Annotated in this window: 98 protein-coding genes, 1 other RNA gene and 2 riboswitches; of the genes, 34 read left to right on the top strand and 65 right to left on the bottom strand. The window is 32.9% G+C overall.

Annotated elements, in window-relative coordinates; genetic code table 11:
* Positions 1 to 63: 63 nt before the first annotated feature.
* From ERL59_RS05650 to ERL59_RS05625, 6 genes are all read right to left on the bottom strand, one after another.
* Entirely contained in the window at positions 64 to 1518 is a 1455-nt protein-coding gene (locus tag ERL59_RS05650; protein WP_160645215.1) for a SulP family inorganic anion transporter, read from the bottom strand.
* Positions 1519 to 1911: 393 nt separating this feature from the next.
* Positions 1912 to 2610, bottom strand: coding sequence for a 7-cyano-7-deazaguanine synthase QueC (queC, locus tag ERL59_RS05645; RefSeq protein WP_160645214.1), 699 nt, complete (start codon positions 2608 to 2610; stop codon positions 1912 to 1914).
* Between the two features lie 42 nt (positions 2611 to 2652).
* Positions 2653 to 3339 carry a 7-carboxy-7-deazaguanine synthase QueE gene (locus tag ERL59_RS05640; protein WP_160645213.1) on the bottom strand — a complete coding sequence of 229 codons (687 nt, stop codon included), beginning with the start codon at positions 3337 to 3339 and terminating at the stop codon, positions 2653 to 2655.
* Positions 3336 to 3803, bottom strand: a complete 468-nt coding sequence (gene queD, locus ERL59_RS05635; RefSeq protein WP_160645212.1) for a 6-carboxytetrahydropterin synthase QueD — start codon at positions 3801 to 3803, stop codon at positions 3336 to 3338. Before queD ends, ERL59_RS05640 begins: the two co-directional genes overlap by 4 nt.
* Before the next feature lie 119 nt (positions 3804 to 3922).
* Entirely contained in the window at positions 3923 to 4429 is a 507-nt protein-coding gene (locus ERL59_RS05630) for a hypothetical protein (RefSeq protein ID WP_160645211.1), read from the bottom strand.
* A gap of 169 nt (positions 4430 to 4598) precedes the next feature.
* The gene (locus ERL59_RS05625) at positions 4599 to 5618 is read right to left on the bottom strand and encodes a hypothetical protein (protein ID WP_160645210.1); all 1020 of its coding nucleotides are present in this window, start codon (positions 5616 to 5618) and stop codon (positions 4599 to 4601) included.
* Positions 5619 to 5803: 185 nt separating this feature from the next.
* Between ERL59_RS05625 and ERL59_RS05620 the strand changes: the two genes are divergently transcribed.
* Complete coding sequence (locus tag ERL59_RS05620; protein ID WP_160645209.1) at positions 5804 to 6304, top strand: thioredoxin family protein; 501 nt, start codon at positions 5804 to 5806, stop codon at positions 6302 to 6304.
* Positions 6305 to 6393: 89 nt separating this feature from the next.
* Here the strand turns inward: ERL59_RS05620 and ERL59_RS05615 are convergent, their stop codons facing one another.
* From ERL59_RS05615 to queF, 6 genes are all read right to left on the bottom strand, one after another.
* Positions 6394 to 6825, bottom strand: coding sequence for a DUF309 domain-containing protein (locus ERL59_RS05615; RefSeq protein WP_235929800.1), 432 nt, complete (start codon positions 6823 to 6825; stop codon positions 6394 to 6396).
* A 1-nt stretch (position 6826) separates the two neighbouring features.
* Positions 6827 to 7627: a GTP pyrophosphokinase gene (locus ERL59_RS05610; RefSeq protein WP_160645208.1), complete on the bottom strand. Its 801-nt coding sequence runs from the start codon at positions 7625 to 7627 to the stop codon at positions 6827 to 6829.
* A gap of 50 nt (positions 7628 to 7677) precedes the next feature.
* Entirely contained in the window at positions 7678 to 8775 is a 1098-nt protein-coding gene (locus ERL59_RS05605) for a quinone-dependent dihydroorotate dehydrogenase (RefSeq protein WP_160645207.1), read from the bottom strand.
* A 209-nt stretch (positions 8776 to 8984) separates the two neighbouring features.
* Complete coding sequence (locus ERL59_RS05600; RefSeq protein WP_160645206.1) at positions 8985 to 9221, bottom strand: ferredoxin; 237 nt, start codon at positions 9219 to 9221, stop codon at positions 8985 to 8987.
* A gap of 181 nt (positions 9222 to 9402) precedes the next feature.
* Positions 9403 to 10701 (bottom strand): DNA polymerase IV, encoded by a 1299-nt coding sequence (locus ERL59_RS05595; protein WP_160645205.1) that lies wholly within the window; start codon positions 10699 to 10701, stop codon positions 9403 to 9405.
* On the bottom strand, positions 10685 to 11044 hold the full coding sequence (gene queF, locus ERL59_RS05590) for a preQ(1) synthase (protein WP_160645204.1): 360 nt from the start codon (positions 11042 to 11044) through the stop codon (positions 10685 to 10687). Before queF ends, ERL59_RS05595 begins: the two co-directional genes overlap by 17 nt.
* Before the next feature lie 206 nt (positions 11045 to 11250).
* Between queF and cimA the strand changes: the two genes are divergently transcribed.
* Positions 11251 to 12867 carry a citramalate synthase gene (gene cimA / locus ERL59_RS05585; RefSeq protein ID WP_160645203.1) on the top strand — a complete coding sequence of 539 codons (1617 nt, stop codon included), beginning with the start codon at positions 11251 to 11253 and terminating at the stop codon, positions 12865 to 12867.
* Positions 12868 to 13099: 232 nt separating this feature from the next.
* Positions 13100 to 14398, top strand: coding sequence for an MFS transporter (locus tag ERL59_RS05580; protein WP_160645202.1), 1299 nt, complete (start codon positions 13100 to 13102; stop codon positions 14396 to 14398).
* Positions 14399 to 14408: 10 nt separating this feature from the next.
* Here the strand turns inward: ERL59_RS05580 and ERL59_RS05575 are convergent, their stop codons facing one another.
* The 3 genes from ERL59_RS05575 to ERL59_RS05565 all read right to left on the bottom strand — a co-directional run bounded on the left by ERL59_RS05575 (position 14409) and on the right by ERL59_RS05565 (position 17626).
* Positions 14409 to 15143, bottom strand: coding sequence for an exonuclease domain-containing protein (locus ERL59_RS05575; protein WP_160645201.1), 735 nt, complete (start codon positions 15141 to 15143; stop codon positions 14409 to 14411).
* 14 nt (positions 15144 to 15157) lie between these two features.
* Positions 15158 to 16228 (bottom strand): DUF294 nucleotidyltransferase-like domain-containing protein, encoded by a 1071-nt coding sequence (locus ERL59_RS05570; protein ID WP_160645200.1) that lies wholly within the window; start codon positions 16226 to 16228, stop codon positions 15158 to 15160.
* A 126-nt stretch (positions 16229 to 16354) separates the two neighbouring features.
* Positions 16355 to 17626 carry an ammonium transporter gene (locus ERL59_RS05565; protein WP_160645199.1) on the bottom strand — a complete coding sequence of 424 codons (1272 nt, stop codon included), beginning with the start codon at positions 17624 to 17626 and terminating at the stop codon, positions 16355 to 16357.
* A gap of 547 nt (positions 17627 to 18173) precedes the next feature.
* On the opposite strand from ERL59_RS05565, the gene ERL59_RS05560 reads away from it, so the two are divergent.
* Together ERL59_RS05560 and ERL59_RS05555 are read left to right on the top strand one after the other, a co-directional pair.
* Positions 18174 to 18608 carry a MerR family transcriptional regulator gene (locus ERL59_RS05560; RefSeq protein ID WP_160645198.1) on the top strand — a complete coding sequence of 145 codons (435 nt, stop codon included), beginning with the start codon at positions 18174 to 18176 and terminating at the stop codon, positions 18606 to 18608.
* Between the two features lie 56 nt (positions 18609 to 18664).
* On the top strand, positions 18665 to 19357 hold the full coding sequence (locus ERL59_RS05555; protein WP_160645197.1) for a zinc metallopeptidase: 693 nt from the start codon (positions 18665 to 18667) through the stop codon (positions 19355 to 19357).
* 75 nt (positions 19358 to 19432) lie between these two features.
* On the opposite strand, the gene ERL59_RS05550 is transcribed toward ERL59_RS05555, so the two are convergent.
* Both ERL59_RS05550 and ERL59_RS05545 read right to left on the bottom strand, forming a co-directional pair.
* Positions 19433 to 20329: a LysR family transcriptional regulator gene (locus ERL59_RS05550; protein ID WP_160645196.1), complete on the bottom strand. Its 897-nt coding sequence runs from the start codon at positions 20327 to 20329 to the stop codon at positions 19433 to 19435.
* Between the two features lie 76 nt (positions 20330 to 20405).
* The gene (locus tag ERL59_RS05545; protein ID WP_160645195.1) at positions 20406 to 21008 is read right to left on the bottom strand and encodes a rhomboid family intramembrane serine protease; all 603 of its coding nucleotides are present in this window, start codon (positions 21006 to 21008) and stop codon (positions 20406 to 20408) included.
* A gap of 92 nt (positions 21009 to 21100) precedes the next feature.
* Here ERL59_RS05545 and tpx point away from each other — a divergent pair, with 92 nt between their 5' ends.
* Positions 21101 to 21619 carry a thiol peroxidase gene (gene tpx / locus ERL59_RS05540; protein WP_160645194.1) on the top strand — a complete coding sequence of 173 codons (519 nt, stop codon included), beginning with the start codon at positions 21101 to 21103 and terminating at the stop codon, positions 21617 to 21619.
* Positions 21620 to 21715: 96 nt separating this feature from the next.
* Here tpx and ERL59_RS05535 read toward each other — a convergent pair whose 3' ends face one another.
* From ERL59_RS05535 to ERL59_RS05515, 5 genes are all read right to left on the bottom strand, one after another.
* Positions 21716 to 22096 (bottom strand): DUF1499 domain-containing protein, encoded by a 381-nt coding sequence (locus ERL59_RS05535; RefSeq protein ID WP_160645193.1) that lies wholly within the window; start codon positions 22094 to 22096, stop codon positions 21716 to 21718.
* A gap of 69 nt (positions 22097 to 22165) precedes the next feature.
* A complete protein-coding gene (sleB, locus tag ERL59_RS05530; RefSeq protein WP_160645192.1) occupies positions 22166 to 22870 on the bottom strand; it encodes a spore cortex-lytic enzyme in 705 nt (234 codons plus the stop codon).
* 137 nt (positions 22871 to 23007) lie between these two features.
* Positions 23008 to 23191: non-coding RNA, 6S RNA (gene ssrS, locus ERL59_RS05525), on the bottom strand.
* Between the two features lie 110 nt (positions 23192 to 23301).
* On the bottom strand, positions 23302 to 24012 hold the full coding sequence (locus ERL59_RS05520) for a YesL family protein (protein ID WP_160645191.1): 711 nt from the start codon (positions 24010 to 24012) through the stop codon (positions 23302 to 23304).
* Between the two features lie 93 nt (positions 24013 to 24105).
* A complete protein-coding gene (locus ERL59_RS05515) occupies positions 24106 to 25647 on the bottom strand; it encodes a DEAD/DEAH box helicase (protein ID WP_160645190.1) in 1542 nt (513 codons plus the stop codon).
* Between the two features lie 474 nt (positions 25648 to 26121).
* On the opposite strand from ERL59_RS05515, the gene ERL59_RS05510 reads away from it, so the two are divergent.
* The 5 genes from ERL59_RS05510 to ERL59_RS05490 all read left to right on the top strand — a co-directional run bounded on the left by ERL59_RS05510 (position 26122) and on the right by ERL59_RS05490 (position 30351).
* Positions 26122 to 27315: a putative glycoside hydrolase gene (locus ERL59_RS05510; RefSeq protein WP_160645189.1), complete on the top strand. Its 1194-nt coding sequence runs from the start codon at positions 26122 to 26124 to the stop codon at positions 27313 to 27315.
* A 241-nt stretch (positions 27316 to 27556) separates the two neighbouring features.
* Positions 27557 to 28387 (top strand): amino acid ABC transporter substrate-binding protein, encoded by an 831-nt coding sequence (locus tag ERL59_RS05505; RefSeq protein WP_160645188.1) that lies wholly within the window; start codon positions 27557 to 27559, stop codon positions 28385 to 28387.
* Positions 28374 to 29069, top strand: a complete 696-nt coding sequence (locus ERL59_RS05500; protein ID WP_160645187.1) for an amino acid ABC transporter permease — start codon at positions 28374 to 28376, stop codon at positions 29067 to 29069. The genes ERL59_RS05505 and ERL59_RS05500 overlap by 14 nt, the downstream gene beginning before the upstream one ends.
* Before the next feature lie 21 nt (positions 29070 to 29090).
* The gene (locus ERL59_RS05495; RefSeq protein ID WP_160645186.1) at positions 29091 to 29825 is read left to right on the top strand and encodes an amino acid ABC transporter ATP-binding protein; all 735 of its coding nucleotides are present in this window, start codon (positions 29091 to 29093) and stop codon (positions 29823 to 29825) included.
* Between the two features lie 76 nt (positions 29826 to 29901).
* The gene (locus ERL59_RS05490) at positions 29902 to 30351 is read left to right on the top strand and encodes a nucleoside deaminase (protein ID WP_160645185.1); all 450 of its coding nucleotides are present in this window, start codon (positions 29902 to 29904) and stop codon (positions 30349 to 30351) included.
* A gap of 116 nt (positions 30352 to 30467) precedes the next feature.
* Here the strand turns inward: ERL59_RS05490 and ERL59_RS05485 are convergent, their stop codons facing one another.
* Genes ERL59_RS05485 through ERL59_RS05475 form a run of 3 tightly spaced genes read right to left on the bottom strand, consistent with a single transcriptional unit; the run spans position 30468 to position 32745 of the window.
* Positions 30468 to 30674: a DUF3906 family protein gene (locus ERL59_RS05485; protein ID WP_160645184.1), complete on the bottom strand. Its 207-nt coding sequence runs from the start codon at positions 30672 to 30674 to the stop codon at positions 30468 to 30470.
* Positions 30675 to 30726: 52 nt separating this feature from the next.
* Positions 30727 to 31695 carry a 6-phosphofructokinase gene (gene pfkA, locus ERL59_RS05480; protein ID WP_160645183.1) on the bottom strand — a complete coding sequence of 323 codons (969 nt, stop codon included), beginning with the start codon at positions 31693 to 31695 and terminating at the stop codon, positions 30727 to 30729.
* 24 nt (positions 31696 to 31719) lie between these two features.
* The gene (locus ERL59_RS05475) at positions 31720 to 32745 is read right to left on the bottom strand and encodes a tetraprenyl-beta-curcumene synthase family protein (protein ID WP_160645217.1); all 1026 of its coding nucleotides are present in this window, start codon (positions 32743 to 32745) and stop codon (positions 31720 to 31722) included.
* Positions 32746 to 33078: 333 nt separating this feature from the next.
* On the opposite strand from ERL59_RS05475, the gene ERL59_RS05470 reads away from it, so the two are divergent.
* Both ERL59_RS05470 and ERL59_RS05465 read left to right on the top strand, forming a co-directional pair.
* Positions 33079 to 33957 (top strand): ABC transporter ATP-binding protein, encoded by an 879-nt coding sequence (locus tag ERL59_RS05470; protein WP_160645216.1) that lies wholly within the window; start codon positions 33079 to 33081, stop codon positions 33955 to 33957.
* Positions 33958 to 34027: 70 nt separating this feature from the next.
* Positions 34028 to 34774, top strand: coding sequence for an ABC transporter permease (locus tag ERL59_RS05465; protein ID WP_160645182.1), 747 nt, complete (start codon positions 34028 to 34030; stop codon positions 34772 to 34774).
* 224 nt (positions 34775 to 34998) lie between these two features.
* On the opposite strand, the gene ERL59_RS05460 is transcribed toward ERL59_RS05465, so the two are convergent.
* Entirely contained in the window at positions 34999 to 35211 is a 213-nt protein-coding gene (locus ERL59_RS05460) for a cold shock domain-containing protein (protein WP_201763484.1), read from the bottom strand.
* A 233-nt stretch (positions 35212 to 35444) separates the two neighbouring features.
* Between ERL59_RS05460 and ERL59_RS05455 the strand changes: the two genes are divergently transcribed.
* The 5 genes from ERL59_RS05455 (at position 35445) to ERL59_RS05440 (ending at position 40024) form a co-directional block, all read left to right on the top strand.
* Entirely contained in the window at positions 35445 to 35678 is a 234-nt protein-coding gene (locus ERL59_RS05455) for a hypothetical protein (protein WP_160645180.1), read from the top strand.
* Positions 35679 to 35851: 173 nt separating this feature from the next.
* The gene (locus ERL59_RS05450; protein ID WP_160645179.1) at positions 35852 to 36523 is read left to right on the top strand and encodes a TerC family protein; all 672 of its coding nucleotides are present in this window, start codon (positions 35852 to 35854) and stop codon (positions 36521 to 36523) included.
* Between the two features lie 229 nt (positions 36524 to 36752).
* Positions 36753 to 36926, top strand: a complete 174-nt coding sequence (locus tag ERL59_RS20690) for a hypothetical protein (protein ID WP_201763482.1) — start codon at positions 36753 to 36755, stop codon at positions 36924 to 36926.
* A 231-nt stretch (positions 36927 to 37157) separates the two neighbouring features.
* Positions 37158 to 38948, top strand: coding sequence for an oligoendopeptidase F (gene pepF / locus ERL59_RS05445; protein WP_160645178.1), 1791 nt, complete (start codon positions 37158 to 37160; stop codon positions 38946 to 38948).
* A 161-nt stretch (positions 38949 to 39109) separates the two neighbouring features.
* Positions 39110 to 40024 (top strand): mechanosensitive ion channel family protein, encoded by a 915-nt coding sequence (locus ERL59_RS05440; RefSeq protein WP_160645177.1) that lies wholly within the window; start codon positions 39110 to 39112, stop codon positions 40022 to 40024.
* 353 nt (positions 40025 to 40377) lie between these two features.
* Here the strand turns inward: ERL59_RS05440 and ERL59_RS05435 are convergent, their stop codons facing one another.
* The 12 genes from ERL59_RS05435 to ERL59_RS05380 all read right to left on the bottom strand — a co-directional run bounded on the left by ERL59_RS05435 (position 40378) and on the right by ERL59_RS05380 (position 57656).
* Positions 40378 to 41310: a LysR family transcriptional regulator gene (locus tag ERL59_RS05435; RefSeq protein WP_160645176.1), complete on the bottom strand. Its 933-nt coding sequence runs from the start codon at positions 41308 to 41310 to the stop codon at positions 40378 to 40380.
* A gap of 413 nt (positions 41311 to 41723) precedes the next feature.
* Positions 41724 to 44420, bottom strand: a complete 2697-nt coding sequence (locus ERL59_RS05430; protein WP_160645175.1) for an RCC1 domain-containing protein — start codon at positions 44418 to 44420, stop codon at positions 41724 to 41726.
* Between the two features lie 483 nt (positions 44421 to 44903).
* A complete protein-coding gene (locus ERL59_RS05425) occupies positions 44904 to 45242 on the bottom strand; it encodes a hypothetical protein (protein WP_160645174.1) in 339 nt (112 codons plus the stop codon).
* 492 nt (positions 45243 to 45734) lie between these two features.
* On the bottom strand, positions 45735 to 46970 hold the full coding sequence (locus ERL59_RS05420) for a TolC family protein (protein ID WP_160645173.1): 1236 nt from the start codon (positions 46968 to 46970) through the stop codon (positions 45735 to 45737).
* 15 nt (positions 46971 to 46985) lie between these two features.
* Positions 46986 to 50057: an efflux RND transporter permease subunit gene (locus ERL59_RS05415; protein WP_160645172.1), complete on the bottom strand. Its 3072-nt coding sequence runs from the start codon at positions 50055 to 50057 to the stop codon at positions 46986 to 46988.
* Positions 50057 to 51481: an efflux RND transporter periplasmic adaptor subunit gene (locus ERL59_RS05410; RefSeq protein WP_160645171.1), complete on the bottom strand. Its 1425-nt coding sequence runs from the start codon at positions 51479 to 51481 to the stop codon at positions 50057 to 50059. Before ERL59_RS05410 ends, ERL59_RS05415 begins: the two co-directional genes overlap by 1 nt.
* A 312-nt stretch (positions 51482 to 51793) precedes the next feature.
* Positions 51794 to 52909, bottom strand: coding sequence for a TIGR04053 family radical SAM/SPASM domain-containing protein (locus ERL59_RS05405; RefSeq protein ID WP_160645170.1), 1116 nt, complete (start codon positions 52907 to 52909; stop codon positions 51794 to 51796).
* Positions 52910 to 52922: 13 nt separating this feature from the next.
* Positions 52923 to 54014, bottom strand: coding sequence for a 2-iminoacetate synthase ThiH (thiH, locus tag ERL59_RS05400; RefSeq protein ID WP_160645169.1), 1092 nt, complete (start codon positions 54012 to 54014; stop codon positions 52923 to 52925).
* Between the two features lie 216 nt (positions 54015 to 54230).
* A complete protein-coding gene (locus ERL59_RS05395; protein WP_160645168.1) occupies positions 54231 to 54818 on the bottom strand; it encodes a guanylate kinase in 588 nt (195 codons plus the stop codon).
* A 171-nt stretch (positions 54819 to 54989) separates the two neighbouring features.
* Positions 54990 to 56057, bottom strand: a complete 1068-nt coding sequence (locus tag ERL59_RS05390; protein ID WP_160645167.1) for a M42 family metallopeptidase — start codon at positions 56055 to 56057, stop codon at positions 54990 to 54992.
* A 73-nt stretch (positions 56058 to 56130) separates the two neighbouring features.
* Positions 56131 to 56934: a DUF92 domain-containing protein gene (locus ERL59_RS05385; protein ID WP_160645166.1), complete on the bottom strand. Its 804-nt coding sequence runs from the start codon at positions 56932 to 56934 to the stop codon at positions 56131 to 56133.
* A gap of 161 nt (positions 56935 to 57095) precedes the next feature.
* Positions 57096 to 57656, bottom strand: a complete 561-nt coding sequence (locus tag ERL59_RS05380; RefSeq protein ID WP_160645165.1) for a spore coat protein — start codon at positions 57654 to 57656, stop codon at positions 57096 to 57098.
* A 161-nt stretch (positions 57657 to 57817) separates the two neighbouring features.
* On the opposite strand from ERL59_RS05380, the gene ERL59_RS05375 reads away from it, so the two are divergent.
* Positions 57818 to 59011 (top strand): MFS transporter, encoded by a 1194-nt coding sequence (locus ERL59_RS05375; RefSeq protein WP_160645164.1) that lies wholly within the window; start codon positions 57818 to 57820, stop codon positions 59009 to 59011.
* Positions 59012 to 59077: 66 nt separating this feature from the next.
* On the opposite strand, the gene ERL59_RS05370 is transcribed toward ERL59_RS05375, so the two are convergent.
* On the bottom strand, positions 59078 to 59272 hold the full coding sequence (locus ERL59_RS05370) for a hypothetical protein (RefSeq protein WP_160645163.1): 195 nt from the start codon (positions 59270 to 59272) through the stop codon (positions 59078 to 59080).
* 246 nt (positions 59273 to 59518) lie between these two features.
* Here ERL59_RS05370 and ERL59_RS05365 point away from each other — a divergent pair, with 246 nt between their 5' ends.
* Positions 59519 to 59935 carry an RDD family protein gene (locus ERL59_RS05365; protein WP_160645162.1) on the top strand — a complete coding sequence of 139 codons (417 nt, stop codon included), beginning with the start codon at positions 59519 to 59521 and terminating at the stop codon, positions 59933 to 59935.
* 68 nt (positions 59936 to 60003) lie between these two features.
* Here ERL59_RS05365 and thiC read toward each other — a convergent pair whose 3' ends face one another.
* Positions 60004 to 61773 carry a phosphomethylpyrimidine synthase ThiC gene (thiC, locus tag ERL59_RS05360; RefSeq protein WP_160645161.1) on the bottom strand — a complete coding sequence of 590 codons (1770 nt, stop codon included), beginning with the start codon at positions 61771 to 61773 and terminating at the stop codon, positions 60004 to 60006.
* 379 nt (positions 61774 to 62152) lie between these two features.
* Positions 62153 to 62264, bottom strand: a riboswitch (TPP riboswitch).
* Positions 62265 to 62521: 257 nt separating this feature from the next.
* Between thiC and ERL59_RS05355 the strand changes: the two genes are divergently transcribed.
* Entirely contained in the window at positions 62522 to 63391 is an 870-nt protein-coding gene (locus tag ERL59_RS05355) for a vanadium-dependent haloperoxidase (RefSeq protein ID WP_160645160.1), read from the top strand.
* A 54-nt stretch (positions 63392 to 63445) separates the two neighbouring features.
* Here ERL59_RS05355 and ERL59_RS05350 read toward each other — a convergent pair whose 3' ends face one another.
* From ERL59_RS05350 to ERL59_RS05300, 11 genes are all read right to left on the bottom strand, one after another.
* Positions 63446 to 64375 (bottom strand): type II secretion system F family protein, encoded by a 930-nt coding sequence (locus ERL59_RS05350; protein WP_160645159.1) that lies wholly within the window; start codon positions 64373 to 64375, stop codon positions 63446 to 63448.
* A gap of 5 nt (positions 64376 to 64380) precedes the next feature.
* The gene (locus ERL59_RS05345) at positions 64381 to 65349 is read right to left on the bottom strand and encodes a type II secretion system F family protein (protein ID WP_160645158.1); all 969 of its coding nucleotides are present in this window, start codon (positions 65347 to 65349) and stop codon (positions 64381 to 64383) included.
* A gap of 17 nt (positions 65350 to 65366) precedes the next feature.
* Complete coding sequence (locus tag ERL59_RS05340; protein ID WP_160645157.1) at positions 65367 to 66779, bottom strand: CpaF family protein; 1413 nt, start codon at positions 66777 to 66779, stop codon at positions 65367 to 65369.
* Between the two features lie 15 nt (positions 66780 to 66794).
* Positions 66795 to 67667: an AAA family ATPase gene (locus ERL59_RS05335; protein WP_160645156.1), complete on the bottom strand. Its 873-nt coding sequence runs from the start codon at positions 67665 to 67667 to the stop codon at positions 66795 to 66797.
* The gene (gene cpaB / locus ERL59_RS05330; protein WP_160645155.1) at positions 67657 to 68376 is read right to left on the bottom strand and encodes a Flp pilus assembly protein CpaB; all 720 of its coding nucleotides are present in this window, start codon (positions 68374 to 68376) and stop codon (positions 67657 to 67659) included. Before cpaB ends, ERL59_RS05335 begins: the two co-directional genes overlap by 11 nt.
* 21 nt (positions 68377 to 68397) lie before the next feature.
* Positions 68398 to 69216: a Tad domain-containing protein gene (locus ERL59_RS05325; RefSeq protein WP_160645154.1), complete on the bottom strand. Its 819-nt coding sequence runs from the start codon at positions 69214 to 69216 to the stop codon at positions 68398 to 68400.
* Positions 69217 to 69274: 58 nt separating this feature from the next.
* Positions 69275 to 70240: a TadE/TadG family type IV pilus assembly protein gene (locus ERL59_RS05320; RefSeq protein ID WP_160645153.1), complete on the bottom strand. Its 966-nt coding sequence runs from the start codon at positions 70238 to 70240 to the stop codon at positions 69275 to 69277.
* A 9-nt stretch (positions 70241 to 70249) separates the two neighbouring features.
* Positions 70250 to 70633, bottom strand: coding sequence for a TadE/TadG family type IV pilus assembly protein (locus ERL59_RS05315; protein ID WP_160645152.1), 384 nt, complete (start codon positions 70631 to 70633; stop codon positions 70250 to 70252).
* Between the two features lie 5 nt (positions 70634 to 70638).
* Positions 70639 to 71148 carry an A24 family peptidase gene (locus ERL59_RS05310; RefSeq protein WP_160645151.1) on the bottom strand — a complete coding sequence of 170 codons (510 nt, stop codon included), beginning with the start codon at positions 71146 to 71148 and terminating at the stop codon, positions 70639 to 70641.
* Between the two features lie 152 nt (positions 71149 to 71300).
* A complete protein-coding gene (locus ERL59_RS05305; RefSeq protein WP_160645150.1) occupies positions 71301 to 71474 on the bottom strand; it encodes a Flp family type IVb pilin in 174 nt (57 codons plus the stop codon).
* 13 nt (positions 71475 to 71487) lie between these two features.
* Positions 71488 to 71835, bottom strand: coding sequence for a DUF192 domain-containing protein (locus ERL59_RS05300; protein WP_160645149.1), 348 nt, complete (start codon positions 71833 to 71835; stop codon positions 71488 to 71490).
* 73 nt (positions 71836 to 71908) lie between these two features.
* Positions 71909 to 71993, bottom strand: a riboswitch (cyclic di-GMP riboswitch).
* Between the two features lie 372 nt (positions 71994 to 72365).
* Here ERL59_RS05300 and ERL59_RS05295 point away from each other — a divergent pair.
* The 3 genes from ERL59_RS05295 to ERL59_RS05285 all read left to right on the top strand — a co-directional run bounded on the left by ERL59_RS05295 (position 72366) and on the right by ERL59_RS05285 (position 75168).
* On the top strand, positions 72366 to 73910 hold the full coding sequence (locus ERL59_RS05295; protein ID WP_160645148.1) for a sodium-dependent transporter: 1545 nt from the start codon (positions 72366 to 72368) through the stop codon (positions 73908 to 73910).
* A 12-nt stretch (positions 73911 to 73922) separates the two neighbouring features.
* Positions 73923 to 74024, top strand: a complete 102-nt coding sequence (locus tag ERL59_RS05290) for a MetS family NSS transporter small subunit (protein WP_160645147.1) — start codon at positions 73923 to 73925, stop codon at positions 74022 to 74024.
* 226 nt (positions 74025 to 74250) lie between these two features.
* On the top strand, positions 74251 to 75168 hold the full coding sequence (locus tag ERL59_RS05285; protein WP_160645146.1) for a cation diffusion facilitator family transporter: 918 nt from the start codon (positions 74251 to 74253) through the stop codon (positions 75166 to 75168).
* Between the two features lie 113 nt (positions 75169 to 75281).
* Here ERL59_RS05285 and ERL59_RS05280 read toward each other — a convergent pair whose 3' ends face one another.
* A complete protein-coding gene (locus ERL59_RS05280; RefSeq protein ID WP_160645145.1) occupies positions 75282 to 75503 on the bottom strand; it encodes a DUF1450 domain-containing protein in 222 nt (73 codons plus the stop codon).
* Positions 75504 to 75580: 77 nt separating this feature from the next.
* Positions 75581 to 76528: an aldo/keto reductase family protein gene (locus ERL59_RS05275; RefSeq protein WP_160645144.1), complete on the bottom strand. Its 948-nt coding sequence runs from the start codon at positions 76526 to 76528 to the stop codon at positions 75581 to 75583.
* Positions 76529 to 76728: 200 nt separating this feature from the next.
* Here ERL59_RS05275 and ERL59_RS05270 point away from each other — a divergent pair, with 200 nt between their 5' ends.
* A complete protein-coding gene (locus tag ERL59_RS05270) occupies positions 76729 to 77085 on the top strand; it encodes a winged helix-turn-helix transcriptional regulator (RefSeq protein WP_235929799.1) in 357 nt (118 codons plus the stop codon).
* Here the strand turns inward: ERL59_RS05270 and ERL59_RS05265 are convergent.
* From ERL59_RS05265 to ERL59_RS05255, 3 genes are all read right to left on the bottom strand, one after another.
* Positions 77082 to 78281, bottom strand: coding sequence for a M14 family zinc carboxypeptidase (locus ERL59_RS05265; protein WP_160645142.1), 1200 nt, complete (start codon positions 78279 to 78281; stop codon positions 77082 to 77084). The two genes, ERL59_RS05270 and ERL59_RS05265, sit on opposite strands and share 4 nt — an antisense overlap.
* A gap of 196 nt (positions 78282 to 78477) precedes the next feature.
* Positions 78478 to 79278, bottom strand: coding sequence for a glutamate racemase (gene racE / locus ERL59_RS05260; protein WP_160645141.1), 801 nt, complete (start codon positions 79276 to 79278; stop codon positions 78478 to 78480).
* A 93-nt stretch (positions 79279 to 79371) separates the two neighbouring features.
* Entirely contained in the window at positions 79372 to 79809 is a 438-nt protein-coding gene (locus ERL59_RS05255) for a disulfide oxidoreductase (protein ID WP_160645140.1), read from the bottom strand.
* Between the two features lie 107 nt (positions 79810 to 79916).
* Between ERL59_RS05255 and ERL59_RS05250 the strand changes: the two genes are divergently transcribed.
* On the top strand, positions 79917 to 80648 hold the full coding sequence (locus ERL59_RS05250; protein ID WP_160645139.1) for a potassium channel family protein: 732 nt from the start codon (positions 79917 to 79919) through the stop codon (positions 80646 to 80648).
* Positions 80649 to 80706: 58 nt separating this feature from the next.
* Here ERL59_RS05250 and ERL59_RS05245 read toward each other — a convergent pair whose 3' ends face one another.
* The 4 genes from ERL59_RS05245 to ERL59_RS05230 all read right to left on the bottom strand — a co-directional run bounded on the left by ERL59_RS05245 (position 80707) and on the right by ERL59_RS05230 (position 84111).
* Entirely contained in the window at positions 80707 to 80838 is a 132-nt protein-coding gene (locus ERL59_RS05245; RefSeq protein ID WP_160645138.1) for a DUF4023 family protein, read from the bottom strand.
* A gap of 384 nt (positions 80839 to 81222) precedes the next feature.
* A complete protein-coding gene (locus ERL59_RS05240) occupies positions 81223 to 81642 on the bottom strand; it encodes a hypothetical protein (RefSeq protein WP_160645137.1) in 420 nt (139 codons plus the stop codon).
* Positions 81643 to 82109: 467 nt separating this feature from the next.
* A complete protein-coding gene (locus ERL59_RS05235; RefSeq protein WP_160645136.1) occupies positions 82110 to 82250 on the bottom strand; it encodes a hypothetical protein in 141 nt (46 codons plus the stop codon).
* 577 nt (positions 82251 to 82827) lie between these two features.
* Positions 82828 to 84111 carry a helix-turn-helix domain-containing protein gene (locus ERL59_RS05230; RefSeq protein WP_160645135.1) on the bottom strand — a complete coding sequence of 428 codons (1284 nt, stop codon included), beginning with the start codon at positions 84109 to 84111 and terminating at the stop codon, positions 82828 to 82830.
* 424 nt (positions 84112 to 84535) lie between these two features.
* On the opposite strand from ERL59_RS05230, the gene ERL59_RS05225 reads away from it, so the two are divergent.
* From ERL59_RS05225 to ERL59_RS05215, 3 genes are all read left to right on the top strand, one after another.
* Complete coding sequence (locus ERL59_RS05225) at positions 84536 to 84769, top strand: helix-turn-helix domain-containing protein (protein ID WP_160645134.1); 234 nt, start codon at positions 84536 to 84538, stop codon at positions 84767 to 84769.
* 368 nt (positions 84770 to 85137) lie between these two features.
* Entirely contained in the window at positions 85138 to 86304 is a 1167-nt protein-coding gene (locus ERL59_RS05220) for a hypothetical protein (protein WP_160645133.1), read from the top strand.
* Positions 86305 to 86368: 64 nt separating this feature from the next.
* The gene (locus ERL59_RS05215; protein WP_160645132.1) at positions 86369 to 86605 is read left to right on the top strand and encodes a hypothetical protein; all 237 of its coding nucleotides are present in this window, start codon (positions 86369 to 86371) and stop codon (positions 86603 to 86605) included.
* A 69-nt stretch (positions 86606 to 86674) separates the two neighbouring features.
* On the opposite strand, the gene ERL59_RS05210 is transcribed toward ERL59_RS05215, so the two are convergent.
* Positions 86675 to 86908, bottom strand: a complete 234-nt coding sequence (locus tag ERL59_RS05210) for a helix-turn-helix domain-containing protein (RefSeq protein ID WP_160645131.1) — start codon at positions 86906 to 86908, stop codon at positions 86675 to 86677.
* A complete protein-coding gene (locus tag ERL59_RS05205; protein ID WP_160645130.1) occupies positions 86908 to 87249 on the bottom strand; it encodes a YolD-like family protein in 342 nt (113 codons plus the stop codon). The genes ERL59_RS05210 and ERL59_RS05205 overlap by 1 nt, the downstream gene beginning before the upstream one ends.
* A 146-nt stretch (positions 87250 to 87395) precedes the next feature.
* Between ERL59_RS05205 and ERL59_RS05200 the strand changes: the two genes are divergently transcribed.
* From ERL59_RS05200 to ERL59_RS05180, 5 genes are all read left to right on the top strand, one after another.
* Positions 87396 to 87872 (top strand): hypothetical protein, encoded by a 477-nt coding sequence (locus ERL59_RS05200; RefSeq protein ID WP_160645129.1) that lies wholly within the window; start codon positions 87396 to 87398, stop codon positions 87870 to 87872.
* Positions 87873 to 88156: 284 nt separating this feature from the next.
* The gene (locus tag ERL59_RS05195; RefSeq protein WP_160645128.1) at positions 88157 to 88597 is read left to right on the top strand and encodes a hypothetical protein; all 441 of its coding nucleotides are present in this window, start codon (positions 88157 to 88159) and stop codon (positions 88595 to 88597) included.
* A 266-nt stretch (positions 88598 to 88863) separates the two neighbouring features.
* Positions 88864 to 89337 carry a hypothetical protein gene (locus tag ERL59_RS05190; RefSeq protein ID WP_160645127.1) on the top strand — a complete coding sequence of 158 codons (474 nt, stop codon included), beginning with the start codon at positions 88864 to 88866 and terminating at the stop codon, positions 89335 to 89337.
* 248 nt (positions 89338 to 89585) lie between these two features.
* Positions 89586 to 90098 (top strand): hypothetical protein, encoded by a 513-nt coding sequence (locus tag ERL59_RS05185; RefSeq protein ID WP_160645126.1) that lies wholly within the window; start codon positions 89586 to 89588, stop codon positions 90096 to 90098.
* Positions 90099 to 90244: 146 nt separating this feature from the next.
* Positions 90245 to 90706, top strand: coding sequence for a hypothetical protein (locus tag ERL59_RS05180; protein WP_160645125.1), 462 nt, complete (start codon positions 90245 to 90247; stop codon positions 90704 to 90706).
* Between the two features lie 34 nt (positions 90707 to 90740).
* Here ERL59_RS05180 and ERL59_RS05175 read toward each other — a convergent pair whose 3' ends face one another.
* From ERL59_RS05175 to ERL59_RS05165, 3 genes are read right to left on the bottom strand one after another with little or no spacing between them, the layout of a single operon-like run.
* Entirely contained in the window at positions 90741 to 90980 is a 240-nt protein-coding gene (locus ERL59_RS05175) for a hypothetical protein (protein WP_201763481.1), read from the bottom strand.
* Position 90981: 1 nt separating this feature from the next.
* Entirely contained in the window at positions 90982 to 92145 is a 1164-nt protein-coding gene (locus tag ERL59_RS05170) for an N-acetylmuramoyl-L-alanine amidase (RefSeq protein WP_160645123.1), read from the bottom strand.
* Positions 92146 to 92385 (bottom strand): BhlA/UviB family holin-like peptide, encoded by a 240-nt coding sequence (locus ERL59_RS05165; protein WP_160645122.1) that lies wholly within the window; start codon positions 92383 to 92385, stop codon positions 92146 to 92148.
* Between the last annotated feature and the right edge of the window lie 27 nt (positions 92386 to 92412).

Raw genomic sequence — 92412 nt, 5'->3', positions numbered from 1 at the left:
CCGTAAGGGGAGCATATCAAGAAGGAGAGGTTGTTTTTTGTTTGTAAATAGTTCTATATCATATTAATGTCCGGAGGATGAGCTTAAACCTACCTGTTCAATGATGGCCTTACTCTCTTCATTTAATCCTTCAATGGACACTTTTTTATCTAATTGCTGATACTTCATAATTATTTTTGATATGGCGGTTACTGCTGAATGATCCCATACATGGGACTGACTGAAGTCAATTACAATATGATCTGGATCACTGTTTACATCAAATAAATCTACAAAATGAGTCATTGTTCCGAAAAACAATTGTCCTGAAACTGTATAAGTTTTGATATTATTTTCTATTGCTACCTTCGTTTTAATCTGACTCATACGCCAGCCAAAATTCAATGCACTTAAGATAACTCCTGCAATGACTCCTTTAGCCAAATCATGTGTTGCAACTACGATTGCAACCGTTACAACCATTACAACTGCATCACTACGTGGTATTTTATTTAATTCTCTAAGAGATTGCCAATCAAATGTACCGATGGAAACCATAATCATAACTCCCACTAACGCTGCCATTGGTATCATAGCTACAACGTCACCTAATACTAAGATAAGGAAGAGTAGAAATACACCAGCAACTAAAGCAGACAATCTGCCTTTTCCACCTGATTTAACATTAATTACGGATTGACCAATCATCGCACAACCTGCCATACCACCAAAAAATCCAGTGATAAAGTTAGCAATGCCTTGACCTCTAATTTCTTTATTTTTATCACTTTTTGTTTCGGTCATTTCATCAACAATGGTTGCTGTTAATAATGATTCCAAAATTCCTACAAGTGCTAATGTGAAGGAATAAGGAAGAATAATCATTAACGTTTCTATGTTAAAAGGAATTTGTGGAACTAAAAAAATAGGTAGTTCAGAAGTAATTTTACCCATGTCTCCAACTGATCTCATCTCTAGTCCACTAAATATCACAGCAATAGACATCACAATAATTGCCACTAATGCTGATGGTATAGCTTTAGTAAATCTAGGTAAAATATAGATGATCGCTAACGTACCTGCAACAATAGCATACATTTGCCATGATTCCCCAACAAAATGAGGAAGCTGAGCCATGAATATTAATATCGCTAAAGCATTCACAAAACCAATGACGACGGATTGTGGTATAAAAGTAATAAATCGACCTAATTTAAATATGCCCATTAAAAATTGTATAATACCAGTTAATATGGTTGCTGCCAATAAGTATTGCAATCCATGTTCTGCTACTAATGTAACCATTAATAATGCCATTGCACCTGTAGCTGCTGAAATCATTCCTGGTCTGCCACCTACGAATGCAATGACGACTGCAATACAAAACGATGCATATAATCCAACCATGGGATCTACACCAGCAATAATAGAAAATGCTATCGCTTCAGGTATTAATGCTAAGGCAACAGTCATTCCTGATAAAACGTCGCCTCTAACATTCGAGAACCAGGAATCTTTCCACGTTTGTTGTAAATTCAATATTTGCCCTCTTTTCTGTTATATTTGTTAGTTTTTGACTTTCGCCTAACGAATGTCACCCGATTTTCACAAATACAAATTATACACACATTTTTACTAATGATCTATTCTATCAATCTACCATGTAAGCGATTTATTATATGTTTTTGTTTAAATACCTTTCATATTCTCTCGTTTACTAACTAGTTTAAAATCTTTAGCAAAAAGAAAATATATGGAAGTATTTGTTTAACCTATCTAAATATTGCTTATATGACTTGGATTAAAAGTGGTAAACCTACCGATTCAAGAAAACTCTAGTGTTAAAATAAAAAAGGACCTTCTAATCACTAATAGTTAGTGAGTTAGGAGGTCCTTTTGTTGGGACAATATGTAGCCTGATATTAGGGTGGGCTAAGAAGAATAAGGAATAGGATCTTTTGAACCTGCTTCTTCAAAACCTTTTAATCTTAAACGACAACTATCACATGTACCACAGGCTTCTTCTTCTCCATTGTAACAAGAAGTAGTTAGATGATAAGGTACATTTATTTTTAAACCTTCTTTTATGATTTCAGCTTTACTCCAAGAAATAAGCGGAGTTTCTATTTTCACTTTTTGACCTTCTACTCCTACTTTTGTAGCTAAAGAAATGACTTCTTCCATCTTGCCAATGAACTCTGGTCTACAATCTGGGTATCCACTATAGTCAAGGGCATTTACACCAATAAATATTGCATCTGCTTCTAACACTTCAGCATAGGATGTAGCAATAGATAAAAACAATAAATTACGCCCAGGAACATAAGTGATTGGAATGTCAGAATCCTCATCAGTTGATCCATCTGATTTTACTACATCTGGTACTTCCAGATTTTCATCTGTTAATGCACTACCACCAAAATCTTTTAAAAAGGATAAAGAGATCACTTTTTGTTTATCTTTGACTCCATAATAATCTGCAACTTGTTTTGATTTTTCAATTTCAATGTTATGTCTTTGTCCGTAATCAAACGTGATTGGATATAAATCGTACCCTTGGTCTTTTGCAATTCCCATACAGGTTGTACTATCTAACCCTCCACTTAAAATAATAACTGCTTTTTTATTCATTGTTACACCTCATTGTTTTTAAATTGTAAATAAGTATGAATCCTACACACCTCTCATTGCAGGGTCCCAGATGATTTTATGCAATTGTAAATTCAACTTAATATGTGAACATTTATGTTTCAACATCATTTCTACCAATTTTTGAGGCGGCATCGTTTCCCAAACTGGACTAAATAAAGGTAATGCTTTTGTTTTGTGGGTATCCAATAATAGCTTAGCTATGAAAAAGTCTTGCTCACTGCCTATAACGAATTTTAATTCATCTTGTTTTCGCAATAACTTAAGGTTATTTGCATTCATTTTCTCCATTTCACCGGAATCTGGCAATTTATAATCCATGACATATCTAACTTTTGAAGATTTTATTTGACTAATAAATGGTTTTAGATCTATGGCTCCGTTGGTTTCAATATGAATATCTTTAATTTGTTCTAGTTTAACTAATTCTTCTATTAATTTTAAAGAATGATCTCCATATAATAAGGGCTCCCCGCCTGTCAGGCAAATATGATGTGAAGAGTACGAGCGAACATCATTCACAATCTCTTCAATACTCATTACTTTTTCAGCCTTTTCTGGTGGATAACTATAAGGAGTGTCACACCAAGTACATCTTAAATTACAACCAAAAAGACGGACAAATATGGTAGGAAAACCTGCTCCAGTCCCCTCACCTTCGACCGTCTCAAAAATTTCAACCATAGGAAGTTTGATTTCGTTCATGTTCATTCCTCCATTAATGCTCTTGTTACAGAAGCATAACTAGTTGGCGTTTCCCAAAGACGAATTTCTTCTAAGATCACTTTTGGTGCCCATCCTTCATGAATCAGAGCTTCTTTTATTTGTTCATATATCCAAACGACCATATTTTCAGCCGTCGTATTCATAGGTGGCAAAACATCATTTAAATATTTATGATCTAATGGATCTATTACTTTTTCTTTTGTTATTTTTTTAATATCTGCAAAATCTATGACAATACCTCTTTCGTCAGTTTCACCTAACATGATGACCTGCAATCGATATGTATGCCCATGAAGACTTTGACATTTTCCCTCATAACAATGTAAATGATGCGCACTATCAAAAGTAAATTCTTTAGAGACCAATACTTTTTTAGTATGATATCTTAACTGTTCTTTTTGTATATCTGTACCCAAAAGCTGTACTTTTTTTGGTATTTCATAACTCATGACTTTCATCCCTTATCTTAAAAAATTCAAACATATTATATCATAACATGCTTTTGACAGCCTGTAACATTTTTTATGTTAAGAAAACTTGAATTCAATAAGTCGCTTACAAATTATCATTATTTACTCTTATTTCTCTTTATTCTAGATCGATCCATTATTAAAAGAATGAGATAAACAACAATAAAAATAACGGATATATAAATGGATTGTTCAAAAGCACTATTATACAATTCAGTTGACCAGGAATCATCTCCAATAAACCCATAGGCTAATTTATTAGACATACCCATACCGTCATAATAGCCAGGAATTAAGCTTTTTGAATAATTATCCCATAATGCAACATTTACAATGATTGAGAATATTAATAAAGGCAACATAGACGAAGCATACTTTCTAGGTTTATTACCTTCATGTAAAGATAATTTACCCAAAAATGTGATAATCCCAACAATACCAAAAATGCAATACATTAAGTTGGTTACTATCTCAATATCAGAAAAATAATATACTAGCAGAATTGGTATTAAAAATATAACATAAACTAGATAAATATCTTTATCATATAAAAAGCTAGTGCCCAGCGATAATATGATCATTGTAACAACAAGTATTTCAAACATAAAAAAGGATTCTCCTCAAATATAAGAAAATGTTGGTTTTTTTTAGAATATCATAAGGAATTTAACATGAATACCGGTAAAAATTTCTGTGGCAAATAAAGAAAACTCGCCAATCGGCGAGTTTAATGATGGTATTAACATAAGTGAAGCTAATGATGTTAGTTTTTAATTAATGAATCTGATCATTTTCTAACATAATCTCATCAATGGGTTTATTTTGATACATCATTGTAAGGTTGAAGCTATTGTAGTCACATACTTTATCAATTTCCTTCATCAATGCTGTTGCGATTTGCTCCCTTTCTTCTTCAATTCCTGGATCGGTTACATCAATAGAACCCACAACTTCTAATTCACTGATATCAATAGTCGCTCTTCCAAATGGAAGTTCACCTTGATTCAGTGACCTATAGATATCATAAGTTAATATTTCATTATCATCTCTTGTAAGTACAATATTAAAGTCATCATCCGTATAATCTGAAGTCATTGTATATTCTGTATCTTCAAGTAATTCCTCATGTGTAAGTTCAAGGGTTTCTAGCAGTTGACCTTGATAAGTCATATCAATCATAAAAGTATCCATTTCCTCGTCATCAAAATCGGAGATAATCAATTCTGTAACATCATTTAACTCATGTTCTGTTGGTTCTTTAAGCCAACTCACTTCCCCAACTACATCTGTTCCAAATATACTCATAAACGCTTCTGCAATCCAATTTTCATCCTCATTGTAAACATGATATTCTACCGCATTTTTCCTTTCACCTACGATAAGTAGTTCATACCCTTGAGTACTTTCAGCTTCTTCTTCATCTGAAAAATCAATCATATCTTGCTCAGTATCATTGTCGGAAAAATATTCATCAACTTCAATGATCTCTTCTATTTCTCCTACATTTCCTTCTGTTGCAATGACATGATCGTAATTACTGTAACTTACAATGACATCACACTCATTCACATGCAACGCATCAATCAAAGACTGAATATAAGTTTTTACAAAACTTGTTACTCTATCTTTTTTAAATCGATCTAATGATTGTTCCTCAAGTTGAACAGCACCCGCAATTCTTTCCCCTTCACGATACACAATTGAACATGTTCCTACATATTTATTATGCAGTAAAATATCACTTACTTCTCCATTAGATGTTCTCATGTCAGGTCTAATCATCACATCGACCAAATTAATCGCCTCCACATCAATTGTAAAACATAACAATCATAGATTATCCATTTTATTCATGAACTATCCAATATAATAACCATTATTTATATAACTGTACTTTAAATGACAAAATTATGGATAACATTCACTCTGTCCAGGATTTATATTATAATAAAATCAAGAAACTAGAATAGGGGTGTTTTATGAAGAAGCTAATTATATATTCTTCTATTGTTATTGTGTTAATTGCATCATTATATTTCGTAAATCAACTTTCTGAAAATCAAGCTTATGCAAAGTATGAAAAAGATGCTGAAAGATTGTATCAAACTTCACCTAAAGATTTAAAACCAGAAACTAGAAAACAATTAGATGATGAAAATTATCAGAATATTATTCTTCCTGATCAATTTCAAGAAATGAAAGAAAATGGGGAAAGTTTCTATGTCTACTTCTTTTCTCCTACATGTCCAGTTTGTGAGTATACTACTCCAGTTCTGAATCCAATTGTAGAAGAAGTTGGGGTAGAATTATATCAATATAACGTGTGGGAATTTGAACAAGGATGGGAATTCATCGATGTGACTCCAACTATTATTTACTATGAAGATGGTGAATACAAAGGAAAAGTTGAAGGCGGTTTTAAAACAACTAGTGATGCAAAAGCTGCTGAATATAGACAATTTTTTTCAACCAACAATTAAACTATAATATAAAAATAGAAAATTCGATATTGGCATAATAAAAAAACCGCTATGCGGTTTTTTTTCATTAATAAACTTATTAGATTGTATTACTCCATTTCATCATGTTTTGTTGGAGGTTTTTTTATTAAATATTCAACTTCTTGTTGTAAATTTGGATCTGTAATGATAATATCCAAATCATAAAACTCGAATGGATCATTTTCATATTGTTTCAATTTATTTAGATAAACTTTACTATCTTCAATTAACTTCATTAAATTGATTCCAAGTTGATCCGCTAAACTTTGATTAATCTCTAATTTCTCTAATGCAAGACTAAAAAGTTTAATTCCTCCGGTAATATTATTGTTGTTAAAATGGTGTAACGCAACAGCAACCTGTAAAAGCCCCTGGTAAATAGGAGCCCTGCCTTCATTTAACCACAATTCTTCCAACACTTCATGACATTCAAAATAATCACGATCTATATTAAAATAGTACAAATACTCAACATATAAAGAATTATAAACATTATTCAAGTTATGGTTGATCTCCTTTCGCTAAGGAAAGTGCCTGTTGAATTTCTTCAGAAAGCTGCCACATGCTTAGATAATCCTCTTCTTCCCAAATTTCATTGAATCTCAACTGAAAAGCAGCCGCTTCTTTCACTCTCCTATAAAAGAACAATACTTGTATATCACTTAACACCTTATAAACAAGGTCTGATTTTGTTGCAAAATCCTTTTGTGCATCCACTATTTCTTCTCTTATACTTGACATCTCTTCATCAAGTTTAAAGGCAGCTTCAGCCGCTTTTTCCAACCTTGTTACTACTTCTTTTGGTAGTTTTTCTTTATATTTATAATTTAATGAATGTTCAATTGTAGCCCAAAAATTCATAGCTAACGTACGAATTTGAATCTCAGCCAACACTTTTTTTACACCTAATGCAGTTTGCACTGGATATTCCACGATCACATGATAACTACGATATCCACTAGGTTTGTTATTATTTACATAATCTTTTTCATAAACTACGTCCATATCTTGTCTTTCATGTATCAATTCTACAACTCGTTCAATATCTTCTACAAATTGACACATGACCCGAATTCCAGCAATATCCTCAATTCCTGTTTCCAGGTGATCCATGGATACGTTTAGTTTTCTTGCTTTTTCTAAAATACTAGAAACTTTTTTTACTCTACCTGTAACAAATTCGATAGGTGAAAAGTCTTCTAATTGCTTTAATTCTGTACGTAAGGACTTAAATTTAACCTTCAATTCATCTACAGATTGTTCATAAGGGTATAAAAACTTCCTCCAATCTCTTCCATCCATATAATACCTCCATTTATCCCGTATTAACAGTCTGAAGCATGATTTTTAATTTACTTGTGTTCAGCACCTACCGCTTCAGATATATTTGTAAAACCATCATTTTTCAATAAATTAAGTAGACCAGCATTAATTTCACGTACTACTGAAGGACCTTTATAAATTAATGACGTATAGATTTCAACCAAACTCGCACCAGCTCGTATTTTCTCATATGCATCCTCAGCTGTAAAAATGCCTCCTGATCCAATAATCGGAATTTTCCCTTCAGCTATTTTATAAATTTTACGAATGATTTCAGTAGAAGGGTCAAATAATGTTTTTCCACTTAATCCCCCAGTTTCTTGAGCATGAGAATGTGAAAGTCCATCACGAGATAATGTAGTGTTTGTTGCAATGACACCAGAAATTTGATGTTTTAAAATACTTTGTATGGTTGTTTCTAATTCTTCATCACTTAAATCTGGAGCAATCTTTACTAATACTGGTTTTCCTTCTTTTCCAGATTTTTGTTGTTGAATGCTTATTTCATCCGTGACTGCATCAAGCAATTGATTTAATTCTTCCCCATGCTGTAATTGTCTTAGGTTTGGTGTATTCGGTGAACTTATATTCACAACAAAAAAATCTCCATAGGAATACAAGCGTTGAATACATATTCGATAATCTTTTACTGCCTCTTCATTGGGAGTCATTTTATTTTTTCCAATATTAACTGCTATCGGTACTTTTTTAGTATACACTTTTTGTAAATGTTCTGCCATTGAATCGACACCTAGATTATTAAATCCCATACGGTTTATAAGTGCTTCATCAGGAGGCAATCTGAATAATCTTGGCTGCTCATTACCAGGTTGTCCTTTAGGTGTAACTGTTCCAACTTCCATAAAACCAAATCCTATGGAAGAAAATCCTTGTACAGCTACAGCATTTTTATCTAATCCTGCAGCTAGTCCTACTGGATTATAAAAATTTATATTCCATATCCTTTGAGATAATTCCTTTTTTTTAGGTACTCCATATAATCCATTTAATAATGATAACGCTCCGGGAATTTTATTTGCCAAACTCATCCCATTCATAGTGATGTGATGTGCTTTTTCAGGGTCCATTTGGAAAAATACAGGTTTGACTATTTTTTTATATAACATAATTTCCTCCATTTTTTATTTTAAATATTGATCCGTTCATTCATTTTTCATCATTCTATTTCTTTCTACTATAGATTGGAGTTGTTCAATTTGTAAATACTTAGGTTAGCTTTCCTTACATTATATATGAATGTTCAAAGTAATTTTGTGATATTTTTCACAATATATATACAATAAAAAACCCCTTCATGTGAAGAGGTCCTTAGTCGTTAATTATTAAACGGATCGTCAGCAATTTGAATGGAATCTGTTGGACAACCATCTGCTGCATCTTGCATATCATCATGAAGATCTTCTGGAATTTCTTTTACACCTTTATTGTTGTCGTCTTCATAGATTACTTCTGCTAATCCTTCATCATCATAATCATAAATATCAGGTGCAGTAGCACCGCAAGCTCCACAAGCTATACAAGTTTCTTTATCGACATAAGTAAACTTTGCCATGATTTCATCTCCCTTTATATAAAAAGTCCAAGATATTACTTTCCATAACAAATATAATATAATTTAATGGAAAGTTCAATTGCTTTGCAGTAATTTATTGTGCCCTTTTTATAACATTTCATAATTAGGGTCATAAAGAAAGTTTGATATCTTGGAATTTCTAAATATATTTTGTATAAATTTAATCTTCGTTATCCTCTTTGTTGGAAGTTTCTAGAAAGTCAGTTTGCAAAGAAGTCCCTCGATGTTTATGATCTCGAATTAATGCAGATGGATCTTCACTTAACATCCCTGCAGTGAGTAAGGAATTCTCTCCATATTTGTTTCGGATTTGATCCATTGTTTTTAATAAATTTTCCTTTTTCGGTGCAGTATGATAATCAAATAAATCTAATTGTTGAGGAGATTCATGCTTTAATGATAGGTTTTGTAAAGTAATACCTAGCAATCGTACAGGTTCGTTCTGTTTCCAATTGTTTTGAAACAGTCTGCATGCTTCATGATATACCACTTCTGTTTGATCAGTAGATTGTGGAATTGTGCTGGAACGGGTAATTGTTTTCATATTAGGGTCACGGATTGTAATTTGAATTGTGTTTGAAATGAGCCTCTTTTTTCTAAGACGTCTTGTTACTTGATCTGCTAGATTTAAAAACACTCTTTTAATATCTCCTTCTTGAGTATAATCAAATGGAAGTGTAGTTGTATGTCCAACAGATTTATTTTGCTCACGTTCTGGGTTCACCAGTGAATAATCTAAGCCATTTGCAGCCTTAATTAACATGATTCCTTGGCTTCCAAATCGGTTACATAACTTCTCTTCGTCAGCCCCAGCTAATTGACCAATTGTATAAATATTTAACTTCTCTAATTTTTTTGCAGTTTTTTCACCAATTCCATATAAGTCAGAACACGGTTTAGGCCATAAAATTTGCGGTACATCCCGTAATCTTAAAATATTTATTCCGTTTGGCTTTTTCATATCTGATGCCATTTTAGCTAATAACTTATTAGGAGCAATTCCAATAGAACAAGGTAGTGCTAATTCTGATTGAATTCTTTTTTGCAGCGTTTTTGCAATCTCTATCGGAGATCCAAACTGTTTAGATCCAGTGATGTCTAAAAAGCACTCGTCTATGGACATGACTTGTACTAACGGTGTATAATTTCTAGCCATATCCATAAAACGAAGTGAGTAGGTTCTATACAAGTTAAAGTTAGGGCGAATCAATATGAGTTCAGGGCAAATCTGTAAAGCTTCCCTAACATTCATCCCCGTTCTTATCCCTCGATTTCGCGCAGGATAAGAAGATGTAACGATAATTCCTTTTCGCAGTTCAATACTCCCTGAAACGGCAATCGGTTTCCCTTTGTACTTTTCAGGTTCCTCAGCTTCATGTACTGAACAATAAAAAGCATTCATATCCACATGAAGAATAACTCTTCCTTGTTTAGGGTAATCATTATTTACCTTCTTCATATTCCGCTTTTACGGTTGTATAAAGGCCTCCGCGTACACCAAACTCTCCAAAAACTTCAAGTTTACGTGGTTGAATCATTTTTACGAAATCTTTTAACATTGTATTGGTTACATCTTCATGAAAATGACCTTCATCACGAAAGCTCCAAATATATAGTTTTAATGATTTTAATTCTACAATATATGGACCAGGCACATATTTAAACGTAATTGTAGCAAAATCAGGTTGGCCAGTTACAGGACACAAAGCTGTAAATTCAGGACATTTAATTTCAACTACATACTCACGATCAGGATGTGGATTAGCCACAGGTTCTAGCGTTCTTGATGGTTTTGTTGACATATTTATTATCCTCCACTATTTTAATAAAATTAATAATACTGATATATTAACATTACAATTTTACATAAACCAACCTAAAAAGTGAAGAGTAACCTTTAGAATTGTTAATTTATTAACATTTGGGTGGAATTTATGGAGAAAACCTACAAAAAAAGTGTTATAATTATGCAAATATTAAATTATGAACGTTACTAAGGAGGACTCCGATGACAAACGTTGTTAAACTTTTTGATACTACACTTCGCGATGGTACTCAAGGAGAAGGAATTAGCTTATCAGTTGAGGATAAAATTAAAATTGCTGGGAAATTAGACACGTTAGGTGTTCAATATATAGAAGGTGGTTGGCCTGGCAGCAATCATAAGGATATTGAATTTTTTAACAGAGTGAAAGAACTTGACCTAAAAAATGCAAAAGTAACAGCCTTTGGCAGCACACGTCGTAAAGGCATTAAAGCTGAAGAGGATATGAATTTAATGCGAATTCTAGAAACAAAAGTTTCAGTAGCCACCATCTTCGGAAAATCATGGGACTTTCATGTTCATAAAGCCATTCAAACGAGTTTAGAAGAAAATTTGGAAATGATTTATGATTCAGTAAAGTATTTGAAAAATAAAGGGTTAGAAGTTATTTATGATGCTGAGCATTTCTTTGATGGATATAAAAATAACACTGAATATGCAATAGCAACAATTCAAAAAGCAGAAGAAGCAGGGGCAGATTGGATCGTGTTATGTGATACAAATGGAGGTTCACTCCCTCACGAAATATCTAATATTGTAAGTAAAGTATGCGGTACTTTATCTACTCCTATCGGTATCCATACCCATAACGATTGTGAGTTGGCTGTAGCAAACTCTTTAGCTGCTGTAGAAGCTGGTGCTCGCCAGGTTCAAGGAACCATGAACGGACTAGGAGAACGTTGTGGCAATGCAAATCTAATCTCTATCATTCCTAATTTGCAATTAAAATTAAAGTATGAATGCATTACAGAGGAGCAATTAGCCCAATTAACAAATGTATCACGTTATATCAGTGAAATTGCCAATATAAACATGCCTGTGAATCAACCCTATGTCGGTGCGGCAGCATTTGCTCATAAAGGGGGAATTCATGTATCTGCAATTATGAAACACCCTAAAACATACGAACATATCGTTCCAGAACTTGTAGGAAATAAACAAAGAGTTTTAGTTTCAGAGTTAGCAGGTCAAAGTAACGTACTATTCAAAGCTCAAGAGTTGGATTTAGATTTTAATAAAGAATCTGCACAAACAAAACAAATTATTGAAGAAATTAAAACGTTGGAGCATCAAGGATACCAATTCGAAGGAGCAGATGCATCTTTAGAGCTACTATTAAGAAAAGCATTTGATAAATTAGATGAGATATTTACATTAGAATCTTTTAAAATTCTAGTAGCTAAAACGAAAGAATCACCTGTAGCATCTGAGGCGATTGTAAAACTAAACGTACACGGTGAAATCGTTTATATGGCAGCTGAGGGTGCTGGGCCAGTAAATGCATTGGATAATGCTATACGAAAAGCACTTGAAAAGTTTTATCCAGATATTAAGAAGATGCATTTATCTGACTACAAAGTACGTGTTATTGATGAAAAAGATGCCACTGCTGCAAAAGTAAGAGTACTTATAGAATCTTCTGATTTTAAAAATACTTGGAGTACAGTCGGTGTATCTGAAAATATCATTGAAGCCAGTTGGCAAGCATTGGTTGATAGTATCCGTTACGGACTCATTGGAAAAACAAAGTCTAACTTAGAAGAAGAAAAACAAGAGATATTAGGATTAATCAACCACTAACAAGTCATAAAAATTAAAGTGTAAAATCCGAAAATAGTTCGTTATCCTAATTTCGGATTTTTTTAATATGAAATAATTTTACTTTGAAATCATATTCAGCAAAATTTCAGATAAATCATGATTTACATCCATTTGAGGTGGTATTAAATTATAAGACGTATGATGATTGCTCATGCGGGAACATTAACAAAAGTATTGTTATTTTTTATGATTTAATACGAGGAGCTTTCAAATGTTTAAAGCGAAAAAAAAGAAACTGCAAATTCTTTTCGAAAGTGACATAGATTCATTTCCAGTACACCAGAATAACGTGAAAAAAAACAAAGGTGCTGAGCAAAATAAAGGAAGTTTCTTATTATTCATGTCCTTATCTACTGTACCCATCGTCTTAGTTTTAGGTAATTCTATGATCATTCCTGTACTGCCTGACATGCAACGAGTACTAAAAATAACTCAATTTCAAACGAGTTTAACAATCACTTTATTTTCAGTATCAGCTGGTTTGTTTATTCCTGTAATTGGTTATTTATCTGACCGATTCAATCGAAAGGTAATTATCATTCCTTCTCTAATTGTATATGGATTAGGAGGCATTTTAGCAGGTTTTGGTGCAGTATGGCACTCATATATTTTAATTTTAGTTGCTCGTATTATACAAGGTTTAGGAGCAGCAGGAACAGCTCCCATTGCTATGGCTTTAGTAGGTGACCTTTTTAAAGGAGGAACTGAGAGTAAAGCCTTAGGACTTATTGAAGCTGCAAATGGTACAGGAAAGGTGCTGAGTCCCATAATAGGCTCTTTGTTAGCTTTTATTGTATGGTACGCTGCATTTTTTGCTTTTCCTATTTTTTGTTTACTTTCCTTATTGGCTGTTATTTTTTTCATAAAAGAACCAAAGAAAAAAAAGAAGAAACCTAAATTCAAACCGTACCTTGGAAGTATTTTTTCCATACTAAAGAAAAAAGGTCACTGGTTAATTCCATCTTTTTTTGTAGGCTCTTTAGCATTATTCATTTTATTTGGGGTATTGTTTTATTTATCTGATATTTTGGAGAATAAACCGTACTCTATAGATGGTGTTTTGAAGGGATTTATTTTAGCGATTCCTTTAACAGGAATGGTGTTCACTTCATATTTCACGGGAAGTAAAATTAAAAAGAACGGTATAATCATTCGATGGTTAATGAATATTGGACTTTTGATTTCCGTAATTTCTCTTACTTTTACAATCTTTTTTTATAAAAATATGTATTTATTTATTGCCTTGATCACTTTGAGCAGTATTGGTACGGGGTTGGTGTTACCCTGTATAAACACATTAATTACAGGATCTGTTTCTAGGAAGCAAAGAGGGATGATCACATCATTATACAATAGTTTAAGATTTTTAGGGGTTGCTTTTGGTCCACCGCTATTTAGTTGGCTAGTAGGTATTTCTGATCAACTTGTTTTTATTACTGTAACCAGCTTATCTGCAATTGCTCTCTTACTAGTGTTTTTCTTAATTCGTCCAAATAAAAAAGTCAGTTAATCAGTACCTTCTATTTACCAAGGTAAGCATATAGATCTCCTAATGTAAAAATGTTTTTTTTCATAATCTTTTGTAGAAATTTGATCCATAGTTGAGCTGTCATCAATGAATCTTGTAATGCATGATGCCTTTCAGTGATTGGAATATCATACATATTCAATAAGGTGTCCAAATCATAAGTTTTAACTTCAGGATGAAGCCACTTCCCTATAATCACGGTATCCAAAACACGATGAGACAGTCTTATTCTTGAAGTTTTCCAAAGTGCAGAATTCAAAAATTGTTTATCATGACCTGTGCCATGAGCTAAAAGCACTCTTTTATTAGCAAAACCTAAAAATTGATGCAGCGCATCAATCAACTGTGCGCCTTTTAAAGCCATTTCATTTGTAATCCCAGTTAATTTCACGATATGATCCGGAATGCTTCTATTAGGGTTTGTAACTGTGTAGAATGTTTTTTTAGTTCGTATTTCTGTTCCCTCTACTAAAACCGCACCTATTGAGATAATCTCATCACCTTGATTCGGGGAAAAACCTGTCGTTTCCAAATCAAAAACAACAACTTCTAATTCATTTAACTGCATTTCTGAAATCGATGTTTTTCGTTGATTTTTCATGACAGAACGAATAAATGCCATTTGCTGTGCATTTTGATTGTTGAACATTGAAGATACAGCAGGAGTAATCCCGCCCTTTTTGTACAAGTTCCACATTCGCCCTAATCCAGGTTTTTGTTGTTTCATCTTTTATCCCCCAGTTAACTTGATGAATCAATTTTCTTTTTAATGTATTTCTGTAGTTTATTACCGATTCTTAAACTGCTTTTTAACTTCTCTCTTTGATCTTTTGTTAACTGTTTTGCTTTTAAAATACCATTGGAAGTATAAAGCCCATTTTCTTCTTTATACAGTGTTTTAAATCTTAACTTGAAGATATGGGTAAAAGCACTTTCATATTCTAAAGCATAACGTTCTGGAACAACGTTTAATTGTTTCAACTTTTGTATACGCTCTAATGTGGAAGTCTCAAATATTTCTGCTTCAATCGATAATAAACGGATACCATTTACCATTGGAATATAAGCTCCATATTTAATATCTAAACCTCCAGCTTTCTCTCCATATTGCTCTTTAATTAAATGACCAAATACACCAAGCAAAATTTTATGATGTAACGTATTATGCATCATTTTATCTAGAATAGTTGAAGTAGAGGTTACTTTTTTTAAATATATATCTTTCATTTTTTTAACTAGTTTACCTTCTCCATATACACTTCTGCTATCTGCTAAAATTAACAAATACCTAACATGTTCCCAATGTGGGTCTTCAAACCAATCATTCATTTTAATAACCCATTCTTCCAAAGATTTATTCCAAAGGGAATTTGTACAAATGACTTTCCCATCACATGGAGGATAGCCTGCTTTTTCTAAACCTTGTTCAATGCAAACTGCTAATTCTTTAAAGTAAGCATCTATTGTTTCTTTTTGATCATGATTAGTATCTTCGTAAATTAATCCATTATCTTGGTCACTCCATAACGTTTGCTCAAACCTACCCCCACTGCCAAATAAAATAAAATCATAAGAAACAGGAGGAGGACCAAATCCTCTGTCTTCCAATTCTATTTCAGACAAAGTAATGGTCCTCTGAATAAACAAATCATGAATTTCGTTGATTAATGTTATTTCTTTTATTTTAATTTCTTCAATGGAGGATAGAAAATTCTGAATCATTTGATTGAATTGATTACGTTCTTCACCTAAATGTTCAAAGCTTACAGCATTAGATATTCTTAAATTCAATTCATCAAATGGTAAGTTCATGTCTTCCATCCCCCTGCTTTGTTACAAATTCCTTATTGAAAATGTGTTCCTACTTTTCTATTCTAACAAATCATATAGTTTCTTTTACAGTTGTTTATTTTATAGTTGTTTATTTTACAATTATTATTAGTTCATAGACTGTTTAACTTGCTCAGGATATCCATAACTTCCATGTTCACTTAAATCTAAACCGATAATTTCTTGTTCTTCTGTAACACGTAATCCCATAACAGCTTTCATAATGGCAAGAATAATGAAAGAAGCAACAAATGCAAATGCACCTGAAGTTGCAACACCCATGATCTGAACGCCCAATTGACTAAATCCTCCACCATAGAATAAACCAGCTTGACCCCAATCCAATGTTTCCACTGCTAATGTTTCTGTAGCAAATAAACCAGTGGAAATTGTTCCCCAAACGCCTGCTGCGCCATGTACAGATAATGCAAATATTGGATCGTCAATTTTTAATTTTTCAAAGAACTTCATACTTCCAAACACTAATAATCCTGCAATGATTCCGATTACGACTGCTGCCCATGGATCAACAAACGCACAAGATGCTGTAATTGCTACTAAACCTGCTAAAGCACCATTTAGCATTGTAGGTACATCTGCTTTTCCTGTGATTGCCCAAGCAATTAATAATGCAGCAATCGCACCTGCACCAGCAGCCAATTGCGTATTTAATGCAACATATCCAAAGAAAGCTTTTCCAACTTCTAAAGTACTCCCAGCATTAAATCCAAACCAACCTACCCATAAAATCAAAACACCTAAAGCAGTAAATACTTGGTTATGTCCATGAATTTCGTTTGCAGAACCATCCTTATTAAATTTACCTATTCTAGGTTTTAAAAGAATAGTTGCCGCTAAAGCTGCCATTGCACCTGTTAAGTGAACAACGGTTGAACCTGCAAAGTCTTGTTTTCCATGGTCAGATAACCAACCGCCTCCCCAAATCCAGTGAGCAACTACTGGGTATACCAATGCAATAAATAATACAGAAAATATTAAGTATGCAGCTAACTTACCTCTTTCTGCAAACCCACCCCATGCAATCGTTAATGCAATTCCTGCAAATGCCAATTGGAACATGAAATCGATTGTAGTAGGATAAGCATCGCCTTCAACTGCTTCTGGACTTGGATTTAAAAAGAAATCTCCCCATCCAATAAATGCATTTCCGTCACCACCATAAATTAATCCATATCCAACTGCCCAAAATACTAACGTTGCGATTCCAAACGTAAAAATAGTTTTACCTGCAACATGTCCAGCATTTTTCATTCTTGTTGAACCAGCTTCTAATAAAATAAATCCACCTTGCATAAAAATGACTAAAATCGTAGCTAACATTAGCCAAATTGAATTTAAACCGATCGTTGTTAAATCCATTCATAATCACTCCTCAATTTTGATGTAAGTTAATTTAACATCTTTTGATAATCTTATTGTCATTATAGAGGTATGAAGTGATTTTGACAATACTTTTTTTAAATTTTTTGTTCTAATTGCGAAAATTAAACTGTATTTTATTGGGTATAGTTCGTGTTTAGAGAAGAAAAACAATATATATAACATAGTATGTTAATTTTAATAGTAAGGGTCAAAAATCAATTTTACCTAACATTATTGAATACATTATGATATTTAATCCTAAACGTTTGACTGGATCGTTGGGATTTATTATCATAAAGATATACACGCAAAGTTTATATTGTGATACACTCCAATTTGATTATGGTAAACAAGTAAGAATGATGAGGATGTTTTATAAATGATAACTTCTAAAAATGGCATTGATTTTTGGTTATACAAATAAAAAGTGGATTTTAATTTAAAGCTACTGTAAATACTATAATATAAGTATTTATCATATTTAAACAAAGGGTTACCTTTAATGAATAAAGTATTTGTATGTGAGGTGATATGACATGGGGATATGAAGCTTTATAAAATTGGGGAGTTATCCAAAAAAGCTGGTGTTAGCTCCAGAACCATTGATTATTATACAAAACTAGGTCTTATACATCCCATTAAGCGTTTGGAAAAAAGCAATTATCGATTATATAATGATGAAACTTTACAACGATTAAAACGTATTGAAATGTTGAAGAAAGACAAATACTCTTTAGATGAAATAAAACATACACTTGATCAATTAGATATAATTACTGAAGATACTTTAATCAAAGAAAAACTAAAATCTTTTCAAGACCATTTAAAATTAGTGGAAAAGGATGTCAAGGAATTAAGTCCTGTCATTGAGAATTTAAAACCGAATCAAGCAAAGAATATTTATAAACATCTTACACCACAAACCGCAGCATGTATGGAAGCATTATTATTTCTTCTAAATAAAGGACCATTAATGTAAATTAGTGGGATCGTTCGTCTTCTTTAAGTTATAACTACAATGGAGGGAAAACAAAAATGTTTTTTTCATTAACTTATTGGTATATGGATGTACTCATATTAATTGCATTTGGTGTTACAATATGGGCTCAATTTCGAGTTAAAGGAACTTTTAATAAATGGGGAAAAGTTGCCAATTCTTCAGGATTAACCGGTTATGAAGCAGCTAGGAGAATGTTAGATGCTAATGGATTGTATGACGTAGCAATTGAACCCGTTAAAGGGGTATTATCTGATCATTATGATCCAATGAAAAAAGTAGTTCGTTTATCTGAACCCGTTTATAATCAAAGATCTATCTCAGCAGTGTCTGTAGCTTGTCATGAAGTAGGACACGCCATTCAACATAGTGTCAGTTACCCAATGCTTGTCTTACGTCACAAAATGTTTCCAGCAGTTAATTTCACGTCTGGAGCTGCGCCATTTTTATTAATTGGTGGATTTTTGTTTCAAGCTACGGGATTAATCTTAGCTGGAGTAATTTTCTTCTCGCTAGCCGTTGCCTTTCAATTGGTAACGTTGCCTGTTGAATTTAATGCTAGTAATAGAGCAAGAGCTATTATGGTTTCTGAAGGATATATTAGCAATCAAGAAGAACGTGGTGTATCAAAAGTACTGAATGCGGCTGCATTAACTTACGTAGCATCTGCTTTGGTTGCTTTACTTGAATTACTTAAATACATTTTAATATTATTCAATAACAGGGAATAAATAAAATACCATGCTTAACCTAAAAAAACCGCCAATGAGCGGTTTTTTACTTTTTTCAATTTCAACAATACATTTTTATTTATAACCTTTAAAATTTTCTGTAATAAAACGTTTGAAAAAATCTGCCACAAGGGGAAGTTTTTCATCTTTTCGGTGAATAATACCGATCGTACGATTAACATTTGGATCAATCACTTTAATTTTTGCAGGTTGTAAAGAAGTTAAAGAGCTTTTTAAAGCCATTTCTGGTAACAAACTTACTCCCATACCCGCAGCCACCAAACCTCTAATTGTGTCTGTTTCCTCTCCCTCAAACCCTATATTAGGTGTAAACCCAGCATTTTCACATGCATCCCATACAATCGTACGTAATGAATATTCCTCATTAAACAAAACAAACGATTCATCTTTCAGTTGGCCTAAGCGAATTTCTTTTTCATTTGACAAAACATGGTCTGGGGGAAGGATTGCAAATAATTCTTCTGTTAACAATACCTCACCTGTAACATATTCATCATCTTCTGGAAAAGGAGAGATTAAAGCCAAGTCAATATCTCCTGTTTTTAAAGATTTTAATAATGTATTGTATTTTCCTTGTTTAAATCTAAATTTCACATTCGGATGATCCCTTTTAAACTTTGATACCAATAGTGGAACAAAATCCACCCCTAAACTATGAGGAAATCCTAACCTAATTTCACCTAATTCAGGGTCCATAAACTCATGGACTTCCTCCACTGCTTTATCAAATTGACTAATAATCGATTCCATTCTTCTTAAAAAAAGTCTACCTACAGGCGTTAATTGCAAATTTCTTCCCTTAGGAATAAACAGCTTAACACCTAATTCTTCTTCTAATTGATGAATTTGACGACTGACTGCTGATTGAGCTACATGAAGTTCTTCCGCAGCTTTTGTAACATGTTGTTTGTTTGCCACTTTCACAAAATATATTAATTGTCTAAGTTCCAATATCAATCTCTCCAAAGTCTAATTCAAATTTTTTTGTTTTTATAAATTTTACAATAAAATTTCTAGAATGAATTTCTTAATTATGATTTTTTCTTATCAGTAATGAAAAAATTACAAAACCAGCAGCTAACCCTCCTAAATGGGCATATATATTTACATTTTCATTGAAAAGAGAATAAATCATGCCTACTGATAATATAACAATGACCGTAGTTCTTGATTGAGGGTCGATCCTATGTTTTAAATACACAACAATAAATAAGTAAGCACCCAATAGTCCATAGATTGCTCCAGAAGCACCTACTGAAAATAGTTCTGTACCATAAACTGCAATACTAATTACATTCCCCACAATACCACTACAAAAATATACCACACTGTATTTCAATTTACCTAATAATCTTTCTAATGCAGGCCCAAATAAAAACAAAGAAAACCCATTAAAAAGTAAATGCTCAAAACCTCCATGCAAAAACATTGAACTAATGATTCTCCACAAATCTGAAATTTCAGAAGGATATATTAATGCACCTAATAAAAACAATGACACTACTTCACCATAAAAAAATGAAAGAATAAATGTAATGATGAACATCATTACATTGAGCCCTAAAAGAGCAGCAGTTACTGGGTAAAATTTTAAGTATTCACGAAAACTTTCAAAACGCAAAAATATCATCTTTTTGCTCCTTTTTATTGGACAAACGTTATTTAGAATGTTTATAATTAAGAAGATGTTTTTCTACTACATATTATAAGGAGGAATTGATTGTGACGCAAGAACGTACCGGAGTAGCTACAGTGAAAGGGAACCCACTTACATTAATCGGACCTGAATTAAAAGTTGGAGATAAAGCTCCAGATTTTAAAGTAAACAAAGACTTATTTACCGAGGTTTCACTTTCTGAATATAATGGAAAGGTGAAATTAATTAGTGTAGTTCCATCTATAGATACTGGAGTTTGTGATGCACAAACTCGTAAATTTAATGAGGCTGCTGCTGAACTTGGTGACAATGTAGTTATCTTAACCATTAGTGCAGATCTTCCTATGGCACAAGCTCGCTGGTGTGGAGCTGCTGAAGTAGATAAAGTTGTTACTTTATCAGACTATAAAACCAATTCTTTTGGTGAAGCTTTTGGCGTATTAATTAAAGAAATTCGTTTAGACATGAGATCGATTTTTGTACTTGATGAAAATAATACAATTCAGTATACAGAGTACTTAAAAGAAATGACGGATCATCCAAATTACGAAGAAGCAATTCAGGCAGTAAAAAAATTAGTATAACTTTAACTTAACCAATATAACAGAGCAACATTCGTATCTATACATTAAAAAAAACAGCTAGAAGGATTTTCTCACCTCTAGCTGTTTACATTTTCATTATTCCTTATATTCTGCAAACTTTTGATCGATCAATTTTAAAAGATCCAATATCGTTCGATAATTAGAACCCAAATCCCCAAAATTTCCTCTTGATGCTGAATAAATGTCAATCGCTGTTTTAATTGGGTTAATATCATATAAAGTAATGGTTACGTCCTGTACTCTTCCTGATATTGTTCTTTTTTCTATGATCAATTCTCCAACACTTTTGACTTCATGAACCACTTTAAATTTATTGTGTTTTAAAACATAAATTAGCTCGTCCCATAATTTATCTTTAGATAATTTATAAGTTCTGGTTTCAAGACCTGGATATTTAGCCTTATCACCAGTTTGCTCAAAGCTTCTAAATAATCCTATTAAAGTTCTTTTTAGCATTTGAATTTCCCCCGTTCCTCATTTATATTATCTTATCAAAATTCAGAACGAAGAAAAAGTGTAGTAGTATTAATAAGCGAAAATGTGATTATCAATTTTCGTAATTTGTGGGCGGCTCCAAATCCATTCACTAGTAGCAGTATCTGGATTGAAGTAATAGATAGATTCATAGGTAGGATCCCAACCATTTATTGCATCATATACAGCTTTATAGGCCTCTGCATCAGGTTCTAACCAAATTTGGCCATCAGCTACAGCTGTAAATGCTCTTGATTCAAATATTACACCGTTAACAGTATTAGGAAAATCAGGATGTTCAACACGATTTAAAATAACAGCTGCAACAGCAACTTTACCTTCATACGATTCCCCTCTAGCTTCACCATATACAGCTTGTGCCATATATTGAATATCTTGTGCACTAAATTCTTTATTCAAGTTAGATGCTGCTGGAAGAAGATATAAATCTTTAGATGCCTTTAAAAGCATATCTTTTGTTTTCTCTCCTGCAACACCATCTACATGTTCCAATCCAAATTTCGCTTGAAAATTCCTAACTGCTTCTTTTGTTTGTGAACCGTAAATACCATCAATTTCTCCAGCATAAAAACCAATATATTTTAAACGTTTTTGCAAATCAATTACGTCTTGACCTTTAGCTCCAACATCCATAATTTGTTCAGTAAAAGCATGGGATTGAGTGGACATTAATGGACTGAACAAAAGCGAAAAGCTTAGGAATGCTAAGAAGCTGATTTTAAGAATGTTATTCATTCTAGCACCTCCATATATTTTTGCATCTATTCAGCAACATAAAGATAGGACCAAATGAATCATCATTTTATAATGATAGGTCCATCAGAAATACTTTTTTTAGTATTTTTGGGGTTTTTTTACATTTTTTTCTTGAAAAAATACCCGCTTATGCCGTACGATTCCTGTGTTTCATGAACCCGCTCTCGCAGGTGGGTTTCCTCAACAATATTTTTGAAGTCCCCTGAATTGGGGCGTGACAGCCACACTATTTATTGGAATCCCGTGAAACAGTCATTGGTTCAAAACAACTTAGAATCTGAACGAACATCGCAGGATTATGTTGTACTTATATTATATCATGTCGAGTAAGAAAGTAAACCTATAGGGATGAATTAGCAAAACAGAACTAATTGATGCAGGGCAGCCATATCATGGATGTGACTTAGTCGTTATTCACTATCACTATTTTCCCTAATAGTTTGTATTTTTTGAAAAAGCATATTGAAATAGTAATAAGAACAAAACGCCATCGCACTTCCCATGAAAATAATAATAAGAAAAGTAAAATATTCAAAACTTATGTACAAGATCAAAAAATTTGTCAATGCTAATCCTAGAGAATATAATGGTTTCCCAACAGTTAAAACAATAGCATTTTTAATTAACTCTTTCAGTTTCAAATGCAAATGAACCATCAATGGGAAAAAATAAAATAGAGATATGGTAGCTATAGCTAAAAGGATCAAAATAAATATAGATAAAAACTGTAAATCTGTATAATATTGATTATAAAAATTAAGATTAACGATCATAATTGCAAATAAAATACAATAAATGATGCCGCCTAACATACTCTGTACATAATTTTCTTTATATCCTTTAAAAAATGTTTTAATTAATGGAGCATCCTCTTCACCAGTTAACCATTTTCTTACAACTACAAACATAGCACTTGTAGCAGGAAATAAAGTGAATGGTGAAATTATTGCTATAATAATAAAATTCATTATTAATTGATTTGTATCTTCCATTAGTAAAGAAGTTAAAACAAAAAAAACAACTGGTAAAGAACACAGCAACCATAAAAGATTAGTTACAGAAAATCTCATGATCCATTCAGATACTCGGTAAAGACCACCCATAATTCCATTCGTTTGCACTGATCAACTTCCCCCTTACTACAGAATTACTCATTTATGTACTATAAATTTAAAATAGGGCCATTGAGAATGAACTCAATAGCCACTTTATAATTAAATATGTCTTCCTGCTTTCTGGTATTGTTTTTTCTCACCTTTCCCCTCATTAAATCGGTTAGTGCGAGATGATTTTGAATTAGAGTTGCTACCTTTATATCCACTACCCTTATAACTATTACCTTTATAGTTGCTCTTGTAACCCCCGCCACTTTTTGAACTACCATTATTAGAGCTTGTAACACGTCTTCTAAACGGTTGTCTTTTTTTCTTACCTCGTATCGGTTCCTCAGGTGTTAATTGGATCCTTACTTCTTGTTTATCATCACCAGTAAGAAGTTTAAATGCAGCAGCGAGTATATCGACTGAATCATATTCCTCCAATAGTTGGATGGAAATTCCTTTATATTGTGTAAACTCTTTAGATTGAATCACATTTAATAATCTTTCTGCCATAATCTTTTGTTTACCTTCAAGTGCTTCCGAAAAACTAGGTAAAGGCTTTTTGAATATTTTATGTCTAGTCACTTTTTCGATAAAATGAAGATGATCCGTTTCTCTAGGAGTTACGAATGTCCAGGCAGATCCTTCCTTACCTGCACGACCTGTACGACCAATTCTATGCACATAACTTTCTGGATCCTGAGGCAAATCAAAATTAATAACATGACTAACACCAGAAACATCTAATCCACGAGCGGCCACATCTGTAGCTACTAATACGTCAATACTTCCATCACGAAACTTTCTCATGACTTGATCACGTTGATTTTGTGTTAAATCTCCATGTAATCCATCAGCTGGATAACCTCTTTTCTTGAGGGCTTCTGATAATTCATCCACACGTCGTTTTGTCCGACCAAATACGATGGCTAGATCAGGAGATTCCATATCAAGTAAACGACCTAAAGCTTCAAACTTTTGTCTTTCATGAAGTTCAATATAATACTGAGATATGTTAGGTGAACTTACTTTCTTAGGTGCTACAGATATGTGTTTGGGATCTGTTAAAAATTGTTGTGCAAGTTTCTTTATGTTAGGAGGCATTGTTGCAGAGAATAACATCGTTTGACGCTCCTCTGGCACCAATTTTAATATGGATTGAATATCATCCATAAATCCCATGTCTAACATTTCATCTGCTTCATCTAAAATTACAGTATGAACATCATTCAATTTTATGGTCTTACGTCGAATATGATCTAAAAGTCTTCCAGGTGTACCAATAATAATTTGAGGTTTTTTCTTTAAGGCACGAATTTGTTTTACGATATCCTGACCACCATAAATAGGTAAGGAACGAATTCCCTTAAATTTGGATAACTTATTGATTTCCTCAGCCACCTGAATAGCGAGTTCACGGGTTGGAGCCATAATAAGTGAAACAATTTTTTGCTCTTCTTTTTCAATCTTTTGAATTAAAGGTATGGAAAACGCAGCTGTTTTTCCCGTTCCAGTCTGTGCTTGACCAATTAAATCCGTTCCTGATAAAGCTTCTGGAATCGTTTGGGATTGTATTGGTGTTGCTTCTTCAAACCCTAAGTCTTGTATTGCTTGAATAACTGATCGTTCAAGCTTGAAATCATTAAATGTTGTCAAAACTAGTTCAAACTCCTTTGTAATTGCGTTTTTTTCATAAATAACCGACATATTAAGTAAGTCATTTAGATATCCCAAAAAAATGACGAAGCGCTCTAACAAAATCCGACTTCTTTTAGGGGACCGAAACAAACTTACTGCTTATGTTTCTGCTGTTTCATGAGCCGACTTGAGTAGAAATCACACTTTTCTATCATTAAAAAAAGCATTTCCTTTAAGCAAGGAAACACTTGCCATCATCTTTTTTAGATATGTACAATCATATCACAGTTTTATAAAAGAATACAAATGATGAATTACATTTTATGATCTACAAATTAACCAAATAAAATAAGAATTAAACATTTAAAAAAAAATTTTGAAACACAGTCAAAATCATCTAAAAAAAAGCAAAAAAACAAAAAAATTACTCTGTTCGATTACACAGAAGTATCATATAATAATACTAGTACATCAATGAATTGGGGGAAGATAATGGAACTTATATTTGCACTTTTATTCACATTATGGGGAAATGTTAACGAAAACAATCAACAAAATCAATCTGTAGCACAATTGTTAGAAAATGCAACTCAATTTAGGAATTCAATCGTAGATGAAGAATCAATCACTTATCCTATGGATGAAAACATTGGTACTGACGAATGGATAAAGAAAGACCCCCAACCAGAAGGGATTCCTGCCATTAAAGGCGTGTATTCTACAGCATATACTGCAAACGGAGGAAGCAAGTTTGATACCATATTACAACTTATGGACGAAACAGAACTTAACTCCATTGTTGTAGATATTAAAGATGATTACGGATATGTTACATACAAGTCTGAGAATCCTGAAATCGTAAAATATGGAAATACTAAACCGTTTATTAAAGATGTGAATAATCTAATGTCTACATTAGAAGCTCATGATGTATATCCTATTGCAAGAATTGTAGTTTTTAAAGATTCCGTCCTTTCTAAACAACGACCTGATTTAACTTTTCTAAATACAAATGGATCTGTTTGGTTTAATGGAAAGGGAGATGGATTTGTAAATCCATATGCACAAGAAGTTTGGGAATACAATGTCGAAGTTGCTAAAGAAGCTGCAAAGTTAGGCTTTAAAGAAATTCAATTTGATTATGTTCGTTTTCCTGAAGGTTTTGAGAAGAGAGCAGATATTTTAACCTATCATCAAACAGACATTTCACGAACGGATGTTGTCGCAGAGTTTGTGAAATACGCTCGTGAACAGCTTAATCCATTAGGTGTCCGTATTTCTGTTGATATTTTTGGATACGCTGCTTCAGTTCCAGCCGCTGAAGGAATTGGCCAGGATTTTAATAAAATCTCACAATATGTTGATGTGATCAGTCCGATGGTATATCCAAGTCACTATTCTACAGGTTGGTTTGGTTCTTCAGTTCCAGATGCTGCTCCATACACAACCATTTATGGTTCAATGATTGACACTCATAAAAAACTTGAGGAAATTCAGGAGCATAAACCGGTGATCCGACCATGGATTCAAGATTTTACAGCATCATGGGTTAAAGGATACATACCTTATGGAAAAAAAGAAGTAGAAGAGCAAATAAGAGCTTTACATGATACAGGCATAAACGAATTCTTACTCTGGAACGCTGGAAATAATTTTACACCAAACGTTAATTATGATTTACAATAATCAACAAAGGTATTTCATTTATAATGTATAGAAACCTAAAAGTTACCGAGAATATAAAAACTCGGTAACTTTTTTATTCAGTGATAAATTATCAACATATTTGTTACTAAGTTTCATATCTAAACCAACTGTGTTATAGTATGGTTTGGGTTATTGTTCTATCCTAACAAGTTTTATATAAATGGATGTATGAACATATTCAAAAATTTATTTCAATTTTAACATATGGGGGTAAAAAAAAATGAAAAAAAGAATGACAATCGTATTATCTTTTCTTACCATTATAGCAATGATAATAACAGCTTGTGGACAATCAGATGAAAATAATGAATCCACAGAGGAGAATGAGATTCCATCTGAAGAACAAACAGACTTACTAGCGAACATTCAAGAAAGTGGTGTTTTAAAAGTAGGTACTGAGGGTACATATCCACCATTTACTTTCCATGACGATAGTGGTCAATTGACAGGGTTTGACGTAGAAATTGCTCGTGAAATTGCAGATCGTTTAGGAGTTGAAGCCGAGTTTTTGGAAACACAATGGGATGGTATTATGGCAGGATTAGATGCTAAACGTTTTGATATCATAGCTAATCAAGTAGGAATTAGAGCAGATCGTCAAGAAAAGTATGATTTTTCAATTCCCTATATTACTTCTTCTGCAGTGATTGTAACAAAAGCAGATAATGATGCTGTCAATAGTGTTGAGGACATCAAAGGATTAACTTCTGCACAATCTTTAACGAGTAACTATGAAAGTATAGCTCTTGAATATGGTGCTGTTATTGAACCTGTGGAAGGATTTACACAAGCTATATCACTTATACAATCAAATCGAGTAGATATCACGTTAAATGATCGATTAACCGTGTTGGATTATATAAATCAAAAAGGTGAAGAAAACATCAAAGTCATTCCTACTGTTGAAGAGAAATCACCCAGTGGTATTTTGATAAGAAAAGGAAACGAGACATTGGTAGAAGCCATCAACAAAGCAATTGAAGAGATGATGGAAGATGGCACATATTTAGAAATTTCAATGAAATGGTTTGGTGAAGATGTATCTAAATAATTCGTTTATAAATTCGGAATTCACTGAATTGTATAACTTAGCAGAAAGCTCCCTAATTCCATTATTGGAGGGAGCTTTGTACTACACAATTCCATTAACCATCATTTCATTTATGATTGGATTAACTTTGGCTGTTCTATCTGCAGTTGCAAGAATTTCTACCATTAAGTTTTTACAAACTTTATCGAGGATCTATGTTTCTATTATTAGAGGCACACCTTTACTGGTCCAGTTGTTTATTATATTTTATGGATTACCAAATATCGGAATTACACTTGATCCATTCCCATCAGCCATTATTGGATTTTCTTTAAATGTAGGAGCATACGGATCAGAAATTATTAGAGCTTCTATACTTTCTATACCTAAAGGACAATGGGAAGCTGGTTATTCTATTGGAATGTCATATACTAGAATTTTACAAAGAATCATCTTACCACAAGCAGCTCGGGTATCTGTTCCTCCACTGTCCAACACATTCATTAGTTTAGTGAAAGACACTTCATTAGCATCTTTGGTTCTTGTAACGGAATTATTTCGTAAAGCACAACAAATTGCAGCAAAAGAATATAATTTTTTATTATTATATATAGAAGCAGCCATTATTTATTGGGTTATTTGTTTTATATTGTCTCTGTTCCAAAATAAAATTGAACATAGATTAGAAAGATTTATTTCATAGTAAGTTTGAGGAGTTAGTTATATGATAAGTATAAACGGTTTAGTAAAAAACTTTGGTGAACTAGAGGTAATCAAAGGAATTGACCTCAACATAGAGAAAGGTAAAATCGTGGTTTTAATCGGACCTTCTGGATCAGGTAAAACTACTTTTTTAAGATGTTTAAACGTATTAGAAACACCTACAGAAGGCAAAATACAAATAGATGAAAATGTTTTAGATTTTTCAAGACCTGTTTCTAAAAAATCAGTTGCACAATTTCGTTCTTTAACTGGGATGGTATTTCAAAGTTATAACTTATTTCCCCATATGACTGCTTTAGGAAATGTAATGGAAGGTCCAGTTACTGTGAAAAAAATTCCAAAATCTGAAGCAAGAAAAAGAGCTGAAGATCTCCTTCAGAAAGTAGGTCTAGCAGATAAGATAGACTTCTATCCGTTTCAATTATCGGGTGGACAGCAACAACGAGTTGGGATTGCACGAGCTTTGGCAATGGAACCAAAAGTGATGTTATTTGATGAACCGACTTCAGCACTTGACCCTGAGCTTGTGGGTGAAGTTTTAAGAGTAATGGAAAACCTTGCAAAAGAAGGGATGACGATGATTGTTGTCACACATGAAATGCGTTTCGCAAAGGATGTAGCTGATGAGGTTATCTTTATAGATGGTGGTTATATAATAGAAAGAGGACATCCAGATCAAATATTTAATCATCCAAAAGAGGAACGTACCAAACAATTTTTAAGCGTATTTGAATAATCCTTATAGCCGTCCTTTGGATGGTTTTTTTGTTTTAAGTAATAATATAAAAAAAGTAAATAAAAGGAGTTCAAACATGGATGATCAATTTTATATGAGAAAGGCAATTGAGATTGCTTTAGAAGCTAGAAAAAATGGAAATCAACCATTTGGAGCCATTTTAGTTCAACAAAATAAAATCGTTATGACTGGTGAGAATAAAACAAATCATTTTAATGATCCTACTTATCATGCAGAAATTGGCCTTATAAGTAAATATTGTTCTGAAAATCAAGTATCAGACTTGAGTCAATATACTTTATACAGTAGTTGTGAACCTTGTGTAATGTGTTCTGGAGCTATGGTTTGGTCAAGTTTAGGAAAATTGGTTTATAGTGTTTCATATGAACAATTTGCAAAGATATCAGGTAGTAACATTATGATATCATGCAATGAAATATTTCAAAAAAGCCCTAATCAACCTAAGGTAGCAGCAAATATATTAAATAAAGAAGGACTGAAAGTATTTGAGGGTTATAAGTTTTGATATCATTTTTTTAAGTAATTAAAGAAACTCGCCAATTGGCGAGCTTTACGGGAAACCAGAGGTAGTTGTTGAATCAGAATGTTCGAATACCGAATTGCCAAACAGTGGTTCAATCTCTATTGTTTTGTTTCTATAACATAACCGGAACCTTTATTTAAACGTTTCTTTTCAACGATACAACTCTCTAATACTTTTGGCATTTTCACAAAATGTACAGCAAGTGAAGATTCTGCATAATCAAAAGCTTTCTCATCTGATTCAGCGATGACTACTAAATAAGTCAACTGATCTTCCAATTGAATTTCTAGCTTATATAAAAACATAAATCCCCTACTTCCTTGAACATCTTACTCAATTATTCCATTGCTTAGTTTACTACTTTGACAAGCGTAAAGCTAATTCAAATAGGTCATGATTAAATTCCTTTTTAGTAGATACAACAGTATCAATGTCTGTTGCCACTAATTCATTTTTTATAATTCCGCATGCTTTTCCAGAATCCCCTGCCATTAATTGACTTACTGCAAAATCCCCTAAACGACTTGCAAGTATACGATCATTATGAGTTGGTGTCCCACCTCTTTGAATATGTCCTAATACAGTAACTCTTGGTTCCATTCCGCAATGTTCGGAGATTATTTTACAAAAGTCTTCTCCTTTTCCTACACCTTCAGCTAATACAATAATACTGTGCCTTTTTCCATGCGCAAAATTGTTTTCCATTCTTGCTGCAACCTTCTCTAAATCAAATGGGATTTCAGGAACTAAAATCGTTTCTGCTCCACTTGCAAGTCCAGCATACAAAGCAATATCCCCTGAGGAACGACCCATAACTTCTACAAGAGAAGCTCTCTGATGTGAAGTCATTGTATCCCTTAATTTATTAATGGCATCTACAACAATGCTAACTGCCGTATCAAAACCAATTGTAAAATCAGTAAATGGGATGTCATTATCTATAGTTCCTGGCAATCCCATTGTTTTAATGCCAAGTTTACTTAATTTTTGTGCACCTTTATATGATCCATCTCCACCAATAACTACAAGACCATCTATCCCTCTTTTTTGAAGATTTTCAGCTGCAATTTTTTGACCCTCTTCAGTTTTAAATTCTAAACATCTTGCTGTTTGTAAAATTGTCCCCCCGCGATGGAGGATATCCCCAACACTTCTTAAATCCATTTTTCGAATGTCATCGTTAATCAAACCTGTATATCCTTTTTGAACACCATATACTTCTAAACCGTTGAATAATGCACTGCGTACAACTGCACGAACCGCAGCATTCATTCCTTGGGAATCTCCACCACTTGTTAGTACTGCTATAGATTTTACTGCTGTCATGTTATATTCCTCCTTGTATGTTTATTACTTTAATTTTCTAATCCACACACTATTCATCCAAAAAAATAATCGCATAAATGAACTTTTTTTCATTAATTTTTTTGAAATCAATTTCACTTCAGTTTGGTTCTTGACTTTTGGATCTGATAAATAAAGAGCTAGCAGACCTTCAATGATCATTTGATGAAAGGATGAGTTTGGTAATAGATGCAGACCTTTCTTTGCTTCTTCAAAAATAAACTCAATTCTGTTAATAGTGATTTCATTACTTTCATAATAACTGCAAAAGTTCAGATCTCCGCCCTTTTCATCTTCTTCTTGATCAATCAAGTAATCTAATAAAATATGTAGACCACATATATGTGGGAAATAACTTTTTCGAATGTTTTGAACGGTTTCAACATTCAACTTTTCATCTGTTGCAGCTAAAAATAGCATAAAAACACCTAAAGTCGAACCCGTAGCTGCTGCAAATTCATTCCATTGTAAATTTGGATAAGAATGACTATATGATGCCCACCATTGTAATAATTGATCCTCACGCAAATCGTGCCTAATATGTTTATAAACTTGTAAATCACAATAATATGATACTAATTCTTTTACATAAGGTTTTACTAAATCATATTTTGGCAATAAACATATACAAGATTGACAAGTTTTCACTAATTGATGTAAATACTCTCCATCATTTTGATCCGTACGATTGGCATAATAGTTTTGTAATGAAGCAGAAGGATCTACCGCATCTAACATTGATTGATGCAACAAACGGAAATCATCAGCATCCATAGAAACACTACGATCACAAAGGTTGTCCAAATAATCACTAATCGTTTGAAAAGCGACAATGAGTGGAATAAGCACATGTCGTTGCGGTAAATTTGCAACAGCATAAACTGAACCACCTTGACAATGAAACTGCTTCGTTGTCATGCTGTTAATTGCTTGTTTTTTTAACTCATCATTTGGAATTTGTTCTGCAACTTCTCTCCATTGTTTAAGTTGAGCTTTCACTTCAGGTAAGACATAACGATAGACCCTAAACATCAAACTCAAAGGATAACTTGGGGCCATCGCTTGTTTTATTTTTAATAGACTCAAAACTTACCTCCACATATACTTTGTCAAAATTATTTCTTATCATTATAATACAAAATAAGACTAGATGCGATTGAATCTTTTGAATTTCACAGATCTTACTTATTTTGTTCCTTGTATTAAACTAAAGGTTTTAATACTGTTAATTATGTGAATAAAAAGTACTATATATAATTAGTACTATCTATTTTATCAATTTCAATTAAAATTAATATAACGAAATTTTAAATCTTGAAGTCACGGGGGTATCATGTTTTGACACAATCAACTGTACTTGAAGTAATGAATGTAACTAAAAAATTAAACAATAAAACGATTATTGATCAAGTATCATTTAGTGTAAATAGAGGAGAAATTTATGGATTTTTAGGACCGAATGGTGCAGGGAAAACAACCACGATCCGAATGATCGTTGGCCTTATGTCAATAAACGAAGGAGACATTATCATCAATGGAACCAGTATTTCAAAAAACTTTGAAAAAGCTATGCATTCCATTGGAGCAATTGTTGAAAATCCTGAAATGTATAAATATTTAACAGGATATCAAAATTTAATTCATTATGCTAGAATGATTCCTGGTATATCCAATGCTCGTATCGATGAAGTTACTGAGCTTGTTGGTTTAAAAGATCGTATTCATGATAAGGTAAAAAGATATTCATTAGGAATGCGTCAACGTTTAGGCATTGCACAAGCGTTGTTACATAAACCCTCAATCCTTATACTAGATGAACCCACAAATGGATTAGATCCAGCTGGAATTCGAGAATTAAGAGATTATTTAAGAACTCTTGCTAATGAAGGGACATCAACCCTTGTATCTAGTCATTTACTTTCAGAAATGGAGTTAATGTGTGATCGTGTTGCTATTATTAAAGAAGGAAGGATCATAGATGTAAAGACTCTAAAAGAGTATTCAAATGATCAACAAAATACAGTTGTTTTCGAAGTAGATCAACCAGAAAAAGCATTGCAATTAATAAAACAACATTATAAAGATTACGATATACAATTATCTGAAAATGGATTTGCTTTACGATTGAACCGAGAAGAAGTTCCTAGTATCAATATGATTTTGGTAAAAGAAGGAATTTTAGTTTACAGTATTCATTCAACTTCTAAATCATTGGAAGATCAATTTTTAGAAATAACAAACTAGTTACTTTTTTAGATATCGTTGTTAGTCTAACTAGATAAAGAATATTGAAGTTATAAAGGAGTTAATAAAATTGCTTAATCTTGTACGAAATGAAAACATGAAAATATATAAAAAAGTTCAAACCTGGGTAATGATAGGACTGTTAGTGATTATACAATTACTTATGGCTTTAGTTATAAGAGACACTGAGTTTACTTGGATTCATTTTGCTGAGATTAGCAGTTACCTTACTTCCATTATTACCATCTATGCTATTGTACTTGCTTCAAGTATTGTTGCTTCTGAGTTTTCAAACGGAACCATCAAGTTATTATTAATAAGGCCTGTTAATAGAAGTAAAATATTAACTTCTAAATATATAGCCATTTTATTATACATTGCTTTTTTAATGTTATTAAATATCGTCTCTTCCATTATTATTGGATTCCTTTTCTTCGAAAAATCAACAGCAAATAGTGAAATTTCATTTATCTCTGTTTTACAAAACTATGGATTTACAAGTATTGAATTGATCATGACGATTACGTTTTCATTCATGATTTCATCCATTTTTAGAAGTAATGTATTAGCAATCATTTTGTCCTTTATGATCCACTTTTTTAGTTATATAGTGGTAGATATTTTGGTTCTAAAAGATTATGAACTTGGAAAGTATTTCTTGTATTCAAATACAGATTTAAGACAATATTTAAACGGAAATGAACCTGTATTTGAAGGAATGAGTTTAGGCTTTTCCATTGGAGTTTTAGTTGTTTATTTTGTTTTGTTTATTTTTATTTCACAGTATGTATTCAAAAAAAGGGATGTTTCCGTATAAAACTAAACCAAAAAATGAAATACAAAAAAACAGCTATGAACAAATATTCAAAGCTGTTTTTTTCGCTATGACATTGTATACTATATAAGCATGGCTTCGACTTATGCTCTTTTGATGAGCTGCATCCGGCTATTCACTCTTTCCATACTTTTAATTAAGTAATTATATGTTCACTTAAAGTGACTAACGGAATAAAACGCCTTCCTCGAAGCTCCTAACATTACTTATAACTTAACAACGTTAGCTGCTTGAGGACCACGGTCACCTTCAGTAATTTCGAATTCAACTTCCTGACCTTCATCTAGAGTTTTGAATCCGTCACCTTGAATTGCTGAGAAATGTACAAAAACATCGTCTCCACCTTCAACTTGAATGAAACCATAACCTTTTTCTGCGTTAAACCATTTAACTGAACCTTTCAAATTGCATACCTCCATAAAACATAAAAAGTGTTTCGTCACCTAAGACGATTAAGTCAATTATACAGTTATAATTTCCAATTTTCAATATGTATTTCCCATCCTACTGCTTTTTCTCCGCCTAAAAATGTAAATTGTTTTAGATTAAAAGAGTAAGTTTTATTCCATTTTTTTGTAAATCCAAAGTATGCATTTAAAAATCAATCATGATATAATAATGGCTCAAGCTTATTAGAAATGGAGATATATCTATGATAAAAAAACATCAAATTTATAAAAAAGATAAATGGAATATGATGAATGTAGAAGTTAATGGCAGACATATCATATTACGTGAAATTTCTGATCAATGGGGTGAAGATACACACGATTTTTTAAGCAGACCTGCTCTAATGGATTGGGTGAATAAACGTTTTTCTCCAGAAAATTTTAAAGGTTCAGAAGAAGAAAGAAAAGAAATGATTGAAAAATTTAAAGAAATTTAAATAAATAAATTTGTATGAAGACAATATCATTAGCGATCATTACCATATATTTAGGTAGATGATCGTTTTTTTTTTGGATAGACTAATCTTTAATACCTTATAACAAAGACCAAAACAATTTTTAGGCATTAAACTAAAATTGCAATAGAAATAAGTTTCAAGGAGTGTTATACATGGAACTCTTTACTCCAGATTTTTGGACAATACTATTGAGTATCATCATCATTGATTTAGTACTTGCTGGTGATAATGCCATTGTCATTGGCTTAGCAGCAAGAAATGTTCCTAAAGAGCATCAAAAAAAAGTCATTATCTGGGGAACAGCAGGTGCTATTATCGTTAGAGCAATAGGAACATTATTAGTTGTTTGGTTATTAAAAATCCCTGGATTACTGTTAATTGGAGGACTGTTACTTATTTGGATTGCTTTTAAATTATTAACACAAAAAAAATCACATGACAATGTAAAATCGGGGACAAGCTTGTGGTCAGCGATCCAAACCATAATTATTGCCGATGCTGTAATGGGTTTAGACAATGTATTAGCTATAGCGGGTGCCTCACATGGAAGTTTTTTAATGGTTGTTATCGGATTGATGATCAGTGTTCCTTTTATTGTGTGGGGCAGCACGATTATTTTAAAATTTATCGAACGCTATCCTGTCATTATATATATAGGTTCAGGAGTTCTTGCCTTTACGGCTGGTAAAATGATTACTGATGAGACTTGGTTTAAAGCTTTTTTTGAAGAAAATGTATGGATCAAATGGGCGTTCATCACTGTAATTGTTATAGGAGTAATCATAGCAGGTAGAATGAAAAACAGAGGGAAACTTGCTACATGATGCAATCCAAAAAAATTTGTTTTTGAGGCAGCTAGCACGATACCGAAGGAATCAATTCTTTCGGTCTTTTTCTGTATGTTTTCTGATATAATGATACTAATTTTGTTTATAACAAACTTATATAAAGATCTGTCACTAAACGGATACATTGTGGATTGAGAAAGATTTTCTTTAATATGGAATTTTAATAATTTATAAGATCTTATATTAAAAGAAAGGCGGTTTAGTAATGGAAAATACAGAATCATTAGTCATTTTTATCATCGTATCCTTTGCTCTTGCATTGGTGTTAATTCTAAAGAAAGACACGATCTCACAGCCTATTCGTAAATATTTAGCTCTCTTTGCTTTATTTATGGTTATATGTTCCTTTGTTTTATTAGTGATGTCATTTTTTGGATAACTAGAAAGATCATAATATCATTAATATCACATATCATGAAATCATAATATCATTTAGAAAAGGTCATACTAATCAAAACTTTGTCAATTGATATAGAATTACAGGGGTGTGATTGAATTGAAACGTTTGACCTTATTTGTGATGATTGTTATCTTAACAATAGTACCATTATTTTCATCTATGAATTATGCGAAAAACAATAAAAATGATAAAAATCATAGGAGGAGTCCCATGAGTGAAGTATTAAAAAGAATTGAAGTTTCAGAAGAAAACAAATGGAAACTAGAAGATATGTTTAAAGACCAACAAACTTGGGATGCTGAATACAAAGAAGTTCAAAAGAAAGTAAAAGAAATTAAGAAATTTCAAGGTAAACTTACAGATGCTATTAACATAAAAAAATGTTTTGCTCTAGAAGATGACATCTCATTACATACAGAAAGACTTTATGTTTATGCCAACTTGAAACACCATGAAGATACAACCGAATCTACCTATCAAGCCTTATCTGATAAGGCGCAAAAATTAAGCGTAGAAATTAATGGCTCATTATCCTTTATTACCCCGGAAATATTAAGTTTATCTGATGAGCAATTAAAAAAATTTATAGATAATCCAGAGTTAAGTGATTATAAACGTACTTTAGAAGAAATGTTACGTCAAAAAGCACATATTCTCTCACAATCAGAAGAAGCAATTTTGGCTCAAGTAGGAAGCTTATCGCAAGCACCTCAAAACATTTTTGGTATGTTAAACAATGCGGATATAACTTTTCCTAAAATTAAAAATGATATAGGTAAAGAAGTAGAGCTTACCCATGGAAATTACATTCAATTTCTTGAAAGTGACAATCAAGAGGTTCGTAAAAGTGCTTTTAAAGCAATGTACGATACTTACAATCGACATAAAAATACTATTGGGGCAACTTTAAATGCCAATATCAATAAGAATAACTTCTATGCAAAAACAAGAAAATATCCTTCAATTTTAGACATGGCACTTTATGGAGATAACATTCCAAAAGAAGTTTATACAAATCTAATTGACACAATCCATGAACACTTACCTTTAATGCATCGTTATATGGAGCTTCGTAAGAAGTTGTTAAAAGTAGATGAATTACACATGTATGACTTATTTTCACCATTAGTGGATGAGTTTAGAATGGAAATCACTTTTGAAGAAGCGAAGGATAAAGTTGCTGAAAGTTTAAAACCATTAGGTGAAGATTACTTGGCTATTCTAAATGATGGATTTAATAACGGATGGATTGACGTTTATGAAAACAAAGGAAAAAGAAGTGGGGCCTACAGTTGGGGTGCATACGGCACTCATCCGTATGTGCTATTAAATCATAAAGACAACTTAAACAGTATGTTTACTTTAACACATGAAATGGGTCATGCTATTCATTCGTATTTATCAGATGAAAACCAAAAATATCGTGATGCACAATATACGATCTTTTTAGCTGAAGTAGCTTCTACTCTAAATGAAGCACTACTTATGGATCATTTATTGAAAAATACAACAGACGAAAAAGAAAAATTGTATTTGCTTACCTATTATGCAGATCAATTTAGAACAACGGTTTTCAGGCAAACGATGTTTGCTGAATTCGAAAAAATTATTCATGAGAAAGCAGAAGCTGGTGAATCATTAACTCCACAAGATTTAAGTGAAATTTATTATGATCTAAATGTTAAATATCATGGTGATGGAATGGCTGTAGATCAAGATATCGAAATGGAATGGGCACGTATTCCACATTTTTATTCTAGCTTTTATGTTTTTAAATATGCAACTGGATTCTCCGCAGCAACAAGTTTTTCAAAACAAATATTAGAGGAAGGTCAACCTGCCGTTGATCGTTACAAAGGCATCTTAAAAAGTGGTGGTAGCGATTATTCAATCAACATTTTAAAACGTGCCGGTGTGGATATGTCTTCTCCTGAACCGATTCGTCAAGCGATGAGTGTGTTTGAGGAAGTCATTTCAGAGATGGAAAAATTAACTCAATAATTTTATATACGAAACTACAAAACACCCCCTTTAAGGACTTGTTCTGACATTTTCTTATAGGGGTTTTTAATATATAAATCTCGATTTATTTTTGAAGAAATGCTCACTGATATGCTACAATTGAATCTAGCAATTATACAATTTTACTACGGGGGAGAAAAATGTTTGAAATAAGTATACAATCAATTAAAGATTATTTTACTTGGGAAACTTGGGAACCTCAGCTTATTGAGCTGTCTCAAAGATCACTTATGATTTTACTTATTATTGGGTTAACTTGGTTAGCTTTAAAAGTGAGAAAAGTAATCATTAACCGTGTGTTTGATATTAATATTTCAAGAATGCAAGAAAAGCAAAAAGATACTCTAGAATCTCTATTACTCTCTTTGACAAAGTATGTTATATTTATCATCTCTATTTTAATGATTTTAAGTAATGCAGGTTTAGATGTAGCGCCTATCATTGCCGGAGCAGGAGTACTGGGTTTAGCAGTTGGTTTCGGTGCACAAACGTTAGTAAAAGATTTAATCACTGGATTTTTCATCATTTTTGAAGATCAGTTCTCAGTTGGTGATTATGTTTCCATTAATAACGGTGAGATTAACGGTACAATCGTAGACGTAGGACTTCGAGCTACCAAAATTCGAACATGGGGACAGCATTCTGTTGTTATTCAAAACTCTGAAATCAGAACCAGTCAAAACTATAATCGTGAACGAATGCGGGCGATTATTAATGTAACCGTCCCTTATGAAATAGATCCATCAGAAATAGAACAAGCGATCAACGATGTATCCCATGATCTTGTCTCAAATCAAAAACAATTATTTTTGTTGGATGATAAAGGAGAAGTTATGGAACCTCCACAATTATATGGGATTACAGACGTTGAAAATAATGCATTAGGAGCAAAATATACTGTCATTAGTATGGTAAAAGATGTGCATTATTGGACAGCAGCTAAAGAAATTCGTAAAGGACTACTTAAACAATTAAACAAAAATGGAATTCAAATTTCTTATCCTCGACGTATTGAAAGACATGAAAGTGGAGCTGAGGGCTTCAATAATTTATAGTAAATAAGCAAAAGTCTAACAATATATTTTAGGAAAGAGTAAATAAACCATTAATTAGACAAGTCTATTAGTAAATAAGCTCAAGGTAAACTAAATAGAGGAGAGAAACTGCCCTACAACATTGATTCTATTCCCAAGAAGAAAGTGGGGTCAAATCTCTCACGAGATTTACTTAGAAGAATCTGACTCTATATTTTGATTTGGAAACCTGAGTTAATATCCATTGGAAAACATAGAATTTTTAAAATGTTTTTCCATATTACCTAATTGTCTCGTATTCTTAGAAGAACATTTGAAATCCCTATAAAATCTCCGCATGAATAAGCATAAACCCAGAGATTTCATTTAAGAACTCATTTAGAAAAATTTTCATTTTGATTCAAAGTCTGTTTTAAAAACTCTATAAACTTACTACATTTAAACAATGATATGTTAGAAGATACCTCCTCAATAAAAATTTTAACAGCTGGAGACATGTTTTTAAAGGAACGAACTGCTAAACCAATTTCGATTTGTATCTGAGGACTCAAAGGAACAGCTTGAATTCCTATTAAGTTTTGTGGTAAAACCATTTTAGGTAAAATCGTAATGCCCATTTCTTCTTGAACCAAAGAAAGAATTGTGTTTATATCCGATACATCAATCTTTATATCAACGTCTAAATCACTAATATTAAAAAAATCCTTAATGTAAACTTCACATCCCCCTTTTGGCATAATAATGGACTCAAAACTGAGCTGCTCAGCACAAACTATAGATTCTGATGCTAATGGGTGAGTAGTTGGAAGAAATGCACTTAAATGATCTGTTATGAGAGGGACAGTATCAAAATCTTTACTAGGTAGGATAACAAACCCAGTATCAATAATTCCTGATTCCAGCCAATGGTTGATTTCTTCACTAGATCCTTGTTGTATGTCCACTTCTATTCCTGGATATAAGTTATTAAAGGCTCTGATAATCTTAGAGACAAGATTTGTAGGACAAGTAGGAAAATAGCCGATCTTCAATGTCCCAACTTTCAATTCTTTTATGGTTGCTACCTCTTGTTTCAAAATTTCAAAATGATCAAGGCTATTTTGGATATAGGGAAACAATCGTTTTCCTATATCTGTTAAATACACCCCATTACGCCCCCTCATCAATAAAGTAAACCCTAATTCCTCTTCAAGTCCTGAAATCGCATGACTTATATTAGGCTGTGTTAAATGAAGGAATTTTGCAGCACGTGTGAATGATCCTAATTCAATAACTTTCATTAATATTTCAAGTTGCAAATATGTCATTAAGTTGTACCTCCATAAAAAAAGATGAATTAACTGCTTGATAGTTTTGATTCATTCCTTCTTATAAACAAATATAACCCCATAAACAAAACAATAACGATTCATATATGATTCTCCCACGATCAGTGTAAATATTTTAAATGTCTAGTTCTATCTTCCAATTTTCATCAAAAAATCAACTAACTATTTAAAGACAGCAATCTTAGTTAGTTAGTTGTAAATAACAAATTAATATTGCGTATCGTATTATTTTTTATTTTAAACTTTTGATGATTGAAAAAATAGATGAAGATTTTGGAATGTGAGTTATATTCATTTCCCTCAGACAAATTCTTCTATTGCCTGAAGGAAATGAATTGATTTATTTATCTTCAAAAAAGATGACTACTTTTATTTTACATCTTATAACTTGATTATTCTCGCTCCAATGCTTCATACGTTGTATACGCCCCTTCAACTAATAATTCACGTATTGCTGGCAACCTATAATTCTCTTGTTGTTCTACCAATCCCCAGTGAAGTGCCGCTGCCACATATTTCTCAGCCCAGCCACTTACATCTTTAGAATCTATCTCCCTGGTCTGATCGATTTCTACCCCTTTCACGTAGGCATATCCTGCGACTAACATCTTTATAAACTGTTCGGAAGTTACATTTCTATTCGGATTGAATTGATCGTTTCCTATTCCATTTATAATTCCTGCTTTATAAGCTACTTCTATATATTTATAGGACAAAAGTTCTTTATCCACATCCGTAAAGTGAGCTTCTTCAAATGAGTGTGATAAATCTAATCCAAACAGTAAGACGATAATTTTTGCTGCTTGTTCCCTTGTCATATGATCCTCTAAATGAGGTAAACCATCTGTATAACCACTAAAGATGCTTAATGTTTTCAGTTCTTCAAATTTTTGCTCAGTAGTCTTTTCTTCTACTGTTATTTCTTCTAAAGTTTCATCTTTTGTTTCTTCTACTGTATCTTGATCATTTGAAGTTCCTGGGTTGCTTGTTGGGTTGCTCGTTCTTTCTTTTTTCTTTGATGTTGTTTTGTCTATTTTAATGGTTCGAACTTCTCTTGTTTCATTCCCTGCCACATCTATTGCTTTGAAACTATAGTTATGAGTTCCTTTGTGAGTTTCATCTTTCTCTATTTTTATAATATCTATATAATCTTGCCAACCATCCTCTTCATGTTGCCATTCTAATTTAGCTAAGTCATCATTCGATGAAACACTTAGAGTCACGTTTTGATTCGTCCAGGTATCATCCTTATAGATTGTCTCATCTTCTTTTATCATCGTGATTGTTAGTTCTGGTTCAACTTTATCTATTTTTATCGTTCGAGTTTCTTCTGTTACATTCCCAGCTTTATCTGTGGCTTTGAAAGTATAGTTATGAGATCCTGTGTGAGTTTCATCTTTCTCTATTCGTATAATGTCCCCTTCTCTATAGCTTTGCCAAACATCCGGTTCATGTTCATGGAGATATGATATTTCAGCACCCTCATTCGATGAAAGACTTAGATTCACGTTTTGATTCGTCCACGTATTGTCTTCATAGTTTGAGCCATCTGCTTGTTTCATCGTAATGGTTAGTTCTGATGCAGTTTTATCTATTTTAATTGTTCGAGTTTCTTCTCTTACATTCCCAGCTACATCTGTGGCTTTGAAACTATAGTTGTGAGTTCCTTCTTTCGATATTTCCAAAGGTTCCACATAATCCTGCCAACCATCATCTTCATGTTGCCATTCTAAGCTAACCTCACTCTCATCACTTGTTAAGCTCACATGCACATATTGATTGGTCCATTTATCATCTTCGTAGGTTGAATTATCTGCGTTTATCATTTCCACTTCCACAGAAGGTGGCGTATGATCCAGAGAAGAAACTTTTTTAGGAGTAAGTTCTTTTCCATTAGCACTCTCTCCAAGCCCCAACTGACCAAAATCATTTTTACCCCATATATATAGCGTTCCATCACTCGATATAGCTGCTGTATGAGCAACTCCCGCAGAAACTTGTTTAATAGTAACTCCTGCATCGAAATTAACTTCTACTGGTTCATTTTTGTTGATTGCAGTGCCGTCTCCTAGCTGACCATATGAGTTCCATCCCCATGTATATACCTTTCCCTTACTCGTCAGAGCTGTCATATGAAAACTTCCCGCAGAAACTTGATCAATGAAAGCTTCTGCATCGAAATTAACTTCTACTGGTTCATTTTTGTTGATTGCAGTGCCGTCTCCAAGCTGACCATCATTATTCGATCCCCAGGTATACACCGTTCCATCACTCGATAAGGCCACAGTATAAGAACTTCCTGCAGACACTTGGATAATATCTTCACCATCGTTAGCAAAATCATCTAACAGTACTGGTACATTCTTATCATCATCAGTGCCGTCTCCCAACTGACCAAAAATATTCATTCCCCACGTATACACCGTTCCATCACTTGATAGGGCCACAGTATGATAACCACCCGCAGACACTTGTATAATATCATCACCATCGTTAGCAAAATCATCTAACGGTACTGGTACATTCTTATCGTCATCAGTCCCGTCTCCCAACTGACCAAAATTATTTTTACCCCACGTATACACCGTTCCATCACTCGATAGGGCCACAGTATAAGAACTTCCTGCAGACACTTGGATAATATCTTCACCATCGTTAGCAAAATCATCTAACGGTACTGGTACATTCTTATCGTCATCAGTGCCGTTTCCCAACTGACCAAAATTATTTTTACCCCACGTATACACCGTCCCATCACTCGATAGGGCCACAGTATAAGAACTTCCTGCAGACACTTGGATAATATCTTCACCATCGTTAGCAAAATCATCTAACGGTACTGGTACATTCTTACCGTCATCAGTCCCGTTTCCCAACTGACCAAAATTATTTTTTCCCCACGTATATACCGTTCCATTGCTTGACAAGGCCACTGTGTGATTCTGACCTAGTGAGGTTTGAGTAGTATCCTCAGTGATAAGATCTTCAGTCCCATCGCTGGTTGCTGCAATCACATTGAAACTACTAAATAACATTGTAAAAATAAGTACCCACGACATCATTCTCTGTATTGTTCTATATCTTAACAATCTAGTCACTTCCTTATTAAAAATATATAAAACATATCAATTAGTTCAATACTTAATATTAAATTTAATAATAATTATCAGAATTTTAACTGGTTTCAACTGTTGCACTGTTGCCTATAAATTTTGTTAGTCATGTTACCCCTTTCTTATTGATGAAAAATTGTCTAATTAGTCTTTTAAAAAGATTTAATGCGCCTCCTTCCAAAAAAATATTACTATATCATCTATGAAAGAATAAAATGAAAAGTTTTTATATTTTTATTAATTACATTTATATATACTCTTTAGATGGAAAATCTTCAAAAATCTTCTAATTATAGATTTAAATCATTTCCAGATGGTGAGAATATTTGCTTTCTGAAGGATATATTCTAAACTTAATTGCGGTTATTATTATTCAATAAAAAGCCGTGATTTTTCTACAATTTTCAGAAAAATCACGGCTTTTTAATTTTAAATCATCTTTCAACTTATACTTTTTCTTCAATTTTTATTCAAAATGGAATCACACACAACCTTCTTTGGATCTAAGAATTCTTCTTTATCTTTATCTAAATATATAACATCCGTTTCAGAATACATTAATGAAATACAGATTTCTATTATATCTCTTGACTGTTCAGTTACTTTAGCCCTGGATTCAAAATCGTAGTCAAAAAAATCAATTAGTGAGACTTCAGGATAATCTTGGGGGTGAGGTTTAGGAACCTCATGATCATGAGATGAACCTGCATACTGGGCAAATACTGGATTAAACAAAGAAAAAATCATTCCAAATGTTAGTACAGATACCAATATTTTTCTTAAATGTTTGTTATTCATAAATATTTCCTCCTAGAGTAAGAATAATTGTAACAGATGTGCAAAAATAAATCCAAAATTAATATGTTATATTTCAATTAAACACCTCCTTCATATTTTTGTGTATTAGTTCCAAATCTCTACATAATATTACAACATAATATTTGAGGAATAAAATGAATATATTTAATCATATATTAATGTTATTTATACAATGGTATCTGATAGAATTTTTGTACCATTGAGTCTATGAGTCATCGTTAAAATTAATTCTTAATCAGAAAACAAATAGAAATCCAAAATTTTTCAATATTATACACACTTCAGTATCAACATATTGTCAAAAAGGAACTCACCCCGCCTAGCCTTTAATGAAGTTCGTGTTCCTCAGATCTTGCCTTCACTTTTTCATTCTATGCCCATGGCTGGACGCACATAAAAAAGCACTGGAATTATTTCCAGTGCTTCTTCAAACTATATTAAACTCAAATCATTCATAAATTTATATTTAATTTATGGTAAAAATCCTTCTTTAAAAAGTTCAAATTCTTCTTTTAATAATGCGTAGTCAATTTCAGCATTTAATAATTCTACTTTGGCATTTAATACACCTACACGACTTTTTTCTAAATCTGTAGCTGTAATAAAACCTTCATCAAAACGCAGCTGCATCATTTTATATAATTCTTCTTGTTTTTTAACATTATCTTCTAGCGTGTTTAGTTTTAAATGAGAAACTTCAAACTCATCTGCGAATTGATAAGCTTTTAGTTCCAATAAATCCATTTGATCAAACAGATCTAACTGAGCTTTGTCTTTTTCTTGTTCATAATATTCTTGGATATCATCTTCAGCTTTTCTTCTGTCGTTATTTGCTAAGTTTTGATAATATGAAATTTCATTTTCTTTAGCACTTTTTTGAGTTTTTAATTCATCTACTGCTTCAGTTTCTTCAGGAGTAGGGTTAACAGGATCATCATATGGGTAATTATCGATTGCTTCTTGTAAAGCTGAAACCTCTGCCTCCAAACTTCCTATAAGACCAGCATAACTACCATAACCCGTAAGATCCTCAGACTCTTCAATAATTTCTTCATACGTATCCATTACAAAGCGATAATACGAAAGAGATTCATGACCAAGTTTCATTTGATCAGCAATTTTTTCGGCGTTATATTCAGAAGACTTAAGACGAGTAATTTCATCTAGTTCATTTATATTCAAGGTTGTTTTTAAATCCTGATCAAGCATTTGATTCAATTCATATTTTAAAGATTTTAAACTTTGTTTCGTAGATTCTAAAGAAAATTTAGCATTGGATACACTCATCTCGGCTTGGATAAGATCTTGTTTTGAAGCCAATCCCTCATCATATTTCATACCTACAATATTTTGATCTTTTTCAGTAATTTCTAAATTCTCTTCTTGTAATTTCACTGTTTCTTCCAATTTCAAATAATTGTAAAGCAATGAATAAGCTTTATATTCAACTCCCCATTGAGTAGAATGTTCAGCATATTCCTGCTGAACTTCCTGTAAATCTTCCAACTCATCAGAGAAACTACCCATAAATGCATTTGCTGCACTAGTTAGTTTGACTTCATTTAATTCAAACTTTTCTAGACTAGTGTCTTTTTCTAGTATCTCATCCACCGCTTCAGAAACAGATAGTCTCACTGTCTCACTTGCTAGTGCTGTCACTGTTGGAATGGCTAATGCTAAACAAACAATCAAAATTCTTTTTTTCATTGGTTTCACCTCTCCTTAACTACTCACTACTGATTGGTCTTTAGGTTCTGTGCTTTTATTTTTTCTGCGAAAAATGCCAGTAAATTTACGGCTTACATCATCGACAATTGTATACATAACTGGTATCAATAATAAGGTGAAAGTCATTGAGACTAATAAACCAAATATGACTACTACTCCAATCGGCTGTTGTGTTTCACTACCCTCACCTATTCCTAAGGCAATAGGCAACATTCCCAATGCTGTAGTGAAACTTGTCATGAGTATAGGTCTCAAACGACTGTTTCCTGCTTCAATTATGGCTTCATTTCTTTCTTTACCACTGCGTTTTAACTGATTAACATAATCAATTAAAACAATGGCATTGTTCACCACAATCCCAGCTAATACAATTAGTCCAATTAGTGCTGGGAAGCTTAACTCAGTGCCTGTTACTAATAGTCCAAATATAACACCAACAATCGTTGTTGGCAATGAAAACATAACGATAAACGGATATGAGAATGATTCAAATTGAACAGCCATCACAGTGTAAACTAGGAATACGGCAAGTGCAAGTATAAGCAATAAATCTACTGCTGATTCGTTAAAGTCCGCTTGTACCCCTCCAGTAGTCACATCATATCCCTTAGGCACTGGAATTTGAGATAATACCTGGTCTACTTGTGCAGTAACTTCACGCACATCTGCTCCATCAACCATATCAGCTGTAACTGAGTATTCCTGCTTCTGATCCACACGTTGAATTGAAACTGGTCCTAATGTTTGTTCAATCGTTGCTACTGAGATCAATGGTACATGTCCTCCGGTAGGTGTGGTCAGTAAGAATGCATTTAAAGATTCAATTGTCTCTCTTTCAGATTCAGGTAATTGAACAATAACATCAAATTCATCTCCGTTTTCACGGAATTTAGTTGCGGTTGTTCCTTTAAACGTTTCATTTAACTGACTCATGATTTGCCCTTGACTTAAATTATACTGCCCAGCCAAATCATCGTTCACTGTAACTGTAAGTTGAGGCTGACCGCTTAACCCAGGAACCTCAATATTTTCAATAGATGAAATACCAGATAATAATAGATCTACTTGTTCCGTTAATGTTTCAAGCACATCTTGTTCTGGTCCAGATATGGATACGTTTATATCAGAATCTGACCCACCAACAGTACTCATTTGTTGTACAGCTTTTACTTCAATTCCTACAATGGATGAATTTAAATCATCTTGTATTGCCTTTGATATATCTGTATTATTTATTTCTCTTTCACTCTCATCTATTAAAAGAATTATTGTAGTAATATTTGTAGAACTTATTTCTGTATATTGAATATCAATATTATCCTCATATTTGCTCAGTACTTTATCAATTTGATCTGCGTAATCTTGTACCACTGAAAATTCTACACCGTCATCAAATCCTGCACTTAATTGAATTTGGTTTTGACCAGAAGAAGGAAAGGTAGTGATATTCAATAATGCAATTGAAAAGAGACTAACCACTATAATTAAAAAAGTGGATAAAATAACAACCCATCTACGTCTTAAACTCCACCTAAGAAGCTTATTATAGATTCCATTTATAAACTGCATCCATTTTGCTTCTTTTGCTAATTTTTCATGAGCATTCGTTTTAAGAAAACCCGAAGCTAACATCGGAACCAAAGTGAGTGCAACAAGTAATGCAGCAAGTAATGCAAAGGCAACAACCATCGCTAATGGCAAAAATATTTGTGTTAGGATTCCTGCGTCAATAATAATCATAGGGACAAAGACGACAACAGTCGTAGTTGTAGAGGCTATTACTGCAGAAATTAATTCACTTCCACCTTTAATTGCAGCTTCTTTAGAATCCATACCCTTTTGCCTGTACTTCACGATATTCTCCAATATGACAATTGAGCTATCCACCATCATACCTATCCCTAAAGCTAATCCTGATAAAGTAATAATGTTTAGTGTTTGATCAAAACGATCTACTAGAATAAAAGTAGAGATTATTGCAAATGGAATAGACAAAGCGATAACTGCAGTTGCTCTAATACTTCTTAAGAAAAATAACAAGACTAAGATTGCAAAAAATCCACCTGCTAGTAAACTTACTACAACACCACTTATAGAATCCCTAATAAAAGTAGAAGTATCAAATACAACTTCTAATTCAACACCTTCCCTAAGTTCATTCTGTATACTCTCTACTTCAGCAAGAACTAAATCGCTTATCTCTATCGTATTAGTTCCAGATTGTTTAGAAACTGATAGTATAACTGCAGGTTCAGAATTAATTATAGATTGTGATTGTGTATCACTAATCGTATCTTCTAGAACACCTACATCTTCCACAGATATCGTTGTTCCGTTTTGAAGTGGAATAGCTGTGTTTCTAATTTCATCTAATGTGTCATATTCTCCATCCACTCTAACTTGTACCTCGGTATCACCTTGCAATACTTCACCAACAGTAGCAGCCGAGTTTTTATTTCTTATTGAATTAACTACATCTGTTGCAGTTAGGTTATACTGTTCAAGTAAAATGGGGTCAAGTGTAATTTGAATTTCTCGTTCTGTCCCACCAGTAATTTCAACCGCTGCAACTCCTTCAAGTTTCTCAAAATTTGCCGATAAATCATCAGCAATACTTTCTAGAGTAGTAGTGTCTTTACCTGTTAATCCTAAATAAATAATGGGCTGACTATTAATATCAAACTTTAAAACATTAGGAGTTTCAACATCATCTGGAAGTGCCGCTTTATTTATCTTTTCTTGTAAATCAGTCACAGCTTGATCTAAATCAATACTTGTCGCAAACTCAACAAGAATAAAAGAGAATCCTGCACTTGACTGTGAGTTTATAGATTCAACTCCATTTAACGATGCGATTTGCTCCTCTAATGGTCTTGTAACGAGTTTTTCCATCTCTTGAGGAGATACACCTTGATAAGAAGCTTGAACCGTCACTACATTCACTTCAACTTCTGGAAAAAGATCAATGGGTATATTACGTAATGAGATCGTCCCAATAATCAACACGCAGATAACCAGCATAATAACGCTAACTGGTCGTTGTACCGCTGTTTTTATAAGATGCATTAATTGCCACCTCCAGCGGCTACATTATCATCAGAATTTTCTTTCTTTGTCTCTTCATCAACTTTTTCGTCTGATGAAGTTACGGCTTCATCATCAGTAGGTTTTTTTTCAGATGAAGAACTGTTATTTGATGTTTGTTGTTCACCTGGCAGCATGATAAGCATTCCATCAGATACAAGCTTATGTCCATTGACTATAAGTTCTTCTCCTGCCTTAAGATCACCTTTCACAGCAGTCCATTCTGATTGCATACTTAAAATTTCAACATCTTTTTTAACTGCCTTACCTTCATTTGCTACAAATACGTAAGCTTCATTCCCTTTTTGAATGATCGCATGTGTAGGAACTAAAACTTCATCTACCACTAACGTGTTACTGAAAACAAGTTGTACAATTTCGCCTGTAGTTAATTGATTGTCTGTTTCAATAAAACGCAGCTCTGCATCAAATAAACCAATATCATTTCTAGTTGGTGCTACATAAATGATTTCTGCTTTATACCCATCTTTCATTGATGAATGTACTTCAACTTCTGTTCCGAGTGGCACCAGTCTTTTTTGTTCAGCAGTTATTTGTGTAGAAATAATAAATTCAGATACATTTGTTACTGTCAACAAAGGTTGTTGAACGGATACATTTTCTCCTACTTCAATATCTAAGCCTTCTACTACTCCAGAAATAGGTGCATACACAGTAGTGTCATTCACATTCTGCTGAGCTTGCGATAATCTTAATTGAGCTTGATCTAACGCAATTTGGCTTTGCTGAACACCAACCTCTGCTTTTTCCAAATCTAATTGTAATTGTTCAATATTACTCCCTGTATTTAATTGTGCCTTTTCAAGTGAGATTTGAGCTTGTGTTTCTTGCTGCTTTGCTCTTTCTAGATCCTGTAAAGAAACTGCACCTTCTTCATACAAACGTTCTAACCTTTCCCGATTTGTCTTTGCATCTTCCAACGCATTTGTTAAATTCTCTATATCTAAATCAGATGAAGAAGTTCCTTCTTCATTAGTTTGTGCATCTTGTAATCTTTGAGCTGCTTGAGCTCTCGTCAGTTTTGCATTTTCCAATTGTTGCTTTGCACTTTCATATGATTTTTGCTCAAGCTGTAAATTATCCTTTTGATTTTTTCCATCCAACACAGCTAATACTTGACCCGCTTCAACTTGATCCCCATTATTTACTTGAAGAGTAATTAATTCCCCTGCGATGTCTGGAAACACCTGTATTTCTGATGCTGATTCAATTTTCCCGATTAATTTTTTACTTTCTTGTATATCCCCATTTTTGATGGTTTCAATCTCAACGGCAACTTTAGGTAAGTTCACCAATTCATCGGAAGAACCGCTTTGAGCACCTCCTCCTGCCGAACAGCCAGCAACCAGTAATAATGCTAACAATATAACGATACTTTTTTTCATATTCTCTATACATTCCCTTCGATAAACAAAAATTATGCAATGATTCTCCACTCTCACTGCTTATTGAAAAATGTTGTTAACTCACTATAGAAATTTTAATCAGAGATACGCTAACCTAGTCTATGTACAAATGACTAGCCATAAAATAGTTTAAATTATAAATATGAACTGAATATGAACAAATTAAATGTTGAATATATAAAAAAACCTTCCAAATATAGAGAGTTGTCACATCATACATGAAACAAACACTATATACTTAAAAGGAATTTAAATTTACTAGCTTAAAAAAATGAATGACAAAATAATAAATTAACGTTTGCTTAAACTATATTTAGGAGGAACGTACGTACAATAAGGTTCACTTTCTAAATAATCTCCTGTGATGGCAAAGGCTCTCGATCTAGATCCACCACAAACAAATCTATATTCACAAACCCCGCACTTTCCTTTATATTGGTTAGGATCACGTAATTGTTGAAAGACTTTAGATTCTCGATAAATTTTTGATAATGAGCTTTCTCTTACATTTCCAGCTTTTATAGGTAATAATCCACTAGGATATACATCTCCGATATGGGAGATAAAGACAAATCCATTCCCGTCATTTACACCTTTAGGAGCACGTCCTAAACCATCTATCGTGCCCGTCAATCCACTTCTTATCGATTGGGAATAATGGATGTTATCCCTTTGATGATTTTTTTCTTTTTGTTTATTCTGAATTACAACTCTGCGATAATGCTGGGCTGCTGTTGTTTTTATATCAAAAGATACTTTATTACTTAATTCATACAACCATTGAAAAACCTCTTCATGTTGATCTGGTGTAATCATGTCAGATATCTTTCCTCTTCCCGTTGGAACTAAGAAAAATACACTCCACAAGACACAGTTTAATTCTTCAACTAATTGAGCCATATCTTCCAATACATGTAAATTATAATTTGAAACAACAGTATTGATTTGAAGAGGTAAATTTAGTTCATTTATCGTCTCTATCGCTTTCATAGTTAAGTCAAAAGAACCATTTGTACCTCTAAAATGATCGTGAATACTTGCATTAGGACCATCTAAGCTAAAAGCCCATCGGGATAAACCAACATCTTTAGCTTTTTTAATTGCTGCTGTTGTAACATTGGGGGTAGCGCTAGGTGTCATTGACACTCTTACACCTTTTTGTATAGCATATTCTGCTATGTCATATACATCGTCTCTTTCAAGTGGATCTCCTCCTGTAAACACTAATAAAGGATTATCCATATCATAAATTTCATCAATTAATCTTTTCCCTTCCTCTAATGAAAGCTCTCTGGGATCTCTTTTATATTGTGCTTCGGCCCGACAATGTAGACATTTTAATTCACACGCTCTCGTTAATTCCCAAATCACAATAAACGGATTTTTATGATAATCACGAGTGATCATGTTTCTTACCCCCTTATATAGGTTGATAGCCTTTGTGTTTTAACATAGTTACAATCTCTTCAACACTACGTACATCAGAGATATCAAACTGATGATTTACGGTCTTTGTCTGACTTTGACTAACATATCCACCAACTGCAGTGCAAGAGGCAGCTGACATGTTGGTAACACCATATGGTAAAATTTCATCTCTTAAAGTTGGACTTTCTCGTGTTGATAAATTCATATTGCAATCAGGTAAAAATAAACGTATAGCCAACATCATTTGAATGAGATGTTGATCCGTTACATTCACCACAGGTTCAAATTCTCCTAAATTAGGTCTTATTCTAGGAAAAGATAACCCAATCTGCGTGTTAGGATATTTTTCTTGCAAGTAGTTTACATGCATCGCTAAATAATAGGCTTCTTTTCTCCAGTCTGCTAATCCTAACAAAACACCCATATTCACTTTGACCATGCCAGCTTTGCATGCTCTTTCAGGGGTATCGATTCTATATTGATAATTTCTTTTAGGACCTTTAACATGAACTTTTTTATACGTTTCTTCATTATACACTTCTTGATATACCGTAACCCCATCTGTTCCACTTGCAACTAAGTCCCCGTACTCAGTAGTATCCATAGGTTGTATTTCTATAGAAACAGAATCAAATTGTTTTTTTAACATTTTAATGACTTGTTTTAAGAAAGAAATGGGAACATGAGTTTTAGATTCCCCTGTTAAAATAAGTAGATGGTTAAAGCCTAATTCCTTTAAAACATTTGCTTCAGCTTGGATTTCAGATAAGGATAGTTTCTTTCTTTTAAATGTTTGAGTAATACTAAAACTACAGTATTCACATTGATTCACGCAAAAATCAGATATATAAATGGGAGCATACAGCTCGATTTTTTTATAAAATTGTTGAACCGTGTTTTCATGTGCTTTTTGTGCCATAATATCTAAATAAGGCACAGCAGCTGGTGACAATAAAACTATGAAATCAAATTCATTAAGCTTCTTCTTTTGTAAAATCTTTTTTATTTCCACAGATGTTATAGTTGAAAAAATATCTTGAATCGATACATTTTTTAATTTCTTGTAAGTTTCATAAAAACTCATAAAACAACTCCTCTTCATTTTCACAAAAAGAACTCATTATAAAATTTAAACTAGTATGATAAATACTACTTTAAAAAAAGAGCTTATGCTATGAAGTTTGTCACACACAAATACTGCGAATTATGTATTAAATAATTTATTATTACAGAGATTTATTTTTCTAGATAATAAAACTCACCATTAGAAAATGGCGAGTTTCATATTTTTCTTCCTATATCAATCTTTCTCTTCTAATTGACGATCCATATACCCTTCTAATACTTCTGTTACTGCGAACACGGTATGAGCTAGATCGGTATTTTCAAATGCATATTTGCATTCATCTTTGTATGACATATCTTCATCGTAATGTTTAAAATGAAAATCTACAATTTCTTGGCTCACACCTAAAGCTTTCTGACGTTCGATAATCACATCGCGATCTACATAAATAAATATACGGCTTACCTTTTCACCAAATAACTTTTTTAAAGTTCTAGCACCATCTGAGTTTAATATCAAATAAATAAAATCATTGTTTTTAAACTCCTGTTCAATATCAAACCCTTTGATGCCATAAAAATTCCCATCAATTTCAGTAACTTCCACAAATTCTTTATTATTGATGCCTTCTTCAAATTGCTCCCGTGAAATAAAATGATAATCTTGACCATTTACTTCGCTTGGACGTTTCGATCTTGAGGTATAGGAGATCACTTTTTTAATCCCCAAAGTTGTACCAACCATATCTGCCACAGTTTTTCTTCCTGATCCATCTGGGCCTGTGAAAACAAATATCATTTCCTTTTCCTTTAATTGATACATTAGATCCCTCCTTATAATATAAAACCGATAAACTGGGGTTATTAAACTGAATCCAACTAATCAATTGAATTAGCTTTTATGAGTTCGCTCGAAATGGGAAGTGTTTAATATTTCATTGTCAATAATTTAGATAATAAAAGAATGAAATTACAACTGTGAACAACAGTGATTCTATTTAATAATTTCTTCAAAAGTTGATTGATTTGTTGTTTTCACTAACTTTACTAGTAACTCCTTGGCAGCTTCATAATCATCCACATGTAAGATGGAAGAGGAAGTATGAATATACCTAGAACAAACACCAATAACAGCTGATGGAACCCCAATTCCATTTAAATGTACATTACCTGCATCTGTTCCTCCAGCAGATATAAAATATTGATATGGAATTTGATTAGACTCTGCAGTATCTAGTACGAATTCCTTTAATCCTTGGTGAGTTACCATTGATCTATCTAGAATACGAAGTAATGTACCTTTACCAAGTTGACCAAACTCACTTTTATCACCAGTAGTATCATTTGCTGGACTTGCATCCAAAGCGTAGAAAATATCAGGTTTTACCAAATTAGATGCTGTCACTGCACCTCTTAATCCCACTTCTTCTTGTACAGTCGCTCCTGTAAACAAAATATTTGGAAGTTGTTCGTTATGTACTTCTTTTAGAAGCTCTATTGCTAAGCCAACACCATAACGATTATCCCAAGCTTTAGCTAAGATCTTTTTTGGATTTGAAAGTACAGTGAAAGGGCAAATCGGAACAATTTGCAGTCCTGGAAGAATACCCATGTTTTCAGCATCTTGTCGATCATCTGCTCCTACATCTATAAACATTTGATTTATATCTGCAGGTTTTTTACGCTGTATTTCATTTAACAAATGTGGGGGTGTTGAACCAATGACTCCGATCACAGGGCCATTTTTTGTTATGATTTGTACTCGCTGAGCTAATAGTACTTGACTCCACCAACCACCTAGTGGTTGAAATCGAATCATACCATTATCTGTTATTTTTGTAACCATAAAACCAACTTCATCTAAATGACCGGCCACCATTACTCTTGGACCGTTTTCATTCCCTCGAACAACACCAAAAATACTACCTAAGTGGTCTTGAATGACTTCATTTGTATATTTTTCTAACTCTGATCTAACATAAGTTCTAATCTCTTTTTCAAAACCAGGTGCAGCTGTCATTTCAGTTAATGTTTTAAATAGTTCTAATGTTTCCGCATTCATTTCTATCACTTCCATATATTTATATTCTTAGTTTACCAAAATTTTGTACAATTGAAAATAAAACTTTCAGAGATTACATCCATAAAGTTCCTATTAATATAGCAATCAAACCACCAACGATAGAACTAATCATATTCACTCTATCATTATTCATCCATCTCCAACCTCTTTTCATACGAGCAGGGTGTAAACAATGCTTGGAACTTTCAACTTCTTTTCCACAATGTTTACAATCATACATAACTTGCCATTTTGCTCCTATAAACGAATCTGTCAAAGCACCTATAAAACCACTAACTGTACCAATAATTAAATAAAAACACAGCATTTCCAAATCATTTTCTTTAGATAAGAACCAAGCAACAATTCCAATAAACCCTCCCCCAAGTATACTTGATATCAAACCCAAATTTGAAACCCCTCCTGAAGATCCAGTAGTCACAGTTTTAAAAGAAACAATAGATCTAGGTGGTTTTTTGCTTAAGCTGCCGATTTCTGTTGCCCAAGTATCTGCATTCACAGTTGCCAATATACCAATAAAAGCCCACCAAATCATAGGTTGCTGCCAAACATAAAAAGCCATAGCCAATAAGAGTGCTAGTCCGCCATTTGCCCACACTTGGCCTGCATCTCTAGTTCCTGTTTTTTCATAACTATGTTCTATCATTTTTTTTCTATTCTGTTTCCATTTTGTAAGAAGAGAGGAAGAAATAAAAAAGGCAATCAGTGTACCATACCAAGCTAAACTAACCAGGGCATACATTAAAGTACCTATACAGATAGCCATTACAGCACCTGATAAAGACAATGATTTTTTCCAAAACGCTAATCCAGCGATTATGAAACTTCCTAAAAAACCTATGATCCACTCCGTCATGAATGATTCAGTTCTCCTAACCTACTCCATATTGAATAAATCCAAATAATATTAGAAATATATAAATCATATTATACACAATATTAACGTTTATAAGTAGATTTGAAGTAGGAGTTGGGCACTTTCAATTCGTTTTAGAAAATGCCCTTTTTTTCAATTCATTATTGATGAATATTTTGTTGTACAGGTTGATAACTATGTAGATAAGTTTTGGCAGTATGATCTTCCATAGTAGGAACTTGATAGTCTCCTTGTTGATTCATAAATAAAAACACTTCATATGCTTGATTAGCACAGTTTTGTGCACCATTAATCAACATTTGCCTTACGTTAGGATCAGCACATTCAAGGGATGCAGCAATATGATTTTTTGCCGAACCTTTGTGAAGGCATAACATTCCTGCAATGATTTGCTGATCATTGAGTTGTCCTTGAGTTTGTGGAACCTGAGCTTGAGGTTGATGTAAACCATATCGTATTTGCTGAGGTTGGATGTTTGGTTGTGAATATGGTTGCATTGATCTGTTTGCTGCATTATAGTCATGTGTATACGCAACTAATTGATCATAACTTTGAATCGCTGACTGCATATGATTGTTTATCATTTGGCGTAAATTAGGGTCTTGACACTGAGCAGCATACAGAGAAAAATGATTCATCATATTAATACTTCCATTTAGTATTTCATGAACTTCCATCGTTTCATGAGCACCGAAAGGCATATTGGTCATCTCCTTGATTTATGTGTTTAGGTAATACAAATTTAATGTAACCATAATGAATACAAGTATACATAATAAAAACCAACAAATGTGAAGTTCAACAATGTCTTAGTAAGTCAATCATCATATTACAATTTTCATTTTGAAAGAAGGAACCTATTTTGCCTCGTTGGAAAACTAATCTTATTGTGTTGTGGTTTGGTCAATTTATGGCAACATCAGGCATGAGTATGATCATACCGTTTTTACCTTCATATATACAAGAATTGGGAATTACTGATCCAGATGAGGTTGCCATCTGGACGAGTATTGTTTTTGCAGGAAATTTTTTAACTGCATTTTTATTTCAGCCTTTATGGGGGAAATTAGGAGACCGATACGGTAGAAAAATCATGATCCTCCGGTCAGGTTTTGGAATGTCTATTGTAGTTGCACTAATGGGTTTTGCAACAAATACATGGCAATTATTAATTTTACGTTTATTAAATGGAACTATCTCAGGGTATATCCCCGCTTCAACGTCTTTGGTATCCACAAATACACCACGTGAACATATTGGTTTTGCAATGGGAATAATGCAATCTGGAGCTGTAGCAGGTACAATACTTGGACCTTTTATTGGTGGCTTATTAGCAAATTTCGTTCCCTTTCAAACTATCTTTTTTATTACAGGGGGATTACTTTGCATTGCTTCTTTGTTAGTTCTCTTTTTAGTTAAAGAAAAATTTGATAAGAAAAAAGCAGCTAAAACACCGAATATTTCTGTATTGCAAGGATTTCAAGATTTAAGAAAAGTACCGCAAATCCCTGCGTTATTTTCAGTTACTTTTATTATCCAATTTTCATTACTGAGTGTAATGCCTTTAATGGCTATATTTGTGCAAGGGATGCATGGGAATTCTGAGTGGTTAGCATTTTACGTAGGATTGGTCAGTTCCATAACAGGATTTTCAAATATGATAGCATCTCCTTTATTAGGAAAACTAAGTGATCGTATTGGCTCAGAAAAGATACTATTCATTGCCCTTTTGGGTGCTGCCTTAACTTCATTCCCACAAGCATTTGTAAATAACGTTTGGCAGCTTCTCATACTCCGGTTTTTTATGGGAATATTTATAGGTGGCTTGCTTCCATCTGTAAACTCCTTACTTAGAAAGTTTATACCTGAAGGGATGGAAAGTCGTGCTTATGGATTTAATACAAGTGCGTTAGCTCTAGGTAATATGTTAGGGCCGATTACTGGAGGATTTATATCAGGGTTCATCACCATACCTGGATTATTCATTATGTCAAGTGTTTTGCTGACTTTTAATATGTTATGGGTGCAAAAAACATTAATTACGCGAAAAAGATAAAATCAGTTTTAAACACTTAATTTGTTTACTCTTCATAGACAAAAATAATAAAAACACCTATGAGTTTTAACGAACTAAAAACTCACAGGTATTTTTTTTGAAATATTTCTCTTGTATTTTGACATATTCATCATCGTGATTCGTAATTTCCCCACCGTAATCCACAGTAACACCATATTGTCTAACGATAACCCTTAGCTTATTTACAATCGCTTCATCAAAATCATTCTCTTTGGATAATATTTGCTTTTCTTTAAACATTGATTTCTTCCCTCTTAAAATTCAATTTTTTTTTCATTGTTTACTTCCTTTTTTCATACTTTATAGTAAATCATTCTAAATTAAAAATCTAATATCATAATAATATGATAACTTTCTCTTTCTTAGATGAATTGAAGATAGATGACATTAATGGTAATGAAAAGCCTTACAATAATTGGTTAATTTTGTTTGGTGAAATTATGCCTATGATATAAAAACTAAATAAATGTAAAAGGAGTGTTGGCTTTGGTTCAATCACCAGCTGGGTTTTGGATTCGATTGGCTGCAAGTATTTTAGATTCGATCTTTATAGCAATCTTTTTCACATTCATCTTTGGGTATATTATTGGGTTTGGAGATCTCAGTCAAATTCTTGATGTGTTATACTTGATTATTGTACCTGTTGTTTGGTATGGGTATACAATAGGAAAAAGAATATGTAACATTCGAATTGTAAAAATGAATGGTGAAAATGTTGGATTAGGAACGATGTTGCTTCGTCATTTAGTTGCTGGATTCGTTTATGTTTTAACATTGGGAATTGCACTTATAGTCAGCATATTCATGGTTGCTTTACGAGAGGATAAACGTTCGGTACATGATTTCATTGCAGGCACTTATGTTACTTATGAAAAACCATTAGAAAATGAAATTACTAATTAATAAATAATTTTGTACTAAAAAACCTGATGGGAATCCATCAGGTTCATTTTTTTGCTCAGACATTTCTTTTAACTGTAAATTTTTTTACCTTTATCTGTAAATTCTTGTGCTTTTTCCTTTAATCCTTCTGTAATCGCCTTTTCATCCGTTAATCCTTTTTCCTTGGCATATTCACGAATATCCTGTGTGATTCTCATACTGCAGAATTTAGGACCACACATTGAACAAAAATGAGCAGTTTTTGCCCCTTCTGCTGGAAGTGTTTCATCGTGAAATGAAAGAGCTCTTTCTGGATCAAGTGAAAGATTAAACTGATCACGCCAACGGAATTCAAAACGGGCTTTAGATAATGCATCATCTCGAATTTGTGCACCAGGATGACCTTTTGCAAGATCCGCTGCGTGTGCGGCTATTTTATACGTAATTACACCTTCACGAACGTCATCTTTATTCGGTAAACCTAAATGCTCTTTTGGAGTGACATAACACAACATCGCCGTACCATACCACCCTATCATGGCTGCTCCAATAGCTGAAGTAATATGATCGTATCCTGGCGCAATATCCGTTGTTAATGGACCCAGAGTATAAAATGGTGCTTCGTGGCAAATATCAAGCTGTTTATCCATATTCTCTTTTATTTTATGCATTGGTACGTGACCAGGTCCTTCAATCATTACCTGGACATCATGTTTCCAGGCAATTTTAGTTAGTTCACCTAATGTTTCCAGCTCTGCAAACTGAGCTTCATCATTTGCGTCTGCGATGGAACCCGGTCTTAGACCGTCTCCTAATGATATGGAAATATCGTAGGTTTTAAGAATCTCACAGATTTCTTCAAAGTGAGTATATAGAAAGCTTTCTTCATGATGAGCTAAACACCATGCTGCCATAATAGAGCCACCGCGTGATACGATTCCTGTCACTCTTTTTGCAGTCATTGGTACATATCTTAATAAAACACCCGCATGTATCGTGAAATAGTCAACACCCTGTTCCGCTTGTTCAATTAAAGTATCTCTATATACTTCCCATGTTAAGTCTTGTGCTTCTCCGTTTACTTTTTCCAATGCTTGATAAATTGGGACTGTACCAATTGGAACTGGAGAATTACGAATAATCCATTCACGTGTTGTATGTATGTCTTTTCCTGTAGATAAGTCCATGATATTATCTGCACCCCAACGAGTTGCCCAAGTCATTTTTTCTACTTCCTCTTCGATAGATGAAGTGACAGCAGAATTTCCAATATTTGCATTGATTTTCACATGAAAATTACGTCCAATGATCATGGGTTCACTTTCAGGATGATTAATATTTGATGGAATAATAGCTCGACCGTTTGCCACTTCATCTCGGACAAATTCTGGAGAAACATTTTCACGAATTGCAATAAACTCCATTTCAGATGTAATCAAGCCTTTTTTTGCGTAATGCATTTGAGTCACATTTTTACCTGTTTTTGAGCGTAATGGTTTGCGTTTCAACCCAGGAAAAACATCAACATTTTTAACCGCTTCTTCATTTAAATAACCATTATCCTCAGGTTTTATATTTCTACCATCATATTCTTCTACATCATTTCTTTCTTTAATCCAATTCCCTCGAAGTGATGGCAAGCCTTTACGAATATCCGTTTCATAAGCTGAGTCTGTATACGGTCCACTTGTATCATAAACTCTCACTGGTTCATTTACTTCTTCACCATAATCTGATGTAGTAGAACTTAATGCAATTTCTCGCATCGGTACTTTAATATCCTCTCTAGACCCAGTAACATATACTTTTTTACTCCCTGGAAAAGAGGAAACAGAAAAATGTTTAGTTTGATTTGACATAAGAAACCTCCTAATAGAAATATATGATAAAAATTCATTATTTTCATGAAACAGAGAGAGTATCAAAAGGAAACATTTTGAACAACCTCACATAACACTTATTCATGAAAAAATCACTTTATGCATGGTTAAGGTGGACAATTCATTGTTCTATTTGTTGAATTTTAGAAAATGGATTTTTTTTAGAAATTTGGCCAAAGTAGGATTTCTGTCGTTTTGGAAATGAAGTGAAATTAAAAGATATCGTGGAATCATTCTGTTATGGTTATTTAGAAAATAAGAAGAACTATTTTCTTAAGCATATAATTCTGCATGATTTTATTCTTAATCGTCCAATAAAAAATGACTACTTAAGGAAATAAGCAGTCATGAATAGATCATTCAAGAATAGACATCTTTCCTACGCTGGCATTACCCAGATCAGGTTCAACAGTCGATAGCAGAACAGCCATCCTCTCAGCCTGGTCTTCCAAGCTCCCTGCATTTATTAACTTAATATAAACTTACCATGAACGGATTCACTTTACAATAACTTTCAAACTATTACCTGATTTAAAAATATCACAATGTATGTTATATATAGCACGATTAACTTAAAAGATGAATCTTTCTTTCATTAGAATATAGGCATAAATCTAGTTTTATATTAAAAATGGGTGTTTGCTATAAAAAAACAGACGTTTTCATCATTTCCGATCCAGTGTTACTAGAATAAAATATTACATCTTACAAGAAAGGAGTAAAAATCATGAGTAAATGTTGTGATAACTTTGATCCCAACTATTTATTGTGGAATGAAGTTCCTTACGCAGGTGAAGATAGCCCACCTACGAATCCAGAAGACCCTCTAGCAGGCTCATGGCCTATGTATTTTTACAATCGATGTGGTCAAAAATTTCAGATTAAACAAACTGGAGAACACGTGTATTTCACGGTCAAACACCCTAATTTTATAGATTGGGGAGGAGCGCAATTAGATGCTGTATATGAAACTGCGAACCACTTAGATGAATTTAAAAAACAAGTAGCAACTTATTGGGGCACAGGTGTAGCTAATAAACAATGGCTGCCTGTTTTGGATATATTAGTAGATACGTATGGAGTAACTGCTCCTTATGCTGCAAGATTAGAAGCTGCTGTATTAGCTGCTGCCAACGATGCATTTATGATCACCTGGTATTATAAATTTATGTGGTTAGTAGCAAGACCGGATCAGTATGACCAAACTTTTGCTACTCTATTATGTACACCTCGTCATCCAACCTATCCTTCTGGACATGCTGCTGTAGCAGGTTGTGTTACTACAATGCTTAAGTACTTTTTCCCAGCAGAAGCTGCTAGATTAGATGAATTAGGTGAAGAATGTGCTGTGTCACGTTTGTATGCACTTGTCCATTTCCCGGTTGATAATGATGAGGGCTTAAAATTAGGGAGACAAGTTGCGGAACATATCATTCCAATTTTAGCAAGTGAAACGGATTCATCAGGGAAGCCAATTGATGTTCCTTATACAGAAAATAAACATGCAGATTTACCTCCACCACCTTATGAACAAGTCATTCCTTTTGACTTTCCAGATAACTGCACTTCACTCACTCTTCCTCCTGATGATAGTTAGAAAATACAAAGATCATGGACACTCATCCATGATCTCTTTAAACACACGATATTTCTATTTTCCAAAAACCTCAATGAAACCTATTAAAACAGGACCTAACAGGACGATAAATAAACATGGAAACACAAAAAACACAAGAGGGAGTAACATTTTAATGGGTGCTTTCATAGCCTGTTCTTCCGCTCTTTGTTTTCTTTGTTGACGAACTTCCTGAGATAAAACCCTCATTACCTTTACCATACCTACTCCTAACTTTTCAGCTTGGAGAATATTACTCACCATTGTTTTTACTTCTTTCAAGAGTAATCTTTCTTTAATTCCCAATAAAGCTTCTCGCCTTGTTCTCCCTAAACGTATTTCCTCTAAACAATGCTTAAACTCAATTGCCAATACCCCTTTCTTTTTGGAGACCATCTTATTTAATGCGGCATCAAACCCCAAACCTGCCTCCAAACTTACCGTTAATAAGTCTAAAACATCTGGAAGTTCACGTAAAGCTTTATAATTACGTTTTTTAATTTCATTTTGTAAATACAGATGGGGTATAATCAAACTACTAACAAAGGCAAAAAATACTACAGGAATAATGAATGTGATAGAATTTTCCAAAAAATATGTATATATACCTAAAATAGTTGGAATTAGAATAGCACATCCGATTTGAAATAATCTAAACTCAATTGGTGTCATTTGAAATGGTCTTCCAGCTTGCATCAATTTCATTTCAATCTTAGCTACTTTTTTCTCTTTCATGTTACGTTCAAATATTTTCTTCATTTTGAACAATATATTTTTTAGCCATCTTTTTAAGAAAAATTGTGATTTACTTTTCTGCTCAATCATCTCTCTGTTTTCAAATAACTTATTTTCTTCACCTTTTATTAAAGAGATTCTTTTTGTGATTTTCTCTTTCCTCTCTTTACGTAAAACAAAAAAACTATAAATAACTAAGGTGATTGTTAAAAAAAATGTAACATAAACCATAAAAATTACACCTCAATCGTAGTTAACTTCCTTATTAGCATAAATCCAATTGTACCTGAGATTAGTCCTGCAATAACTAACATAATACCAATTGGATGACGGAAAAAATCAGCGAAATATTCAGGTTCTATTAAAAAAATAACAAAACCCACACCAATTGGTAAACTTCCTATAATCATTCCAGATAATTTACCTTGTGCAGTTAACGTTGAAATCTGACCTTGAATTTTAGTTCTGTCCCGAATGGTTTGTTCAATGGTTTCCAAAATGACCGACAGATTTCCTCCAATTTGCCTTTGAATTAAAATGGATTGCACCATCAAATCTAAATCTTCACTAGGCATTCTTTCTTTTAATTTATTTAATGAGTCTTCTATTGAACTTCCATATTGCATTTCTTTAACCACAATTTCTATTTCTTCTTTCATTGGTGATCCAGATTCAGATTCTTCTACTACTGACTGTAAAGATTGTACTAAACTAAAACCAGCACGAAGTGAACTAATTATTGTTGTTATCATATCTGATAAACTATCGTTAAACATTTTTATACGTTTTCTTTGTTTAAATTTAATCCAAATCTTTGAACCAAAGTAAATGATACAAAATCCAATTATGATCATAATCAATTTGTCAAAAATTAAAAATGCAATCAATCCTGAAAGAATGGAAAGAATAATTCTAAACATAATAAATTCCTCTGCACTAAGAGAAATCCCAGCACTAATTAAACTTTGATCCAGGTTTTTATTATTTTTTTTCTTTTTCATCCTTTCCTTCACAGATTGCTGGAATAGTTTCATTTGAACTAAACCATGAATGTTACGTTTATTCATATGATCATTATCATTTTCCTTTAAGAAAAACTTCAATCTCTTTTCCATTTTTTTATCTGAATGGAAAAATAACTGCATTAAACTAAAAAATAAAAAAATACATGTTATCAAGAAAAAGACTACAATCAAAAATTTCAATCTTAAACCCTCCTCTTTTATGAATATTCATCTTCTATAAAAACAGTTGGAGGAATATAAATGCCTGAGGTTTCTAATCTTTCATAAAATTTAGGGCGTATTCCTGTTGGTTTAAGTTCTCCTATGATTTTTCCTTCCTCATTGATTCCATATTGTTCAAATACAAATATATCTTGTAAAACTATCACATCACCCTCCAAACCTTGGACTTCTGTGATATGTGTTATTCTTCTCGTACCATCTTTCATTCTTGATTGATGAATAATAAGATCAATCGCCCCAGAGATTTGTTCTCTAATTGCTTTCACAGGTAAATCTATACCGACCATTAATACCATTGTTTCCAAACGGGAAATCATGTCCCTTGGACTATTGGAGTGACCAGTTGCTAGGGAACCATCATGACCTGTATTCATTGCTTGCAACATATCTAATGCTTCACCAGAACGAACTTCCCCTATAATAATTCGTTCAGGCCTCATTCTTAAAGCATTCTTAACAAGATCACGAATGCTGATTTCTCCTTTCCCTTCTAAATTAGAAGGTCTAGACTCAAGAGATACAACATGCTCCTGCCATAATTGCAGCTCTGCAGCGTCTTCTATTGTGATGATTCTTTCATCACTAGGAATACAGGAAGATAAAACGTTTAGAGTTGTTGTTTTACCTGAACCCGTCCCTCCACTAACAAAAACATTTAACTTGGCTTTTACACATGCATCCATAAAAACAGCCATATCTTCAGTTAGTGTACCAAACTTGATCAAATCTTCCATCTTAAATGGATCCTTTGAGAACTTCCTAATCGTTAAAGTTGGTCCTTTCAAAGCAAGTGGGGGTATGATCGCATTTACCCTTGAACCATCTGGTAATCTAGCATCTACCATTGGACTGCTTTCATCTATTCTTCTTCCAATTGGGGCTACGATTTTTTCTATGATGCTCATAATATGTTCATCATCTCGAAATTGAACTTCTGTTTTGATGATTTTTCCCGCTTTTTCTACATATACTTGTTCAGGTCCATTGATCATTACCTCCGTAATCGTTGGATCCAGTAACAATGGATTTATAGGTCCATAACCCGTTAAATCGTTTATAAGTTCATCCACTACGATTTTTCGATTAATTACCCCTCTAAATTTTTCATTTTCTTTCATAATTTCAACAGCCATGCCATCGATTTGAGGAATAATCTTTTTCACGTCATTGTCTTTCACTTGATCCATGATTTTTTTATGTAATAATTTTTTCAAATCCTGCTGCAAAATAGTTTTAGGATCTTTTTCCTTTTTAATTTTATCTGCATTATTGTCCGTTTTACGATAAGAAGATAAAAGGTCTATTTTGGCCGTTGTTATTGTTCCATTTGCGTTATCCAATTTAGATTTTTCTTCTTTTTTTGCTTGAATTTTATTTAATAAACTCATACGCTCCACTCCTGTCTAAAATATCGATCTGACTGCTTTTCCTTTTTGAAAAATGGACTGCAGAATTGAATTTGACGATGTTTTTGTGTCCGTTGTTATGTCTTTCCTCTTAGATAACAGTTGATCTGCAATTTTAAAATATGCTTTTGCTAAATCACTTTTCCCATGATTTGAAACAAATGGAATACCTACATTAAGAGATTGCAAAACAAGTTCTGGCTGATTTGGGATATGAAAAATGTTATCTGTTTCAAGAATTTCTGGAACATCAGCTGCTTTGATCACACTATCAACAGATGATTTATTTACGATTACACGGACCTTCTCTTTTTGACCTAATATGTCAAAGGTTTCTAACATCATTTTCGTATTTTTCATCACAATCATATCTAATGTAGACAGTAAAAAAATTTCATCTGATTTTTCAATATAAAAGAGGCTTAAATCCTGAAGTCCTGCCTCAGTATCAACAATTAAATAATCAAATTGATTGATAAGCAGTTTATAAACTTTTTCTAAAACAGTAGTTGTAATTAATTCTGCATATTCTGGTCGTTCAGGAGAGGATAATATCTTCACACCACTTTTGTGATTCACCAGAAAGTTTGCTAGAGCATATTCATCCATTTGATCTAATTCTTCAACAATATCCTTAATTGTAAAAGTAGGTCTTAAATCCATAGATAAACAAAGATCACCAAACTGGAAATTGCCATCAATGTTACAAACCCGCATATTATTTTTTGCTAGTGCAACCGCAAGATTCACAGACATTACGGTTCTGCCTATACCTCCATTTGCACTACAGATGGCAATCATTTCACCTTTTTTATTCTTGTTTGCCCTCGCTTCTCTTGCCTCTTTCAGTTGTTTTAATTCATTTTTCATCTTTATTCACATCCTCTTCATCAATTCGACTATGAAGGATGAGCTGAATCTCACCACTATTTGCAGCGTTGACAAGTTTTAAAGCGTCCTCTGGTGATAGTTCTAAAGTACTTGAAATATATTCTACATATTCTGTATCGGTGGTAGATTCGATCATTCTTCTTCCTACAGCTAAAACACGAACCTCTTTTAATAAAAGATCTGAGGTTACTTCTACATTGTCTATATGCTCACCTGTTTCTGGAGTGTTTACAGCCTCTAAATTCTCTTGCGTCCATATCACATCAACAATATCTTCTGGTTCAATTAAGTTGGAGACAGAAGTAACAAAATTAACACCAATAGATACTGCCCTGAACCCTTCTTTAATTTTTCTTGATATGAATAACGATTCCTCTGCTTCGCTCCCTATATGATGTGGTAGAATAATTTGTCCACTCACAAAATCAGCAAGTGCTATTTTTCCAACTACTTCCTGAGTATTTCTTATCGCTTGTGGGTGTGCTCCACCTTCAGGTACTTTTATGAGCTCTATTAGGTCATCCGTTATCACTTGATTTTCTGGAATCAACTGTTTTGAAGCAACAACTTGTACAAATTTTACATTTTCTTCAGCACTGGTATCCATATCATTTATATATTTATAAAATAGTAAAGTTGTCACCAACCCCATGACTACTGCTAATATTAATGTTATTTTTGACCTCATTACATTCACCTTTTCGTAGAATTATTCTATCAATCTTATTCTATCTTCAACTTTAATAAACTCTCCAACAATACTAAAATTACTTCTAGAAGTCATATTGGCAGGCTTCTCAACCTTGGTAATTTTAAAGTGCTCGAATCCTTCAATGATTACATTAGATGATCCATTAGTATATCTAATGATAGGAATGTAAATAATTTCTCCTTCTTTAGTGTCAAATATATCAGCTGCTGTTTCTTTATTAAACCATGTAACTTTCGGATTAATAATCTCGCCAACATAACCATTTCGTAAGTTATTTACAAAATCATCACTAACACCTTCTAAACTTAGGCCTCTAAAAACGATTTCTTCATCTTGACAACTTCTTAAATAAGATATTAAAGTATATTCTTCATCATAATTTATTTCTTCTTCTTTTATCCCAATTGGAGTAACTTTTTCATTTTGCCCTCTAATTAGTTCTGCTTTAGCACGAACTGGAACTTCCACATTTTCAAATCCAAACATTTTTGAAAAGAAAAGGGGAACTTCTTCATTTAATACAACTGTAACATCCTGGTCCATATTAATTTCTGTAGTTTCTAAAATATCTTGTTGACCATGTTCATCTAAAATAATTTCTACAACTTCCTCAACTTTTGAAGCATCATTCATTAATTCTTGAGCTCCAGATAATGCTGCAGCATTGGCTGTTTTTTGCAAATCTGCTTTTACGACATATAACTTTCCAAAATCAACAATTAGTCCAACAGATGCTAATAAAACTACCATTGAAATTGAAACAAATACTAAAGAACCTCCTTTTTCATCTTGTATAAATTGTTTAAGTTTTTTCATTATTACACCTCACTCAACTCTATTATTTATGTTCATTTTGATCCCTTTACATTTACCTTTAATCTGTCAACCTTATCGCATAGGCACCAAAGTCAACATCTTCATCATCGTTAATAGAACCTGCTCCTGTATGTTTAATAAACATACCAGTTATAGAAGTATCTTTATCATTCTCTTGATCCATGATGTAAAAATATGCAAAACCAACAACCTCTACTTCTTTTAATTGATTACCAGGAGAACTAAGTGGACGATATACAGGTACTAATATAATTCTAGAACAATCCCTAGGTAATTCACCTCCAAGTTCAAAATCATAGTTGCAACTGTTAATTCTTTCATTAATAGGACGAATCGTTGGTTGGGCCATATTCCCTGTTTTTGTTTCTATTATGTCTCCAATTTTAATCACACCATCATAACCATGCCTTAAATTATTTTCATAATTACTTGCTCCACGACCTCCTAAATCTAAGGCCCCAAAAAATCCACTACCAAAATTATTCCCATTTCCGTTCCCATTTCCGTTTCCACCACTTTGACCCTTAGGTCCAACTTTTAAAGTGTAAGATTCATAATAATTTAATTCCACACTCTCATCGATACCTAAAGGAACTACTCCATATGCACTTCCAATCGTTTTAATTTCTGCTTTAGCCCGAACTGGAACATCTATTTTTGTAAATCCAAATATTTTTGAAAAGAAAAGAGGAACTTCTTCACTTAAAAAAACCGTAACATCCTGTTCCATATTAATTTCAGTATCTTCTAAATTATTTTGTTGATCATGTTCATCTAAAATAACTCCTACAATTTCCTCTACTTTTATTGCATCATTCATTAATTCTTGAGCTCCAGATAATGCTGCAGCATTGGCTGTTTTTTGCAAGTCTGTTTTTATAACATATAATTTTCCAAAATCAACAACTAGGCCAACAAACGCTAATAAAACTACTAATGAAATTGATATAAATACTAGAGAACTTCCTTTTTCATCATGTATGAATTGTTTAAGTTTTTTCATTATTTCACCTTATTCAACTCTGATCGTAGAGTTCGTTGATATTTCAAAAGAATCAGGCATAAGTAAAGATATTAAAGGAGTAATTGACTCAAATGAAGAAGTAAGTGTAACCGTGACATAATCCCCAGATTCTCTGTTATTATCATCTGGAGAAATGGATACTTCTAGATTTTCAGAATCTTCCATGTTTATATAATCTCTTGCAAAATCAACTATTTCTACATCCGTTCTTCCTAACCCGGCTTTCCTTACTGTTTCCTGTGTTGTTAAGTGTTGATTCATATAGTTGAATCCCAACCTTCCAAAATCAATAATTCCACAAATCATTAACAACATTAAAGGTAACAACAAAGCAAATTCAGTTAGAGATTGACCTTTTTCATTTTTAAACATTTTGATTAGATCCCTCCCTTAATCCAATTCCACACTACACCGCCCGCGATAGCCAATCCATATGGTACTGTTCCAGAAATAGAATTTTTTTGAAAACTTAATGGGATGCGTACTCCATTTTTCCATCCATATAAAAAATAAAAAAAGAACTTAAGTTTTTGTTTTGCTCCTTTTTTAAGCAAGAGGACAATAAGAGATAATACTGCACCAATGATACTCATGTAAATAGCTGTAAAAAAAACAAAAGTAATGCCTTTAAAAGCTCCAACTAATGCTAGTAATTTAACATCACCTGCTCCCATACCACCCATAAAATATGGGATTAATAAGATCAATAATCCCACTAAACAACTCAATAGGGAGTAGAAAAAGGGTTGTAAACCACCTGATATTAAATGGGAGAAAAAGGCTAATAATATACCTGGAAATATAACGACGTTATAAATTTTCCTACTTTTCAAATCCGTAATTACACTAATGATTAAAATTACGATTAAACATATATTTAAATACATTCATAACGCCTCTTTCAAAGTGAATATTTTTCACTAATAAGCGTAAAAAATTATTTTTAAAATATTTAAATTTTTTTTTCTTATTTGTTAATAGGGAGAGGGTCAACAGATATCGTTGGCCCTCTAGATAATTTATAGAAATGTTGATTTAATTATCTACTTTGAAGATCAGCTAATGCAGAGTCGTACATTGCTACTATTTCATCTCTAAATAAACCAATAGTAGCAACAACAGCTACAGCAATAATACCTAACACCAAACCATACTCAGTTAAACCTTGTCCTTTTTCCTCTTTAACTAAACCTACTAATTTGTTTTTTAACATGAAAAACACTCCTTTAATTTTTTTTAAAATAAATGGTATCTCCAGTGTTTAATCCTGTCTTTTTAACAGATCCTGGAGGAAGCTCAATGACGGATTTTACGTGTTTGAATTTTTTCCCCAATTTCCATGGAGATAAATTTTGTTCAATTCCCACAACTTTAAAATCCACATTAAGATAAACAACATCGATTGGAAATTTCATAAAATATGTATGTATTTGGGAACAGGGTGTAATATGAAGAGCATCATCATGAAAAAAATGTTTTTTAAACATAAGTCCTTTAAGCCTAGAAAAAAAAGTATGGGCCGATCGAACTTGTTTAGCAATGACAACATCATTTCCTTGATTGATAACCCTCATTTCTTATCACCTCCTCTATGAATATTACCCAATGTTCTACCGAAAGTAGGATATTGAATGAAATCCGCTAATTTTCGGCAACTGGCTAGCATAGTGTCACCACTTTAGCCCCTATAGCTTTGCGCCACTGATTTTCACCAGATTTGCCCTTGTCTTTAAGTCTCAGAAGATTTCACTCATGATCGATGCGTTGTTCTGAAATAATCATATCCTGATTGAATTCAGTTTGAATATCCATCAAAATTACCAAAATTTCCACCTTATTCCACGACTTTCGACATATATTTCCTTTTAAAGAATATAGTTCCTTCCTTATTTTGGAATAGTTCAATAGAATCAAAGTTGCTATTGAATTGAATCTATAGTTTCAGATTCATCATTCAAAAGAATTACAGGCATGATTATTAGTACCTACACATAAACTAGTGATAGGATTGTGAACATTTTGTGAAGAAATTGTGAAAAAAGTCATTGACACTAGGTGCTAACTGTGAAAAAATTAAATAAATTTATAAAGGAGGAATTGATGAATGGAAAATCGTGAACAATGGGGATCACGCGTTGGTTTTATATTAGCAGCAATAGGATCTGCCATTGGATTAGGTAACATTTGGCGTTTCCCTTATGTGGCATATGAAAATGGAGGAGGAGCATTTCTAATCCCATACTTCTTTGCACTCCTGACAGCAGGTATTCCTATACTAATACTAGAATTTGGTGTTGGTAGATCAAAACGTGGATCGGCTCCATTATCATTTAGTAGACTTTCAAAACGTTTCGAATGGTTGGGCTGGTTTCAAACCTTCTTGTCTTTTGGAATCATAACTTTCTATTCCGTTGTAATCGCTTGGGCAATCAATTATACAATTTTCTCATTTAATTTAAAATGGGGGGATGATACGGAATCATACTTTTTTGGCGAATATTTAAATGCTACTGCTCCAAGTGGGTTAAATCTCGGTGGCATTCAGTGGCAAATTTTCATTCCGCTTATTATAGTATGGGCATTACTCTTTTTCACTATATCGAGAGGAATTAAAAAAGGGATTGAAAAATTAAGTCTTATTTTCATGCCTATCCTGTTAGTTTTAATGGTTATTATTGTACTTAGAGCAATTACATTACCAGGTGCTTTAGATGGACTTAATCACTTATTCACACCTGATTTTGCACATATTTTGCCTTCCTTCTTAGGTGGAGATAATCCAGATTGGGATCAAGTATGGATTGCAGCATACGGGCAAATATTCTTTAGTTTATCTATAGCATTCGCAATTATGATTACATATTCTAGTTACTTACCAAAAGAGAAAGACGTAAATAATAGTGCATTCATCACAGCATTTTCTAACAGTGGTTTTTCCTTTCTAGCAGCTATTGGAGTTTTTGCAGCATTAGGATTCATGGCAAATCAGTCAGGCTCTGATGTTGCAGATGTAGTAAGTGGTGGACTTGGCTTAGCTTTTGTTGCATTTCCAACAATTATATCCGAGTTCCCAGCTTTTAATGCGTTTTTTGGTGTACTTTTCTTTATGACGCTTGTAATTGCAGGATTCACATCAGCAATTTCAATAGTTGAAGTTGTTGTTTCATCAATTACAGATAAACTTAAAGTTTCTCGTACAAAAGCAACATTATGGATTTGTATAATTGGGTTTTTAATTAGTATGATCTTTATTACAGGCACTGGTTTATATTTCTTTGATACTTTGGATCATTTTATTAATAGTTTTGGAATCGCAATTTCCGGTTTCTTGGAATTAATTTTACTAGGTTGGTTCATTAAAGTAGCTACAATTAGAGAAGAAAATAACTTAGTATCTGATTTTAAAATAGGTTACTGGTGGGACATTATGATTAAAATAGTTACACCTATCATGTTAGGTTATATGATTATCTTAAACATTATAAGTGAATCAACTGGATTATACGGAGGATTACCATTACCAGTTATCTTAATTTTTGGTTGGGGTGCTTTACTCATTATGCTCATTGTTGCAGTAATAATGAGCAATTTACAATGGAAAGATAATCAGGAAGAAAGAATACCTAAAACTAAATCTGTTACAAAGTAAGGAGGTTCGCTAATGAGCGCAGGAGCGATTACCATGATGGTTTTTGGAGCTGTATTGCTTTGGGGCGGAGCAGCCTTAACCATCTCCATTGCATTAAGAAAACAAAAAAAATAACTTTAATTAATTTTTATTCTAACCCTTTGATTCAAAAATCAAAGGGTTTTTCAATTTTAATACTATTCAATTTAAGCTTAATTTTATGAAATAACGTATGAAATAAATAGTAACTTGGCAAAAATAAATACATAATTAATACTTGAATTTAAGATGGATTTAGCTTATATTAATATATGAGTATATGTTCATATATTAATATAAGCTATTAGGAGGGAAGTCATACATGCACACACATCAAAATCACACTCATAATCACAGTAATCATCAACATACATCTAATAATAAAAAAGGATTGTCCATCGCTTTAATTATTACAAGTACCATTATGCTTTTGGAGTTTTTTGGAGGATTAATCACAAATAGTCTCGCATTACTTTCAGATTCTGGTCATATGTTAAGTGATGCCGCATCACTCGCTTTGAGTCTTGCTGCAATGTGGATCGCAACCAAACCTGTTCGTTCCAGTAAAACTTATGGATTTCATCGATTTGAAATACTAGCCGCTTTATTTAATGGAGTGACCTTATTTATTATTGCTGGTTTTATTATTTATGAAGCTTATGGACGTTTTTGGGAGCCTCCTACTGTTGCAAGTGGATCTATGATGATCATTGCAACGATTGGATTACTAGCCAATATAATGAGTGCCTGGGTACTAATGAGAAAAGGTGATGTTAAAGAAAACATAAATGTTCGAAGCGCTTATTTGCACATAATAGGAGACGCAATGGGATCTGTTGGAGCTATAGTTGCTGGATTCATTATGTTAGTATTTGGATGGTATGTAGCAGATCCCATTATCAGTGTGATTGTAGCTATTCTCATCCTAAAAAGTGCTTGGGGAATTATAAAACATGCTATTCATATTTTAATGGAAGGAACTCCAACTACAATTGAATATGATAAAGTAAACAATACTTTGATGAAATTAGAAGGAGTTAAAAACGTTCATGATCTACACATTTGGACGATAACGTCTAATTTTCATGCACTAACATGTCATGTTGTAGTTGAAGATGCAAAAAATGAACAGGAGTTATTACAAGAAGCAATAGAATTGCTTGAAAAAGAATTTAATATAGATCATGTTACAATTCAAGTGGAAAAATCAAATACTCACCATTCTGAATTAAAGGTTTAAGATTTACCCATAAAAACAAAGCAAATCTTTGAAGGATATCCCTAGCACTACAAATAAAAAGCCTCAGATGTTTTATATTCTGAGGCTTTTATTCATTCGTAAAAATACAGAATTCATTTCACATATTTTTTCGCTTTTTCAATTGCTTGATCTTCGTCTTTACCCGTCACATATCTTCCATTAATAAAAATAAATGCACTGCGGGTACATGGTCCACAATATGATTTACAACCTACGTTAATTGTTGCATCTGGTGCTATTTTTTTTAACTTAGGCATGATTGTCTTCATTTTCATATGTTTACATTTATCACAAACTTGAATGGTATTTGGCATTTTATGAAAAATCCTTTCAATAAGTTCAGCATATAACCTGTACTTATTGTAATGAAAGGTTTATCATAAATCAATGATTATGCTAAGATATCTTCAATTTCTTGCAAGTCTTCAGAGGATAAAACTACGCCAGAACCTTTTACATTTTCATTTACTTGGTCAGGTCTAGAGGCACCCACTATACAGCTTGAAATGTTATCTAAACGTAAAATCCAAGCAAGAGCTAGTTGAGCAACGCTTATCTCATTTCGTTCAGCAATTACCTTTAGTTTTTCAACCTTCTGCAGCTGTTCTTCTTTTAATACATATTCCATCCACATATTAGACTTAGGATCTGTGGCTCTTGAACCTTCTGGTAATGGTGCACCTGGTTTATATTTACCAGTTAAAACACCTTGAGCTAGAGGAGAAAATACAACTTGACCAATTCCCTCTTGTTCGGATAATGGAATGATTTCTTTCTCAATGTCACGATGGAACATATTGTATAAAGGTTGATTAGATGCGATTTGATCTAAATTAAATTTTTGAGATAAACGAACAGCATCATTTAATTGAACTGCGCTCCACTCACTTACACCTGAATATAGTATCTTTCCTTGTGAAACTAAATCATCCAATGCACGTAATGTTTCTTCAAGTGGAGTTTCAGGATCATAACGATGACATTGATACATATCTATATAATCTACACCTAATCTTTTTAAACTTGCATCACACTGTTCCATAATATGTTTACGAGATAAACCATTATCATTTGGACCTTCTCCCATTGGGAAAAATACTTTAGTAGCTAAGACATAGGAATGACGAGGATATTTACTTAATGCTTTTCCTACTACTTCTTCAGCTGCCCCATTATAATAAGCGTTAGCAGTATCAAAAAAGTTAATTCCTAATTCATATGCTCTATCTACAATTGCTTCTGCATTATTATCTCCCACTGAACCTCCATAGGTTAACCAACTACCTAAACCTATTTCACTAACTTTTATACCAGCTTTACCTAAACGACGATATTTCAATTCATTCTCCTCCTTATTTACTCAGCTATCAATAGTTTAAATAATAATATCATAGTAAGTATTTTAAACTACTCATTGCTATTTTAGTCTTTATTCTTTAATATGGAAAGTAGTGAATTTATTTTTATATTATTACTTATTTTTAATTAACTATCTTATTTATAGTAAGTATATTGAATTGATCTAGGGAGATGTCCACATTGATTTCAAAAGAAAAAACTAAAAAAACTAAAAAAAATTACATTCCGAATGATCCTGTCCATATTGAATGTTCAATTGAAAAAACGATCGATGCAGTAGGAGGGAAATGGTCTTTTTTAGTATTAAGAGAACTATTTTGCGGAAAAAAAAGATTTGGTGAATTACAAAAAAGCATTCAAGGAATAAGTCCAAAGTCTTTAACAAATACATTAAGACATTTAGAAGAGCAAGGTGTTTTAGAACGTCATGCCATTCCAACTGTACCAGTAACTGTAGAATATTCCCTCACTCCAAAAGGTCAGGATTTACATCCCATTATCAAACAAATGAAGTTATGGGCAGCGAAATGGACTTAAACTTTTAAGCCTTCAATCATGATGCCTATCACTTCATTATAAATTCTAGGGAAATCGGTCATGGGGAGAGGATTAATCCCTCTTCCTGCTTCAATGGTAAAACCGGGTCTTCTAAAATCTTGGATGAACCAATCCTTATAGCCCGCATCACTACCTGTTAGTTTAATCGGCTTATATCCGCTCACTGATTGAAACTGATTTGCAATTTGTTCTGAAACAGGTGGTTCTAGGTCACGATAATTCCAATAGATCTCCTCACCTTGTGTATGGAAAGCTATGACCATGTTAAAATTGGTGTTTTTTGTAAAATCAGCTATGGTTTTTGCTTCAGGTTCACTTAAAGGATATGGACCAACCCAATCTCTTGGACTGGGACCTGTTGCTGCTCGTCTATTCTTTTCTTCTTCCCAATTCGCTGGGAACTGATCATTTAAATCAACACCACGAATATTAGACTTCCAACCACTAAAATTGAAAGATCCGTTATTCCATTCTAATAGCTGCTTATAATACGGATGTTGCTCTGTTATACCTTCTTGCACAAGCTCGACACCATCAGGATTTACCATCGGTACAACCCATAATGAAGTATTGTTAAACAACTCCTTCATATCTGATCCTCTTAAATTTCCATCGGTGCTGTAAGCTTTAGCATAGTCCTCGATAAATTTCATTAACAATACAGTTGTAATCCATTCATTTGCATGAAAGGATCCATTATAATGTATTTTTTTTGGTCCTTCACCAATTTTTATCGCCCAAATATCTTTCCCCATTACACTTTTTCCAAGACTAACCACTTCTAAAAAAGGATATTTGTTTTTTAATGCATTGATATCTTCGACCATCTCTTTGTACCCATACTCTGATGTTGTATCGACAATACTATTACCGGAACTATTCGGTAAAACTATCGTTTGACCAATGTATAAACCTTGTGGGTCAACATTAGGGTTGGCTGAAATAAGATCGTTTATTTGAATATTAAACTTCTGAGAAATTCCATAAAATGTGTCTCCAGCCTGAATCACATAATATTGAGCTAATGCATTTGGTATTTGCAATACTTGACCAGGAATAATATAATCCATATTTGTTAACTGTGGATTTGCATTAACAACAGCACTAACTGTAACTCCAAACCTTCTGGCTATTCTAGATAAGGTATCTCCTGATTGAACGACATACGTTCTCATACCTGAACCTCCCTCAAAAATATCTCCTCTAAAATGATTATGTATGAATAACTTGTCACATGAAAAAATCATAGACTCTAATGAATTATAGAAAAACTACTAAATTAAAAAAACCATCCTTAAGTCGATCAGTCGATCAACTTGGACAGTTTCCAATATTGTTATATCTATAATTTCAACAAAATTCCCATAAAATCTATCTAACTAATGAAGTATGTTTCACTTCTACATATTCATCTAACCACTTCTGTGCAATTTTTTGAAAAAGATCCTTGTCCCCACTACAATAAAACTCATGTTCAGGTGATGAATGGATTGTTGAATTTAATTGACCCCTATCAAATAATACGGCACTCACTTCTCTAGCTGTTTCTTCTGCAGAATTAATCAATTTTACTTCAGGACCCATAACTTCAGATATAAGATCGGTTAAAAAAGGATAGTGAGTACAACCCAGGATTAAACAATCCATGAATTCATTTATGATAGGTTCAAGCGATCGTCTTACGATATCCAATGATTCCTGATGCATAAACAATCCTTTTTCAACGAGTGGGACAAACGCTGGACAAGCTTGGCTTACCACATTGATTTCTGGTGAAATCATATGGATGGCTTCTTGGTAAGCTCTACTTCTAATTGTCCCGTCTGTTCCAATCACTCCAATTGAACCTATTTTTGTATTTTTAATGGAAGTTCTAACTCCTGGATGAATCACACCAACTACAGGTATGGGTAATATCGTTTTAATGTCTTCCAAGGCAACTGCTGTGGCAGTATTACAAGCTATGACTATCATCTTTGGATTAAATTTAATTAAATAACTGACTATTTGAAGTGCATATGATCGTACCTCTTCAGCTGATCTTGGACCGTAAGGTGCTCTGGAGGTATCTCCAAAATATATGATCTTTTCTTTAGGGAGTTGACGTTTAATTTCTTTAACAACGGTAAGACCACCAACACCTGAATCAAAAATTGCAATCGCTTGCTGCACATGAACCGCTTCCTTCACAATAATAAAATGTTGTTATACAATGATTAAGATATGTTTATATGTAAGAAAGCGTACCTAGATTATTTATTCAATTTACGCTTTCTCATTCGATGTGTTTTTCCAAATATACAATAAAATGATAGATATTAAAGTAAATGCTGTAAAAGAAAGAAAGGGAATCGTTATAAAGTTAAGCCAGTTAATATAACTTGCGTTACAAGGAATAATACCACAACTATCACCTGTATCTTGAAATAATGATGTTTTTTGAATGATATAATGATAACCCGATATGAAAATGCCTAATAGTGTCATAGGCAAGGTGTAAATCACAATTTTATGATCTTTTCTTATCGCTGCTATTCCTATTAATATGACTAAAGGATACATTAAGATACGCTGATACCAACAATATGTGCATGGAATGTACTCTCTAATTTCAGAAAAATATAAGCTTCCCAATGTTGCGATGAGAGAAATAGCCCAGCTAACGTACAATCCATCTGAAAGCATAAATTTTTTAAATTTCATAGAATCACCTTTTCATTCAAATAACTATTATTTTAACATATATTAAATTAAAAAATAAAATGAACCATCATCTAAATTATTTTTCGAAAGTGAGTGATTTAATTTTTATGAAAAAGCTATCTGTAATCTATGAGATCTCTTTATTCATATTAGCCGTTACTTCTGTATCTTTAGCTTTTGTATCAGAAAATAAAACTTTATTACTTGTAGATTGGATTGTATGGGGTATATTTTTTATTGATGTATCGATTCGTTTTTATACTTCTGAAAAAAAATGGAAATATATTAAAAAAAATCCCTTTGATATCATTGCTATTATTCCATTTGACGCCATTTTCCAACTTGCAAGAATTGTTCGTTTATTTCGCGTTGTAAGAGCCATTGCTATTTTGTCTAGATTATTAAGACCATCTATTAGAGAAATTTTAGAAATTAATGGGTTGAACAAAGTCATTGCATCAGTATTCGCTTTAATTTTTATTGCCTCTATTCCAATTTATTTCGTAGAGCCTTCCGTAGAAAGTTATGATGATGCAATTTGGTACAGTATTGTTACAGCTACAACAGTAGGTTATGGTGACTTCTATCCTGAAACACCATGGGGAAGAATGATAGCTGTTGTTCTTATGGTATTTGGAATAGGTTTAATAGGTATGGTTACAGGATCTGTAGCAACTTATTTTATGGATGGGAACAAAAAAGAAAATCCAAAAGTAGACTATTTAAAAAAAGAACTAGATCGTTTGGATGAATTAACTAATGAAGAGATTGATACGATGATTGATATGCTTCATAAATTGAAGAATAAAGATAAATCTGAGAACGGTATAATACCTTAGAATTAAACATAAACCCCAAGTAGTTAACATGATAACTATTAGGGGTTATTTAAATAATTCATTTATTAGTTGCATGCTGTTTGTTTTGTAACTTTCTATTCGGCTGCCCTTTACCATAGTGTTTTTTATTTTTTTCATTTTTTTTATTTGTCTCATTAATTTCGTTTATAAATTGACTTAAATCATCCACCTCATCACCTCCAATATTAATCTGAAAAATTTATCTAAACAAAAGAATAACCAATTTATTAAGGTGACATAAAAAGGTCCCAATGAAGGGACCTTTTGACGGTGTTAGTTAGATTCTACATTTAACGCGAAGAAACTTTTGTCTCATTATTGTTACACAATAACTTAACTACTTGGGTTTAAGTTTTTTAAGCTCACTCCACAAGCATGGCTTCTTACATCGAATCAGACAGAATCACTTTGGCTGATTCGTGGAATTGGTTGTCCAACGGAACCACACCTCTCTTTCACCGTCAAGGATAGTATGGACTGATTTATCTTTTCTATGCATGTATTTTTTAACCATTCGTATACAAGAAATTTTAAGTTTTTATTATAGTTTTATTTACTGGAAATTACTAGTACCACTACCAGTTACTACTGTAATCCCCTCTCCAATATCAGTAACTGTGCCCAACACATTAGGGACGAACCCTAATGTTTCCACGAATACATCTCTTCCTTTAAGTAATTTTAATACATTTGTCATTGGCGCTTTACAACAACTACATACGCCTACATTTTTTTTAATAGGTTTTAGCTTTAAATTTCCTCTAGGCATTGGTATAAAAACCGCAACAATATTACAAATAGGATAGTTTCCTTGTGAAGTAAATACTATAAAGTCATTAACATCATTTATCACGAGATTAACTGGATTAGATGTTGGAATTAAAATGATGACTTCCTCCCCAACTAACTGTTCTAAAACACATTGCATGGAACAAACACAGCAGTCACATTTTGTATCATCAAAGATCGACATCCTATACACCTTCCACTCAATATAATCCAAAAAGTGTTAGATACTTTATCTTATTAAATGACTATTGTAATGCATTAGACGTTTGTTCATTTTTGAAAAAATGGGTGGATTTATAGAGAATCTGATGAGTTATACAATAAAAAAAACTTTATTATTAAAGGTTTCCAAAATAAATTTATGGTGGAGCCAAGGGGGATCGAACCCCTGACCTCTACGCTGCCAGAGCTGAGAGGGGGTATTCCACCCCCATCTCTCTACTTATTTATATAGTTTTTCTTAGCTTTATCCTTCTTTCAAATTCCTTTATTTTACCTCACAGTATTAAGTTTTTGGTGCCTTCTCTCTACTTACTCAACCTCATTCTACTGCGGTATATTTTTCTCTCAATTTCTATATTCTTACCCCTTCAGATGAGACTGCGTTGTCAAATTGGTTGTCAAATAATTATTTTATTTGGTGATTTATTGTTAAAAAGAATCATCTTTTAAAAATTCCTGTTTCGCTTTTTCTGATTGGTTAATTATTTCTCGAAGTTGACTTATAATATATTCTGGATCATTACATTTCAAGATTATTTTTTCTAATTCAATACTAGGTTTATTATTCAAATAAAATTCTCCCCCCTCGAAAAGTTATGTTAATTTCATTATACACCAAATTTAGTATTGTTACGAACAAATGTTCGTGAATTTAATTTTCATGTAAAATTTGATCAAAATTTTTAAAAGTGACTTATCAAACAAAGTTGTTTATAATTAGAATGAAAAATTTTTTGTTCTATGTCCCTGGTAATTGCTGCGAACAATTATCAGGGATGTTCTATGTATCACCATCCTCTGTGGAAACTAAACCTTACCCTACTAAGGTATTTATTAAACAAACATAATGGTATTGATTTCATCCCCTCCTAAATTTACAAAATTCATAAAATTTTGGATTTTTCTTGAAGTTATTAATATAATATCATAGGTTAGTTCAAAATTTATTTTTTCAAAAAACTTGCTAACAAATTTTCTATACACAAAAAAACCATTCTACTCTCCTTAGTAGATGGTTTTTTGTACTGGCTTTTAATTTTCTACCAGTCTGGATCTGGATCAAATAATGGAAGAATTTCTGGTGCAATTTCTGGCATGTTAACTAATGCAAGCAATGCAATGACTAACTTAAATTTCAATGTTCTTTTCATACCAAAACCCCTTTCCTAACTTTGTCATTATAATAAGTCCCTAGTTTCTCACAAATATAGAATGCATCACTTTTATTATTAGTATATGTAATTTGTTGTAAACATTCACTTTCATTAGCAATAAGATCAATCTTGCCGTATTGTTTTGCCGCCTCCAAGTAACACTCTATCCCTTCTTCTACTCTGCCTGTTAGGGTAAAATATTCTCCTTTTAGTCTAAAGTAGAGGGCTAACTCAGCTTTTTTAAACGGAGTGACACATGGAATGGATAAAAGTTTCTCTTCTAGCTCAATAAGATGTTGAATTTTTGGTAGATTATTCGTTTGAAAATATAAAGCAATTAATTGGTTTACTGCATGTAGCAATGAATCATCTCCATATTGTGTTAGGTTTCCCTGTAAAACTGAAATAGCTAACTGATAATCCTCACTCAATGAGTATAGGTTGGATTTGATTAAATTGCAGTTATCTTTCACTTCCGCAAGTGAAAATTTCTTATACTGAAAATAATACTGTTTTGTCTGTTTAAAATCACTTAAGCGGTAGTAACTATTACATACAGCAAGAATCGTATTCGCCCGCATTCTATCACGAATCTTTTCATCCAATGCTTTTTTACCCAACTCTATACTCTCCTTGAATAAACATAAGTTGTAAGCATGGACCGATAATTTATAGTACATTATACCCTTCTCATCGCTGTTAAGGAACTCTTCAAATTCTATTATACTTTTTCCAGAACTATAAGTCGAGCGAAGTCTGGAAAAATCATCCCGCTCAATTAGATAAGTTTGTAACAAACTTTTTGTGAAATAAGGCATGATTCCATGAGTTAGTGAATAATTACTAATCATTTGATATAAATCTAGTTTAATAGAAGTCTCCTTTATATTTTCAATTTTAGAATAAAGTTTCTCTACTAAATCTACGCTATCCTCATTAGGAGATTGAAGGATCTTCTTTGATAATTTTTTTAGAAATTGAATGTCTTCGGAATGAATAAAGTCATTTAAAATAGTTAATAAAACCTCAGATCTTTCTTCAATCTCTATATATCTCTCTGCCCACTCTTCATAAGGTATCTCTAATACAGATCCGATTTTTTGAATAGTTGCCAAGGTCGGACGTTTAGTCCTTCCCGATTCAATACGAGATAAATTTGGTTTATGGAAATTAGTTAATTCACTTAATTTGGCTAATGTCATTTCTGCTTGTTTCCGATGATGTCGAATGAGTTCCCCTAATGTTGAATGCGTTGTGTAGGTAATCATTTTATTCATCCTTTACCGTTCTATATTTTTACAATTAAAGTCTGTATAGATATCTTATCATCAGAAAACAGTCTATTGTATTGGGAAACATATTGTAAAACACGCTTATTATTTAATATATTTTGCTTTGATAAAGCAATTTTTGGAAAATTATGTCACATATCGGGTTTTGTTCTTAAAACTTTACTTAATAACCTACAAAAATCCCTTAATCATTTTTATTAGCCTCAATAATCCTTCATTTATGATATGGATATATAATTTAAAATCAATCGTAATTCTAAGCTCATTTTTCATTATCAAACCCCTCCTTCACTTATTTGTAAAAGTCTATGTGACATGGATTGTCCATTATTACGCATAAAATGCGTAACTTTGTACGTTTAATTTTTAATAGGGCTGTCCATGATATTACTAGAAAGGTAGTGATATCATGGTTATTTGGGGAAAGGGATTAGGACGTAATAGGTCTAAATTAGGAAGTTGGATGGATGAAAATAAAATTTCACAAAAAGAACTAGGAGAAAAAACAGGCATCAATAAATCAACGATATCTGATTTATGTCGAGAAGATGAAGATCGTCACCCGAATAGAAAAACAAAAGATAAAATAATGGAAGTTATTAATGAAGTTGATCCAAAGGCTACAAAAAAGAAATTTTGGTAATTGTAAAATATTAGGTGTTTGATATAATAGAGGTACCATTCCAAACCCCTTTAAATATGCATTTCCAAAACTGATTTTTTATGGGCAAATGGTCTCATTAGGGGTGAGACCGAACCACTGACTTTATGTCGGTGGTTTTTTGTTTATATATACAATTTTGTATATACTTTACAACACATGCTTTTATATGGTATTATTTATATCTAAATTTAAAAAAGAATAATATTTAAAAATACTTCCAAATAAGCATAAGAAGATAACCATAAAAACATTGATTCAATCACACTAAGATTGTCAGTTTGGCGCCGACTTTCAATATATATCTTAGGTTCATTATATTTAATTATTATAGTAGAAAGGATGTTTTTATGAAGGGAAGATTAATCAAATATATCTCTATTATGCTTTGCTTAACTCTTATAGGAGTTACATCTATAAATCCATCATATGCCTTAGATAATAAGAATCTAAATACTATAACCACCGTAGAATCTTTCAGTGTAGATACTACTACATATCTTGAGGGAGTTTTTAAAAAAGATGGTTATAAACATGTTAATTCAATAACTGTTATTGAAGATTCGAGTAAGAAAATATTAACTAAATTGTATACAATTGAAGATTACTATGATCTTGATGATAATTTTACTAAATCAATCGTAAAATATTCCGAATATAGAAACGACTATAAAACGGGTAAAGCAAAGGAAAAAGTAAAAGAAAAAGAATACAATTCACCAAAAACAATAAAGATTAAATCACATCACAAAGATAAAAAAAATGATAGTTTTATTCTTAGTTTAGAGGAAGAACAGGAATTGTCCGATTATATTATTAAATCTTCAAAAGAACTATCTATTGAGAAATCTGATTATGTAGAGTCAATAGGATTTACAAAAGAATCTATTGAAGAACTTAAAAAGGAAATTTCTCAAATTAAAATGGATGTAGATTTATCTAGTATTATGAAATTGGAAAAAAATCTAGTTCAAATAGCAAGCCATGAAGGTAATTGCCCTGTTCGAAGTGGTGTTGTCGAAATGTGTGGGGGATTTGATAATTATTATAATCATGATCTTTCAAGCTCAGAATTCACAGCTCAAGTTTTTGCTGATATTGAGCCAAATAAATATTATAGAATAACTGGGTCAACTGCTGGAAGCTCATTAAATGCAAATACCTTAAATAATTTTAAAGGATATATTGATGATTATGATGAATATTTCTTTGATGGTATGGATACAGAAGAATCAATTCATGAACAAGAAGGTAAAGAATTTTTATGGACATTAGTAGGATTAGCAGTATTTATTGCGGGGTGGACAACGGGTCCAATCGGTTGGGTTACAGCATGTGCTCAACTTGTAGGTATGATTGGCGTTCTTGCTGGAATTACGAGTACAAGTTATGCAACAAATCAGAGATTAACTTTTAGTAAAAGAACTGCTGAGATGTTAGAATCTGCAAGATATACTGCTTTATCTTCTACTAGTAAGTGGGAAAATGTAGATTATGATTATGTCAGAGGTTTTTAAAATGCAAATATAAAAGTTAACAGTACAGAAATTCTGTACTGTTCTGTTTTCAGGAGTGGTTGTTATGAGGAAAAGAGTTATTGTATTTCTATTACTTTCTTATTTATACTTTTTCTTTTTAACTATTGATTTTATTTATGAATTTTTTCTCTCTAATAATATTGCTGAATATAATGGGCCATTTGGTAGTTTATTAAATTTATATATACTAAGATTTGTAGGTAGTATTGCCTTTATAATTGGCTCGACTGCTGTAGCATATAAAGAGATAAAAGATAGAAAAAAAAGAAAAAATAGATGAGTATCAGTTTTTCGATGGAAATAAAAAAATCCTCCCCATAAAAAAGCTTTTTATATAGAGTTATTCAGTCTATTTAAAGGGCGAATCATAATCCCTAGTCATTATAATCTTTATATTTTGAGTGTTTCCATCTTTACATTCTATATATCCACCTTTAACAAGTCCGTTTAATACCGAACGGACTGTTTTCTCGTCTTTACCTGTTTTGATTTCAAGCTCTCGAATGGTTGGCATTCTTTTTTTTATTGAATGAGGGAAGTTATAAAGAATACGTAATACCTTTCTTTCAAGGTCTGTTAACATCAGGACACCCCCACAATCTCATGAAACTTAATCCACTCATATTCATCCTCATGCTCTAATTTTATTTGTCTTAACTGAGTATCAAATTTGATTACTGTCCCAGTTTTAAACGCATTCTGACCAAAAGCTCTGAACAATTCAACTGTAATTTTTGATTTACTTAACATTGAATCTGATAATTGTTGAGATATAATATTGACTTCTTCCTCTGCAAGTTCTGGTTTCGTTTTTCTATTTCTTTCTTTTTGATAATAGTTCATGAGTTCTTTATGTTCAGGTAGCATTATACGGCTTGCTTCCCACATCATATTTGAACCAGGTGTTAGTTTATTTTCTTTCATTTCACTCACCCCTTATAGAACATTTGTTCTTATTATATATGAGATACAGGGAGATGTGCAATAGCACAATTTTTGAAAATAGTTACACGTCCAGTCAAAGCCACACAACTATGAATACATTAATAAAAAATGAAGGACGTGATTGTATGGGGGCTTATGATAGAAGTATTTGTGATTGTTGTGTGTGTCCAATGAAGTGTATTTTAGAACAGTTGATAGGGGAGGAAAGCGTTTTTATAGTTACTGATAAAACTGCCCTAACAGGCACTTTATTGGAAGTCAAAGATTTTATTGCTTTTCTTGAAATGGCACCTGATAGCATCAACAGATATCCAATGAACCAAATTTTTGCGGTTTTTATTGAAGGACAGTTTGACTTTAAGATAAAACCAATTAGAAAAGATATTGGAGAATGTTCTTGTACTGAAGAACCAACAACAAGATTAGCAAATAATTTGGTAAATGAGACGGTTGATATAATTGCTGGAGCTGCTGCGGTCACAGGTAAAATTACTAAAGTTGGAGAAGGTATTGTTATATTTTCTTTTGAAGAAGGTGGTGATCCTTTTACAGGTGCTTTTTCTAGCTGTAAAATAGAATTAATTGGAGATGATATTGTATAAATAATTTTAGAGAGGAAACCTTCAAAGAAACGTTCCACTGCTTTTTCTCTTCATAATCCACACCAACTTAAATAAAGCCAGTGAAAAATGACAAAGCTTCTCCTTTTTATAAGGAAGAAGCTTTTTATCATGAGTGTATTTGACGAGTCTGCTTACTTTCATTATATTCACTCAAATACATCCTGAGACTATTATTAGCGGATATCCCTTTATACAGTACACATGTCCAGTCAAATCAATACTTACTTGAATACACTAATAAAAAGTGAAAAGGACGTGATCTCATGGGTGTTTTTGATGAATCAAAGTGTAACTGCTGCGTTTGTCCGATGCAGTGTATTTTAGAACAGTTGAAAGGAGAAACCGTTGATATAAGTACAACTACTATTGAATTTCTAACTAATGTAATAATTAATGAAGTAAAAGAGTTTGTCTTGTTTTCATCAGAAGGAATAATTCCTATTTCCCAAATTACATCTGTATCAATATTACCTCCTATACAAGTGAAATTAAAGCCAATTAGAATAAGTAAAGGAGAATGTTCTTGTTGTGAAGATCCGATAACTATGTTGTTAAGTACTCTTATTGGGAAAGTAGTAGATATTCGAATCCAACCGAACATCACTGTATTTGGTACTGTTTTTGAAGTAGGTCAAGGAATTGTAAATGTTGAAAATGATGCATATGTCTCTACATGTTCAATCATAAAAGTAACTCCTCAATAAAACATCCCCACCAGCTACTAAGCCAGTGGGGACAAACTTACTTCTGCACTATATTCTTTGAGCCACTCCATAGCCCACTTGCAGCTAACCCCATGACAATCCCAACGAGTATAGCTTGTTTTAGATCACCTGGAGCCACATAAAAAATACCAGTTGCTACCCCTAATACGAGTAATAACAACACAATTTAATATATACAGTACACACGTCCAGTCAAAACACAAATAAAATCATACTATATAAAAAACTAAAAAGGACGTGATCTCATGGGAGCACTTGATAGAACTATTTGTGATTGCTGTGTCTGTCCGATGCAGTGTGTTTTAGAGCAATTGATTGACAAGACAGTATCATTCTTTTTACTTGGAACTACTGGAGCAGGACAATTTAATGATGCTACGATAGAACGTGTTGAAGGTTTCAAAGTATTCACTAATAAAGGAATCGTCGCATTTCATACGATCAGTTTCGTTATATTAAATTTTGAACCCAATCCTCCAATTAAAGTAAAACCAACTAAAAATGACATTGGCGAATGTGCGTGCATTGAAGATTCAACAACCAATTTGTTAAATTCAATGAAAAAGAAGCAAGTTGTAATTTCTGATTCTATTTCTGGAACTATAGATAATGTAGGTGAAGGAATTATTTTATTAAAGGATGTTAGTTTTTTGGGTTCATGTTTTCCTCTTTTTGTAATTTCCAAATGTTTTATAGACACTATCTCTCCATCAACTTAAGTAACTAGTAAGGGAGTTACATTATATCAAATTATTCTTATCACTCTTATAAACTGTCACACCAAACAATAGAAATGTAGTCACATCCAATGCCATTTCAAAAGTTTCTTGTTCTATCCCATAATTCCGACTTCATATTTGACACTGACATTAGCTGATTTTCCTTTATACAATACAAACGTCCAGTCAAAACTCCTTTTGAACCCATACAATATCTAATCAAATAAATATATAAGGAGTTGTTTAATATGGGAGCGTTTGATAAATCCATATGTGATTGCTGTGTCTGCCCGATGCAGTGTGTTTTGGAACAGTTGAAAAGTAATATAATAACTATAGCAACAACGACTGATATAATAAATGATGTAATGCTTATAGACGTTAAAGATTTTATTGCTTTTACCTCAGATGGTAATTTTCCAATATGTAATATTTCTGGTGTTGATTTCTCTGATGTTAACATTGACATCAAATTAAAACCGATACAAAAAAGCACAGGAAGATGTTCGTGCTGTGAAGACCCTATTACAAATTTAGCAAAATCTTTGATTGTACAAGAAGTAGACATTGAATTCTTACCAGAAACAGAAACAGGTAGTGGTACTATTATTAATGTTGGTGAGGGTATTGTTTCCTTTGGAACATTTGTTATTTCTTCTTGTTTTACCACTAGAATCATACCAAATAACCAGCAGCAAATTAACGATCAACCTAACCGAGATTTTTTTCAACAACTTAAAAAATCCCCACCAACTACCTAAAGCCAGTAGGGGATTTTAATCACTTCTGTACTGTATTCTCCCCCCTGATAACAGCACAATTTAATAAAGTAACACAAACATCCAGTCAAAACTTCTTTTGAATCCATACAATATCTAATTAAATATATTTATAAGGAGATATTATTATGGGAGCCTTTGATAAATCCATATGTGATTGTTGCGTGTGTCCGATGCAATGTGTTTTAGAACAATTGGTAGGTGTTGGTGATGTAAATATTATAACTCCGACAGCTAATAATCTTGTAATTATTAACCAAGTAAAAGATCTCATAGCATTTACTTCTAATGGAAATATACCCATTTGTCATATCACTGCTACTCAATTCAGCCAGAAATTGGTTCCCGATGGCATTAAATTAAAACCAATTAAGAAAAGTAAAGGAGAATGTGATTGTTGCGAAGAACCTATTACAAACTTAGCAAATTCAATGATTGGTGAAATGGTTGAGATTGAGTTTATTTCCCCTTTTCCTTTCCCTTTTGTAGATGAAATTATAAATGTTGGCGAAGGAATTGTCGTAGGGAGGTTTTTTAATGAGACTGACATTTTCTCTTCATGTGCAATAACAAGAATTATTCCCCGATAACCCCCACCAACTACCTAAGCCAGTGGGGACAAACTTACTTCTGCACTATATTCTTTGAGCCACTCCATAACCCACTAGCTGCTAACCCCATTACTATACCAACTAGAATAGCTTGCTTTGGATCACTAGGAGCGACATAAAAAATACCAGTTGCTACCCCTAATGCTAGAGATAATACTGGTAATAATTTAGCTCCTAACCCTAATTGTTTTGCTAACTGAACCAATGCAACAATGATAGGTACAATTGCAATATCATATACTTGAAAATCCATTTTAATTTCCACCTTTCAATCTAGTTAATATAACTGCTAATTCTTCACGTGTGACTGGTTCTGTTGGTTTAAATGTACCGTCATTATAACCAACCATTAAACCTTGTTCTGCTACTTTTTCTATGGCTGAGGCACTCCATCGATCATCTGATAGATCACTAAATCTACTCATAATATCAACCTCCATTTGCTCTAATGGCTTTAAATAATCTTCTAAAATACTCTGACCATAAGTTTCACTTGGTGCCCACCTACCGCTTAGTTGTTCTACTGTTTTTGCTTTTCCAAAAATCCAACTAAAATGACGTGGATCTGGTGGATCTGATTTTGGATATCCTTCTGCTCCTGCGTATAACGCTAAGTGGTCACAGTGAGCTGTAATCCCTTCTTCCCAACTTTTAAACCTTTGATGTGCCTCTGGATCGTAGTTCCCCCCACCACTAGTAGTTTTCATTCCACATGGATTTTTATAGGTTTCATCTATTACACCACCGAACCGTCCGAAACCTGTTTCTTTAGCTGACTGTGCGTAAGCAATAGCAGGGTTTACACCACTTTTAGGATCGATAGACCAATAGAGCTGAGCAATATCTATGAATGTCCGTGTTGCCCCTCTACCTTTCGCCCACTCTTGAGCTTGTCTGATTGTTGCTGTTGGTTCACTTAGGATTGGTGTTCCTTCAACTAGCTTAAATACATCTTCTCTAAACTGGTCTCTGTCAAAATGCTTGTCCCAAGGGCAATTCTTCCCTTTCACCACGTTATGAGGTTGGACCTGATCTCTAGTAAAATGAAACATTTTCACAATTTCAGCAGCAGTTTTGACTGCATTCTGATAGGTTGGATCATCTAGTTTTTGATTTCGTGTGACTAAATTCGTGCATGTCTCCATCCCAATCCAATTACGGTTATAATGTCCTTGCGAACCATCCCCTGCATGCCATGCATTTTCGTTAAATGGGATATGTTGAATGGCTTGTTCAGCATCAACGGTGACATGCCAACCTGCTACATGATTTTGACCACTTTTTAAATACTTAGCATGCATTTCTGCATCAGCACTCTTTTTCCAGTTGTTTGTAGAGTGGATTAGTAAGCCTTGTGGTTCCATTGGATACCCAGGTCTATTTCTATTTAGCTTTGGGATGAAATCTTGTTTAATCATCTATGCTCCCTCCTTCCCTGACAACCTATTTTTCACTTGTCGTAATTCATCAATAATCACATCATATTTTTCACTGAATTTCTCTAGTGTAGTGATTAATTGACCTTCTCTTTCTTTGTGAGACTTAATTAATTTATCCTCTCGTTCCTTTCCATTTTTCATCACATAAATAAGTAACCATACAAAAAGGACCGCAAAGGGTCCCTGAGTTAAAAAATATTGAATGATATTTAATTCCATTCTATCCACCCCCATTTTTAACAATAA

It is taken from the genome of Chengkuizengella marina (assembly GCF_009910845.1).
In the GTDB taxonomy this organism is placed as follows: domain Bacteria; phylum Bacillota; class Bacilli; order Paenibacillales; family KCTC-33759; genus Chengkuizengella; species Chengkuizengella marina.
This window is presented reverse-complemented; position numbering and strand designations above follow the sequence as displayed.

Coding starts and splice junctions, on each gene's coding strand:
- ERL59_RS05380 (WP_160645165.1), bottom strand. CDS start 57,656: ATGCCTTTCGGTGCTCATGAAACGATGGAAGTTCATGAAATACTAAAT.
- ERL59_RS05295 (WP_160645148.1), top strand. CDS start 72,366: ATGGAAAATCGTGAACAATGGGGATCACGCGTTGGTTTTATATTAGCA.
- ERL59_RS05390 (WP_160645167.1), bottom strand. CDS start 56,057: ATGAATGCGGAAACATTAGAACTATTTAAAACATTAACTGAAATGACA.
- ERL59_RS05495 (WP_160645186.1), top strand. CDS start 29,091: ATGATAAGTATAAACGGTTTAGTAAAAAACTTTGGTGAACTAGAGGTA.
- ERL59_RS05300 (WP_160645149.1), bottom strand. CDS start 71,835: ATGAGGGTTATCAATCAAGGAAATGATGTTGTCATTGCTAAACAAGTT.
- ERL59_RS05355 (WP_160645160.1), top strand. CDS start 62,522: ATGAGTAAATGTTGTGATAACTTTGATCCCAACTATTTATTGTGGAAT.
- ERL59_RS05415 (WP_160645172.1), bottom strand. CDS start 50,057: ATGCATCTTATAAAAACAGCGGTACAACGACCAGTTAGCGTTATTATG.
- ERL59_RS05205 (WP_160645130.1), bottom strand. CDS start 87,249: ATGAAAGAAAATAAACTAACACCTGGTTCAAATATGATGTGGGAAGCA.
- ERL59_RS05460 (WP_201763484.1), bottom strand. CDS start 35,211: ATGGAGGTATGCAATTTGAAAGGTTCAGTTAAATGGTTTAACGCAGAA.
- ERL59_RS05450 (WP_160645179.1), top strand. CDS start 35,852: ATGGAACTCTTTACTCCAGATTTTTGGACAATACTATTGAGTATCATC.
- ERL59_RS05545 (WP_160645195.1), bottom strand. CDS start 21,008: ATGATATTTTTGCGTTTTGAAAGTTTTCGTGAATACTTAAAATTTTAC.
- ERL59_RS05220 (WP_160645133.1), top strand. CDS start 85,138: ATGAAGGGAAGATTAATCAAATATATCTCTATTATGCTTTGCTTAACT.
- ERL59_RS05210 (WP_160645131.1), bottom strand. CDS start 86,908: ATGTTAACAGACCTTGAAAGAAAGGTATTACGTATTCTTTATAACTTC.
- ERL59_RS05455 (WP_160645180.1), top strand. CDS start 35,445: ATGATAAAAAAACATCAAATTTATAAAAAAGATAAATGGAATATGATG.
- ERL59_RS05580 (WP_160645202.1), top strand. CDS start 13,100: ATGTTTAAAGCGAAAAAAAAGAAACTGCAAATTCTTTTCGAAAGTGAC.
- ERL59_RS05440 (WP_160645177.1), top strand. CDS start 39,110: ATGTTTGAAATAAGTATACAATCAATTAAAGATTATTTTACTTGGGAA.
- ERL59_RS05240 (WP_160645137.1), bottom strand. CDS start 81,642: ATGTCGATCTTTGATGATACAAAATGTGACTGCTGTGTTTGTTCCATG.
- ERL59_RS05470 (WP_160645216.1), top strand. CDS start 33,079: ATGAATGTAACTAAAAAATTAAACAATAAAACGATTATTGATCAAGTA.
- ERL59_RS05225 (WP_160645134.1), top strand. CDS start 84,536: ATGGTTATTTGGGGAAAGGGATTAGGACGTAATAGGTCTAAATTAGGA.
- pfkA (WP_160645183.1), bottom strand. CDS start 31,695: ATGACAGCAGTAAAATCTATAGCAGTACTAACAAGTGGTGGAGATTCC.
- ERL59_RS05195 (WP_160645128.1), top strand. CDS start 88,157: ATGGGTGTTTTTGATGAATCAAAGTGTAACTGCTGCGTTTGTCCGATG.
- sleB (WP_160645192.1), bottom strand. CDS start 22,870: ATGAATAACATTCTTAAAATCAGCTTCTTAGCATTCCTAAGCTTTTCG.
- ERL59_RS05640 (WP_160645213.1), bottom strand. CDS start 3,339: ATGAACATGAACGAAATCAAACTTCCTATGGTTGAAATTTTTGAGACG.
- ERL59_RS05425 (WP_160645174.1), bottom strand. CDS start 45,242: ATGAATAACAAACATTTAAGAAAAATATTGGTATCTGTACTAACATTT.
- ERL59_RS05490 (WP_160645185.1), top strand. CDS start 29,902: ATGGATGATCAATTTTATATGAGAAAGGCAATTGAGATTGCTTTAGAA.
- ERL59_RS05410 (WP_160645171.1), bottom strand. CDS start 51,481: ATGAAAAAAAGTATCGTTATATTGTTAGCATTATTACTGGTTGCTGGC.
- queC (WP_160645214.1), bottom strand. CDS start 2,610: ATGAATAAAAAAGCAGTTATTATTTTAAGTGGAGGGTTAGATAGTACA.
- cimA (WP_160645203.1), top strand. CDS start 11,251: ATGACAAACGTTGTTAAACTTTTTGATACTACACTTCGCGATGGTACT.
- ERL59_RS05600 (WP_160645206.1), bottom strand. CDS start 9,221: ATGGCAAAGTTTACTTATGTCGATAAAGAAACTTGTATAGCTTGTGGA.
- queD (WP_160645212.1), bottom strand. CDS start 3,803: ATGAGTTATGAAATACCAAAAAAAGTACAGCTTTTGGGTACAGATATA.
- ERL59_RS05565 (WP_160645199.1), bottom strand. CDS start 17,626: ATGGATTTAACAACGATCGGTTTAAATTCAATTTGGCTAATGTTAGCT.
- ERL59_RS05250 (WP_160645139.1), top strand. CDS start 79,917: ATGAAAAAGCTATCTGTAATCTATGAGATCTCTTTATTCATATTAGCC.
- thiC (WP_160645161.1), bottom strand. CDS start 61,773: ATGTCAAATCAAACTAAACATTTTTCTGTTTCCTCTTTTCCAGGGAGT.
- ERL59_RS05535 (WP_160645193.1), bottom strand. CDS start 22,096: ATGCTAAAAAGAACTTTAATAGGATTATTTAGAAGCTTTGAGCAAACT.
- ERL59_RS05310 (WP_160645151.1), bottom strand. CDS start 71,148: ATGTATTTAAATATATGTTTAATCGTAATTTTAATCATTAGTGTAATT.
- ERL59_RS05180 (WP_160645125.1), top strand. CDS start 90,245: ATGGGAGCCTTTGATAAATCCATATGTGATTGTTGCGTGTGTCCGATG.
- ERL59_RS05605 (WP_160645207.1), bottom strand. CDS start 8,775: ATGTTATATAAAAAAATAGTCAAACCTGTATTTTTCCAAATGGACCCT.
- pepF (WP_160645178.1), top strand. CDS start 37,158: ATGAGTGAAGTATTAAAAAGAATTGAAGTTTCAGAAGAAAACAAATGG.
- ERL59_RS05200 (WP_160645129.1), top strand. CDS start 87,396: ATGGGGGCTTATGATAGAAGTATTTGTGATTGTTGTGTGTGTCCAATG.
- ERL59_RS05435 (WP_160645176.1), bottom strand. CDS start 41,310: ATGACATATTTGCAACTTGAAATATTAATGAAAGTTATTGAATTAGGA.
- ERL59_RS05255 (WP_160645140.1), bottom strand. CDS start 79,809: ATGAAATTTAAAAAATTTATGCTTTCAGATGGATTGTACGTTAGCTGG.
- ERL59_RS05305 (WP_160645150.1), bottom strand. CDS start 71,474: ATGTTAAAAAACAAATTAGTAGGTTTAGTTAAAGAGGAAAAAGGACAA.
- ERL59_RS05500 (WP_160645187.1), top strand. CDS start 28,374: ATGTATCTAAATAATTCGTTTATAAATTCGGAATTCACTGAATTGTAT.
- ERL59_RS05620 (WP_160645209.1), top strand. CDS start 5,804: ATGAAGAAGCTAATTATATATTCTTCTATTGTTATTGTGTTAATTGCA.
- ERL59_RS05280 (WP_160645145.1), bottom strand. CDS start 75,503: ATGCCAAATACCATTCAAGTTTGTGATAAATGTAAACATATGAAAATG.
- ERL59_RS05165 (WP_160645122.1), bottom strand. CDS start 92,385: ATGGAATTAAATATCATTCAATATTTTTTAACTCAGGGACCCTTTGCG.
- ERL59_RS05185 (WP_160645126.1), top strand. CDS start 89,586: ATGGGAGCGTTTGATAAATCCATATGTGATTGCTGTGTCTGCCCGATG.
- ERL59_RS05325 (WP_160645154.1), bottom strand. CDS start 69,216: ATGAAAAAACTTAAACAATTTATACAAGATGAAAAAGGAGGTTCTTTA.
- ERL59_RS05560 (WP_160645198.1), top strand. CDS start 18,174: ATGAAGCTTTATAAAATTGGGGAGTTATCCAAAAAAGCTGGTGTTAGC.
- ERL59_RS05575 (WP_160645201.1), bottom strand. CDS start 15,143: ATGAAACAACAAAAACCTGGATTAGGGCGAATGTGGAACTTGTACAAA.
- ERL59_RS05190 (WP_160645127.1), top strand. CDS start 88,864: ATGGGAGCACTTGATAGAACTATTTGTGATTGCTGTGTCTGTCCGATG.
- ERL59_RS20690 (WP_201763482.1), top strand. CDS start 36,753: ATGGAAAATACAGAATCATTAGTCATTTTTATCATCGTATCCTTTGCT.
- ERL59_RS05610 (WP_160645208.1), bottom strand. CDS start 7,627: ATGGATGGAAGAGATTGGAGGAAGTTTTTATACCCTTATGAACAATCT.
- ERL59_RS05510 (WP_160645189.1), top strand. CDS start 26,122: ATGGAACTTATATTTGCACTTTTATTCACATTATGGGGAAATGTTAAC.
- ERL59_RS05595 (WP_160645205.1), bottom strand. CDS start 10,701: ATGAAGAAGGTAAATAATGATTACCCTAAACAAGGAAGAGTTATTCTT.
- ERL59_RS05485 (WP_160645184.1), bottom strand. CDS start 30,674: ATGTTTTTATATAAGCTAGAAATTCAATTGGAAGATCAGTTGACTTAT.
- ERL59_RS05630 (WP_160645211.1), bottom strand. CDS start 4,429: ATGTTTGAAATACTTGTTGTTACAATGATCATATTATCGCTGGGCACT.
- ERL59_RS05370 (WP_160645163.1), bottom strand. CDS start 59,272: ATGTTTAAAGAAAAGCAAATATTATCCAAAGAGAATGATTTTGATGAA.
- queF (WP_160645204.1), bottom strand. CDS start 11,044: ATGTCAACAAAACCATCAAGAACGCTAGAACCTGTGGCTAATCCACAT.
- cpaB (WP_160645155.1), bottom strand. CDS start 68,376: ATGAGGTCAAAAATAACATTAATATTAGCAGTAGTCATGGGGTTGGTG.
- ERL59_RS05475 (WP_160645217.1), bottom strand. CDS start 32,745: ATGTTTAGGGTCTATCGTTATGTCTTACCTGAAGTGAAAGCTCAACTT.
- ERL59_RS05320 (WP_160645153.1), bottom strand. CDS start 70,240: ATGAAAAAACTTAAACAATTCATACATGATGAAAAAGGAAGTTCTCTA.
- ERL59_RS05385 (WP_160645166.1), bottom strand. CDS start 56,934: ATGACGGAGTGGATCATAGGTTTTTTAGGAAGTTTCATAATCGCTGGA.
- ERL59_RS05395 (WP_160645168.1), bottom strand. CDS start 54,818: ATGTATCAATTAAAGGAAAAGGAAATGATATTTGTTTTCACAGGCCCA.
- ERL59_RS05405 (WP_160645170.1), bottom strand. CDS start 52,909: ATGATCACTCGTGATTATCATAAAAATCCGTTTATTGTGATTTGGGAA.
- ERL59_RS05340 (WP_160645157.1), bottom strand. CDS start 66,779: ATGAGTTTATTAAATAAAATTCAAGCAAAAAAAGAAGAAAAATCTAAA.
- ERL59_RS05315 (WP_160645152.1), bottom strand. CDS start 70,633: ATGTTTAAAAATGAAAAAGGTCAATCTCTAACTGAATTTGCTTTGTTG.
- ERL59_RS05350 (WP_160645159.1), bottom strand. CDS start 64,375: ATGGTTTATGTTACATTTTTTTTAACAATCACCTTAGTTATTTATAGT.
- ERL59_RS05215 (WP_160645132.1), top strand. CDS start 86,369: ATGAGGAAAAGAGTTATTGTATTTCTATTACTTTCTTATTTATACTTT.
- ERL59_RS05420 (WP_160645173.1), bottom strand. CDS start 46,970: ATGAAAAAAAGAATTTTGATTGTTTGTTTAGCATTAGCCATTCCAACA.
- ERL59_RS05570 (WP_160645200.1), bottom strand. CDS start 16,228: ATGAACTTACCATTTGATGAATTGAATTTAAGAATATCTAATGCTGTA.
- ERL59_RS05175 (WP_201763481.1), bottom strand. CDS start 90,980: ATGGATTTTCAAGTATATGATATTGCAATTGTACCTATCATTGTTGCA.
- ERL59_RS05285 (WP_160645146.1), top strand. CDS start 74,251: ATGCACACACATCAAAATCACACTCATAATCACAGTAATCATCAACAT.
- ERL59_RS05265 (WP_160645142.1), bottom strand. CDS start 78,281: ATGAGAACGTATGTCGTTCAATCAGGAGATACCTTATCTAGAATAGCC.
- ERL59_RS05170 (WP_160645123.1), bottom strand. CDS start 92,145: ATGATTAAACAAGATTTCATCCCAAAGCTAAATAGAAATAGACCTGGG.
- ERL59_RS05290 (WP_160645147.1), top strand. CDS start 73,923: ATGAGCGCAGGAGCGATTACCATGATGGTTTTTGGAGCTGTATTGCTT.
- thiH (WP_160645169.1), bottom strand. CDS start 54,014: ATGAGTTTTTATGAAACTTACAAGAAATTAAAAAATGTATCGATTCAA.
- ERL59_RS05555 (WP_160645197.1), top strand. CDS start 18,665: ATGTTTTTTTCATTAACTTATTGGTATATGGATGTACTCATATTAATT.
- ERL59_RS05230 (WP_160645135.1), bottom strand. CDS start 84,111: ATGAATAAAATGATTACCTACACAACGCATTCAACATTAGGGGAACTC.
- ERL59_RS05335 (WP_160645156.1), bottom strand. CDS start 67,667: ATGAAAAATGAATTAAAACAACTGAAAGAGGCAAGAGAAGCGAGGGCA.
- ERL59_RS05505 (WP_160645188.1), top strand. CDS start 27,557: ATGAAAAAAAGAATGACAATCGTATTATCTTTTCTTACCATTATAGCA.